The 114,138-nt window shown below is 62.2% G+C and carries 107 protein-coding genes, 1 other RNA gene and 3 pseudogenes (1 of these 111 only partly in view); 57 read left to right on the top strand and 54 right to left on the bottom strand.

Annotation, left to right across the window (positions count from 1 at the left end):
- Positions 1-347: 347 nt before the first annotated feature.
- Positions 348-1,361, bottom strand: coding sequence for a GNAT family N-acetyltransferase (locus DMX12_RS09880; protein WP_110677313.1), 1,014 nt, complete (start codon positions 1,359-1,361; stop codon positions 348-350).
- 62 nt (positions 1,362-1,423) lie between these two features.
- Positions 1,424-2,233: an ABC transporter substrate-binding protein gene (locus DMX12_RS09885; RefSeq protein WP_110677315.1), complete on the bottom strand. Its 810-nt coding sequence runs from the start codon at positions 2,231-2,233 to the stop codon at positions 1,424-1,426.
- Positions 2,234-2,418: 185 nt separating this feature from the next.
- Here DMX12_RS09885 and DMX12_RS09890 point away from each other — a divergent pair, with 185 nt between their 5' ends.
- Together DMX12_RS09890 and DMX12_RS09895 are read left to right on the top strand one after the other, a co-directional pair.
- Entirely contained in the window at positions 2,419-2,970 is a 552-nt protein-coding gene (locus tag DMX12_RS09890) for an exonuclease domain-containing protein (RefSeq protein ID WP_054882195.1), read from the top strand.
- A 73-nt stretch (positions 2,971-3,043) separates the two neighbouring features.
- Positions 3,044-3,328 carry a pyrimidine/purine nucleoside phosphorylase gene (locus DMX12_RS09895; RefSeq protein WP_009684816.1) on the top strand — a complete coding sequence of 95 codons (285 nt, stop codon included), beginning with the start codon at positions 3,044-3,046 and terminating at the stop codon, positions 3,326-3,328.
- A gap of 134 nt (positions 3,329-3,462) precedes the next feature.
- Here the strand turns inward: DMX12_RS09895 and DMX12_RS09900 are convergent, their stop codons facing one another.
- Complete coding sequence (locus DMX12_RS09900; RefSeq protein WP_110677319.1) at positions 3,463-4,164, bottom strand: alpha/beta family hydrolase; 702 nt, start codon at positions 4,162-4,164, stop codon at positions 3,463-3,465.
- Between the two features lie 50 nt (positions 4,165-4,214).
- Here DMX12_RS09900 and ccoN (DMX12_RS09905) point away from each other — a divergent pair, with 50 nt between their 5' ends.
- The 16 genes from ccoN (DMX12_RS09905) (at position 4,215) to DMX12_RS09995 (ending at position 20,069) form a co-directional block, all read left to right on the top strand.
- Positions 4,215-5,639 carry a cytochrome-c oxidase, cbb3-type subunit I gene (ccoN, locus tag DMX12_RS09905; RefSeq protein ID WP_110677320.1) on the top strand — a complete coding sequence of 475 codons (1,425 nt, stop codon included), beginning with the start codon at positions 4,215-4,217 and terminating at the stop codon, positions 5,637-5,639.
- Between the two features lie 13 nt (positions 5,640-5,652).
- On the top strand, positions 5,653-6,261 hold the full coding sequence (gene ccoO, locus DMX12_RS09910; RefSeq protein ID WP_009683894.1) for a cytochrome-c oxidase, cbb3-type subunit II: 609 nt from the start codon (positions 5,653-5,655) through the stop codon (positions 6,259-6,261).
- A gap of 5 nt (positions 6,262-6,266) precedes the next feature.
- Positions 6,267-6,461 carry a cbb3-type cytochrome c oxidase subunit 3 gene (locus tag DMX12_RS09915; RefSeq protein ID WP_009683895.1) on the top strand — a complete coding sequence of 65 codons (195 nt, stop codon included), beginning with the start codon at positions 6,267-6,269 and terminating at the stop codon, positions 6,459-6,461.
- Positions 6,458-7,399, top strand: coding sequence for a cytochrome-c oxidase, cbb3-type subunit III (ccoP, locus tag DMX12_RS09920; RefSeq protein WP_009683896.1), 942 nt, complete (start codon positions 6,458-6,460; stop codon positions 7,397-7,399). Before DMX12_RS09915 ends, ccoP (DMX12_RS09920) begins: the two co-directional genes overlap by 4 nt.
- 451 nt (positions 7,400-7,850) lie before the next feature.
- A complete protein-coding gene (gene ccoN / locus DMX12_RS09930) occupies positions 7,851-9,293 on the top strand; it encodes a cytochrome-c oxidase, cbb3-type subunit I (protein ID WP_110677322.1) in 1,443 nt (480 codons plus the stop codon).
- Positions 9,293-9,901, top strand: a complete 609-nt coding sequence (ccoO, locus tag DMX12_RS09935; protein ID WP_009683898.1) for a cytochrome-c oxidase, cbb3-type subunit II — start codon at positions 9,293-9,295, stop codon at positions 9,899-9,901. The genes ccoN (DMX12_RS09930) and ccoO (DMX12_RS09935) overlap by 1 nt, the downstream gene beginning before the upstream one ends.
- Before the next feature lie 5 nt (positions 9,902-9,906).
- Entirely contained in the window at positions 9,907-10,098 is a 192-nt protein-coding gene (locus tag DMX12_RS09940; RefSeq protein ID WP_009683899.1) for a CcoQ/FixQ family Cbb3-type cytochrome c oxidase assembly chaperone, read from the top strand.
- The gene (ccoP, locus tag DMX12_RS09945; protein WP_054913027.1) at positions 10,095-11,072 is read left to right on the top strand and encodes a cytochrome-c oxidase, cbb3-type subunit III; all 978 of its coding nucleotides are present in this window, start codon (positions 10,095-10,097) and stop codon (positions 11,070-11,072) included. The genes DMX12_RS09940 and ccoP (DMX12_RS09945) overlap by 4 nt, the downstream gene beginning before the upstream one ends.
- Positions 11,073-11,379: 307 nt before the next feature.
- On the top strand, positions 11,380-12,795 hold the full coding sequence (gene ccoG / locus DMX12_RS09955; protein WP_110677327.1) for a cytochrome c oxidase accessory protein CcoG: 1,416 nt from the start codon (positions 11,380-11,382) through the stop codon (positions 12,793-12,795).
- Positions 12,796-12,810: 15 nt separating this feature from the next.
- On the top strand, positions 12,811-13,335 hold the full coding sequence (locus tag DMX12_RS09960) for a FixH family protein (RefSeq protein WP_009683903.1): 525 nt from the start codon (positions 12,811-12,813) through the stop codon (positions 13,333-13,335).
- A gap of 155 nt (positions 13,336-13,490) precedes the next feature.
- Positions 13,491-15,965, top strand: a complete 2,475-nt coding sequence (locus tag DMX12_RS09970) for a heavy metal translocating P-type ATPase (protein WP_110677329.1) — start codon at positions 13,491-13,493, stop codon at positions 15,963-15,965.
- The gene (gene ccoS / locus DMX12_RS09975) at positions 15,944-16,159 is read left to right on the top strand and encodes a cbb3-type cytochrome oxidase assembly protein CcoS (protein ID WP_054881973.1); all 216 of its coding nucleotides are present in this window, start codon (positions 15,944-15,946) and stop codon (positions 16,157-16,159) included. The genes DMX12_RS09970 and ccoS overlap by 22 nt, the downstream gene beginning before the upstream one ends.
- Positions 16,152-16,835: a sulfite exporter TauE/SafE family protein gene (locus tag DMX12_RS09980; RefSeq protein WP_054881972.1), complete on the top strand. Its 684-nt coding sequence runs from the start codon at positions 16,152-16,154 to the stop codon at positions 16,833-16,835. The genes ccoS and DMX12_RS09980 overlap by 8 nt, the downstream gene beginning before the upstream one ends.
- 326 nt (positions 16,836-17,161) lie before the next feature.
- Positions 17,162-18,544, top strand: a complete 1,383-nt coding sequence (hemN, locus tag DMX12_RS09985) for an oxygen-independent coproporphyrinogen III oxidase (protein WP_110677333.1) — start codon at positions 17,162-17,164, stop codon at positions 18,542-18,544.
- Positions 18,545-18,730: 186 nt separating this feature from the next.
- The gene (fnrA, locus tag DMX12_RS09990) at positions 18,731-19,465 is read left to right on the top strand and encodes a Crp/Fnr family transcriptional regulator FnrA (protein WP_009683909.1); all 735 of its coding nucleotides are present in this window, start codon (positions 18,731-18,733) and stop codon (positions 19,463-19,465) included.
- A gap of 55 nt (positions 19,466-19,520) precedes the next feature.
- The gene (locus DMX12_RS09995) at positions 19,521-20,069 is read left to right on the top strand and encodes an adenine phosphoribosyltransferase (RefSeq protein WP_009683910.1); all 549 of its coding nucleotides are present in this window, start codon (positions 19,521-19,523) and stop codon (positions 20,067-20,069) included.
- Between the two features lie 139 nt (positions 20,070-20,208).
- On the opposite strand, the gene recR is transcribed toward DMX12_RS09995, so the two are convergent.
- The 3 genes from recR to dnaX form a co-directional block, all read right to left on the bottom strand.
- Entirely contained in the window at positions 20,209-20,811 is a 603-nt protein-coding gene (recR, locus tag DMX12_RS10000; protein ID WP_009683911.1) for a recombination mediator RecR, read from the bottom strand.
- Positions 20,812-20,983: 172 nt separating this feature from the next.
- Positions 20,984-21,319 carry a YbaB/EbfC family nucleoid-associated protein gene (locus DMX12_RS10005; protein WP_003254305.1) on the bottom strand — a complete coding sequence of 112 codons (336 nt, stop codon included), beginning with the start codon at positions 21,317-21,319 and terminating at the stop codon, positions 20,984-20,986.
- Positions 21,320-21,383: 64 nt separating this feature from the next.
- Complete coding sequence (dnaX, locus tag DMX12_RS10010; protein ID WP_110677336.1) at positions 21,384-23,432, bottom strand: DNA polymerase III subunit gamma/tau; 2,049 nt, start codon at positions 23,430-23,432, stop codon at positions 21,384-21,386.
- 120 nt (positions 23,433-23,552) lie between these two features.
- Here dnaX and DMX12_RS10015 point away from each other — a divergent pair, with 120 nt between their 5' ends.
- Together DMX12_RS10015 and DMX12_RS30260 are read left to right on the top strand one after the other, a co-directional pair.
- Positions 23,553-24,326 carry an ABC transporter substrate-binding protein gene (locus tag DMX12_RS10015; RefSeq protein WP_110677339.1) on the top strand — a complete coding sequence of 258 codons (774 nt, stop codon included), beginning with the start codon at positions 23,553-23,555 and terminating at the stop codon, positions 24,324-24,326.
- 177 nt (positions 24,327-24,503) lie between these two features.
- Positions 24,504-24,661: pseudogene (locus DMX12_RS30260) on the top strand (MerR family transcriptional regulator); the annotation flags it as partial.
- A 28-nt stretch (positions 24,662-24,689) separates the two neighbouring features.
- Here the strand turns inward: DMX12_RS30260 and ffs are convergent.
- The 5 genes from ffs to DMX12_RS10045 form a co-directional block, all read right to left on the bottom strand.
- Positions 24,690-24,786, bottom strand: an RNA gene (gene ffs, locus DMX12_RS10025) — signal recognition particle sRNA small type.
- A 253-nt stretch (positions 24,787-25,039) separates the two neighbouring features.
- A complete protein-coding gene (gene ligA, locus DMX12_RS10030; RefSeq protein WP_110677342.1) occupies positions 25,040-27,370 on the bottom strand; it encodes an NAD-dependent DNA ligase LigA in 2,331 nt (776 codons plus the stop codon).
- Between the two features lie 205 nt (positions 27,371-27,575).
- The gene (gene zipA, locus DMX12_RS10035; protein ID WP_054881417.1) at positions 27,576-28,469 is read right to left on the bottom strand and encodes a cell division protein ZipA; all 894 of its coding nucleotides are present in this window, start codon (positions 28,467-28,469) and stop codon (positions 27,576-27,578) included.
- A 205-nt stretch (positions 28,470-28,674) separates the two neighbouring features.
- Positions 28,675-32,163: a chromosome segregation protein SMC gene (gene smc, locus DMX12_RS10040; RefSeq protein ID WP_110677344.1), complete on the bottom strand. Its 3,489-nt coding sequence runs from the start codon at positions 32,161-32,163 to the stop codon at positions 28,675-28,677.
- Between the two features lie 3 nt (positions 32,164-32,166).
- Positions 32,167-32,826 (bottom strand): GntR family transcriptional regulator, encoded by a 660-nt coding sequence (locus DMX12_RS10045; protein WP_009683923.1) that lies wholly within the window; start codon positions 32,824-32,826, stop codon positions 32,167-32,169.
- Between the two features lie 268 nt (positions 32,827-33,094).
- On the opposite strand from DMX12_RS10045, the gene xdhA reads away from it, so the two are divergent.
- The 4 genes from xdhA to guaD all read left to right on the top strand — a co-directional run bounded on the left by xdhA (position 33,095) and on the right by guaD (position 39,264).
- Positions 33,095-34,549: a xanthine dehydrogenase small subunit gene (gene xdhA / locus DMX12_RS10050; RefSeq protein ID WP_110677346.1), complete on the top strand. Its 1,455-nt coding sequence runs from the start codon at positions 33,095-33,097 to the stop codon at positions 34,547-34,549.
- Entirely contained in the window at positions 34,542-36,941 is a 2,400-nt protein-coding gene (gene xdhB / locus DMX12_RS10055; protein ID WP_110677348.1) for a xanthine dehydrogenase molybdopterin binding subunit, read from the top strand. Before xdhA ends, xdhB begins: the two co-directional genes overlap by 8 nt.
- Before the next feature lie 162 nt (positions 36,942-37,103).
- On the top strand, positions 37,104-37,949 hold the full coding sequence (gene xdhC / locus DMX12_RS10060) for a xanthine dehydrogenase accessory protein XdhC (protein WP_054881413.1): 846 nt from the start codon (positions 37,104-37,106) through the stop codon (positions 37,947-37,949).
- A 10-nt stretch (positions 37,950-37,959) separates the two neighbouring features.
- Positions 37,960-39,264, top strand: a complete 1,305-nt coding sequence (guaD, locus tag DMX12_RS10065) for a guanine deaminase (RefSeq protein WP_110677350.1) — start codon at positions 37,960-37,962, stop codon at positions 39,262-39,264.
- Between the two features lie 102 nt (positions 39,265-39,366).
- On the opposite strand, the gene DMX12_RS10070 is transcribed toward guaD, so the two are convergent.
- The gene (locus tag DMX12_RS10070; protein ID WP_054890194.1) at positions 39,367-40,122 is read right to left on the bottom strand and encodes a GntR family transcriptional regulator; all 756 of its coding nucleotides are present in this window, start codon (positions 40,120-40,122) and stop codon (positions 39,367-39,369) included.
- 283 nt (positions 40,123-40,405) lie between these two features.
- Between DMX12_RS10070 and DMX12_RS10075 the strand changes: the two genes are divergently transcribed.
- Positions 40,406-41,755: an NCS2 family permease gene (locus DMX12_RS10075; protein WP_009683929.1), complete on the top strand. Its 1,350-nt coding sequence runs from the start codon at positions 40,406-40,408 to the stop codon at positions 41,753-41,755.
- A gap of 172 nt (positions 41,756-41,927) precedes the next feature.
- Here the strand turns inward: DMX12_RS10075 and uraH are convergent, their stop codons facing one another.
- Positions 41,928-42,281: a hydroxyisourate hydrolase gene (gene uraH / locus DMX12_RS10080; RefSeq protein WP_003259496.1), complete on the bottom strand. Its 354-nt coding sequence runs from the start codon at positions 42,279-42,281 to the stop codon at positions 41,928-41,930.
- A gap of 400 nt (positions 42,282-42,681) precedes the next feature.
- Here uraH and puuE point away from each other — a divergent pair, with 400 nt between their 5' ends.
- The 7 genes from puuE to DMX12_RS10115 all read left to right on the top strand — a co-directional run bounded on the left by puuE (position 42,682) and on the right by DMX12_RS10115 (position 49,629).
- Complete coding sequence (gene puuE, locus DMX12_RS10085; RefSeq protein ID WP_110677352.1) at positions 42,682-43,608, top strand: allantoinase PuuE; 927 nt, start codon at positions 42,682-42,684, stop codon at positions 43,606-43,608.
- Positions 43,608-44,123: a 2-oxo-4-hydroxy-4-carboxy-5-ureidoimidazoline decarboxylase gene (uraD, locus tag DMX12_RS10090; RefSeq protein WP_054911344.1), complete on the top strand. Its 516-nt coding sequence runs from the start codon at positions 43,608-43,610 to the stop codon at positions 44,121-44,123. Before puuE ends, uraD begins: the two co-directional genes overlap by 1 nt.
- 49 nt (positions 44,124-44,172) lie before the next feature.
- Complete coding sequence (locus DMX12_RS10095; RefSeq protein ID WP_009683933.1) at positions 44,173-44,676, top strand: ureidoglycolate lyase; 504 nt, start codon at positions 44,173-44,175, stop codon at positions 44,674-44,676.
- Between the two features lie 45 nt (positions 44,677-44,721).
- Positions 44,722-46,041, top strand: a complete 1,320-nt coding sequence (locus DMX12_RS10100; RefSeq protein WP_029885695.1) for a urate hydroxylase PuuD — start codon at positions 44,722-44,724, stop codon at positions 46,039-46,041.
- 159 nt (positions 46,042-46,200) lie between these two features.
- Positions 46,201-47,556 carry a nucleobase:cation symporter-2 family protein gene (locus DMX12_RS10105; RefSeq protein WP_009683936.1) on the top strand — a complete coding sequence of 452 codons (1,356 nt, stop codon included), beginning with the start codon at positions 46,201-46,203 and terminating at the stop codon, positions 47,554-47,556.
- A 153-nt stretch (positions 47,557-47,709) separates the two neighbouring features.
- On the top strand, positions 47,710-48,495 hold the full coding sequence (locus tag DMX12_RS10110) for an outer membrane protein OmpK (protein WP_110677354.1): 786 nt from the start codon (positions 47,710-47,712) through the stop codon (positions 48,493-48,495).
- Between the two features lie 351 nt (positions 48,496-48,846).
- Positions 48,847-49,629 carry an outer membrane protein OmpK gene (locus DMX12_RS10115; protein ID WP_110677356.1) on the top strand — a complete coding sequence of 261 codons (783 nt, stop codon included), beginning with the start codon at positions 48,847-48,849 and terminating at the stop codon, positions 49,627-49,629.
- A 138-nt stretch (positions 49,630-49,767) separates the two neighbouring features.
- On the opposite strand, the gene DMX12_RS10120 is transcribed toward DMX12_RS10115, so the two are convergent.
- Positions 49,768-50,682, bottom strand: a complete 915-nt coding sequence (locus DMX12_RS10120) for a DUF808 domain-containing protein (protein WP_110677414.1) — start codon at positions 50,680-50,682, stop codon at positions 49,768-49,770.
- A gap of 132 nt (positions 50,683-50,814) precedes the next feature.
- On the opposite strand from DMX12_RS10120, the gene DMX12_RS10125 reads away from it, so the two are divergent.
- Positions 50,815-51,426 (top strand): TetR/AcrR family transcriptional regulator, encoded by a 612-nt coding sequence (locus DMX12_RS10125; RefSeq protein ID WP_009683940.1) that lies wholly within the window; start codon positions 50,815-50,817, stop codon positions 51,424-51,426.
- Between the two features lie 135 nt (positions 51,427-51,561).
- On the opposite strand, the gene DMX12_RS10130 is transcribed toward DMX12_RS10125, so the two are convergent.
- Complete coding sequence (locus tag DMX12_RS10130) at positions 51,562-52,002, bottom strand: heme-binding protein (protein ID WP_110677358.1); 441 nt, start codon at positions 52,000-52,002, stop codon at positions 51,562-51,564.
- Positions 52,003-52,258: 256 nt separating this feature from the next.
- Between DMX12_RS10130 and gcl the strand changes: the two genes are divergently transcribed.
- The 6 genes from gcl (at position 52,259) to DMX12_RS10160 (ending at position 59,897) form a co-directional block, all read left to right on the top strand.
- The gene (gene gcl, locus DMX12_RS10135) at positions 52,259-54,034 is read left to right on the top strand and encodes a glyoxylate carboligase (protein ID WP_054881315.1); all 1,776 of its coding nucleotides are present in this window, start codon (positions 52,259-52,261) and stop codon (positions 54,032-54,034) included.
- Between the two features lie 53 nt (positions 54,035-54,087).
- Positions 54,088-54,870 (top strand): hydroxypyruvate isomerase, encoded by a 783-nt coding sequence (gene hyi / locus DMX12_RS10140; protein ID WP_009683944.1) that lies wholly within the window; start codon positions 54,088-54,090, stop codon positions 54,868-54,870.
- Positions 54,871-55,028: 158 nt separating this feature from the next.
- Positions 55,029-55,922, top strand: coding sequence for a 2-hydroxy-3-oxopropionate reductase (locus tag DMX12_RS10145; protein ID WP_054881313.1), 894 nt, complete (start codon positions 55,029-55,031; stop codon positions 55,920-55,922).
- Between the two features lie 236 nt (positions 55,923-56,158).
- The gene (locus tag DMX12_RS10150; RefSeq protein WP_054881322.1) at positions 56,159-57,433 is read left to right on the top strand and encodes a glycerate kinase; all 1,275 of its coding nucleotides are present in this window, start codon (positions 56,159-56,161) and stop codon (positions 57,431-57,433) included.
- Positions 57,430-58,845 carry a pyruvate kinase gene (gene pyk / locus DMX12_RS10155; protein ID WP_110677360.1) on the top strand — a complete coding sequence of 472 codons (1,416 nt, stop codon included), beginning with the start codon at positions 57,430-57,432 and terminating at the stop codon, positions 58,843-58,845. The genes DMX12_RS10150 and pyk overlap by 4 nt, the downstream gene beginning before the upstream one ends.
- Positions 58,846-59,030: 185 nt before the next feature.
- Complete coding sequence (locus DMX12_RS10160; protein WP_110677362.1) at positions 59,031-59,897, top strand: urea transporter; 867 nt, start codon at positions 59,031-59,033, stop codon at positions 59,895-59,897.
- On the opposite strand, the gene DMX12_RS10165 is transcribed toward DMX12_RS10160, so the two are convergent.
- Positions 59,873-60,571, bottom strand: coding sequence for an RHS repeat-associated core domain-containing protein (locus tag DMX12_RS10165; protein ID WP_110677364.1), 699 nt, complete (start codon positions 60,569-60,571; stop codon positions 59,873-59,875). The two genes, DMX12_RS10160 and DMX12_RS10165, sit on opposite strands and share 25 nt — an antisense overlap.
- A gap of 155 nt (positions 60,572-60,726) precedes the next feature.
- Here DMX12_RS10165 and DMX12_RS10170 point away from each other — a divergent pair, with 155 nt between their 5' ends.
- The 3 genes from DMX12_RS10170 to DMX12_RS10185 all read left to right on the top strand — a co-directional run bounded on the left by DMX12_RS10170 (position 60,727) and on the right by DMX12_RS10185 (position 64,961).
- Entirely contained in the window at positions 60,727-61,548 is an 822-nt protein-coding gene (locus tag DMX12_RS10170; RefSeq protein WP_110677366.1) for an ion transporter, read from the top strand.
- Positions 61,549-61,788: 240 nt separating this feature from the next.
- Complete coding sequence (locus tag DMX12_RS10180) at positions 61,789-62,790, top strand: sulfate ABC transporter substrate-binding protein (protein WP_110677368.1); 1,002 nt, start codon at positions 61,789-61,791, stop codon at positions 62,788-62,790.
- 146 nt (positions 62,791-62,936) lie between these two features.
- The gene (locus DMX12_RS10185; protein WP_110677370.1) at positions 62,937-64,961 is read left to right on the top strand and encodes a mechanosensitive ion channel family protein; all 2,025 of its coding nucleotides are present in this window, start codon (positions 62,937-62,939) and stop codon (positions 64,959-64,961) included.
- 119 nt (positions 64,962-65,080) lie between these two features.
- Here DMX12_RS10185 and DMX12_RS10195 read toward each other — a convergent pair whose 3' ends face one another.
- On the bottom strand, positions 65,081-66,007 hold the full coding sequence (locus DMX12_RS10195; protein WP_110677374.1) for a class I SAM-dependent methyltransferase: 927 nt from the start codon (positions 66,005-66,007) through the stop codon (positions 65,081-65,083).
- 136 nt (positions 66,008-66,143) lie between these two features.
- Positions 66,144-67,043, bottom strand: a complete 900-nt coding sequence (locus DMX12_RS10200; protein ID WP_054904655.1) for a DMT family transporter — start codon at positions 67,041-67,043, stop codon at positions 66,144-66,146.
- Between the two features lie 133 nt (positions 67,044-67,176).
- On the opposite strand from DMX12_RS10200, the gene DMX12_RS10205 reads away from it, so the two are divergent.
- The 3 genes from DMX12_RS10205 to DMX12_RS10215 all read left to right on the top strand — a co-directional run bounded on the left by DMX12_RS10205 (position 67,177) and on the right by DMX12_RS10215 (position 70,373).
- Complete coding sequence (locus tag DMX12_RS10205) at positions 67,177-67,626, top strand: Lrp/AsnC family transcriptional regulator (RefSeq protein ID WP_009681949.1); 450 nt, start codon at positions 67,177-67,179, stop codon at positions 67,624-67,626.
- Between the two features lie 469 nt (positions 67,627-68,095).
- Positions 68,096-69,628, top strand: a complete 1,533-nt coding sequence (locus tag DMX12_RS10210; protein WP_110677376.1) for an NCS1 family nucleobase:cation symporter-1 — start codon at positions 68,096-68,098, stop codon at positions 69,626-69,628.
- A gap of 16 nt (positions 69,629-69,644) precedes the next feature.
- On the top strand, positions 69,645-70,373 hold the full coding sequence (locus DMX12_RS10215) for an aspartate/glutamate racemase family protein (protein ID WP_110677377.1): 729 nt from the start codon (positions 69,645-69,647) through the stop codon (positions 70,371-70,373).
- Positions 70,374-70,551: 178 nt separating this feature from the next.
- Here the strand turns inward: DMX12_RS10215 and DMX12_RS10220 are convergent.
- From DMX12_RS10220 to ccmA, 16 genes and pseudogenes are all read right to left on the bottom strand, one after another.
- Positions 70,552-70,656, bottom strand: a pseudogene (locus tag DMX12_RS10220) (histidine phosphatase family protein); the annotation flags it as partial.
- Between the two features lie 10 nt (positions 70,657-70,666).
- Positions 70,667-71,005: an FKBP-type peptidyl-prolyl cis-trans isomerase gene (locus tag DMX12_RS10225; RefSeq protein ID WP_110677416.1), complete on the bottom strand. Its 339-nt coding sequence runs from the start codon at positions 71,003-71,005 to the stop codon at positions 70,667-70,669.
- 145 nt (positions 71,006-71,150) lie between these two features.
- A complete protein-coding gene (locus DMX12_RS10230) occupies positions 71,151-71,558 on the bottom strand; it encodes a GFA family protein (protein WP_110677418.1) in 408 nt (135 codons plus the stop codon).
- Positions 71,559-71,721: 163 nt separating this feature from the next.
- On the bottom strand, positions 71,722-72,510 hold the full coding sequence (locus DMX12_RS10235; RefSeq protein ID WP_110677378.1) for a PhzF family phenazine biosynthesis protein: 789 nt from the start codon (positions 72,508-72,510) through the stop codon (positions 71,722-71,724).
- Between the two features lie 50 nt (positions 72,511-72,560).
- A complete protein-coding gene (locus DMX12_RS29475) occupies positions 72,561-72,722 on the bottom strand; it encodes a hypothetical protein (protein WP_177411261.1) in 162 nt (53 codons plus the stop codon).
- Positions 72,652-72,804 (bottom strand): annotated as a pseudogene (locus tag DMX12_RS29920) (2-hydroxyacid dehydrogenase); the annotation flags it as partial. The gene DMX12_RS29475 and the pseudogene DMX12_RS29920, both read right to left, overlap by 71 nt.
- A 120-nt stretch (positions 72,805-72,924) precedes the next feature.
- Positions 72,925-73,341, bottom strand: coding sequence for a hypothetical protein (locus DMX12_RS10245; protein ID WP_054881300.1), 417 nt, complete (start codon positions 73,339-73,341; stop codon positions 72,925-72,927).
- A gap of 12 nt (positions 73,342-73,353) precedes the next feature.
- Positions 73,354-74,550: a c-type cytochrome biogenesis protein CcmI gene (ccmI, locus tag DMX12_RS10250; RefSeq protein WP_110677379.1), complete on the bottom strand. Its 1,197-nt coding sequence runs from the start codon at positions 74,548-74,550 to the stop codon at positions 73,354-73,356.
- A complete protein-coding gene (locus tag DMX12_RS10255) occupies positions 74,543-75,019 on the bottom strand; it encodes a cytochrome c-type biogenesis protein (protein WP_054890112.1) in 477 nt (158 codons plus the stop codon). The genes ccmI and DMX12_RS10255 overlap by 8 nt, the downstream gene beginning before the upstream one ends.
- Positions 75,016-75,552, bottom strand: a complete 537-nt coding sequence (locus DMX12_RS10260; RefSeq protein ID WP_110677381.1) for a DsbE family thiol:disulfide interchange protein — start codon at positions 75,550-75,552, stop codon at positions 75,016-75,018. The genes DMX12_RS10255 and DMX12_RS10260 overlap by 4 nt, the downstream gene beginning before the upstream one ends.
- Positions 75,549-77,522, bottom strand: a complete 1,974-nt coding sequence (locus tag DMX12_RS10265) for a heme lyase CcmF/NrfE family subunit (RefSeq protein ID WP_172828403.1) — start codon at positions 77,520-77,522, stop codon at positions 75,549-75,551. The genes DMX12_RS10260 and DMX12_RS10265 overlap by 4 nt, the downstream gene beginning before the upstream one ends.
- Positions 77,523-77,533: 11 nt before the next feature.
- A complete protein-coding gene (gene ccmE / locus DMX12_RS10270; RefSeq protein WP_009681934.1) occupies positions 77,534-77,989 on the bottom strand; it encodes a cytochrome c maturation protein CcmE in 456 nt (151 codons plus the stop codon).
- Complete coding sequence (gene ccmD, locus DMX12_RS10275; RefSeq protein ID WP_110677384.1) at positions 77,986-78,162, bottom strand: heme exporter protein CcmD; 177 nt, start codon at positions 78,160-78,162, stop codon at positions 77,986-77,988. The genes ccmE and ccmD overlap by 4 nt, the downstream gene beginning before the upstream one ends.
- Complete coding sequence (locus DMX12_RS10280) at positions 78,159-78,926, bottom strand: heme ABC transporter permease (protein WP_054890110.1); 768 nt, start codon at positions 78,924-78,926, stop codon at positions 78,159-78,161. The genes ccmD and DMX12_RS10280 overlap by 4 nt, the downstream gene beginning before the upstream one ends.
- 46 nt (positions 78,927-78,972) lie before the next feature.
- Positions 78,973-79,650, bottom strand: coding sequence for a heme exporter protein CcmB (gene ccmB / locus DMX12_RS10285; RefSeq protein ID WP_009681931.1), 678 nt, complete (start codon positions 79,648-79,650; stop codon positions 78,973-78,975).
- Entirely contained in the window at positions 79,638-80,270 is a 633-nt protein-coding gene (ccmA, locus tag DMX12_RS10290; RefSeq protein ID WP_009681930.1) for a cytochrome c biogenesis heme-transporting ATPase CcmA, read from the bottom strand. The genes ccmB and ccmA overlap by 13 nt, the downstream gene beginning before the upstream one ends.
- 183 nt (positions 80,271-80,453) lie before the next feature.
- Between ccmA and DMX12_RS10295 the strand changes: the two genes are divergently transcribed.
- The 4 genes from DMX12_RS10295 to DMX12_RS10310 all read left to right on the top strand — a co-directional run bounded on the left by DMX12_RS10295 (position 80,454) and on the right by DMX12_RS10310 (position 88,006).
- Positions 80,454-82,010: a flagellar hook-length control protein FliK gene (locus DMX12_RS10295; RefSeq protein ID WP_110677386.1), complete on the top strand. Its 1,557-nt coding sequence runs from the start codon at positions 80,454-80,456 to the stop codon at positions 82,008-82,010.
- Entirely contained in the window at positions 82,007-82,360 is a 354-nt protein-coding gene (locus DMX12_RS10300) for an EscU/YscU/HrcU family type III secretion system export apparatus switch protein (RefSeq protein WP_110677387.1), read from the top strand. Before DMX12_RS10295 ends, DMX12_RS10300 begins: the two co-directional genes overlap by 4 nt.
- 60 nt (positions 82,361-82,420) lie before the next feature.
- Positions 82,421-85,156 (top strand): dermonecrotic toxin domain-containing protein, encoded by a 2,736-nt coding sequence (locus DMX12_RS10305; protein ID WP_110677388.1) that lies wholly within the window; start codon positions 82,421-82,423, stop codon positions 85,154-85,156.
- Positions 85,157-85,246: 90 nt separating this feature from the next.
- Positions 85,247-88,006, top strand: a complete 2,760-nt coding sequence (locus DMX12_RS10310; RefSeq protein WP_110677389.1) for a dermonecrotic toxin domain-containing protein — start codon at positions 85,247-85,249, stop codon at positions 88,004-88,006.
- A 44-nt stretch (positions 88,007-88,050) separates the two neighbouring features.
- Here DMX12_RS10310 and DMX12_RS10315 read toward each other — a convergent pair whose 3' ends face one another.
- The 14 genes from DMX12_RS10315 to flhA form a co-directional block, all read right to left on the bottom strand.
- Positions 88,051-88,446, bottom strand: coding sequence for a DUF2802 domain-containing protein (locus DMX12_RS10315; protein ID WP_009681924.1), 396 nt, complete (start codon positions 88,444-88,446; stop codon positions 88,051-88,053).
- A gap of 1 nt (position 88,447) precedes the next feature.
- Positions 88,448-88,927 (bottom strand): chemotaxis protein CheW, encoded by a 480-nt coding sequence (locus DMX12_RS10320; RefSeq protein WP_003254393.1) that lies wholly within the window; start codon positions 88,925-88,927, stop codon positions 88,448-88,450.
- Between the two features lie 12 nt (positions 88,928-88,939).
- A complete protein-coding gene (locus tag DMX12_RS10325; RefSeq protein ID WP_054904666.1) occupies positions 88,940-89,866 on the bottom strand; it encodes a CheW domain-containing protein in 927 nt (308 codons plus the stop codon).
- Positions 89,866-90,654, bottom strand: coding sequence for a ParA family protein (locus DMX12_RS10330; protein WP_110677390.1), 789 nt, complete (start codon positions 90,652-90,654; stop codon positions 89,866-89,868). The genes DMX12_RS10325 and DMX12_RS10330 overlap by 1 nt, the downstream gene beginning before the upstream one ends.
- 182 nt (positions 90,655-90,836) lie before the next feature.
- Positions 90,837-91,694: a flagellar motor protein MotD gene (motD, locus tag DMX12_RS10340; protein ID WP_009681921.1), complete on the bottom strand. Its 858-nt coding sequence runs from the start codon at positions 91,692-91,694 to the stop codon at positions 90,837-90,839.
- Positions 91,695-91,697: 3 nt separating this feature from the next.
- The gene (locus tag DMX12_RS10345) at positions 91,698-92,438 is read right to left on the bottom strand and encodes a flagellar motor protein (RefSeq protein ID WP_009681920.1); all 741 of its coding nucleotides are present in this window, start codon (positions 92,436-92,438) and stop codon (positions 91,698-91,700) included.
- Positions 92,438-93,562: a chemotaxis response regulator protein-glutamate methylesterase gene (locus tag DMX12_RS10350; RefSeq protein ID WP_110677391.1), complete on the bottom strand. Its 1,125-nt coding sequence runs from the start codon at positions 93,560-93,562 to the stop codon at positions 92,438-92,440. The genes DMX12_RS10345 and DMX12_RS10350 overlap by 1 nt, the downstream gene beginning before the upstream one ends.
- Positions 93,563-93,608: 46 nt before the next feature.
- Complete coding sequence (locus DMX12_RS10355) at positions 93,609-95,876, bottom strand: chemotaxis protein CheA (protein ID WP_110677393.1); 2,268 nt, start codon at positions 95,874-95,876, stop codon at positions 93,609-93,611.
- Between the two features lie 12 nt (positions 95,877-95,888).
- The gene (locus tag DMX12_RS10360) at positions 95,889-96,677 is read right to left on the bottom strand and encodes a protein phosphatase CheZ (RefSeq protein WP_009683229.1); all 789 of its coding nucleotides are present in this window, start codon (positions 96,675-96,677) and stop codon (positions 95,889-95,891) included.
- A 20-nt stretch (positions 96,678-96,697) separates the two neighbouring features.
- Positions 96,698-97,072, bottom strand: coding sequence for a chemotaxis response regulator CheY (locus tag DMX12_RS10365; RefSeq protein WP_161551427.1), 375 nt, complete (start codon positions 97,070-97,072; stop codon positions 96,698-96,700).
- Between the two features lie 116 nt (positions 97,073-97,188).
- Positions 97,189-97,929 (bottom strand): RNA polymerase sigma factor FliA, encoded by a 741-nt coding sequence (fliA, locus tag DMX12_RS10370; RefSeq protein ID WP_009683227.1) that lies wholly within the window; start codon positions 97,927-97,929, stop codon positions 97,189-97,191.
- Positions 97,926-98,768 (bottom strand): flagellar synthesis regulator FleN, encoded by an 843-nt coding sequence (gene fleN / locus DMX12_RS10375; protein ID WP_172828404.1) that lies wholly within the window; start codon positions 98,766-98,768, stop codon positions 97,926-97,928. Before fleN ends, fliA begins: the two co-directional genes overlap by 4 nt.
- An 84-nt stretch (positions 98,769-98,852) precedes the next feature.
- Complete coding sequence (gene flhF, locus DMX12_RS10380; protein WP_054911375.1) at positions 98,853-100,160, bottom strand: flagellar biosynthesis protein FlhF; 1,308 nt, start codon at positions 100,158-100,160, stop codon at positions 98,853-98,855.
- An 11-nt stretch (positions 100,161-100,171) separates the two neighbouring features.
- A complete protein-coding gene (flhA, locus tag DMX12_RS10385) occupies positions 100,172-102,301 on the bottom strand; it encodes a flagellar biosynthesis protein FlhA (protein ID WP_054881281.1) in 2,130 nt (709 codons plus the stop codon).
- Positions 102,302-102,714: 413 nt separating this feature from the next.
- On the opposite strand from flhA, the gene DMX12_RS10390 reads away from it, so the two are divergent.
- Positions 102,715-103,410: a GntR family transcriptional regulator gene (locus tag DMX12_RS10390; protein ID WP_110677395.1), complete on the top strand. Its 696-nt coding sequence runs from the start codon at positions 102,715-102,717 to the stop codon at positions 103,408-103,410.
- Here DMX12_RS10390 and DMX12_RS10395 read toward each other — a convergent pair.
- Entirely contained in the window at positions 103,405-104,463 is a 1,059-nt protein-coding gene (locus tag DMX12_RS10395; protein ID WP_110677397.1) for a D-alanine--D-alanine ligase family protein, read from the bottom strand. The genes DMX12_RS10390 and DMX12_RS10395 overlap by 6 nt on opposite strands.
- 93 nt (positions 104,464-104,556) lie before the next feature.
- On the opposite strand from DMX12_RS10395, the gene DMX12_RS10400 reads away from it, so the two are divergent.
- The 5 genes from DMX12_RS10400 to DMX12_RS10420 are packed head-to-tail and all read left to right on the top strand — an operon-like array spanning position 104,557 to position 110,349.
- The gene (locus tag DMX12_RS10400; protein WP_110677399.1) at positions 104,557-106,185 is read left to right on the top strand and encodes a B12-binding domain/radical SAM domain-containing protein; all 1,629 of its coding nucleotides are present in this window, start codon (positions 104,557-104,559) and stop codon (positions 106,183-106,185) included.
- Position 106,186: 1 nt separating this feature from the next.
- Positions 106,187-107,353, top strand: coding sequence for a PLP-dependent transferase (locus tag DMX12_RS10405; protein ID WP_110677422.1), 1,167 nt, complete (start codon positions 106,187-106,189; stop codon positions 107,351-107,353).
- 33 nt (positions 107,354-107,386) lie between these two features.
- Positions 107,387-108,265, top strand: coding sequence for an LPD16 domain-containing protein (locus DMX12_RS10410; protein WP_110677401.1), 879 nt, complete (start codon positions 107,387-107,389; stop codon positions 108,263-108,265).
- 10 nt (positions 108,266-108,275) lie between these two features.
- Positions 108,276-109,433 carry a cysteine desulfurase family protein gene (locus DMX12_RS10415; RefSeq protein ID WP_110677403.1) on the top strand — a complete coding sequence of 386 codons (1,158 nt, stop codon included), beginning with the start codon at positions 108,276-108,278 and terminating at the stop codon, positions 109,431-109,433.
- A 1-nt stretch (position 109,434) separates the two neighbouring features.
- Positions 109,435-110,349 carry a D-alanine--D-alanine ligase gene (locus DMX12_RS10420; RefSeq protein ID WP_110677405.1) on the top strand — a complete coding sequence of 305 codons (915 nt, stop codon included), beginning with the start codon at positions 109,435-109,437 and terminating at the stop codon, positions 110,347-110,349.
- A 153-nt stretch (positions 110,350-110,502) separates the two neighbouring features.
- Here the strand turns inward: DMX12_RS10420 and DMX12_RS29285 are convergent, their stop codons facing one another.
- On the bottom strand, positions 110,503-110,664 hold the full coding sequence (locus DMX12_RS29285; RefSeq protein WP_156089065.1) for a hypothetical protein: 162 nt from the start codon (positions 110,662-110,664) through the stop codon (positions 110,503-110,505).
- A 490-nt stretch (positions 110,665-111,154) separates the two neighbouring features.
- Between DMX12_RS29285 and DMX12_RS10425 the strand changes: the two genes are divergently transcribed.
- Complete coding sequence (locus DMX12_RS10425; RefSeq protein WP_110677407.1) at positions 111,155-111,430, top strand: hypothetical protein; 276 nt, start codon at positions 111,155-111,157, stop codon at positions 111,428-111,430.
- Positions 111,427-111,678 carry a DUF3077 domain-containing protein gene (locus DMX12_RS10430; RefSeq protein ID WP_110677409.1) on the top strand — a complete coding sequence of 84 codons (252 nt, stop codon included), beginning with the start codon at positions 111,427-111,429 and terminating at the stop codon, positions 111,676-111,678. Before DMX12_RS10425 ends, DMX12_RS10430 begins: the two co-directional genes overlap by 4 nt.
- Positions 111,679-111,837: 159 nt before the next feature.
- Here DMX12_RS10430 and flhB read toward each other — a convergent pair whose 3' ends face one another.
- The 4 genes in view from flhB to fliP are tightly spaced (at most 21 nt apart) and all read right to left on the bottom strand, a layout consistent with a single transcriptional unit that may run on beyond the window.
- Positions 111,838-112,980, bottom strand: coding sequence for a flagellar biosynthesis protein FlhB (gene flhB / locus DMX12_RS10435; protein WP_110677411.1), 1,143 nt, complete (start codon positions 112,978-112,980; stop codon positions 111,838-111,840).
- Positions 112,981-112,982: 2 nt separating this feature from the next.
- Positions 112,983-113,759, bottom strand: coding sequence for a flagellar biosynthetic protein FliR (gene fliR / locus DMX12_RS10440; protein ID WP_054881280.1), 777 nt, complete (start codon positions 113,757-113,759; stop codon positions 112,983-112,985).
- Between the two features lie 7 nt (positions 113,760-113,766).
- Complete coding sequence (gene fliQ, locus DMX12_RS10445) at positions 113,767-114,036, bottom strand: flagellar biosynthesis protein FliQ (protein WP_012273497.1); 270 nt, start codon at positions 114,034-114,036, stop codon at positions 113,767-113,769.
- A gap of 21 nt (positions 114,037-114,057) precedes the next feature.
- A protein-coding gene (gene fliP, locus DMX12_RS10450) for a flagellar type III secretion system pore protein FliP (protein WP_054881279.1) crosses the window boundary here: on the bottom strand, positions 114,058-114,138 show its 3' end. The gene runs 687 nt beyond the window's last position; the window shows 81 of its 768 coding nt (coding positions 688-768); the start codon falls outside the window, past its right edge; it ends in the stop codon at positions 114,058-114,060.

The raw sequence follows: 114,138 nt of genomic DNA on the forward strand, positions 1-114,138 counted from the left end.
TTTCGGATAAGAGCTTCGTTGGCGCATGGAAATCCTGGCGATAAGGGTGATCGCGTCCGCTTAAAAATACGCGGACACCATCGCCCTTAATGCTGGAGTTCGGAAGGTGAGTTCGCCGGACGCTTACCAAGCTTCAAGCTACAAGTTAAAAGAAAAAGCCAAAGCAGAACGCGATCGGCTTTTGCTTGTAGCTTGTAGCTTGTAGCTTGTAGCTTGTAGCTTGTAGCTTGTAGCTTGTAGCTTGTAGCTTGTAGCTTGTAGCTTGTAGCTTGTAGCTTGTAGCTTGTAGCTTGTAGCTTATAGCTTGCCGCTTGTAGCTTGCCGCTTGCCGCTTGCAGCTCTCGCCATCAGGCGAGCCTGCAACGATCGAAGAACCGCTCCCGCCCCAGAATCATCAGCGCCGCGCGCTTGTGCGGGAAGTCGAACTCCTTCTCGCAATGGAAGCACTGGTCGTGCATGTAGCCGATCATCTTGCCATTGTCGGCACGCGGCTCGGCGACAACCCGCTGGGTACGCGGGTCATCCAGGAACAGGTAATGCACCAGCGCCGATAGCCAGCTGGCGACCTTGTGCGGGCCACGATGGCTCTGTTCCCCAACCAGCATGTGGATGCCGCGGTCGTAGTCATCGGCCGGGTAGAACGGTGCAATGCGGTCTTCCTTGGCCCAGTAAGCCTCGAAATAGGCAAATGGCTGATCGTCGAAGCAGCCAATCAACGTCAGGGTATGCGGGTCTGCCTCCAGCTTGGCCAGGTACTCGCGGTGCTGGGCAAGCGTGCCGCTTTCCTGCCAGAACGCCTCCACGCGCGGGTCGTTCTGCCAGCGGTTGAAGCGCTCCACGTCATGCTCGATGTCCAGGGTGCGCAGCGACACCCAGCTACCCAGCCGCGCATCGAAGCGCCGATAGACCTCGCCACGGGGCTTGGGCGCCCGCCGCGGGTGGCGCTTGCCGTTGCGGATCTGCATCTGCTGCGGGTAGGGGGCAGCCAGCGCCTCACCCAGCCAGGGCTGCGGCAATTGCCAGAACAGCGCGCGCTCGCACAGGTACTGGCCAGGCACATCGCCCACCAGCAGCAGGCCGCTGGCCAATGCCTGCGGCACCACCTCGGGCAGGTGCCAGATCAGGCGCTGGCAGGCACTGTCACGGGACAACAGCCAATAGCAGGCCGCCCACAAGGCTTGATAAGGGCGCTCGGGGCACAACTGCTCAAGGTGTACCTGCAAGGTTGGACCCGCCTGCAGGCGCACCTGCGCCAGCGGGCGGCCCTCCAGGGTCAGGCTCAGCCTGTTGGTCCCCTCCTCGGCACTGAGGCTGCGCCAACGTGGCGGTGACTGTGGCTGCGAATCGGCATCGAAGGGCATGGGTGGGTCTCGCGAAATGAACAAAGGGCTCACTGTCGAGAACGATGCCACGCGGCGGCAATTTAGTCCTCGGGCGCACTGACGGCGATGCGGTAAGGCTGGAAAATGCGCGCCAGCTCACCGCTATCACGCAAGCCTCTCAACAGTTCAGCGAACGACCGCTCGCCAATGGGCGCGGCGGGCCGCAGCAGCGCATAGTGGTGGTAAACCTGATCGATGCGCTGCGATGCAACCAGTTGCGCACGGCTGGACGGGTTACGTGCCAGGAAGTCACTGAGGTAGGAGCGCGTGACCAGGGCAATGTCGGCGCGGCCCGCCTGCACCATCAGCAGGTTGCTGTCGTGCGAATAGGTCAACGTCGCATTGTAGGCGTTGCGCAGGTAGCGCGGGTCGGCGTTGAAACCGGCGAACGCATAGTGATAGCCGTTGAACAGGGCCAGGCGCTTGCCCTTCAGGTCATCGAAGTAATGCGGGGCGCGCCCGTCCACCTGGCGGGCCACGAACACTTCGGCATCTTCCAAGCCCATGTCCACCTGTTGATGGGGGATCTGCTCCCAGCCCCACTGCGGGTTCTCGAAAATGGCCATATCGGTACGGCCTTGCTGCAAGTCACTGAAACGCCGCTGGATGGAAGTGGGCACCAATACGAAGCGGTAGCGCTGCTGGGCACGGTTGAGCGCAGCGACCAACTGCGGCAACAAGCCGTTGTCGGCGCCCTGCTCGGGGCGCACCGTATACGGCGGGAAATGCGCGGCACCGACTTTCACCTCGATGGCACCTGCCGCGCATGCCGGTACGGCCAACCAGTAAACAGCCAGCAACATGAGGGTGGACAAGGCCTTCAGGCCGGGCGCAAGGGTAAAGGCGGACATTCATCACGGTTCATGCCTGGGTTCGCTTAAGCTAGGCGTTTTACCGGGGCGGCACAACTGCTGCCTCCGGCTTTCGTGCCCCTCGGTACGCCATTGGCGGTGGCAAAACGGGCGGCAAAATGCCACGAGGTGCCGGATGCGCCGAGTTTGGCTACGCTCTAGCAGGATCTGCAAGGGAGCCTGGTATGGGCCATTGGTTGGTGATCGACCTGGAGGCCACCACCGATGAGGGTGGGTGGCCGGTCACGGAGATGGAAGTCATTGAAATCGGCGCGAGCCTGGTCACCCGCGAAGGCCGTGAGGTCGACCACTTCCAGCGTTTCGTGCGCCCGCGGCGGCGCCCGCAGCTGACCCCGTTCTGTCGCGAGCTGACCCACATCAGCCAGGCCGACGTCGATGCGGCCGCGCCGTTTCGCGAGGTATGGGCCAGCTTCGAGCACTGGCTCGGGCAGCATCGTGAACAGTTGCAGGCCTGGGTCAGTTGGGGCGACTACGACCGCCAGCAACTGCATCAGGAATGGCACCTGCACGGCCTGGACAGCCTGCTGCGCACGCTGGCGCACATCAACCTCAAGCAACGCTTTGCCAAGGCCCGCCACCTGCAGCGCCCTGCCGGCCTGAACGGCGCCCTGCAACTGGCTGGCATGCACTTTTGCGGGCAGCAGCACCGGGCCCTGGAAGATGCGCGCAACACAGCGCGGCTGCTGCCCTTGAGCCTGCCCGCCGACGGGCCCTGAAAGCAGATGACGAGGCCATTGGGCTTGGGCATACTGGCCAGCCCTTTTTCCTCCCCTTTTTCAGGAGACGCCCATGTTCCAGGTCAACGAGTACTTCAACGGCACCGTCAAGTCGATCGCCTTCACGGGCGAAGAAGGCCCGGCCACTGTCGGCGTGATGGCCCCGGGCGAATACGAGTTCGGCACTGCCAAGCGTGAAATCATGCACGTGGTGTCGGGTGCGTTGATCGTCAAGCTGCCAGGCAGCGACAACTGGGAAACCTTCAAGGCGGGCGACACGTTCAATGTACCGGCTGACAGCAAGTTCCAGCTGCAGGTGAAGGTAGACACCGCTTACCTGTGCGAGTACCGCGATTAATTGTTCGCTATTGTCACGCTCGTTGTAGGAGCGGCCTTGTGTCGCGAAAGGGCTGCGAAGCAGCCCCAGTTTTTAGCTTCGCCGCGTGAATTGCCGGGGCCGCTGCGCGGCCCTTTCGCGACACAAGGCCGCTCCTACAAGCGTATGCCTGCCAAAAAGCTGGCAACTCGCTGCGCAGCCGCCTGCAAATGCTGCTCATGGCTGAACCCCGAAGCCTTCAACGGCTTCAGGTCATGGTCCGCCGCCACTAGCCAGCTCACCTCGATCGCCGGCGACAACGCATACCCTGCCACCGCTTCCCGGTTGCCCAGCGCATCGCGCTCGCCCTGCACGATCAACGTCGGGGTTCTCAACCCGGCCAGGTGCTCCACGCGCGGCTTCTCGGGTTTGCCCACCGCGTAGAACGGATAGCCCAGGCACACCAGCGCATCAGCGCCCAGTTCGTCGGCCAGCAGGCTGGCCATGCGCCCGCCCATCGACTTGCCACCCACCGCCAGCTTGCCCGCGACCAAAGGTCGCACCTGCCGGTACACCTCGCGCCAGCTTTCCAGCAATACCTTCTGCGGGTTCGGCGGCCGCTTGCCACCGCCAACCCGGCGCTCGGCCATGTACGGGAACTCGAAGCGCAGCACCGCTACCCCAAGTGCCGCAAGCCTTTGCGCCATTTCGTCCATGAACCCGCTGTCCATCGGCGCACCGGCACCATGGGCCAGGATCAGGCAGCCCTTGTAACCCTCCCCGCCCTCGACCTGCGCAAGATCGCAGCGCAAGCCTGGGACATTTCCGACCTTCGCCCATTGATCCCCGTCAATACCGGCACTTTGCCCATTAATCATGCTTGCCTCGCTGTAAAGCCTGCCAAATAACCGTGGATGGGAACCCATACATGAACACAACCAGCAGTACCGCCTATAACTACAAGGTGGTCCGCCAATTCGCCATCATGACGGTGGTGTGGGGAATCATCGGGATGGGGCTCGGCGTTTTCATCGCCGCCCAGCTTGCCTGGCCTGCCCTCAACTTCGACCTCCCCTGGACCAGCTTCGGCCGCCTGCGCCCACTGCACACCAATGCGGTGATCTTCGCCTTCGGCGGCTGCGCGCTGTTCGCCACCTCCTATTATTCGGTGCAACGCACCTGCCAGACCACCCTGTTCGCCCCCGGCCTGGCCGCGTTCACCTTCTGGGGCTGGCAGCTGGTGATCCTGCTGGCGGCCATCAGCCTGCCATTGGGCTACACCAGCTCCAAGGAATACGCCGAGCTGGAGTGGCCGATCGACATCCTGATCACCATCGTCTGGGTCTGCTACGCCATCGTGTTCTTCGGCACGCTGATCAAGCGCAACACCAAGCACATCTACGTGGGCAACTGGTTCTTCGGTGCGTTCATCCTGACGGTGGCCATGCTGCACATCGTCAACAACCTGGAACTGCCGGTCAGCCTGACCAAGTCGTACTCGGTTTATGCCGGTGCCACCGACGCCATGGTGCAGTGGTGGTATGGCCACAACGCGGTGGGCTTCTTCCTGACCGCGGGCTTCCTGGGGATGATGTACTACTACGTGCCCAAGCAGGCCGAACGCCCGGTGTACTCCTACCGCCTGTCGATCGTGCACTTCTGGGCGCTGATTACCCTGTACATCTGGGCCGGCCCGCACCACCTGCACTACACCGCCCTGCCTGACTGGGCGCAATCGCTGGGCATGGTGATGTCGCTGATCCTGCTGGCACCGAGCTGGGGTGGCATGATCAACGGCATGATGACCCTGTCGGGGGCCTGGCACAAACTGCGCAGCGACCCGATCCTGCGCTTTTTGGTGGTGTCGCTGGCGTTCTACGGCATGTCCACCTTCGAGGGCCCGATGATGGCCATCAAGACGGTCAACGCCCTTTCCCACTACACCGACTGGACCATCGGCCACGTGCACGCTGGCGCCCTGGGCTGGGTCGCGATGATCTCGATCGGCGCCCTGTACCACACCATCCCGAAAGTGTTCGGCAAGGAACGCATGTACAGCATCGGCCTGATCAACGCGCATTTCTGGCTGGCCACCATCGGCACCGTACTGTACATCGCCTCGATGTGGGTCAACGGCATTGCCCAGGGCCTGATGTGGCGCGCAGTGAACAGCGACGGCACGCTCACCTACTCGTTCGTGGAAACCCTGGTGGCCAGCCACCCAGGCTTCATCGTGCGCTTCGTCGGCGGTGCGATCTTCCTCAGCGGCATGTTCCTGATGGCCTGGAACACCTGGCGCACCGTGCGTTCGCCGGCGCTTGATGCTGCCCCTGCGAACGCCCAGCTGGCTTGAGGAGACCTGCCTGATGAAACATGAAGTCATCGAGAAAAACGTTGGCCTGCTGGCCCTGCTGATGGTGTTGGCGGTCAGTATCGGCGGCCTGACCCAGATCGTGCCGCTGTTCTTCCAGGACGTCACCAACAAGCCGGTCGAAGGCATGAAGCCTTACACCGCGCTGCAGCTCGAAGGCCGCGACATCTACATCCGCGAAGGCTGCGTAGGCTGCCATTCGCAGATGATCCGCCCATTCCGCGCCGAAACCGAACGCTACGGCCACTACTCGGTCGCCGGCGAGAGCGTGTGGGACCACCCGTTCCTGTGGGGCTCCAAGCGTACCGGCCCGGACCTGGCCCGGGTCGGCGGCCGCTACTCGGACGACTGGCACCGCGCGCACCTGTACAACCCGCGCAACGTGGTGCCGGAGTCGAAGATGCCGGCGTACCCCTGGCTGGTCGCCCAACAGGTGGACAACAGCCACACCGACGTGAAGATGCGCACCCTGCGTACGCTCGGCGTGCCGTACACCGACGACGACATCGCCGGTGCCCGCGACGCGGTCAAGGGCAAGACCGAGATGGACGCACTGGTGGCTTACCTGCAGGTGCTTGGCACCGCGATCAAGAACAAGAGGTGATTGCGATGGAAATGGACACCGGCATGATTCGCGGCCTCGGCACCCTGGTGGTGATGGTCGCCTTCATCGGCCTCTCCCTGTGGGTATTCAACCGCCGTCGCGACCGTGATTTCGCCGAGGCGCGCTTGCTGCCCTTCGTCGACGACCGCCTGCCCGCTGCCGGGCAGGAACCTGCTGCAAAAAGGAGTAACGGGCAATGACCACCTTCTGGAGTACGTATATCAGCGTACTGACCATCGGGAGCCTGATTGGCCTGACCTGGCTGTTGCTCGCCACCCGCAAGGGCCAGAGCCACAACCCCACCGACCAGACCATGGGCCACAGCTTCGACGGCATCGAGGAGTACGACAACCCCTTGCCCAAGTGGTGGTTCTGGCTGTTCGTCGGCACCCTGGTGTTCGCGGTCGGCTACCTGATCCTTTACCCGGGCCTGGGCAACTGGAAAGGCATTCTGCCGGGTTATGAAAATGGCTGGACCGGCGCCAACGAATGGCAAAAGGAAATGGACAAGGCCGACGCCCGCTTCGGGCCGATCTTCGCCAAGTACGCCGCCATGCCGGTGGAGGAAGTGGCCAAGGACCCGCAGGCGTTGAAAATGGGCGGGCGCCTGTTCGCCTCCAACTGCTCGGTCTGCCATGGCTCGGACGCCAAGGGCGCGTTCGGCTTCCCCAACCTCACCGACAAGGACTGGCGCTGGGGCGGTGATGCGCAGACCATCAAGGCGTCGATCATGAACGGCCGCCATGGTGTGATGCCGGCCTGGGCCGAGGTGATTGGCGAGCAGGGCGTGGCCGACGTCGCCGCGTTCGTGCTGACCAGCATGGACGGCCGTAAACTGCCGGAAGGCGCCAAGGCCGACCCGGCCAAGGGCAAGGAGATCTTCGCCGGCAACTGCGTGGCCTGCCACGGGCCGGAAGGCAAAGGTACCCCGGCCATGGGCGCGCCCGACCTGACCCACCCACAGGCGTTCATCTATGGGTCGAGCTTTGCCCAGCTGCAACAGACCATCCGCTACGGTCGCCAAGGGCAGATGCCGGCGCAGGCCGAGATTCAGGGTAATGACAAAGTGCACCTGTTGGCGGCGTATGTGTACAGCCTGTCGCAGGATGGCGCGGCTGAAACCGTGACCTCCAAGTAATACCCCGGGGGCCGCTTTGCGGCCCATCGCGATGCAAGGCCGCTCCTACAGGAGATCGCATTCTTTCTGTAGGCGCGGCCTTGTGTCGCGAAAGGGCTGCAGAGCAGCCCCAGCGCTCCCCCGCCCTACTCCCTCCCTTGCACCCCCTCCGCACAGAACTAAGCTTGTTGCCACAGTGGGCATCCTACGAAAGCACCGGCGCAGACGCCGCGCCTGGCCAGTGGTCGCCCCAAAAAAAGCTTGACCGATCGATCAGAAAAAGGTGAAAAACGGTACACATTACAGATAGTTATTTGTGTACAATCCACCTGACCCGAGCGCTGCGGGACATCAGTGAACGGGCCCGGACACGGGTCGGCGTACCAAAGTTGCGTTGCGGTAACCCGGAGGGTTATCAATACTGGCGCCGATTTTTCAACCAACAAGAACATCAAAACCGTGGAACCTTAGAATGAGCACAGCAATCAGTCCGACTGCTTATAACTATAAGGTCGTCCGCCAGTTCGCCATCATGACGGTGGTCTGGGGGATCCTTGGCATGGGCCTCGGCGTCTTCATCGCCTCGCAGCTGGTGTGGCCACAACTGAACCTGGACCTGCCCTGGACCAGCTTCGGGCGCCTGCGTCCGCTGCACACCAACCTGGTGATCTTCGCCTTCGGCGGCTGCGCGCTGTTCGGCACCAGCTACTACGTGGTGCAGCGCACCTGCCAGACGCGGCTGATTTCCGACAGCCTGGCCGCCTTCACCTTCTGGGGTTGGCAGGCGGTGATCGTCGGGGCGCTGATCACCCTGCCGATGGGCTACACCACCACCAAGGAATACGCCGAGCTGGAGTGGCCACTGGCGATTCTGCTGGCCATTGTCTGGGTCACCTACGGGGTGGTGTTCTTCGGCACCATCGTCAAGCGCAAGACCAAGCATATCTATGTCGGCAACTGGTTCTACGGTGCCTTCATCGTGGTCACCGCGATGCTGCACATCGTCAACCACATCTCCCTGCCGGTCAGCCTGTTCAAGTCGTACTCGGCCTACTCCGGCGCCACCGATGCGATGATCCAGTGGTGGTACGGGCACAACGCCGTGGGCTTTTTCCTGACCACCGGCTTCCTGGGCATGATGTACTACTTCGTGCCCAAGCAGGCCGAGCGGCCGATCTACTCGTACCGCCTGTCGATCGTGCACTTCTGGGCGCTGATCACCCTGTACATCTGGGCCGGCCCGCACCACCTGCACTACACCGCCCTGCCCGACTGGGCGCAGTCGCTGGGTATGGTGATGTCGATCATCCTTCTGGCGCCAAGCTGGGGCGGCATGATCAACGGCATGATGACCCTGTCGGGCGCCTGGCACAAACTGCGTACCGACCCGATCCTGCGCTTCCTGGTGGTGTCGCTGGCGTTCTACGGCATGTCCACCTTCGAAGGCCCGATGATGGCCATCAAGACCGTCAACTCGCTGTCGCACTACACCGACTGGACCATCGGCCACGTGCACGCAGGCGCCCTCGGCTGGGTCGCCATGATTTCGATCGGCGCCGTGTACCACATGATCCCGCGCCTGTATGGCCGCGAGCAGATGCACAGCGTTGGCCTGATCAACGCGCACTTCTGGCTGGCCACCATCGGCACCGTGCTGTACATCGCCTCGATGTGGGTCAACGGCATCACCCAGGGCCTGATGTGGCGTGCCATCAACGATGACGGCACCCTCACCTACTCGTTCGTCGAGGCACTGCAAGCCAGCCACCCGGGCTACATCGTGCGTGCCCTGGGCGGTGCGTTCTTCGCCAGCGGCATGCTGCTGATGGCCTACAACGTGTTGCGTACCGTGCGTGCCGCCAACCCGGCACAGGCTGAAGAAGCCGCCAAGATCGTCGTTGTGGGAGCGCACTGATGAAGCATGAAGCCGTCGAGAAGAACATTGGCCTGCTGGCCTTCTTCATGGTCATCGCGGTAAGCGTCGGTGGCCTGACCCAGATCGTCCCGCTGTTTTTCCAGGACGTGACCAACAAGCCGGTCGAGGGCATGAAGCCGCGTACCGCCCTGGAGCTGGAAGGCCGCGACATCTATATCCGCGAAGGTTGCGTGGGCTGCCACTCGCAGATGATCCGCCCGTTCCGCGCCGAAACCGAGCGCTACGGGCACTACTCGGTCGCCGGCGAGAGCGTGTGGGACCACCCGTTCCTGTGGGGCTCCAAACGTACCGGGCCGGATCTGGCACGGGTCGGTGGCCGCTACTCCGATGACTGGCACCGCGCGCACTTGTACAACCCGCGCAACGTGGTGCCGGAATCGAAGATGCCGGCTTACCCCTGGCTGGTCGAGAACACGCTCGACGGCAAGGACACCGCGAAGAAGATGGAGGTGCTGCGCACTCTCGGCACACCGTACACCGACGCCGACATTGCCGGCGCCCGTGACGCGGTCAAGGGCAAGACCGAAATGGACGCCCTCGTGGCGTACCTGCAGGGTCTTGGCACCATCATCAAGAGCAAACGGTGACGCTGATGGATATCGGGATGATTCGCGGCCTGGGTACCGTCGTGGTGATGGTGGCGTTCGTGGGCCTGGCGCTGTGGGTGTTCAACCCACGGCGCAAGAAGGACTTCGACGAAGCCACCCAACTGCCCTTCGCCGATGACCCCGAGGCCAAACGGCACGTCGAGCAAGCAAAAGCTTCTGGGAGCAAACAACAATGACAACCTTCTGGAGTCTGTACGTTACCGTCCTGACCCTGGGCACCATCTTCTCGTTGACCTGGCTGCTGCTGTCGACCCGCAAGGGCCAGCGCGAAGAGGTGACCGACGAAACCGTCGGGCACGCCTTCGATGGTATCGAGGAGTACGACAACCCACTGCCGAAATGGTGGTTCTGGCTGTTCGTCGGCACCATCGTCTTCGCCCTCGGCTACCTGGTGCTGTACCCGGGGCTGGGCAACTGGAAAGGCATGCTGCCGGGTTATGCCTACCTGGACAACGACAAACAGACCGAGTTTTCCAACGGCCAGCAGGGCTGGACCGGCGTGCACGAGTGGGAAAAGGAAATGGCCAAGGCCCAGGCGCGCTTCGGCCCGATCTACGCCAAGTTCGCCGCCATGCCTATCGAAGAAGTGGCCAAGGACCCGCAGGCGCTGAAAATGGGCGCACGCCTGTTCGCCTCCAATTGCTCGGTATGCCATGGCTCCGACGCCAAGGGCGCCTTCGGTTTCCCCAACCTGGCCGACAATGACTGGCGCTGGGGCGGCGAGCCGGAAACCATCAAGGCCACCATCATGGGCGGCCGCCACGGTGTGATGCCGGCATGGGCCGAAGTGATCGGTGACCAAGGTGTGGCCGACGTCGCGGCATTCGTGGTCAGCAAGCTCGATGGCCGTACCCTGCCGCAAGGGGTCAAGGCCGATGTGCAGAATGGGCAGAAGATCTTCGCCGCCAACTGCGTGGCCTGCCACGGGCCGGAAGGCAAAGGCACGCCAGCCATGGGGGCACCGAACCTGACCCACCCGCAGGCGTTCATCTACGGCTCCAGCTTTGCCCAGTTGCAGCAGACCATCCGCTATGGCCGCCAAGGGCAGATGCCGGCCCAGGAACAGCTGCAGGGCAACGACAAGGTGCACTTGCTGGCGGCTTATGTGTACAGCCTGTCGCACCAGGCTGAGCCGGCCAAGGCCGAGTAAGCAGGCCTGGCCTCTTCGCGGGCTCGCCCGCTCCCACAACCTCGAGGCTGATGAGGGACCTGTGGGAGCGGGCAAGCCCGCGAAAAGGCCGGCACAGCCAAGCATTTCTCGCAGGCTGATGACCTGGATCAATTGACACCCGCCATAACACGATTCACACCGCGAACCCAACGCGACTAAAGGTCGCAGTGCGACCCCGGGCCGCCCACAGCGGCGTATCATGAACCGCAGAGCGCTAGCAGATTGCGCGAGACTGCGGCCGGCACGCACTGGCCGCGGCATTTTTCCACTGCCGTGGGACTTGATGATGAGCAAGCAAATTCCGGTACATGATGTAACCCCGCCTGCCACGAAAGGGAAGGACTCCGTCGACCTCTACGCGTCCCGCGAAAAAATCTATACCCGCGCCTTCACCGGCCTGTTCCGGCGTTTGCGCATGGTTGGCGGTGCCGCGCTGTTCCTGCTGTACTTCGGCACGGTATGGCTGAACTGGGGTGGCCACCAGGCGGTGTGGTGGAACCTGCCCGAGCGCAAGTTCTATATCTTCGGTGCCACCATCTGGCCGCAGGACTTCATCCTGCTGTCAGGCATCCTCATCGTTGCGGCCTTCGGCCTGTTCTTCATCACTGTGTTCGCAGGCCGGGTCTGGTGTGGCTACACCTGCCCGCAAAGCGTATGGACGTGGATCTTCATGTGGTGCGAAAAGGTCACCGAGGGCGACCGCAACCAGCGCATCAAACTGGACAAGGCGCCCATGAGCGCCAACAAGTTCCTGCGAAAGTTCAGCAAGCACAGCCTGTGGCTGCTGATCGGTTTCGTCACCGGCATGACCTTCGTCGGCTACTTCTCGCCGATCCGTGAACTGGTGATCGAGTTCTTCACCGGCCAGGCCGATGGCTGGGCCTATTTCTGGGTTGGCTTCTTCACCCTCGCCACCTACGGCAACGCCGGTTGGCTGCGCGAGCAGGTGTGTGTGTACATGTGCCCCTACGCCCGCTTCCAGAGCGTGATGTTCGACAAGGACACACTGATCGTCTCCTATGACCCGCGCCGCGGCGAAACCCGGGGCCCGCGCAAGAAAGGCGCGGATTACAAGGCCCAAGGCCTGGGCGACTGCATTGACTGCACCTTGTGCGTGCAGGTCTGCCCGACCGGCATCGACATCCGCGACGGCCTGCAGATCGAATGCATCGGCTGCGCCGCCTGCATCGATGCCTGCGACGGCATCATGGACAAGATGAACTACCCCAAAGGGCTGATCAGCTACACCACCGAGCACAACCTCTCCGGGCAGAAAACCCACCTGCTGCGGCCCCGCCTGATCGGCTACGCGCTGGTGTTGCTGGTGATGATCATCGGCCTGGCCACAGCCTTCGCCACCCGCTCGCTGGTCGGTTTCGACGTCAGCAAGGACCGTGTGCTGTACCGCGAAAATGCCCAGGGCCGGATCGAGAACGTGTACAGCCTGAAGGTCATGAACAAGGACCAGCGTGACCATGTGTATGTGCTGGACGCCACTGGCCTGCCAGACCTCACGCTCGAAGGCCAACGCGAGATCCGCGTGGCCGCCGGGGATATCGTCAGCCTGCCGGTGCAGCTGTCGGTGGCGCCGGAAAAACTGCCATCGACCACCAACGAAATCACCTTCATCCTCAACAGCGCCGACGACAGCAGCGCGCAGGTTGAAGCCAAGAGCCGCTTCATCGGCCCACAGATCCGCTAAGAGAGATAACCCACAATGCCTGCCACCGCCGCCGACCCTTGGTACAAGCACCTCTGGCCCTGGATCATCATTGCTATCCTCACCACCTCGGTGTGCCTGAGCCTGAGCATGGTCAGCATCGCCGTGAACAACCCGGACAACCTGGTGAACGACAATTACTACGAGGCGGGCAAGGGCATCAACCGCTCACTGGACCGCGAACTGCTGGCACAGAAGCTGCGCCTCCAGGCCAGTGTGCACCTGGATGAACTGACCGGCGAAGTGGACCTGCGCCTGGCCGGCAACAGCAACCCGCAGAACCTGGAACTGAACCTGATATCGCCCACCCAGCCGGAAAAGGACCGCAAGGTGCTGCTGAGCCAGGTCGAGGCCGGGCGTTATGTGGGGCAGCTGCAAGACAAGGTTGATGGGCGGCGTTTCGTTGAGCTGCTGGGCAGTGAAGGTGGCCAGGTGTGGCGGCTGTTCGAGGAGGAGAAGGTCGAGCATGGCGTGACCTTGCAGCTTGGTGATGAAGCCATCCAAGGCGCCGAGCACCTGTAGGAGCGGCCTTGTGTCGCGAAAGGGCTGCGCAGCAGCCCCTGCAACCTATGCTGCGAAGCTGAGATCGTGGGGCCGCTTCGCGCCCCTTTCGCGATACAAGGGCGCTCCTACAGGGAAGCGCGCCAACCGGCCGCTATGTGTAAGGCAATGATGTGATGACCCAACCCATTCCCTGCTACCACTGCGCCCTGCCCGTTCCTGCCGGCAGCCGCTTCACCGCTGTGGTGCTCGGCGAGCCCCGCGAGTTCTGCTGCCCCGGCTGCCAGGCAGTGGCCGAGGCGATCGTGGCCGGCGGCCTGGAACACTACTACCAGCACCGCAGCGACAACAGCGCCAACCCCGAAGCGTTGCCCAGGCAGTTGCAGGACGAACTGGCCCTGTACGACCGCAGTGACGTGCAGCAAACCTTCGTCCACCACTTGGGCGACCTGGCCGAAGCCACCTTGCTGATCGAAGGTATCAGCTGTGCGGCGTGTGGCTGGCTGATCGAAAAACACCTGCGCAACCTGCCCGGCGTCGCCGAGGCGCGCCTTAACCTGTCCAACCACCGCCTGCTGGTTGCCTGGGATGCCTCGCAGCTGCCACTGTCGCGCCTGCTGGCCGAACTGCGCCAGATCGGTTACGCCGCCCACCCCTACCAACCCGACCAGGCCGCCGAGCAGTTGGCCCGGGAAAACCGCAGCGCCCTGCGGCGCCTGGGCGTGGCCGGGTTGTTGTGGTTCCAGGCAATGATGGCGACCATGGCCACCTGGCCGGAATTCAACATCGACCTGTCGCCCGAGCTGCACACCATCCTGCGTTGGGTGGCGCTGTTCCTGACGATCCCCATCGTGTTCTACAGCTGCGCGCCGTTCTTCAAGGGCGCCGCACGCGACCTGCGCACCCGCCACCTGACCATGGATGTTTCGGTGTCACTGGCCATTGGCCTGGCGTTCGGCGCGGGTATCTGGACAGCCATCACCGGCAGCGGCGAGCTGTATTTCGACACCGTCGGCATGTTCGCCCTGTTCCTGCTGACCGGCCGCTACCTGGAACGCCGCGCCCGCGAGCGCACCGCAGTGGCCACGGCGCAACTGGTGAACTTGCTGCCGGCTTCGTGCCTGCGCCTGGACAGCCAAGGCCGCAGCGGGCGCATTCTGCTCAGTGAACTGCAATGCGGCGACACCGTACAGGTGCTGCCCGGCGCAGTGATTCCCGCCGACGGGCGCGTCGTCGAAGGCCGCTCCAGCGTCGACGAATCGCTGCTGACCGGTGAGTACTTGCCACAGCCGCGGCGAGTGGGGGACCGGGTCACCGGCGGCACCTTGAACGTGGAAAGCACGCTGAACATAGAAGTCCAGGCCCTGGGCCACGACTCGCGGCTGTCGGCCATCGTCCGCCTGCTGGAGCGTGCGCAGACGGAAAAACCACGCCTGGCAGAAATTGCCGACCGCGCCTCTCAGGGGTTCCTGCTGTTCTCGCTGCTGGCCGCAGTGGCCATCGGCCTGTGGTGGTGGTACCTGGAGCCGGCGCGGGCGTTCTGGATCGTGCTGGCCATGCTGGTGGCGACGTGCCCTTGTGCGCTGTCGCTGGCCACCCCCACCGCACTCACTGCAGCCACCGGCACCCTGCATAAACTTGGCCTGCTGGTGACCCGTGGCCATGTGCTGGAAGGCCTGAACCAGATCGATACGGTGATTTTCGACAAGACCGGCACGCTGACCGAAGGCAGGCTGACCTTGCGCAGCATTCGCCCACTCGGCAGCTACCCCGCGGACCGTTGCCTGGCGCTGGCGGCGGCATTGGAGAACCGTTCGGAGCACCCCATCGCCCGGGCGTTCGGGCGCGCGGCCACACCTGCTGAAGAGGTGCAGAGTGTGCCCGGCCTGGGCCTGGAAGGGCTGGTCGATGGCCAGCGCCTGCGCATTGGCCAGGCCAGCTTCGTCTGCGCCTTGAGCGGCGCGCAAGTACCTGCGGTGCCCGAGCCTCGCGGCCAGTGGCTGCTGCTGGGCGACCGCCAGGGGCCATTGGCCTGGTTCGGCCTGGACGACCGCTTGCGCGATGATGCACCGGCCCTGCTGGCTGCCTGCAAAGCGCGGGGCTGGCGCACCCTGCTGCTGTCTGGCGACAGTTCGCCGATGGTCGCGGAAGTCGCCGCGCAACTGGGCATCGACCACGCCATTGGCGGCCTGCGCCCGGACGACAAACTGGAGCGCCTCAAAGCCTTGCAGGCCGAAGGGCGCAAGGTGCTGATGCTGGGCGACGGGGTCAATGATGTGCCAGTGCTGGCCGCCGCCGACATCAGCATCGCCATGGGCAGCGCCACCGACCTGGCCAAGACCTGCGCCGACGCGGTGCTGCTGTCCAACCGCCTGAGCGCGCTGGTGCAGGCGCTGGAACTGGCGCGCCGCACCCGCCGCAACATCCTCGAGAACCTGCTGTGGGCAACCCTGTATAATGGCCTGATGTTGCCGTTCGCCGCCCTCGGCTGGGTCACCCCGGTGTGGGCTGCTGTCGGCATGTCGGTGAGCTCACTGATCGTGGTGCTCAATGCCCTGCGCCTGACCCGCGTGCCAGTCAGCGCCGGGCTGCCCGCGATGAATGCCGCGCAACCCGCCAGGAGTACGCCATGCCCGCCCTCTATGTCATGATCCCCGCAGCCCTGCTGCTGGTCGGCGTGGCCGTGTACATCTTCTTCTGGGCCGTGGACAGCGGCCAGTACGACGACCTCGACGGCCCGGCGCACAGCATTCTGTTCGACGACCAGGACCCTCGTCACCAGGCGGCGGTCAAACCCGACGACACGCCGGGCAACGCCGACAAGGACTTGCCACCCCGTGCCTGACCTGCTTCCCCTGCTGGGCTCGGCGCTGGTGCTCGGCTTGCTCGGCGGCGGCCACTGCCTGGGCATGTGCGGCGGCCTGATGGGTGCGCTGACCTTGGCCATCCCCCCTGAACAACGCGGCAGGCGCCTGCGCCTGCTGCTGGCGTACAACCTGGGGCGCATCTTCAGCTATGCCTGCGCCGGGTTGCTGCTGGGCCTGGCCGGCTGGGCCGTGGCCAGCAGCCCGGCCGCCCTGGCCCTGCGGGTCCTGGCCGCCTTGCTGTTGATTGCCATGGGCCTGTACCTGGCCGGCTGGTGGAGCGGGCTGACGCGTATCGAGGTGCTAGGCCGCGGCGTGTGGCGGCATATCCAGCCGCTGGCGTCGCGCTTGCTGCCGGTGTCCAGCCTGCCCCGTGCGTTGCTGCTGGGGGCCTTGTGGGGGTGGTTGCCATGCGGGTTGGTGTACAGCACGTTGTTATGGGCAGCCAGCCAGGGCCATGCCGGCTACAGCGCGGCGTTGATGCTGGCGTTCGGGGTGGGCACCTGGCCGGTGCTGCTGGCGACCGGATTGGCGGCAGAGCGGGTAAACACTTTGTTGAAACGGCGCAGTGTGCGGGTGGCCGGCGGGGTGCTGGTGATGCTGTTTGGTATCTGGACCATGCCCGGGCCGCACCAGCATTGGCTGATGGGGCATTGAGGGCTGCAAGCTACAAGCTACAAGCTACAAGCTACAAGCTACAAGCTACAAGCTACAAGCTACAAGCTACAAGCTACAAGCTACAAGCTACAAGCTACAAGCTACAAGCTACAAGCTACAAGCTACAAGCTACAAGCAAAAGCAGATCTGCTTTCGACTTTCGACTTTCGACTTTCGACTTTCGACTTTCGACTTTCGACTTTCGACTTGCCGCTTGCCGCTTGCCGCTTGCGGCTTGCGGCTTGGCGCTTGATACAAATCAACACAGATTTCTACAGACGCCCATAGACTCCGGTTCACTGCTGCTCTTTCCGGGGACCGCCCACATGCTCGACGACATTCGTTGGGATACCGACCTGATCCGCCGCTACGATCTTGCCGGGCCACGCTACACCTCCTACCCGACCGCCGTGCAACTGCACAGCGAGGTGGGTTCCTTCGACCTGCTCCACGCCCTGCGCGAAAGCCGCCGGGCGGTACGCCCGCTGTCGCTGTATGTGCATGTGCCGTTCTGCGCCAACATCTGCTACTACTGCGCCTGCAACAAAGTCATCACCAAGGACCGCGCCCGCGCCGCGCCATACCTGCAGCGCCTGGAGCAGGAGATTCAGCTGATCGCCTGCCACCTGGCACCGAAACAGCGGGTGGAACAGCTGCATTTCGGCGGCGGCACCCCGACCTTCCTCAGCCATGTGGAACTGCGCCAGCTGATGACTACCCTGCGCCAGCACTTCCACTTGCTGGACGATGACTCCGGCGACTACGGCATCGAGATCGACCCGCGCGAAGCCGACTGGTCGACCATGGGCCTGCTGCGTGAACTGGGTTTCAACCGCGTCAGCCTCGGCGTGCAAGACCTCGACCCCGCCGTGCAGCGCGCGATCAACCGCCTGCAAAGCCTGGAGCAGACCCGCACCCTGATCGAGGCGGCGCGCACCTTGCAATTCCGCTCGATCAACCTCGACCTGATCTACGGCCTGCCCAAGCAAACCCCGCAAGGCTTCGCCCGCACCGTCGAAGAGGTGATCCGCCTGCAACCCGACCGCTTGTCGGTGTTCAACTACGCCCACCTGCCCGAACGCTTCATGCCGCAACGGCGGATCGACAGCAGCGACCTGCCCAGCGCGGCCGCCAAGCTGGAGATGCTGCACGCCACCATCGAGCAGTTGACCGCCGCTGGCTACCGCTATATCGGCATGGACCATTTCGCCCTGCCCGACGACGAGCTGGCCATCGCCCAGGAAGAAGGCACCCTGCAGCGCAATTTCCAGGGCTATACCACCCACGGGCACTGCGACCTCATCGGCCTTGGCGTGTCGGCCATCAGCCAGATCGGCGACTTGTACTGCCAGAACAGCAGTGACCTCAACACCTACCAGGACAGCCTGACCAACGCCCAACTGGCGACCCAGCGCGGCCTGCTGTGCAACCATGACGACCGCATCCGCCGGGCGGTCATCCAGCAACTGATCTGCCATTTCCAGCTGGATTACGAACCCATCGAGCAAGTGTTCACCATCGATTTCCGCGGTTACTTCGACCACCTCTGGCCAGAACTGCTGACCCTGCAGCGCGACGGCCTGATCAGCCTGGACGACAAGGGCATCCGCATTCTCCCGGCCGGGCGCCTGCTGGCGCGTTCGGTATGCATGGTGTTCGATGCCTACCTGGCGATGCAGAACCGCCAGCGTTTCTCCCGGGTTATCTGAAAAGCGAGACGTTCAACCGCATGGACACGCCACCTTGCCGGGCACACTATGGGCGAACGAGGACTCCCGGCAGGGCACCTGCCGGGGTTTTGCCAGCGCGCAGCATCGATGCGCACACTGGCCTACACCCTGTGTCGTAGGTTACCCTTACGACTTATGTGTGCTTTCCCACAAGGATCGATCCAAATGTCCGAGCCAGTCAAACTGCGCCCTCACAACCAGGCCCATTGCAAGGATTGCAGCCTGGCCCCCCTGTGCCTGCCTCTTTCACTCAACCTGGAAGACATGGATGCACTGGATGAAATCGTCAAACGCGGGCGTCCGCTGAAAAAAGGCGAGTTTCTGTTCCGCCAGGGTGACAATTTTGGCTCGGTCTACGCGGTACGCTCCGGCGCCCTGAAAACCTTCAGCCTCAGCGACAGCGGCGAAGAACAGATCACCGGTTTCCACCTGCCCAGCGAACTGGTCGGCCTGTCGGGCATGGACACCGAAGCCTACCCGGTGTCGGCGCAAGCTCAGGAAACCACCTCGGTGTGCGAAATTCCCTTCGAGCGCCTTGATGAACTGTCGGTCCAGCTCCCGCAGCTGCGCCGCCAGCTGATGCGGGTAATGAGCCGTGAAATCCGCGATGACCAGCAAATGATGCTGCTGCTGTCGAAAAAAACCGCCGACGAGCGCATTGCCACGTTCCTGGTGAACCTGTCGGCGCGCTTCCGCGCCCGCGGCTATTCGGCCAACCAGTTCCGCCTGAGCATGTCGCGCAACGAAATCGGCAACTACCTGGGCCTGGCAGTGGAAACCGTGTCACGGGTGTTCACTCGCTTCCAGCAGAACGGCCTGCTGCGCGCCGAAGGCAAGGAAGTGCACATCCTCGACCCGATCCAGCTGTGTGCGCTGGCCGGTGGTGCAATGGAGGCCTGAGGCCGGTCTTTAGCGGGTATACTTGGGCATTCGTTTTCCCAGGATACCCGCAACAATGCACAGCGACGCCTTCGACCTCAAAGCCCTGATCCGCCCGGTGGTGGACTTCCCCAAGCCCGGCGTGATCTTCCGTGACATCACCCCGCTGTTCCAGTCGCCGCGCGGGCTGCGCTATGTGGCCGACCAGTTCATCGAGCGCTATGTCGAGGCTGAGTTCAGCCACATTGGCGCCATGGACGCGCGGGGTTTCCTGATTGGTTCGATCATCGCCCACCAGTTGAACAAGCCACTGATCCTGTTCCGCAAGCAAGGCAAGCTGCCAGCCGACGTGCTGAGCGAGGGTTACCAGACCGAGTACGGCGAGGCCTTCCTGGAGGTGCACGCCGACAGCCTGTGCGAAGGCGATTCGGTGTTGATTTTCGATGACTTGATCGCCACGGGCGGGACCTTGCTGGCAGCGGCCAACCTGGTGCGCCGCACCGGTGCGCAGGTGTTCGAGGCCGCCGCGATCATCGACCTACCCGAACTGGACGGCTCGCGCCGGCTGCAGGCGGCCGGGGTGCCGACCTTCTGCCTGACCGAGTTTTCCCTCAGCGAGTATTGAGGCGCAAGCCGCGCAAGCCGCGCAAGTCGCAAGTCGCAAGTCGCAAGTCGCAAGTCGCAAGCTACAAGCAAAAGCCGATCTGCTTTTGCTTGTAGCTTGTAGCTTGTAGCTTTTAGCTTGTAGCTTGCAGCTTGCAGCTTCAGAGCGAAATCGGCCGCCGCCCGGCAAAGGCATGGGCCAGTGTTCCGCCATCCACCAGTTCGAGCTCCCCGCCCAGGGGTACACCATGGGCGATGCGCGAGGCCACCAGGCCTTTTTCATTGAGCAGTTGCGCGATGTAATGCGCCGTCGCCTCGCCTTCCACGGTCGGGTTGGTCGCCAGGATCACCTCGGTAAAGGTACCCTGCTCTTCGATCCGCGCCATCAGTTGCGGAATGCCGATGGCCTCCGGCCCCAGGCCGTCCAGTGGCGACAGGTGGCCTTTGAGCACGAAGTAACGGCCGCGGTAGCCGGCCTGCTCGACCGCATACACATCGGTCGGCCCCTCGACCACACACAGCTGGGTGTCGTCACGCCGCGGGTCAGCACACTGTGGGCACAGGTCCTGCTCGGTCAAGGTGCGGCACTGCCGGCAATGCCCTACCCCTTCCATGGCCTGGGTCAAAGCCTGGGCCAGGCGCAGCCCCCCGCTACGGTCACGCTCGAGCAGTTGCAGGGCCATGCGCTGGGCGGTTTTCTGGCCTACACCTGGCAAGATGCGCAGGCCGTCGATCAATTGGCGGATAAGGGGGCTGAAGCTCATGGGGAAGGCCTGACAATTCAATAAGGGGCGGTTTATACCCAGCGGGGGCAGTGGCGTCAAATCAGCCTCCGGGTGGGAGCGCGCCGGGTCAAGAATAATGACCGCGGCGGCTGCCAGTACGCACAAAAAAAACCGCCGCTGGTGTCAGCGGCGGTTTTCGAGGGCGCATGCCTTAGAACGGCATCTTGAAGCCCGGCGGCAGCTGCATGCCGGCGGTCATGCCGCCCATTTTTTCCTGGCTGCTCTGCTCCACCTTGCGCACTGCATCGTTCAACGCAGCGGCGATCAGGTCTTCCAGCACTTCCTTGTCATCTTCATCGGTCGACATCAGGCTCTGGTCGATGCTGACGCGCTTGACGTCGTGACGACCGGTCATCACCACGCTCACCAGGCCGCCACCAGACTGGCCGGTGACTTCGGCGTTGGCCAGCTCTTCCTGCATTTTCTGCATTTTTTCCTGCATCTGCTGGGCCTGCTTCATCAGGCCGGCCATGCCACCTTTCATCATGGGGGTATACCTCGATTGGGTCATTTGATGCGGCCCGGCGCCGGGCCGGCCGCAGGGTTATCCGTTACTGGCCCTGGTTGGCCAGGGCTTCTACAGGCTCAATAGTATCCTGCCGCACCTTGGCACCGAACAACTTGATCATCTGCTGGATCAATGGATCCTGCTCGATCGAGGCGACGGCGCCCTGCTGACGCTCGGCCCGCTTGCGCGCGGCGGCCTGGGCCGGGGTTTCCTGGTCGGGCAGGACCAGTTCTATGCGCAGGTTCAACGTGCGCCCCAGATGCTGGTTGAGCGCCTCGTTAAGGCGCCGCTGCTGGGTCGTGTTGAACAGCGCACCCTGGCCTGGGTCCAGGTGCAGCAGCCAGTCGTCGCCATCGGCGGCAATCAGCGTACAGTTTGCTGCGATGTTGCCTGTCATACCCGAGACAGGCAACTGTGGGAATAATTCCAGCCATTGCAGGGCCAGACCGGTGGCCGGCTTGGCGGCTGGCAACGGGGCAGGCGCGGGCGCAGGGGCTTCTTCCTGAACGTGTTCGGCCAACTCGTCGAGGTAGCTGAAGCCAACCGGATCGCTTTCGCCGCCATAGTAGTCTTCGTCCAGCGGCGGCTCGTCGTCCCGGTCCATGCCAACGGCGGCGTAGGCAGACGGGTCGAAAGGCGGCTCGTCATGCACGGCAGGTGCTGCTGCAGGCGCGGCCTGCGGGGTCGGCCGCGGGGCTGACGCGGGCTCGGCAACAGGCGCGCTGGTCGGGGCTGGGTCCTCCCACGGCAGGTCGACCACCTCGGCGACGGGCTCAGGCACCGAAATGGCCTCGACTTCGGCCCTCAGCTCGGCGTCTGCGGGCAGCTCGGGCTCATGGTCCACCGTGGCTGGCGGCGGCACTACCAGCGGCGCGGGCGCAGCGGGCGCAGGCTCGGCGGCGGGCGGCGGCACGGCAGGCGCAGGGGCTGCCACCGGGTTGGCAGGATCAGCTGTGGCCTGGCTGATCCCCACTGGCTTTAGCACCGGTTTCGGCGCATCGTCGGTGTCGGCCGGGCGGAAGGCGAGCATCCGCAACAAGACCATCTCGAAGCCACCACGCGGGTCCGGCGCCAGCGGCAGGTCACGCCGACCGATCAGGCCCATCTGGTAATAGAACTGCACATCCTCGGCCGGTAATGCCTGGGCCAGCGCCAGCACCCGGTCACGGTCGCCCTGGCCGTTGTCCACTGCCTCGGGCAGCGCCTGGGCGATGGCTACACGGTGCAGCACGTTGAGCATTTCCGCCAGCACGCCAGCCCAGTCCGGCCCTTGCTCGGCCAGGTTGCGCACGGCCTCCAGCAGGGCCCGGGCATCGCCCTCGAGCAGCGCCTGCAGCACCCCATAGACCTGCCCGTGGTCGAGGCTACCGAGCATGGCCCGCACATCGGCGGCCAGCACCTTGCCTTCGCCGAATGCGATGGCCTGGTCGGTCAGGCTCATGGCGTCACGCATGGAACCGTCGGCGGCGCGGCCCAACAGCCACAGGGCATCTGCCTCGAACGGGACGCTCTCCGCAGCCAGCACATGGCTGAGGTGCTCGACCACCCGCTCTGGGCTCATGTTCTTCAGCGAGAACTGCAGGCAACGCGACAGGATGGTGGCCGGCAGCTTCTGCGGATCGGTGGTGGCCAGGATGAACTTGACGTACGGCGGCGGCTCTTCCAGGGTCTTGAGCAAGGCATTGAACGAGTGCGTCGAGAGCATGTGCACTTCGTCGATCAGGTAGACCTTGAAGCGCCCACGGCTGGGCGCGTACTGCACGTTATCGAGCAGTTCGCGGGTGTCTTCGACCTTGGTACGGCTGGCGGCGTCGATTTCGATCAGGTCGACGAAGCGGCCCTCGTCGATCTCCCGGCACACCGAACAGGTGCCGCAGGGCGTGGAGGTGATGCCCGTCTCGCAGTTCAGGCATTTGGCGATGATACGGGCAATGGTAGTCTTGCCCACGCCACGAGTACCCGTGAACAGGTAGGCATGGTGCAGGCGCTGGTTGTCCAAGGCATTGATCAAGGCCTTGAGCACATGGGTCTGGCCGACCATTTCGCGGAACGAGCGCGGACGCCATTTACGTGCAAGAACCTGATAACTCATCGAAAAACCATCGTAGCCTGATCGAGCGGAAGATCGCTAATGCTAGCGGAGCGGGGGCAAAATTGCACCCTGCGCAGCTCGTCTAAGCTATGAATCGGGCGCCTGTTGTCCAGGGAGGAGATGCTTTTGCGAAAACTGCTGGCCTTGCTGTTGGTCTGGGCTACCCAGAGCGTGGCAGAACAGCCGGTGCTGCGTTTTTCCGTGGCTGAAAGCTGGAGCATGCCGCTGGTGCGGATTGAAGATGACCAGCCGGTCGAGGGCCTGGTCTATGACCTTGTACAGGCGCTGGCCCGGGAAGCAGGGGTACGCCCGCAGTACCACGTGATGGCCAGGCTGCGCTTGCAGGAGGCCATGAACAGCGGTGACATTGATGTGCGCTGCTACGTCAGCACGCAGTGGTTCAATGACCGCCCGGGGGACTTTGTCTGGAGCATCCCGCTGTTCCACCAGCGCGACGTGCTGGTGGGGCGCCTTGGCGACAGCAACCCGGTCGCAGCAGAACAACTGCCGCCCCAGGCCATCGGTACAGTGCTGGGGTACACCTATCCAACCTTGCAACCCCTGCTGGACCAAGGCCGGCTGAGCCGCGAAGACAGCCGCAGCCAGCTGCTGGTCCTGCAGAAACTGCAAGCCCACCGCTATCGCCATGCAGTGAGCAACGAGTTGTCGCTGCAGTGGTTCAACCAGGGGCAGCCGGCAGCTCGGCAACTGCAAGTGCTGGCAGTGCTGGAGGAGCAGGACCTGGGGTGCATGGTGCGCAACGACCCGGCGATACCCACCCAAGGGCTGCTGCGGGCCTTGGTGCGGCTGAAGCAGACGGGGGAAGTCGAGCGGATCCTCCAGCGGTATGCAGGGATGGGCCGTAGCGACAACCCGTCTGTCGCTCGCCCGTGAAACAGAAGCGCTGGTGATGTACAGAGGCTGCAAGCCAGCACGCTCCCTGTGGTCGCTGGCTTGCAGGCGATCTACGGTGAAGCTGGTGCCTATACCGCGTCGCCTGTTTCGCGGGCACGCCCGCTCCCACAGGATATTGCGGCCGATTCGAGCTCGCGTGCTGCCTGTGACATGGGTAGGCACCTAGAGGCGGAGAGCAAGGGCTGGCGACATGCGGCGCAGCGCCCTTAGGGAGATCACCTGGCCTGCCTAAATTCCAGCGACTGATGAAGCTGTCGGCGGTGGGAGCATTGGGCGAGAAGCAGGACAGAAAGAAGGGATTCGCAGCAGATTGAGGTTTTCCGACCCCGGAAATGGAGGCGGCCCCACCAGCCACACCCCGGCACTCGATGTTCCCGCTATGGCTGCTCCCTTCCGGGCCTGACCAGGTTAACGGGTAATCAATGCGGGGGGACCGATGGGGCCACCACTACATGCCTCGCTGAGCAGCGAGTGGCGCCATTGTACCGGTCTTGGGGGCAGATACAACCTCTGGGAGCAGAAAAAGTCATCATTTCTCAATGACTTGTCTGGGTTGGGGTGGCGCTGCAGGCAAGACTGGCGCGAGGCCTGTGGGAGCGGGCGTGCCCGCGAAGCAAGCTACGCGATGGATGGCACCGGCTTTGCCGGTGTTCGCGGGCATGCCCGCTCCCACAAGTGGCGCGCGCAGGGACTTAAATAGTGATGCCCTGCTCGGCCAGGAACGCGACGAAGGCCTCTTCGTCCAGCACCTTCACGCCCAGCTCGCTAGCCTTGGCCAGCTTCGATCCAGCCCCCGGCCCTGCGACCACGCACTGGGTCTTGCCCGACACCGAACCGGCCACCTTGGCGCCAAGGCTCTCCAGCTTGTCCTTCGCCACATCGCGGCTCATGCGCTCCAGGGTACCGGTCAGCACCCAGGTCTGGCCGGCCAGCGGCAAACCTTCGGCGACTTTCTTCTCGCTGGTCCAGTGCATGCCGAACGCCAGCAACTGCGCCTCGATCGCGCGCGCCAGTTGCTGGTTGGCCTCATCCTTGAAGAATTCACGCACCGCATCCGCCTGCTTGGCCGCCAGTGCCTGGCGCAGGTCGATGCCGTCGGCAGCGATGATCTTGTCCAGGCTGCCGAGCTTGGCTACCAGTTTCTCGGCACCAGTTGGGCCTACCGAAGCGATGTCGAGCTTGGCGATCATGCCGGCCAAGCTGGTGCTGGCCGCGAATTCGGCGGCCAACTCGCCTTCGTCCTGCAGGTGCATGCCGCTGTCGAGCAACTGCTGGATAACCTTCTGGTTGTGCTCGTCTTCGAAGAAGTTGTGAATCTCGTAGGCGACCTCAAGGCCAATGTCCGGCAGATACGTCAGCACCTGCGGCAAGGCCTGCTGCACGCGCGCCAGGCTGCCCAGCGAACGGGCCAGCACCTTGGCCGTCTCCTCACCCACATCCGGTATGCCCAGCGCATAGATGAAACGCGCCAGGCTTGGCCGCTTGCTGGCTTCGATGGCCTCCAGCAGTTTGCGGGTGGACACCTCGGCGAAGCCTTCCAGGCCGACCACCTGCTCGAACTGCAGCTTGTACAGGTCAGCCGGCGAGCCGATCAGGCCTTCGTCCACCAACTGCTCGACACTTTTTTCGCCAAGCCCGTCGATGTCCATGGCGCGACGCGACACATAGTGAATGATCGCCTGCTTGAGCTGCGCACCACAGGCCAGGCGGCCGACACAGCGGTACACCGCCCCTTCGCTGGTGGTTTCCTTGCCCTTGCTGCGCTTGACCAGCTGGGTGCGCTCGACTTGCGAGCCACACACCGGGCACTCGCTTGGCACGGCAACCGGGCGGGCATCGTCCGGGCGACGCTCCAGCACCACCTGCATCACCTGCGGGATCACGTCGCCGGCCCGGCGGATGATCACCGTGTCGCCAATGCGCAGGCCCAGGCGGGCGATTTCGTCCATGTTGTGCAGGGTGGCGTTGGACACGGTCACGCCCGCCACCTTGACCGGTTTCAGGCGCGCCACCGGGGTGACCGCACCGGTACGGCCGACCTGGAACTCGACGTCCAGCACCTCGGTCAGCTCTTCCATGGCCGGGAACTTGTGGGCGATTGCCCAGCGCGGTTCACGGGCGCGGAAGCCCAGTTCACGCTGGGCGGCCAGGCTGTTGACCTTGAATACCACACCATCGATTTCATACGGCAGGCTGTTGCGCCGCTCGCCGATGTCGCGGTAGTAATCCAGGCACTCTTCGATCCCTGCCGCATGCTTGAGCTCGCGGCTGATCGGCAGGCCCCAAGCCTTGAGCTGTTCAAGGATGGCGATATGGCTGTCGCCGATGCTGGCAGACAGCTGACCGACGCCGTAGCAGCAGAACTCCAGCGGGCGGCTGGCCGTGATTTTCGAATCGAGCTGGCGCAGGCTACCGGCAGCCGCGTTGCGCGGATTGGCGAAGGTCTTGCCGCCGGCTTCGGCCTGGGCTGCATTGAGGCGGTCGAAGCCGGCCTTGCTCATGTAGACCTCGCCACGCACTTCCAGCACCGCGGGCCAGCCCTCGCCGTGCAACTTCAGCGGAATGTTGCGCACGGTGCGTACGTTGGCGCTGATATCTTCGCCAGTGGTGCCGTCGCCGCGCGTGGCACCCTGCACCAGCAGGCCGTCGCGGTACAGCAGGCTAACGGCCAGGCCATCGAGCTTGGGTTCGCAGCTGTAGTCAACCGCGCCGGGCTGATCGAGGCCGTCCACCACGCGGCGGCCGAACTCACGCAGGTCGGCCTCCTCGAAAGCGTTGCCCAGGCTGAGCATGGGCACTTCATGGCGCACCTGGCTAAAGGCCGACAGGGCCGCACCGCCGACGCGCTGGGTGGGCGAGTCGGGGGTAACCAGGTGCGGGTGTTCGGCTTCCAACGCCTTGAGCTCGTTGAACAGGCGGTCGTATTCGGCGTCGGGCACACTGGGCTCGTCGAGCACGTAGTAGCGGTAGTTGTGCTGGTCGAGTTCGGCACGCAGTTCGTGGATACGGGTTTCGGCGGTCATGGAGTTTGTCTTCTCTTGCAAAGCAAAAGAGCAGCCTGGGGTGGCGGCTGGGGTCTGGACTAGCGATTGCCTGCCCTGGCCCTGTCGCCGGCAAGCCAGCTCCCACAGGCAATTGTGGGAGCTGGCTTGCCGGCGACAGGGCCGGAACAGGTAACAACACCCGAACCGGCCAGCACGCCCTCAGGCTGCTCTTTCGTTGGATCTGTCAGCGCTTCTGGGTCAGCGCACGGCGCTCGAACTCGACGATGCGCTGGCGATAGTGCTCGATGGTCTGGGCGGTCAGCACGCTGCGCTGGTCGTCCTTGAGCTCACCGTTCAGTTCATGGGCCAGCTTGCGCGCGGCCGCCACCATCACGTCAAAGGCCTGCTTCGGATGACGTGGGCCAGGCAGGCCGAGGAAGAAGCTCACCGCACGGGTGCTGAAATGGTCGATGTCGTCCAGGTCGAACACCCCAGGCTTGACCGCATTGGCCATGGAGAACAGCACTTCGCCGTGGCCGGCCATGCTTTCGTGGCGGTGGAAGATGTCCATTTCGCCGAAGCGCAGGCCGCTTTCAAGAATGTTCTGCAACAATGCCGGGCCCTTGAAGCCACCCTCGTCGCGGGAAATGACGCTGATGACCAGCACCTCTTCGGCCGGCGGCAGCTCCTTGACGCTGCTGCTGGCAGCGGGCGCCGGGTTGCCACGGGTGTTTTCGGCGGCGAAGTCGTCGTCGCTGTCGGTGAACAGGTCGGGCTCGCGCGGCTCGGCGCTCAGGCCCAGGTCGCCCTGCTGCACATCGGCCGCGGCTGTGGCGCGCTTGCCACGCTTGCTGGCCTTGGCCGGCTTTGGCTCGCGCTCGCGGTCACGCGCCGAGGCGCTGAGCGAAGGCAGGTCGCTTTCGTCCAGTTCCGGTTCTTTATGGGTATCCAGTACCCGCGACGGGCCGAGTACTTCGGCACTGCCGCCCTCTTCGTCCGGCAGGTTGGAATAACTGCGGTCCAGACGGAATTTCAACTTGCCTTTGCCGCCGCGCATGCGGCGCCAGCCGTCGAAAAGAATACCGGCAATGACAATGATGCCGATGAGGATCAGCCACTCGCGCAGACCGATTTCCATGTAATCCCGTGCCTCTATAAAAATATGCTTGAAAACAAAGGGTTCAAAGCCCTTTAACACGTGGCGCCAACTCTATGTTCTGACAGGCGTTTTACCCACGCAATAAACGAGTGACATTAAGCTAGCACGACCAAAGACAACTTTACACCGTCTGTCGCACATGACGGGGGCATTTCGTTGGAGAAAGTGCCCGCATCGTCGCACATCACGCATCGACCATGGCCATGGCGGCCTCCACATCAACTGCAACAAGACGTGAACAACCGGGTTCATGCATGGTTACCCCCATCAGTTGATCGGCCATCTCCATCGCAATCTTGTTGTGGGTGATGTAGATGAACTGCACGCTCTCACTCATTTCCTTGACCAGGCGCGCGTAGCGCCCGACGTTGGCATCGTCCAGCGGCGCATCGACTTCGTCGAGCATGCAGAACGGTGCGGGGTTCAACTTGAAGATGGCAAACACCAGCGCCAATGCGGTCAGTGCCTTTTCGCCGCCGGACAGCAGATGGATGGTGCTGTTCTTCTTGCCCGGCGGTCGCGCCATGATCGTCACCCCTGTATCGAGTAGATCTTCGCCCGTCAGTTCCAGATAAGCGCTGCCACCACCGAAAACTTTTGGGAAAAGTGCCTGTAATCCGGCATTTATCTGATCAAAGGTATCCTTGAAGCGGTTGCGGGTTTCCTTGTCGATCTTGCGAATGACGTTTTCCAGGGTCTCCAGCGCCTCCACCAGGTCGGCGTCCTGGGCATCCAGGTAGCGCTTGCGCTCGGATTGTTGCTCGTACTCCTCAATGGCGGCGAGGTTGATCGCCCCCAGGCGCTGGATACGCGCCTCGAGTTGCTCCAGCGCCTGTTCGGTGCCCTGCTCGCTGGCATCGGCCTCCAGGGTGGCGAGCACCCCTTGCAGGTCGTAACCGTCGGCCAGCAGCTGCTCCTGCAGGGTCTTGCGCCGCACATCCAGGCCCTGGCACTCCAGCCGCAGCTGCTCCAGCTGGCCGCGCAACAACAGCGCCTGCTGCTCAGCCTGCGTGCGGCGCTTCTCGGCCTCGCGCAATTCGCGGTCGGCTTCGTCCATGTGCAGGCGCGCCAGGCGCATTTCCTCGTCAACACTCATGCGCAGTTCCAGCAGCGCTTCGAGCTTCAGGCGCAACTCCTCCTGTGGTGCCTCGCCCTCCTCCAGGTTCAGGCTCAGTTGCTCCTGGCGCTCGGTCAGCCTTGCTGCTTGCTGCTCCAGGCGCTCCAGGGCCTGGCGGGTGGAGTCATGCTGCGCACGCAGCGAGCCCAGCCGCACGGCCAGCTGGTGGGCGTGGTCCTTGTGCTGGCGGGCCTCCTGGCGCACCCGGTCGAGGCTTTCGCGCAGGGCGTCGCGGCGGGCCATCAATTGCTCGCGCTGCTCGGTGTCCTGGGCCATCAGCTCCACCGCCTCTTGCAGCAACAAGCGGGCTTCGCCCAGTTGTTCGTGCTCAAGGGCGCGCTGTTCTTCCAGTTCGGCCAGTTCTTCCTGCAAGCGCCGGCGGCGCAGCTCGACCTGTTCGGCGCGGGCACGGCTGGCCGAGAGGCTGGCTTTCAGTTCACCGTGCAGGCGGTTTTCTTCCTGGCTGCGGCGGCGCAGTTGCTCGCGCTGTTCTTCCAGGTCCAGCTGCTGCTCGCGCAGGGTTTGCAACTGTTGCTCAAGCTGTTCCAACGCCGCTTCCTGCTGCAGTTGTTCCTGGCCCAGGCGGTCGATTTCCTGGCCACGCGCCAGCACACCGCCTTCGGCCTCACCGCCACGGCGCACCCGCAGAAAGTGCCGGCCAACCCAGTAGCCATCGCGGCTGACCAGGCTCTGCCCGTCGCCAAGCGCTGTGCGCTGCGCCAGCGCCTGGGCCAAGTCTTCGACAGGCATGACCTGACCCAGCCAGGGTGCCAGATCGACACGGCCTTCGACCTTTTCCAGCAGGCTGCCGGGCAACGACGCGCTGGCATCGCTGGCCTGCAGCAAGCGCAGCTCGCCTTGTTCCAAACCAGCAAAATCGAGGCCGTTGAAATCGTCCACCAGCACGGCCTGCAGGTCAGCGCCGAGCACGGTTTCTACGGCAAGCTCCCAGCCCGGTTCTACCCGCAAGCCTTCGGCCAAGCGTGGCTGCTGCTGCAGGCCCTGGCCCTGCAGCCAGTCTGCGGCGCCCGCCCCCGGCTCCAGGGCTGCCTGCTGCAACGCTTCCAAGGATGCCAGGCGGCCGCCCAGGCGCTGCAGGTCGCCCTGCGCCTGCTGCTGGGCCTGGGTAGCCTGCTGCAACTGCCCGCGCGCGCTTTCCAGACGCTCGACCACCTGATCTTCGGAAAGCTGCAGTTCTTCCAGCAACATTTCGCTGCTGGCCAGCTGCTCGGCCAGATCCAGCAGGGTGGCGTCCTGCGGATCGCTCCCCAGTTGCTCGCGCTCTTCGCCCAGCTTGCGCTGGCGCTCGGCCTGGCGCTCCAGGCTGGCCTCCAGCTGCTGCAGGCGCGCCTGCTGCACTTCGGCCTGGCGGCGCGGTTCGGCAGAGCGGCTGTTGAAGCTGTCCCACTGCTCTTGCCAGCCGTGCATGGCCAGCTCGGCCTCTTCCAGCGCCGCCGCAGCTTCTTCGGCGGCGCCCAGGGTCATTTCCTGCTCGGGTTCGAGCATGGCCAACTCTTCGCCCAGGGTCGCCAGCAAGGTGCGGTCATGCCCCAGGTGCGACTCGGTTTCCAAACGGGTGCGCTCGGCCTCCTTGAAGTCGTCCTGCAACTGGCGCAGGCGCTGCTGACCGTGCTGGATACTCTGCTCGACCCGGGCAATGTCACCGGCCACCGAATAGAAACGGCCCTGCACCTGGTTGAACCGCTCGGACAACTCGTGATGGCCGTCACGCAGGCGCTCGATGCTGGCATCGGCGTTGCGCTGCTCGGCCACCAGTGCCTCGTGGGCCACGCCCTGGTCACCGATCACCGACTCGCGCTGGCGTACCCGCTCGTCCAGGTCGCGCCAGCGCAAGGCCGACAACTGCGCTTTCAGCTGGCGCTCCTGCGCCTTGTACTCACGGTACTTTTCCGCGGCCTGGGCCTGGCGGTGCAGGCGCTCGAGCTGGCGTTCCAGTTCTTCACGCAGGTCGGTCAGGCGTGCCAGGTTTTCCTGGGTGCGGCGGATACGGTTCTCGGTTTCGCGGCGGCGCTCCTTGTATTTGGAGATGCCGGCGGCTTCCTCGATGAAATTGCGCAACTCTTCGGGCTTGGCCTCGATCAGCTTGGAGATCATGCCCTGTTCGATAATCGAGTAGCTGCGCGGCCCCAGCCCGGTGCCGAGAAAAATGTCGGTGATGTCGCGCCGGCGGCACTTGGTGCCGTTCAGGTAGTAGCTGTTCTGCCCGTCGCGGGTGACCTTGCGGCGGATGGAAATTTCGGCGTACGCGGCATACTCGCCGACCAGGGTGGTTTCGCTGTTGTCGAAGACCAGCTCGATGCTGGCCTGGCTGACCGGTTTGCGCCCACTGGAGCCGTTGAAGATGACGTCGGTCATCGATTCGCCGCGCAGGTTCTTCGCCGAGCTCTCGCCCATCACCCAGCGCACCGCGTCGATGATGTTGGATTTGCCGCAGCCGTTGGGGCCGACCACGGCCGCCATGTTGCTGGGGAAATTGACCGTGGTCGGGTCGACGAACGACTTGAAGCCGGCCAGGCGAATGCATTTGAGGCGCATCGGTCAGCCTCGGGCCAGTGCCGCCAGCACCAGTTCGCAGCTGCGCTGGCAGTAAGCGGTAAGCACCTCGCGAATGTGCGGCAGGTCACGGGCGACCACCGCTTCGAGCAGGCGGGCGAACAGGTCGAGGTAATCGATCATGTTGGCCTGGCGTTGGTCCAGCGCCAGGTAATAGGCACGGCTCATGGCCGGCTGCAGGTTTTCCACGGTTTCCTGCAAGAAAGGGTTATCGGCAAACGGATAGGCGGCGCGCATCACCGCGAAGCTGTCACCGACGAAAGCCTTGATGTCCAGCCGGTCGTGGGCGCGCTGCAGCCGCTGCTGAATCTCCAGAAACGGGCGCAGGTCGGCTTCGGTGCGCCATTTTTGTGCAACCGCATTGCCCAGCAGGATATAGAACTCGCCCATCAGCGCGCACAGGCTGCGCACGCTGCGTTCGTCCAGCTCGGTGACATGGGCACCGCGGCGCGGCAAGATCGCCACCAGGTGGCGGCGTTCGAGAATCAGCAACGCCTCGCGCACCGAACCGCGGCTGACATTGAGTGCCTGCGTAACCTTTTGCTCCTGAATGCGCTCGCCGGGCGCCAGCTCGCCGCGGATGATGCGTTCGGCCAGGTAATCGGCAATCTGCTCGGAGAGGCTGTCCGGGGCCTTGAACGTCATGGTTTTCCTTCAAAATCATTGAACTGGGCACAAGGGGCGAAGTGTAGCGCACTTGACCATTGGTCGCGCAGAGGGGGCAGGCGGTTTATTTGACCCAGCAGACAACCGCGGGCCCGGCGCGATCTATGCTTGCAATATGGGCAATGAACAGGGTTGGGCGAGACCATGCGCAATTTCTTGACCCTTGGGTCAGAAAAATATTGACCTACTGGACAGGTGTTGCTTAGAGTCCGCCCAACAACAATAAAACCATTGCGAGGCCATCCCCGTGATCCAGTTTCTCGTCAATCAGGAGCTGCGTAGTGAGCACGCCCTGGACCCTAACATGACGGTGCTGCAGTACCTGCGCGAGCACCTGGGCAAACCCGGCACCAAGGAAGGCTGCGCCAGCGGTGACTGCGGCGCCTGCACCGTGGTGGTCGGTGAACTGACCCAGGACGCACAGGGCAACGACAGCCTGCGCTACCGCAGCCTCAATTCGTGCCTGACCTTCGTCTCGTCGCTGCATGGCAAGCAACTGATCAGCGTCGAGGGCCTCAAGCACCAGGGCCAGCTGCACAGCGTGCAGCAAGCCATGGCCGACTGCCATGGGTCGCAATGCGGGTTCTGCACACCCGGCTTCGTGATGTCGCTGTTTGCCCTGCAAAAGAACAGCGACGGCGCCGACCTGCACCAGGCCCAGGAGGCCCTGGCCGGCAACCTGTGCCGCTGCACCGGCTACCGGCCGATCCTCGACGCCGCCGAGCAGAGCTGCCGCCAGCCTTGCCGCGACCAGTTCGATGCCCAGCAGGCGCATACCATCAGCCGCCTGAAGGCCATTGCCCCCACCCAGACCGGTGAACTGAACAGCGGCGACAAGCGCTGCCTGGTGCCACTGACCGTGGCGGATCTTGCCGAATTGTACAGCTCGCACCCAGAGGCGCGGCTGCTGGCCGGCGGTACCGACCTGGCCCTGGAAGTCACCCAGTTCCACAAGACCCTGCCGGTGATGATCTACGTGGGCCACGTCGCCGAACTCAAACGCATCGAGAAAACCGCCAGCCACCTGGAAATCGGCGCTGCAACGCCGCTCACCGACTGCTACGGCGCCCTGAACGACGAGTACCCCGACTTCGGCGCCCTGCTGCACCGCTTCGCCTCACTGCAGATCCGCAACCAGGGCACCCTCGGTGGCAACATTGGCAATGCCTCACCGATTGGCGACTCGCCACCCCTGCTGATCGCCCTGGATGCGCAGGTGGTGCTGCGCCAGGGTGAACGTCAACGGATGATGCCGCTGGAGGACTACTTCATCGACTACCGCATCACTGCCCGCCAGGACAGCGAGTTCATCGAGAAGATCATCGTGCCACGCGCCAGCCGCGACTGGGCGTTCCGTGCCTACAAGGTATCCAAGCGCCTGGACGACGACATCTCCGCCGTGTGCGGCGCTTTCAACCTGAGCATCGAGGACGGGGTGGTCAGTGGTGTGCGCATCGCCTTCGGCGGCATGGCAGCGATACCCAAGCGCGCGCGCGCCTGCGAAGCCGCGCTGCGCGGCAAACCCTGGAACGCGGCGGCCATCGAGCGTGCCTGCCAGGCCTTGGCCGAAGACTTCACCCCGCTCAGCGACTTCCGCGCCAGCAAGGAATACCGCCTGCTGACTGCGCAGAACCTGCTGCGCAAGTACTTCATCGAACAGCAATCGCCGCACATCGAAACCCGGGTGACCGCTTATGTCTAACCACCATGTAGCCAAGAGCCAGGCCGAGATGGCCGAACTGTTCAGCCAGCACCTGACCACCGGGGTTGGCCGCAGCGTCAAGCACGACAGCGCCGACAAACATGTTTCCGGCGAGGCGCTGTACATCGACGACCGTCTGGAATTCCCCAACCAGCTGCACGTCTATGCCCGCACCGCCGACCGTGCCCATGCGCGCATCCTGCGCATCGACACCGCGCCGTGCTATGCCTTCGAGGGCGTGCGCATCGCCATCACTCACGAAGACATCCCTGGCCTGAAGGACATTGGCCCGGTGGTGGCGGGTGACCCGCTGCTGGCTATCGACAAGGTCGAGTTCTTCGGCCAGCCGGTGCTGGCCGTGGCTGCACGCGACCTGGACACCGCACGCAAGGCGGCCATGGCCGCAATCGTCGAGTACGAGGACCTGGAACCGGTGCTGGACGTGGTCGACGCGCTGCGCAAGCGGCACTTCGTGCTCGACAGCCACACCCACCAGCGCGGCGATTCCGCCAGCGCCCTGGCCAGCGCCCCGCACCGCCTCCAGGGCACCCTGCACATCGGTGGCCAGGAGCACTTCTACCTGGAAACGCAGATTTCCTCGGTGATGCCTACCGAAGATGGCGGCATGATCGTCTACTGCTCCACGCAGAACCCCACCGAAGTGCAGAAGCTGGTCGCCGAAGTACTCGACGTGCCGATGAACAAGGTGGTGCTGGACATGCGTCGCATGGGCGGCGGCTTTGGCGGCAAGGAAACCCAGGCCGCCAGCCCGGCCTGCCTGTGCGCGGTGGTGGCGCGCCTGACCGGCCAGCCGACCAAGATGCGCCTGCCGCGGGTCGAAGACATGACCATGACCGGCAAGCGCCACCCGTTCTACGTCGAGTACGACGTGGGCTTCGATGAGAATGGGCGCCTGCATGGCATCAATCTGGAACTGGCCGGCAACTGTGGCTATTCGCCCGACCTGTCTGGCTCGATCGTCGACCGCGCCATGTTCCACTCCGACAATGCCTACTACCTGGGCGATGCCACCGTGCATGGTCACCGCTGCAAGACCAACACCGCCTCCAACACGGCGTACCGCGGCTTTGGCGGCCCGCAGGGCATGGTTGCCATCGAACAGGTGATGGACCATATCGCCCGCCACCTGGGCCGTGACCCCCTGGCGGTGCGTAAGGCCAACTACTACGGCAAGACCGAACGCAACGTCACCCATTACTACCAGACCGTCGAGCACAACATGCTCGAAGAGATGACCGCCGAGCTGGAGGCCAGCAGCGACTACGCCGAGCGCCGCGAGTCGATCCGCCGCTTCAACGCCAACAGCCCGGTGCTGAAGAAAGGCCTGGCCCTGACCCCGGTCAAATTCGGCATTTCGTTCACCGCCACCTTCCTCAACCAGGCCGGTGCGCTGATCCACATCTACACCGATGGCAGCATCCACCTGAACCATGGCGGCACCGAAATGGGCCAGGGCCTGAACACCAAGGTGGCGCAGGTGGTGGCACAGATCTTCCAGGTGGATTTCAGCCGTATCCAGATCACCGCCACCAATACCGACAAAGTGCCTAACACCTCGCCCACGGCCGCCTCGAGCGGTGCCGACCTGAACGGCAAGGCGGCGCAGAACGCGGCCGAGATCCTCAAGAAACGCCTGACCGAGTTTGCCGCACGGCACTACCAGGTGACCGAGGAAGACGTCGAGTTCCGCAACGGCCATGTGCGGGTGCGCGATCAGATCGTCAGTTTCGAGCAGCTGGTGCAGCAGGCCTACTTTGCCCAGGTGTCGCTGTCCAGCACAGGCTTCTATCGCACGCCGAAGATCTACTACGACCGCAGCCAGGCCCGTGGCCGGCCGTTCTACTACTTCGCCTTCGGCGCTGCCTGTGTGGAGGTGATCGTCGACACCCTGACGGGTGAATACAAGATGTTGCGCGCCGATATCCTGCACGATGTCGGTGACTCGCTAAACCCGGCCATCGACATTGGCCAGGTAGAGGGCGGTTTCATCCAGGGCATGGGCTGGCTGACCACCGAGGAACTGGTGTGGAACGCCAAGGGCAAGCTGATGACCAACGGCCCGGCCAGCTACAAGATTCCGGCAGTGGCCGACATGCCACTGGACCTGCGCGTGAAGCTGGTGGAAAACCGCAAGAACCCGGAAGACACCGTGTTCCACTCCAAGGCCGTGGGCGAGCCGCCGTTCATGCTCGGCATTTCCGCCTGGTGCGCGATCAAGGATGCCGTGGCGAGCCTTGCCGACTACCGCGTGCAGCCGAACATCGACGCGCCGGCAACGCCGGAGCGGGTGTTGTGGGGGTGTGAGCAGATGCGAAAGGCGGTGGCCCAGCAGCAACCGTCTGAACAGGAATTGGAAACCGTCACCCACTGACAACGCAAGGCCCTGTAGGAGCGGCCTTGTGTCGCGAAAGGGTCGCGAAGCGGCCCCAAGATCTTGGCTACTGCATAGATTGTCGGGGCTGCGGTGCAGCCCATTCGCGACACGAGGCCGCTCCTACAAGGGGGCCGTGTCGATCTTTAGAGAGGTCGCATCATGCACCAATGGATCAACGCCCTCGCCGACCACCAGGCCCGTGGCGAAGCCTGCGTACTGGTGACCATCATCGAGGAACGCGGCTCGACCCCGCGCAATGCCGGCTCGAAGATGGTGGTCAGCGCCAGCGGCCTGTTCGACACCATCGGCGGTGGCCACCTGGAATACAAGGCCCTGCATATCGCCCGGCAAATGCTTGAAGCACAACGCACCACGCCGCACCTGGAACGCTTCAGCCTCGGCGCCAGCCTGGGCCAGTGCTGCGGCGGCGTCACCGTGCTGCTGTTCGAACCCATGGCTGCCGTGCAGGCGCACATCGCCGTGTTCGGCGCGGGCCATGTCGGCCGCGCTCTGGTACCCTTGCTCGCCGCCCTGCCCTGCCGGGTGCGCTGGGTCGACTCGCGTGAACAGGAATTCCCCGAATTCATCCCCAACGGGGTGACCAAGGTGGTCAGTGAAGAGCCGGTCGACGAAGTGGCACAGCTGCCACCAGGTTGCTACTGCATCGTCATGACCCACAACCATCAGCTCGACCTGGAACTGACCGCCGCCATTCTCAAGCGCAACGACTTCACCTGGTTCGGCCTGATTGGCTCGAAGACCAAACGGGTCAAGTTCGAGCACCGCCTGCGCGAGCGGGGCTACGACGACGCGCTGCTGGCGCGCATGCGCTGCCCGATGGGCCTGGCCGAGGTCAAGGGCAAGCTGCCCATCGAGATCGCGGTGTCCATCGCCGGTGAAATCATCGCCACCTACAACGCCTGCTTTGGCCAGCACGACGCTGCCGCCAATGCCGGCCCCATTGCCCAGTTGCTGCCGCCCTCCCGGCGCAGCCAAGCCCTTTGACGAGTGAGTTATGACCGTTACCCGCAAAGCCTACCGTGCCGCCATCCTGCACAGCATCGCTGACCCTGCCGAGGTGGGCCTGGAGGCATCCCATGAATACTACGAAGACGGCCTGCTGGTCGTCGACGATGGCCGCATCAGCGCCGTTGGCCACGCCAGCGAGCTGCTGCCGACCCTGGCCGCCGACTTTCCGGTCGAGCACTACCAGGACGCACTGATCACCCCGGGTTTCATCGATACCCACATCCACTTCCCGCAAACCGGCATGATCGGCTCCTACGGCGAGCAGTTGCTGGACTGGCTGAACACCTACACCTTCCCGTGCGAAAAGCAGTTTGCCGACAAGGCCCACGCCGACCAGGTGGCGAAGATCTTCCTCAAGGAACTGCTGCGCAACGGCACCACCACCGCATTGGTATTCGGCAGCGTGCACCCGGAATCGGTGAATGCCCTGTTCGAAGAGGCCGAGCGCCTGGACCTGCGGCTGATCGCCGGCAAGGTGATGATGGACCGCAACGCCCCGGACTACCTGACCGACACTGCCGAGTCCGGCTATGCCGAAAGCAAGGCGCTGATCGAACGCTGGCACGGCAAGGGCCGCCTGCACTACGCCGTTACCCCGCGGTTCGCCCCGACCAGTACGCCTGAACAGTTGACCCTGGCCGGCCAGTTGCTCAAGGAGCACCCGGGCGTGTACATGCACACGCACCTGTCGGAAAACCTCAAGGAAATCGACTGGGTCAAGTCGCTGTTCCCTGAGCAGAAGGGTTACCTGGACGTCTATGACCACTTCGAGCTGCTGGGCGAGCGCTCGGTATTCGCCCACGGCGTGCACCTGTGCGACGGCGAGTGCCAGCGCTTGGCCGAAACTGGCTCGGCCGTGGCCTTCTGCCCCACCTCCAACCTGTTCCTCGGCAGCGGCCTGTTCAACCTGCCGCAGGCCGAGCGCTTCAAGGTCAATGTGGGCCTGGGCACCGACGTCGGCGCCGGGACCAGCTTCTCGCTGCTCAACACCCTGAACGAGGCGTACAAGGTGATGCAACTGCAAGGCGCGCGCCTGCACCCGTTCAAGTCACTGTACCTGGCCACCCTCGGCGGCGCCCGTGCGCTGCGCCTGGACGACCGCATCGGCAGCCTGCGCCCCGGCAACGATGCCGACTTCGTGGTGCTGGACTACAAGGCCACGCCGCTGCTGGACTACCGCATTCAGCAGTCCAACAGCATTGAAGAGACCCTGTTCGTGCTGACCACCCTGGGTGACGACCGCACCGTGCGTGAAACCTACGCTGCCGGGCGTTGCGTGCACCAGCGCTAGCCGCCACAGCCCTGGTAGGAGCGGCCTTGTGTCGCGATGGGCTGCAGAGCAGCCCCAGGGCTGAGCACACATGCACACCCCTGGGGCTAACCAGGCAAACGATCAGCCCTTGACGGAAACCTTGGGCTTTTTCAGCAAATGCGAGAACACCGCATGCAGGTCGTCCGAGGCGCTTTCCTCGTCCAGGTTCAGCTTGCTGTCGATGTGGTCCATGTGGTGCATCATCAGGCTCACCGCCTGCTGGGCATCGCGCGCCTCGATGGCGTCGATCAGCTGCATGTGTTCGTCATACGAGCAGTGCGAACGCGTGCCGCTTTCGTACTGGGCAATGATCAGCGAGGTCTGCGACACCAGGCTGCGCTGGAAGCTGACCAGCGGCGCATTGCCCGCTGCCTCGGCCAACTTGAGGTGGAACTCGCCGGACAGGCGGATACCGGCACCACGGTCGCCGCGCGAGAAGCTGTCACGCTCTTCACGCACCATTTGCCGCAGCTCGTTCAGTTGCTCGGCGGTGGCATGCTGCACGGCCAGTTCGGTAATGGCCCGTTCTACCATGCGCCGCGAGAAGAACACCTGGCGCGCCTCTTCAACGGTCGGGCTGGCCACCACGGCGCCGCGGTTGGGCCGCAGCAAGACCACGCTCTCGTGAGCCAGCCGCGACAGGGCGCGGCGGATGATGGTGCGGCTGACGCCGAAGATTTCGCCCAGCGCTTCCTCGCTCAACTTGGTGCCCGGGGCCAGCCGCTGTTCAAGAATCGCCTCGAAAATGTGCGCGTAGACGATGTCGTCCTGGGTACCGCTGCGGCCGGCCTTGCCGACCCGTGCAGGTTTCTTCAGAGGTTGCAGCTGTTCGTTCATGGGCTCTCGAGGCACGAAGAGAAAGTATGGCGCCATTGTACACAGGCTGAGGCGATTCCGCAGGGGGCGTTTTCGCTATATAGCCGTTGTACGACGCATTGCGCGCACAAAACATAAAACATTATTTGCATTCTTTGTACACAAAAGCATAATCCATCGAGCAACTTCTTGACCCATAAGTCAACAAAACGGTCGGACGTCTGCCTCACCTCGCGGGGCCACCAAGTGCATGGCGCAGGAACTGGCCCCCACAACAACAAGAAAGACTTGAGGAGTACACGCTGTGGAAAGCCGCAAATCCGAAGCCCCTACGCTGGATCTTGCCCCGCCGCTCGAAACGAGTTGGCTGGAGCGGATTTTCAAACTCAAGCAACACGGCAGCACCGTCAAAACCGAACTGATCGCCGGGGTGACCACCTTCATCACCATGGCCTACATCATCTTCGTCAACCCCAACATCATGGCCGACGCCGGCATCGACCATGGCGCCGCCTTCGTCGCCACCTGCATCGCCGCGGCGCTGGGTTGCCTGCTGATGGGCCTGTACGCCAACTGGCCGGTGGGCCTGGCGCCGGGCATGGGGCTCAACGCCTTCTTCACCTACACCGTGGTCGGCACCATGGGCTACAACTGGGAAACCGCGCTGGGGGCCGTTTTCGTTTCGGGCGTGCTGTTCATGTTCCTGACCTTGTCGAAAGTGCGCGAATGGTTGCTCAACAGCATCCCGGTCAGCCTGCGCCATGCCATGGGGGCCGGCGTCGGATTGTTTCTCGGGCTGATCGGCCTGAAAACCGCCGGCATCATCGTCGACAGCCCCGCCACACTGATCAAGCTGGGCTCGCTGCATGAGCCAGGGCCACTGCTGGCGGCGGTGTGCTTCCTGCTGATCGCCATCCTCAGCTACAAGCGCGTGTTCGGCGCGATCCTGATCAGCATCATCGGCGTGACCCTGGCCGGCTGGGGGCTGGGCCTGGTGAAATTTGGCGGGGTGATGTCGATGCCGCCGAGCCTGGCACCGACCTGGATGGCGATGGACGTGGCGGGCGTGTTCAACGTCAGCATGATCAGCGTGGTGCTGGCGTTCCTGTTCGTGCACATGTTCGATACGGCCGGCACGCTGATGGGTGTGGCCCAGCGGGCGAATCTGGTAGCACCGGACGGCCGTATCGAGAACCTGTCGCGGGCGTTGAAGGCCGACAGTGCATCGAGCGTGTTCGGCGCGGTGGTGGGTGTGCCGCCGGTGACCAGCTATGTGGAAAGTGCTGCCGGGGTTGCGGCAGGTGGCCGCACCGGCCTGACGGCGGTGGTGGTCGGTTTGCTGTTCGTCGCGGCAATGTTCTTCGCCCCGCTGGCCGGGATGATTCCGGCTTACGCAACAGCAGGTGCGCTGATCTACGTGGCCATGCTGATGATGGGCAGCATGGCGCACATCCATTGGGATGAGGCTACCGACAGCATTCCGGCGATCGTCACGGTGATCATGATGCCGTTGACCTTCTCGGTCGCCGATGGCATCGCCCTGGGCTTCATCAGCTATGTGGCATTGAAGGCAGGTACCGGCAAGTACAAGGAAATCTCCGCCAGCCTGTGGGTGCTGTGCGCGATCTTCATTGCCAAGTTCGTGTTCCTCTGAACCTCGCCGTACCCACCAAGGGCGCCTCGGCGCCCTTTCTTCGTTGCTGCAGGCTGTGCCGGCCTTTGCGCCGATAAAGGTCGGCACAGCCAGTACAAAAACACCAGACGAAAAAAAGCCCGCCAGTGTGAGAGCGGGCCAAAGGACCTACGAAGATTCTTCTAGCGACCAACTAGCTTCCACGGTAGGTCGAATAGCTGTACGGCGAGATCAACAGCGGCACGTGGTAGTGCTCCTGCTGCTCGTCGATGCCAAAGCGCAGCACCACAACATCCAGGAACGCCTGGGCCGGCAGTTGCACACCGCGGGCGCGGTAGTAGTCGCCTGCGCTGAACTGCAGCTGGTAGACGCCAGTGCGGTAGTCGTCGCCTTGCAACAGCGGCGCGTCGACGCGGCCATCGCTGTTGGTCAGGGCGGTGTTCACCAGCTCCAGTTGCTGGCCTTCGACACGGTACAGCTCGACCTTGATCGAGCTGCCCGGGCAGCCATGCGCGGCATCCAGTACGTGTGTGGTCAAACGTCCCATTGCGTGTCGCCTCTTGTTCAATCTGTGGGCAAGAAATACTCGCCAGCGCACCCAAACAGGGCCTGCGGCAGGCGCGAATGACGCTATTAAGACATTCCACCGCAAAATTGTACACAATTTTTTAGACCCATCGGTCGCCCCCCCACCGCACCTTGCCCACAAACGACCCAGCAGTCGCGAATACAGGCGGGATAACGACGTCCACTTCATTATCTGACCAATCAGGCAGGTTTCTTGCACTGTATTTCTTGCTGGCAGTGAAGCGACAAAAGGGCAGAAATGCGGAAAAACAGGCTTACAAAAGATTTCATAAGTTGTATACAATCAGCCCATCCGGTGGTGCGACATCCCGACGCGGCCCGCCCACCCCCCGCACCAACGCACAAGAAGGAAGACTGCAGTGAGCGCTGACTATCCTCGCGACCTGATCGGTTACGGCAACAACCCTCCTCACCCGCAATGGCCGGGCAACGCTCGCATCGCGCTGTCTTTCGTGCTCAATTACGAGGAAGGTGGCGAACGCAACGTCCTGCACGGCGACAAGGAGTCCGAAGCGTTCCTCTCCGAAATGGTTGCTGCCCAGCCGCTGCAAGGCCAGCGCAACATGAGCATGGAGTCGCTGTATGAATACGGCAGCCGTGCCGGTGTATGGCGCCTGCTCAAGCTGTTCAAGGACAGCGGCGTCCCGCTCACCATCTTTGCCGTGGCCATGGCCGCCCAGCGCCACCCCGACGTGATCCGCGCCATGGCCGAAGCTGGCCACGAGATCTGCAGCCACGGCTACCGCTGGATCGACTACCAGTACATGGATGAGGCCCAGGAGCGCGAGCACATGCTCGAAGCCATCCGCATCCTCACCGAAATCACCGGTGAACGCCCAGTGGGCTGGTACACCGGCCGCACCGGCCCGAACACCCGCCGCCTGGTGATGGAGGAAGGTGGCTTCCTCTACGACAGCGACACCTACGACGACGACCTGCCCTACTGGGAGCCGAACAACCCGACCGGCAAGCCGCACCTGGTGATCCCCTACACCCTGGACACCAACGACATGCGCTTCACCCAGGTGCAGGGTTTCAACTGTGGCGAGCAGTTCTTCCAGTACCTGAAAGACGCGTTCGACGTGCTTTATGCCGAAGGCGCCGAAGCGCCGAAGATGCTCTCCATCGGCCTGCATTGCCGCCTGGTCGGCCGCCCGGCGCGCCTGGCTGCGCTCAAGCGCTTCATCGACTACGCCAAGAGCCACGAGCAGGTCTGGTTCGCCCGTCGCGTGGACATCGCCCGCCACTGGCACACCACCCACCCGTACAAGAAAGAGAACGCCTGATGACCGCCTTCAAGACCCTCAAGCCCTCCGCCCTGGACCGCGACGCCTTCGTCGAGGTATTCGCCGACATCTACGAGCACTCGCCGTGGGTCGCCGAAAAAGCCTATGACCTGGGCCAACTGGGTGAGCTGGACGAAGTCGAGGCGCTGCACCAGCGCATGAGCGATATCCTGCTCAGCGCCAGTCACACTGACCAGCTGGCACTGATCAATGCTCACCCGGACCTGGCCGGCAAGGCCGCCATTCAGGGCGAGCTCACCGCATCGAGCACCAACGAACAGGCCGGCGCCGGTATCCACCAGTGCACCGCCGAAGAGTTCGCCCGTTTCACCGAGCTGAACGATGCCTACAAGGCCAAGTTCCAGTTCCCGTTCATCATGGCGGTAAAAGGCAGCAACCGGCACCAGATACTCGCCGCGTTCGAAAAGCGCATCCACAACGACAGCGAGGCCGAATTCAAGGAAGCCTTGGCACAGATCAACCTGATCGCCCTGTTCCGCCTGCTGCAGCTGTAAGCGGCAGCCGACCCCCATTCAGTACAACGAACATAAAAGAGAGACCCGCATGCGCACCCTGATGATCGAGCCCCTGACCAAAGAAGCCTTCGCTCCCTTCGGCGACGTGATCGAAACCGACGGCAGCGACCACTTCATGATCAACAACGGCTCGACCATGCGCTTTCACAAGCTCGCCACGGTCGAGACCGCCGAGCCCGAAGACAAGGCGATCATCAGCATCTTCCGCGCCGATGCGCTGGACATGCCGCTGACCGTACGCATGCTGGAACGCCACCCGCTGGGCAGCCAGGCTTTCATCCCGCTGCTCGGCAACCCCTTTCTGATCGTGGTCGCGCCCATTGGCGATGCACCTGTATCAGGCTTGGTCCGTGCCTTCCGCAGTAATGGCAGGCAGGGCGTTAATTACCATCGCGGCGTCTGGCACCACCCGGTGCTGACGATCGAAAAGCGGGATGACTTCCTGGTGGTTGATCGCAGCGGTTCTGGCAACAACTGCGATGAGCATTACTTCACCGAGGAACAGATGCTGATCCTCAATCCCCACCAATAAGAAAAGGTCGGTCATCGTTCTCGGTGATCGGCAGAGGTACATACTGTGGAAGCACACCTTCACGAATGGCTGAACCTGAGCATTCGCTGGGTTCACATGATCACCGGCGTGGCCTGGATCGGTGCATCGTTCTACTTCGTCTGGCTGGAGAACCACCTGAACCGAAGCAACCCGCGCGATGGGTTGTCGGGTGATCTCTGGGCGATTCACGGCGGTGGTATCTACCACCTGGAGAAATACAAGCTCGCCCCCCCGAAAATGCCCGAGAACCTGCACTGGTTCAAATGGGAAGCCTACTTCACCTGGATGTCCGGTATCGCCTTGCTGTGCGTGGTGTTCTACTGGAACCCGACGCTGTACCTGCTGGCCCCTGGCAGTACCCTCAGCGGTGCCGAAGGCGTGGCCATCGGTATCGGCTCGCTGGTCGCCGGCTGGTTCATCTACGACTTCCTGTGCGACTCGCCGCTGGGCAAGAAGCCGGCGTTGCTCGGTGCCGTGCTGTTCGTGCTGATCATCGCCGCCTGCTGGGGCTTCAGCCTGGTGTTCAGCGGCCGCGGTGCCTACCTGCACACCGGCGCGATCATCGGCACCATCATGGTCGGCAACGTGTTCCGCATCATCATGCCGGCCCAGCGCCAGCTGGTGGCCGCGATCGAGAACAACCAGACGCCCGACCCGGTACTGCCGGCCAAAGGCCTGTTGCGCTCGCGTCACAACAACTACTTCACCCTGCCGGTGCTGTTCATCATGATCAGCAACCACTTCCCGAGCACCTACGGTAGCCAGTACAACTGGCTGATCCTGGCCGGTATCGCGGTAGCTGCGGTGCTGATCCGCCACTACTTCAACACCCGCCACGACAGCAACAAGTACGCCTGGACCTTGCCTGTCGGTGCCCTGGCAATGATTTGCCTGGCCTACGTCACCGGCCCCAAACCGATGGCAGTGAGCCCTGAGCAGGCCGCCGCGAAGATCGAGTACCAGCCTCTGCCGGCTACGGCTGTGGGTGGCAAGACCGCCGCCGAGCAACGCGCCGAAGAGGCCGCCAAGGCCGCCGCAGCGCCTGCCGAAGCCCCGGCCCAGGCTACGGCCCAGGCCGGTGCTGGCGACTTCGACAAGATCCACAATGTCATTCAGGAACGCTGCACCGTGTGCCACTCGGCCAAACCGACCAGCCCACTGTTCAGCGCCGCCCCTGCCGGCGTGATGTTCGACACCCCGCAGCAGATCCAGGCCCAGGCCGCGCGCATTCAGGCGCAGGCAGTGGCCAGCCAGATCATGCCGCTGGGCAACATCACCCAGATGACCACCGAGGAGCGCAAGCTGGTCGGTGACTGGATCGCCAAGGGCGCCCAGGTCAACTGATCGAGCCACAAGCGTCAAGCTGCAAGCCTCAAGCTGTACGTAGTAGGAAGCAAGCATCGAGTGCCAGGCTCCAGTGCGGATACCAAGCTTTTTCTTGAAGCTTGCCGCTTGGAGCTTGGCACTTGGATCCGAGAATAAAAACAAAACTCGAGGTGCTGCATGTCCGAGTCCCGCAAGGCGTACATACCCGTTGCGCCACCGCGCGAACCCTTGCCCCTGTTCCAACTGTTCCTGGTTGGCCTGCAACACGTTTTGCTGATGTACGGTGGCGCCATCGCTGTGCCGCTGATCATTGGCCAGGCCGCCGGGCTGTCCCGTGAAGAAGTCGCTTTCCTGATCAACGCCGACCTGCTGGTCGCTGGCGTCGCCACCATCATCCAGTCGTTCGGTATCGGCCCGGTGGGCATCCGCATGCCAGTGATGATGGGTGCCAGTTTCGCAGCCGTGGGCAGCATGGTGGCCATGGCCGGCATGCCCGGTGTAGGCCTGCAGGGGATCTTCGGCGCGACCATCGCCGCCGGCTTCTTCGGCATGCTGATCGCACCGTTCATGTCCAAGGTCGTGCGCTTCTTCCCACCGCTGGTCACCGGAACGGTGATCACCTCGATTGGCCTGTCGCTGTTCCCGGTAGCGGTCAACTGGGCCGGTGGCGGCCAGGATGCCAGTACGTTCGGCTCGCCGATCTACCTGCTGGTGGCCGGCCTGGTGCTGGCCGTGATCCTGCTGATCAACCGCTTCATGCGCGGCTTCTGGGTCAATGTGTCGGTGCTGGTTGGCATGGGCCTGGGCTACGTGCTGGCCGGCACCATCGGCATGGTCGACCTGTCAGGCCTGAGTGAAGCGCCGTGGTTGCAGGTGGTGACGCCCCTGCACTTCGGCATGCCGACCTTCAGCCTGGCACCGATCCTGTCCATGTGCCTGGTGGTGGTGATCATCTTCGTCGAGTCCACGGGCATGTTCCTGGCCCTGGGCAAGGTGACCGACCGCGAAGTCACCCCAGGCATGCTCCGCCGCGGCCTGCTGTGCGATGCCGGGGCCTCGTTCATCGCCGGCTTTTTCAACACCTTCACCCACTCGTCGTTCGCCCAGAACATCGGCCTGGTGCAAATGACCGGGGTCCGCTGCCGCTTTGTCACCATCGTGGCCGGCGCCCTGCTGATTCTGCTCAGCCTGCTGCCCAAGGCAGCGTTCCTGATCGCCTCGATCCCGCCCGCGGTACTGGGTGGGGCGTCGATCGCCATGTTCGGCATGGTGACCGCTACCGGGATCAAGATCCTCCAGGAAGCCGACATCGGCGACCGCCGCAACCAGTTGCTGGTTGCGGTAAGCGTGGGCTTCGGCTTGATCCCCGTGGTGCGCCCGGAGTTCTTCGCGCAGATGCCGCAGTGGATGGAGCCCATCACCCACAGTGGCATCGCCATGGCCACGGTCAGCGCCCTGGTGTTGAACGTGCTGTTCAACATTCTGGGCGGTGCCGACCGCGCGGTGCACAACGACGCCTGTCACCAGCACTGAGGCAAAACCCCTTCGAGTGAACGGGAGCGGCCTGTAGCCGCTCCGGTCTCGAACCGCCGTAGACGCTATACCGTCGGCCCGCCGGAATGGGCCGCCCGGGGCACCTGCACGCCAAAAAAACCCAAAAAAAACAATAAGTCCGGGAAGCACAACATGAAACGCATCACCACGTCCCTCTTGCTGGGCAGCAGCTTGCTGGCCACCGTTCCTGCCCACGCGGGCGAATGGCTGCAATGGCACGGCGAAAGCCTGACCTACCTGTACGGCAAGGACTTCAAGGTCAACCCCAGCATCCAGCAAACGGTTACCTTCGAGCACGCCAACAAATGGAAGTACGGCGACACTTTCATGTTCGTCGACAAGATTTTCTACAACGGCAAAGCAGACGCCAGCAAGGGCGTGACCACCTACTACGGTGAGTTCAGCCCGCGCCTGTCATTCGGCAAGATCTTCGACCGCAAACTGGCGTTCGGCCCGGTCAAGGATGTGTTGCTGGCCATGACCTACGAACGAGGCGAAGGCGACAACGAGGCCTACCTGATCGGCCCCGGCTTCGACCTGGCCATCCCGGGCTTCAACTACTTCACCCTCAACTTCTATGTGCGCAACACCGAGGGCAGCCGCCCCGGGGACAATGTGTGGCAGATCACCCCCGCCTGGTCGTACACCCTGCCGGTGGGCAAGTCCTACATCCTGATCGATGGTTACATGGACTGGGTGACCGACAACGACCAGACCCGCCGTGGCACCTACCACGCCAACCTGCACTTCAACCCGCAGGTCAAATATGACCTGGGCAAGGCCCTGAACCTGGGGGCAAAGCAGCTTTATGTGGGCTTCGAGTACAGCTACTGGAAGGACAAGTACGGCATCGACAGCCGCGGCAACCTGGACAGCAACCAGAGCGTGGCGAGCGCGCTGATCAAGGTACACTTCTAAGAAGTTGACCAAACGCACAAGTTTGATTCACAGCGCTCCAGGACGGAGCACTTGAGGCGCGGCGCGCAAGCCAGTAATCTGCGCGCCCCCTCGATCAGGGCAGAACGGATTCTGCCTGCGTTTACTGACCGCTCAGTCAATGAATACGGGCGGTTGGCGAACGTGTTGCCAGCCTGAAAGACCCTTTTCATCCGTTCAGAACGAAGTCGAGCAGGAAGGTTTTGCCAACCCGGAAAAGTTGGCCCAACCCTTGCCAAACAGCTGTGGCCTATCGAAAAAAGCTGACTCAAAAGACAAAAAGCGCCAACAACGAGCGCAGACAACAGATCAAACAAGGGAGCGACACTCGCAATGCGTATCATCAACAGCCTGATCCTTGCTGGCGGCCTGCTGGCCTGCGGCACCACCTTCGGCGGTGACTTGCTGCAATGGCAGAACAACAGCCTGACCTACCTGTGGGGCAAGAACTTCAAGGTCAACCCGCCAACCCAGCAAACCGTGACCTTCGAACATGCCGATGGCTGGAAGTACGGCGACAACTTCATCTTTGTCGACAAGATCTTCTACCAGGGCCAGAAGGACGAGGGCAACGGCCCGAACACCTACTATGGCGAGATCAGCCCACGCCTGTCGTTTGGCAAGATCTTCGACCAGAAGCTGGAGTTCGGCCCGGTCAAGGACGTGCTGCTGGCCATGACCTACGAGTTTGGCGAGGGTGATACCGAGTCGTACCTGATCGGCCCGGGCTTCGACCTGGCCATCCCCGGTTTCGACTACTTCCAGCTGAACTTCTACAACCGCACCACCGACGGCAGCCGTGCCGGCGACAATGTGTGGCAGATCACGCCGGTGTGGTCGTACACCATCCCGGTGGGGGATTCCGACGTACTGATCGACGGCTTCATGGACTGGGTGGTCGACAACGACCAGAACCGCCGTGGCACCTACCACGCCAACCTGCACTTCAACCCGCAGATCAAGTACGACCTGGGCAAGGCGCTGCACTTTGGCGAGAAGCAGTTGTACGTGGGTGTGGAGTATGACTACTGGAAGAACAAGTACGGCATCAAGGACAGCGATGCCTTCACCACCGACCAGAACACCATGAGCTTCCTGGTCAAGGTGCACTTCTGACCTGAGCCCTCGGGGCCGCGCTGCGGCCCATTCGCGGGCATGCCCGCTCCCACAGGGTCCGCGCTTGGCCCAAGGCAGACACTGTACCTGAGGGAGCGGGCGTGCCCGCGAACCGGGGCAACGCCCCGGCCAGGCCGCTCAGTTGGCCGGCCGCACCCGGCGCCACAGCTTCTCGGCCACCGTCACTACCGCCAGCACCACGGCACCGGCGATCACCCCGGCCACGCCATTGAGCAAAGCCACGGTAAGCCCACCACCGCGCCCCTCGCTGAACGCTTCGACCGCTTGATGCAGCGGCGCGATGCCATGCACCAGAATCCCGCCACCCACCAGGAACATCGCCGCCGTGCCAACCACCGACAGGCCTTTCATCATGTAGGGTGCCGCGCGCAATATGCCATTGCCTACCGCCTGAGCCACGCCCGACGCCCGCTTGGTCATCCACAGCCCAAGGTCGTCCAGTTTGACGATGCCGCCCACCACCCCGTAAACACCCAAGGTCATTACCACCGCGATGCCCGACAGCACGATGACCTGCTGTGGCAGCGGCGAGTCGGCGACGATGCCCAGGGTAATGGCGATGATTTCCGCCGACAGGATGAAGTCGGTACGCACAGCCCCCTTGATCTTGGCTTTCTCATACGCCACCAGGTCGACATTGGCATCGGCCACAGCCTGTTTGCGCGCAGCCTTTTGCGCCTCGTCGTCTTCTTTGCTGTGCAAGAACTTGTGCGCCAGCTTCTCGAAGCCCTCGAAGCACAGATACGCGCCGCCCAGCATCAGCAAGGGCGTGACCGCCCAAGGGATGAAAGCGCTGATCAGCAGGGCCGCCGGTACCAGAATGGCCTTGTTCATCAACGAACCCTTGGCCACCGCCCACACCACCGGCAGTTCACGATCGGCCCGCACACCCGTCACCTGCTGGGCATTGAGCGCCAGGTCATCGCCCAGCACGCCTGCGGTTTTTTTTGCTGCCACTTTGGTCATCAGCGAAACATCGTCCAGCAACGTGGCGATATCGTCGATCAGTACCAGTAGACTGCTTCCTGCCATGTTTGCCTGCATCCGAATGAGTAAATGCCCAGAATTCTAGCCCAAAGCCGCTGCCTTGAGCGCCCGTCGGGCCCGGTGCTACCATGCCCGATCCCTCTTAGAGGTGGCCAGACACGAGGAAGATCCCTGACCATGAGCACCATTCGCGAGCGCAACAAGGAATTGATCCTGCGCGCAGCCAGCGAGGAATTCGCCGACAAGGGCTTCGCGGCCACCAAGACCAGCGATATTGCGGCCAAGGCCGGCTTGCCCAAGCCGAACGTGTATTACTATTTCAAGTCCAAGGACAACCTCTACCGCGAGGTGCTGGAAAGCATCATCGCGCCGATCATGCAGGCGTCCACGCCGTTCAATGCCGACGGTGACCCGAAAGAAGTGCTGAGCGCCTACATTCGCTCGAAAATCCGCATTTCCCGCGACTTGCCCCATGCTTCCAAGGTATTTGCCAGCGAGATCATGCACGGCGCTCCACACCTGTCACCGAACCAGGTGGCGCAGTTGAACGAGCAGGCCCGGCACAACATCGAGTGCATCCAGCGCTGGATCGACAACGGGCAGATCGCCCATGTAGATGCGCACCACCTGATGTTCAGCATCTGGGCGGCCACCCAGACCTATGCCGATTTCGACTGGCAGATTTCTGCAGTGACCGGCAAGGCCAAGCTGGCCGACAGCGATTATGACGCAGCAGCCGAGACCATCATCCGCATGGTGCTCAAGGGCTGTGAGCCCGAGCTGGCCTGACAGGGCCAGTGGGGCTGCCCTGCAGCCCAATCGCCGGCAAGCCAGCTCCCACAGGGTCTCCACAGGCCTGAAGACCTGTGAAGTAGCTGTGGGAGCTGGCTTGCCGGCGATGAGGCCAGAACGGGCAACGAAGACCTAGGCTGCGACCCCGGCATCCGCCCGCAACCCGGCCTCCTCGATCGCACTGATCGCGCACTGCTCGTCGATATCTGACGTATCCCCGCTGATCCCCACAGCCCCCAACACCCTGCCCGCCTGATCACGAATCAGCACGCCCCCCGGCGCCGGCACCACCGGCCGTTCACCCATTCCGTTCAGCGCGGCAAAAAACGCCGGCCGCTGCTGCGCATCCAGCGCCAGCAAGCGCGAGCCCTTGCCCAGGGCTATCGCCCCCCAGGCTTTGCCGGTGGCCACTTCCGGGCGGATCAGGCTGGCGCCATCTTCGCGCTGCAGCGCCAGCAGGTGGCCGCCAGCATCCAGCACCGCCACGGTCAGCGGCGCCGCATTGATCTTGCGACCCGCCGCCAGCGCAGCATTTACCAGCCCAACGGCGACTTTCAGGTTCAAAGCGTTCATGAAAAGGTCCTCTTCTTGTTGTGAGAAGCCCTGAGGGCAGTTGAAAACCGATGAACAAATAGAACACAACGAAGATTATTTTTGTATACAATATTTTGAAAAGATCGTATGCGATCACGCAAACTCCCGTTTTCATGGGCGCTCTGAGGAAAGCCAAGTCAACCGATGAAAACCCATTGACCTACAGCGCCAGGCGTGAATACACTCTATCGCAAAGCAAGTTGTATACAATTACAAAATCAATGAGGCACAAACCATGAGCAAAATGAGAGCAATCGATGCAGCCGTTCTGGTCATGCGCCGTGAAGGTGTAGATACCGCGTTCGGCATCCCGGGGGCTGCCATCAATCCGCTGTACTCGGCCCTGAAGAAAGTCGGTGGCATCGATCACGTCCTCGCTCGCCACGTCGAAGGTGCCTCGCACATGGCCGAGGGCTACACCCGCGCCAACCCGGGCAACATCGGTGTGTGCATCGGCACCTCCGGCCCTGCCGGCACCGACATGGTCACCGGCTTGTACAGTGCCTCGGCCGACTCCATTCCTATTCTCTGCATCACTGGCCAGGCCCCGCGTGCGCGCCTGCACAAGGAAGACTTCCAGGCTGTCGATATCACCAGCATCGTCAAGCCGGTGACCAAGTGGGCGACCACGGTGCTGGAGCCAGGCCAGGTGCCTTACGCCTTCCAGAAAGCCTTCTACGAAATGCGCACCGGCCGCCCAGGCCCGGTGCTGATCGACCTGCCGTTCGACGTGCAGATGGCCGAAATCGAATTCGACATCGACGCCTACGAGCCGCTGGCCATCAACAAGCCTGCCGCCACCCGCGTGCAGGCCGAAAAAGCCCTGGCCATGCTCAATGACGCCGAGCGCCCGCTGCTGGTCGCCGGCGGCGGCATCATCAACGCCGACGCCAGCGACAAACTGGTGGCGTTCGCTGAACTGACCGGCGTACCGGTAATCCCGACCCTGATGGGCTGGGGCACCATCCCGGACGACCACGCGCAGATGGTCGGCATGGTCGGCCTGCAGACGTCGCACCGCTACGGCAACGCCACCCTGCTCAAGTCGGACCTGGTGTTCGGTATCGGTAACCGCTGGGCCAACCGCCACACCGGCTCCGTGGACGTCTACACCGAGGGCCGCAAATTCGTCCACGTGGACATCGAACCGACCCAGATCGGCCGCGTGTTCACCCCGGACCTGGGGATCGTTTCCGACGCTGGCAAGGCGCTGGACGTACTCCTGGAAGTCGCCCGCGAATGGCAAGCCGCTGGCAAGCTGAAATGCCGCAAGGCCTGGCTGGAAGACTGCCAGCAGCGCAAGGCCAGCCTGCAGCGCAAGACCCACTTCGACAATGTGCCGGTCAAGCCGCAGCGCGTGTACGAAGAAATGAACCAGGTGTTCGGCAAGGACACCTGCTACGTCAGCACCATTGGCCTGTCGCAGATTGCGGGCGCGCAGTTCCTGCACGTGTACAAGCCACGCCACTGGATCAACTGCGGCCAGGCCGGCCCGCTGGGCTGGACCATCCCTGCGGCACTGGGCGTGGTCAAGGCCGATCCGCAGCGCAAGGTCGTGGCGCTGTCGGGTGACTACGACTTCCAGTTCATGATCGAAGAGCTGGCGGTGGGCGCACAGTTCAACCTGCCGTACGTTCATGTGCTGGTGAACAACGCCTACCTGGGCCTGATCCGCCAGGCGCAGCGTGGCTTCGACATGGATTACTGTGTACAACTGGCGTTCGAGAACATCAACTCGACCGACGCTGCCACCTACGGCGTTGACCACGTGGCCGTGGTCGAAGGCCTGGGCTGCAAGGCCCTGCGCGTGTTCGAACCGGCCGAGATCGCCCCTGCCCTGATCAAGGCGCAGAAGATGGCCGAAGAGTTCCGCGTACCGGTGGTGGTCGAGGTGATTCTCGAGCGCGTCACCAACATTTCCATGGGCACCGAGATCAACGCGGTCAACGAATTCGAAGACCTGGCGCTGGTCGGCAACGACGCGCCAACCGCCATCTCGATGCTGGACTGATCGCCTGACGCCCCCAGGCATGCCCTGGGGGCCTTCACCGCAAGGAGACACCTATGCCTCGCTTCGCTGCCAACCTGTCCATGCTGTTCACCGAACAGGACTTCCTGGCCCGCTTCAAGGCTGCCGCCGATGCTGGCTTCAGCGGCGTCGAATACCTCTTCCCGTACGACTACAGCGCGGCTGAAATCAAGCAGCAGCTGGACGCCAACGGCCTGACCCAGGTGCTGTTCAACCTGCCAGCCGGTGACTGGGCCAAAGGCGAGCGCGGGATCACCTGCCACCCCGACCGCGTCGAAGAATTCCGCGCGGGGGTCGACAAGGCCATCGAATACGCCAAGGTGCTGGGCAATACCCAGGTCAACGCCCTGGCCGGCATTCGCCCACAAGGCCTGCAGTGTGCCGACGTGCGCAAGACCTTCGTCGCCAACCTCAAGTATGCCGCCGACAAACTCCAGGCCGCCGGCATCCGCCTGGTCATGGAAATGATCAACACCCGCGATATCCCGGGTTTCTACCTCAATACCACCCAGCAGGCCCTGGAAATCCAGGCCGAGGTGGGCAGCGACAACCTGTTCCTGCAGTACGACATCTACCACATGCAGATCATGGAAGGTGACCTGGCCCGGACCATGGAAGCCAACCTGAAGTCGATCAACCACATCCAGTTGGCCGACAACCCCGGCCGCAACGAGCCAGGCACCGGCGAGATCAACTACCGCTTCCTGTTCGAACACCTGGACCGCATCGGCTACCAGGGCTGGGTGGGCGCGGAATACAAACCGCTGACCACCACCGAAGCAGGCCTGGGCTGGCTGAAGACCCATAACGCAATCTGAACGGCTGACCGCTAGCGCCCTGTGAAACACGAAACCCTGTGGGAGCGGGCATGCCCGCGAACACCGGCATAGCCGGTGCCATCCACCGAGTCGCCTGTTTCGCGGGCATGCCCGCTCCCACAGCTTGAGACACCACAAATACAAAGAGGCATATTCTCATGGCTAAAATCGGTTTCATCGGCACCGGCATCATGGGCAAGCCCATGGCCCAGAACCTGCAAAAAGCAGGGCACAGCATTTTCGTTTCCACCCACCACGACGCCGCGCCAGCCGACCTGATCGCCGCCGGTGCAGTGGCCCTGGCCAACCCGAAAGAAGTGGCCCAGGAAGCCGAGTTCATCATCGTCATGGTGCCGGACACCCCACAAGTGGAAAGCGTGCTGTTCGGTGACAACGGCGTGGCCGAAGGCGTGGGCCCGAACAAGGTGGTGATCGACATGAGCTCGATCTCCCCTACCGCCACCAAAGCCTTCGCCGAAAAAATCAAGGCCACCGGCGCCGCCTACCTGGACGCCCCGGTGTCCGGTGGCGAAGTAGGTGCCAAGGCCGCCACCCTGAGCATCATGGTTGGCGGCTGCCCGAACGCCTTCGAGCGCGCCCTGCCACTGTTCCAGGCCATGGGCAAGAACATCACCCGCGTGGGTGGCAACGGTGACGGCCAGACCGCCAAGGTGGCCAACCAGATCATCGTCGCCCTGAATATCCAGGCTGTCAGCGAAGCGCTGCTGTTCGCCGCCAAGAACGGCGCCGACCCGGCCAAGGTGCGTGAAGCGCTGATGGGTGGCTTCGCCTCGTCGAAAATCCTCGAGGTGCATGCCGAGCGCATGATCAAGGGCACCTTCGACCCGGGCTTCCGCATCAACCTGCACCAGAAAGACCTGAACCTGGCGCTGCAAGGCGCCAAGGAGCTGGGCATCAACCTGCCCAACACCTCCAATGCCCAGCAAGTGTTCAACACCTGCCAGGCCCTGGGTGGCGGCAACTGGGACCACTCGGCGCTGATCAAGGGCCTGGAGCACATGGCCAACTTCTCGATCCGCGACGAGAAATAAGCTTCAAGCTGTGAGCCTCAAGTGGCAAGTGGCAAGCGACAAGCGACAAGCGACAAGCGACAAGCGACAAGCGAGAGCAGATCTGCTTTTGCTTGTAGCTTGCAGCTTGCAGCTTGCAGCTTGCAGCTCGCAGCTCGCAGCTCGCAGCTGTGGAGACCGCCCCTGGTTCGGCCTGCACGGAGGCAGTTCCAGGGGCGTTTTTGATTGTGCAGAACAACAATAATTGGGAGCCTGCCATGTCGGTCGATCCGCAAAAAATTCTCCGCGACCTGTTCGACACAGCCATCGCCGCCGCCCACCCCCGTCAAGTTCTCGAACCCTACCTGCCCGCCGACCGTAGCGGCCGGGTCATCGTCATCGGCGCCGGCAAGGCCGCAGCCGCCATGGCCGAAGTGGTCGAGAAAAGCTGGCAGGGCGAAGTCTCCGGCCTGGTCGTCACCCGTTACGGCCACGGCGCCAACTGCCAGAAAATCGAGGTGGTCGAAGCCGCCCACCCGGTCCCCGACGCCGCCGGCCTGGCTGTGGCCAAGCGCGTGCTGGAACTGGTCAGCAACCTCAATGAAGAAGACCGCGTCATATTCCTGCTCTCCGGCGGTGGCTCTGCCCTGCTGGCCCTGCCCGCCGAGGGCCTGACCCTGGCCGACAAGCAGCAGATCAACAAGGCACTGCTGAAATCCGGCGCCACCATCGGCGAGATGAACTGCGTGCGCAAGCACCTCTCGGCGATCAAGGGCGGGCGCCTGGCCAAGGCTTGCTGGCCGGCCACGGTCTACACCTATGCCATCTCCGATGTACCCGGCGACCTCGCCACGGTGATCGCTTCCGGCCCCACCGTGGCCGACCCGAGCACCTCGGCCGATGCCCTGGCCATTCTCAAGCGCTACAACATCGAAGCGCCAAAAGCGGTGATCGACTGGCTCAACAACCCGGCCTCGGAGACCGTCAAGGCCGACGACCCGGCCCTGGCCCGCAGCCACTTCCAGCTGATTGCCAAGCCCCAGCAGTCGCTGGAAGCCGCCGCAGTCAAAGCTCGCCAGGCAGGCTTCAGCCCGCTGATCCTCGGCGACCTGGAAGGCGAATCGCGCGAAGTGGCCAAGGTGCATGCCGGCATCGCCCGGCAGATCGTGCTGCACGGCCAGCCGCTGAAGGCGCCCTGCGTGATCCTGTCCGGTGGCGAAACCACCGTGACCGTGCGCGGCAATGGCCGTGGCGGGCGCAATGCCGAGTTCCTGCTCAGCCTCACCGAAAGCCTGAAAGGGCTGCCGGGCGTGTACGCCTTGGCCGGAGACACCGACGGTATCGACGGTTCGGAAGAGAATGCCGGCGCGCTGATGACCCCAGGCAGCTACGCCAGCGCCGAAGCCCTGGGCCTGTCGGCCAGCGATGAGCTGGACAACAACAACGGCTATGGCTACTTCGCCGCGCTGGACGCGCTGATCGTCACCGAGCCGACCCGCACCAACGTCAACGACTTCCGCGCCATCCTGATCCTCGAGACTGCCCAATCATGACGCCTGATAAAAAAGTGAAGATCCTCGCCACCCTCGGCCCGGCGATCGAAGGCATCGACGACATCCGCCAACTGGTCGAAGCGGGGGTGAACATCTTCCGCCTCAATTTCAGCCACGGCGAACACGCCGACCACGCCCTGCGTTACCAGTGGATCCGCGAAGTCGAGCAGCAGTTGAACTACCCCCTGGGTATTCTCATGGACCTGCAAGGGCCCAAGCTACGGGTCGGCCGCTTTGCCGAAGGCAAGATCCAGCTGCAACGCGGCCAGGCTCTGCGCCTGGACCTGGACAACACTCCGGGCGATAACCGCCGGGTCAACCTGCCGCACCCCGAGATCATCGCCGCCCTGGAGCCAGGCATGGACCTGCTGCTGGACGACGGCAAGTTGCGCCTGCGGGTAACCGCCAAGCACAGCGACGCAATCGACACCGAAGTGCTGAACGGTGGCGAGCTGTCGGACCGCAAGGGCGTCAACGTACCGCAAGCGGTGCTCGACCTCTCGCCGCTCACCGAAAAAGACCGCCGCGACCTGGCCTTCGGCCTGGAGCTGGGCGTGGACTGGGTCGCCCTGTCGTTCGTGCAGCGCCCTGAAGACATCGTTGAAGCGCGCCAGCTGATTGGCGGCCGAGCCTACCTGATGGCCAAAATCGAAAAACCGTCGGCAGTCGAGCACCTGCAAGCCATTGCCGAACTGGCCGACGCCATCATGGTGGCCCGCGGGGACCTGGGCGTGGAAGTGCCGGCCGAAAGCGTGCCGCAGATTCAGAAGCGCATCATTGGCACCTGCCGCCAGCTGGGCAAGCCGGTGGTGGTGGCCACGCAGATGCTCGAATCGATGCGTTTCTCGCCGGCACCGACCCGTGCCGAAGTCACCGACGTGGCCAACGCCGTGGCCGAGGGTGCCGACGCGGTGATGTTGTCGGCCGAAACCGCCTCGGGGGATTACCCGCTGGAGGCTGTGCAGATGATGAGCAAGATCATCCGCCAGGTTGAGAACGGCCCGGACTACCAGGCGCAGCTCGACGTCGGCCGGCCCAAGGCCGAAGCCACCGTGTCGGACGCCATCAGCTGCGCGATCCGCCGTATCAGCGGCATCCTCCCGGTGGCGGTGCTGGTCAACTACAGCGAGTCGGGCGCCTCCACCCTGCGCGCTTCGCGTGAACGGCCACGGGCACCGATCCTCAACCTTACGCCCAACCTGAACACCGCGCGGCGCCTGAGCGTGGCCTGGGGTGTGCACTCGGTGGTCAATGAGCGCCTGCGTCAGGTGGATGAGGTGGTCTCCACGGCCCTGGAAATTGCCCAGGCACAAGGCATGGCCAGCCGGGGCGACACGTTGCTGATCACTGCCGGGGTGCCGTTCGGCAAACCTGGGTCGACCAACACGCTGCGGATCGAAACACTGATCTAAGCCACTGCATAGACCCTGGGGGAGCGGGCGTGCGCGCGAATGCGTCAGTCCAGGCAACTTCGTTGACCCTGCTGGCCCTTTCGCGGGCACGCCCGCTCCCACAGGGTCGGTGGTGAATCAAAGAATCGCGGAAAACCGAGGCCCAAAGAGGCCCACCGCTCCCCATCCACCTCACTGACTGCCCCATGTACAGCAAACATTTCGCCAACCCGTGCCCCGACTGGGCCACGGCGTTACTCAACGGCTTCAGCCAGGTGCTGCTGCTGCGCAACCCCCTGTGCGGCCTGTGCTGCCTGCTGGCCATCCTGCTGACTGCGCCCGACCTGGTCGGCGGCGCCCTGCTCGGCGCCCTCGCCGGCCTGCTCACAGCCCAGCGCCGCGGCTACGACCGTGCCGACCGCCAGGCCGGGCTGTACTGCTACAACGGCGTACTCATCGGCATCCTGATCAGCGCCGTGCTGCCCTGGTCGGCCATCCTGCCGCCACTGGTCATCGCCGCCGGCGGCCTGTCCAGCATCATCACCCACCAGTGGCGCAAGCGCGGTGGCAAGCTGCTGGTTGCCTATACCGCACCGTTCGTGCTGTTGGGCTGGGGCACGCTGTTGCTCGCCGAACCCTCGATGACCGGTTTCGTCGAAGCCGAACCGGTGTACGCCCTGGCCCGCGGCATAGGGCAGATCTTCCTGCTCGACCAGCCGTTGGCCGGGTTGCTGATCATCGTCGGCATGTTCATCGCCCTACCCTATGCGGCGATGTGGGCGGTAATTGGCTCGGCCATCGGGGGCGGCATGGCGCTGCTCACAGACCAGGCGCAAGCAGCGTGGATGGGCCTGGCTGGCTTCAACGCCGCGCTGGCGGCGCTGGCCTTCAGCAGGCAAGGCGAAAAACCCTGGGTGACGTTGCTGGCCATCGCTCTGGCCTTGCTGCTGCAACCGCTGTTCATGCTGCTGCCTGTAGCCGGCCTGACCGCGCCTTTTGTCGCCGCATGCTGGCTGATGCACACATGTGCGCACATTGCAGAGCAGTATCAACGCCGTATGTCTTCGACATAATCATTTGGCACTGCCCTCTCTCCTGCAGTTGAAACTGCCCCCCGCCTGGCTGGGTTGATGAAAGCATGGGTGGGTGGCACAATCTCGACCCTCTCGAAACCTTTTAACAGTAAGTGCCCCCCCCTGGCTCTGGACGTTGCAGGGATATGAGTATCGTCCTTTTTGAAGTAAACACCCGATAGTTCGGCAAGTGGCGACTGAGCCACGACCTGTGCATCGATTCTCGGTGAGTTACCGGTGAATTCGAAAGTTGTAAAAGTTTCACTGTGAACCTTGATAACCTGCAAAGACTTGCCTTTGTATTCTGCTTTGGCAAGCGGCTTCAAATGGGCTTTCAAATCCCTCTTAGTCAAGCCGAACCGCGAAAGATGTCCCGTCAAGCCCGTCCTCTGTCCCATCTGCCCTGATGGGTCGACTTTGTTCACAGGGTCACCAGTGCAGTAGGAATACGCATTGATACCCCCCTCACCAAATGGACTGATGCTGTCGGGACTCGTGAAGCGCATCAGCGATGGCGCGTAACACCGATAACCCTGTCCCAGCAGATAGCCTGAAAGATATTGATCGAACACTTGGCCTGCGTAAGCCAATATGTTCAAAGGTGACGAACCTGCCAGGTAGCCAAATGGCGAATAGGCGTTAGCCTGATTGGGTTTTATTTTCAAAGAGATCATGACCGCTCCAGTTGCCACCTCTGCCCCCCCATGCTCTCCCCAAAGCACAAGGTCGGGAAACTGACAGAAATATCAGTTGCATTCGCAGGTAACCAATTGCAGATGGGCAATCAATCCTTCTAGGCTTCCCACTTCAGTACTACGAGCCAATAAACATGCCTGTATCGCAATCCCTAAGGGAACGCCTCTACATCATGGTCTTCCAGACCGACACCGTGGCTGGAAGGCGCTTCGACAAGATCCTCCTACTGATCATCCTCGCCAGCCTGGTCACGGTGATCCTCGACAGCATCGACGAAGTGCACCAGGGCTACGCCGGCCTGCTGGCCGGTATCGAATGGGGCTTTACCGCGATCTTCCTGGCCGAGTACCTCACCCGCCTGTACTGCTCGCCCAAGCCGCTGCGCTACGCCTTCAGTTTCTATGGGCTGGTCGATTTACTGGCGATCGTGCCGGGGATCATCGCGCTCTACTACAGCGACGCCCAATACCTGCTGATCGTCCGCGTCATCCGCATGCTGCGGATCTTCCGCGTGCTCAAGCTCAGCCCCTACCTCAAGCAGGCCCATTTCCTGATCGACGCGCTGCGCGGTAGCAAGCAGAAGATCATCGTGTTTCTGGTCACGGTATCGACCTTGGTCACGGTCTTCGGCACGCTGATGTATGTGATCGAAGGGCCGGAGCACGGTTTCACCAGCATTCCCAAGGGCATCTACTGGGCGATCGTCACCCTGACCACCGTGGGCTTTGGCGACATCGTGCCGAAGACGCCTTTGGGGCAGGTAATTTCGTCGATGGTGATGATCATCGGTTATTCGATCATTGCCGTGCCGACCGGGATCTTTACCGCAGAGCTGGCCAACGCCATGCGGGGCGAACAGCTACAGCATGATTGCCCGGTCTGCAAGAAAAAGACCCATGAACAAAGCGCGGCGTTCTGCTCGCGGTGTGGGAGTGGGTTATTCCCCAAACAGTGATGTTGCCCGATCGGGCCCTGTCGCCGGCAAGCCAGCTCCCACAATGTGCACCACCGGGACTGAGCCTTGTGCAATACCTGTCAGCCCTGAGGCGATCCCTGTGGGAGCTGGCTTGCCGGCGATTGGGCCAGTACAGGCAGCGGAATAACCAAAGTCGTTTTTGTTCTTTAACCCGCACAAATCCAACCGCTATAGTCGCTGGCAATCTGCCCCAAAAACCTTCAAGAACAAGGAAGCAACGTGAAAAGACTCTTCACCGCCTCGCTGCTCGCCGCAGGCCTGGCCTTGGGCAACATCGCCCAGGCCGCCCCTACCCTGCTCAACGTTTCCTACGACGTGATGCGCGACTTCTACAAGGACTACAACCCAGCCTTCCAGAAACACTGGCAGGCCGAGCACAACGAGAAGGTCAACGTGCAAATGTCCTTCGGCGGCTCCAGCAAGCAGGCGCGTGCGGTGATCGATGGCCTGCCGGCCGATGTGATCACCATGAACATGGCCACCGACATCAACGCCCTGGCCGACAACGGCAAGCTGGTGCCGGACAACTGGGTCACCCGCCTGCCGAACAACAGCGCGCCGTTCACCTCGGCCACGGTCTTCATCGTGCGCAAGGGGAACCCGAAAGCCCTGAAAGACTGGCCCGACCTGCTCAAGGACGGCGTGCAGGTGATCGTGCCCAACCCGAAAACCTCGGGCAATGGCCGCTACACGTACCTGTCGGCCTGGGGCTACGTGCTCAAGCAGGGCGGTGACGAAGCCAAGGCCAAGGACTTCGTTGGCAAGCTGTTCAAACAGGCCCCGGTGCTGGATACCGGCGGCCGGGCCGCGACCACCACGTTCATGACCAACCAGATCGGCGACGTGCTGGTGACCTTCGAAAACGAAGCCGAAATGATCGCCCGCGAGTTTGGCCGCGACCAGTTCGAGGTGGTCTACCCGAGCGTGTCGGCCGAGGCCGAGCCACCGGTGAGTGTGGTCGACAAGGTGGTGGCCAGGAAAGGCACCCAGGCCGTGGCCGAGGAATACCTCAAGTACCTGTGGTCGCCAGAGGCCCAGGAGATTGCCGCCAACAACTACCTGCGTCCACGCGATGCAACCGTGCTGGCCAAGTACACCGACCGCTTCCCGAAAGTCGACTTCCTGTCGGTGGAAAAGACCTTTGGTGACTGGCGCACCGTGCAGAAGACCCACTTCAACGACGGTGGCGTGTTCGACCAGATCTATACCGACAAGCAGTAATCGATTCACGCGGGCCTGGCCTGTTCGCAGCGTTAACCGCGAACAGGCCTGGCCGGACAACACACCCAAATCGAACTTTCCCACCCCTGCAGCCTCAGTTCCTTGAGTAACCCTGCCCCGCTCACCCCGGCCCAAGGAGTACTCCAGTGCTGCGTTTCTTTTCGACCCTGCTGCTCGGCTGCCTGTTGAGCACTCACCTGCTGGCTGCCGACCCCGCCCCCAGCGAGGACCAACCCGCCGAACCCGAGCCAGTCTTGCAAGGCGGCCTGCTGGGCGCCCTGGCCGATGGCCTGGACAGCGCTGCCCGGCAGATGGACCTCGACGCCCACCTGGTTGACGCCTGGCGCCTTCGCAGCGACCGCGCCGCCCAGGAAGTGGAGCGCCTGGTCGACCGCCATTCGGCCAGTGACTCACTGCACCTGGCGGGCAACTTCCTGCTCCTGACCCTCACCTGGGGCGCCGCGTTCGGCCTGCTTGGCGGTGGTGGGCGCTGGGTCGCCAAACGGGTGTCGCGCCGCCCTTGGCTGCGCGAGCACAAACGCGTCAGTGGCCTGCTGGGCTACCTGTTGCCCTACACCTTGCCAGCCCTGGCCAGCCTGCCCGTGACGCTCTATGTGAGCCGCTTCCTCGACCCCTCCGTGGCACGCGCGCTTGGCTTGAGCCTGGCCTATGCGACCAGCAGCGGGCTGTTCTCGACGTCGATCATCCTCTGCCTGATCACCCTGTTCGACGCTGGCCATAAACGCCCCGCCGTGGCGGTGATCAAGCGCCTGGCGCCACGGCCGCTGTTCCTCATCGGCTTCCTTGCCGCCTGGAGCGACGCCCTGACCAGCCCGCAGATCGCCCGCCAGCTTGGCGGCAACATCACCGCCAGCGTCGCGGTGGTCACCGGCCTGACTGCCACCTTCATCTTCGCCAGCCTGGTGATCCGCCTGCGGCGCCCGGTCGCCCACCTGATCCGCAACCGCGCGTACAAAGACCGGGTACAACACCGCGCCGTGCAGGAAACCCTGCGCATTTTCTCGACACTGTGGTACCTGCCAATCCTGCTGATGATCCTGGTCTCGGCAGTCAACCTGGTAGGTGCCGGTGCCGAAAGCCAGAAAGCCCTGCAGAACGCGCTGCTGACCACCGTGCTATTGGTCTCGACGCTGTTCCTCAGCACCTTGCTGCAACACTTGCTGGCCCCCCGCGAAAGCGACCCGGCGCAGCGGGTGCGGCCCTACAAGGAACTGCTACGCAGCCTCGCCCACGCCCTGCTGCGCATTGCCATGGCAGTGGCCTTCATCGAGCTGCTGGGGCGCATCTGGGGGTTCTCGGTGATCGACTTCGCCCTCAGCAACCGCCTGGGCCAGGCGATCAGCAACTCGCTGTCGAGCATCGGCCTGATCCTGTTGGTCACCTGGCTGCTGTGGGTGGTGCTCGATACGGCGATCCAGGAAGCGCTCAAGCCAGCTGCCGGGCGCCGCAATGCCCGCCAGCCAAGCACGCGGGTGCGGACCATTCTGCCGATGCTGCGCAACGCCATCAAAGTGATCCTGATCGTGATCTGCACCATCACCACCATGGCCAACCTCGGCATCAACGTAGCGCCGCTGCTGGCCGGTGCCGGGGTGATCGGCCTGGCCATCGGCTTCGGCTCGCAGCAACTGGTCCAGGATGTGATTACCGGGTTGTTCATCCTGATCGAAGACACCATTTCCATCGGCGACTGGGTAGTGCTGGACTCCGGCCATGCCGGAACCGTAGAAAGCCTGACCATCCGCACCCTGCGCCTGCGCGATGGCAAGGGCTTCGTGCATTCGGTGCCGTTCGGCCAGATCAAGGCGGTGACCAACCAGTCACGGCAGTTCGCCTATGCGTTCTTTTCGGTGCAGTTCACCTATGACAGTGATGTGGACGCGTCACTGGCGCTGATTCATGAGGTGGGCCAGTCGATCAGCGAAGACCCTCTGCTGCGCATCAACTTGCAGGGGCCGCTGCAGGTCTTCGGTGTGGACCGCATGGACTTGAACGGGTTTGTCCTGACGGCGCAGTTCCGCACCATTTCCGGTGGGCAGTATGCGGTGAGCCGGGCGTTCAACGAGCGGCTGAAGAAGCGCGTGGACCAGACTGAGAATGTGAGTTTCGCCCAGGTGTATCCGCTGCCGGTACAGGCTATGGGGGCTTGACGTTACCTGTACCGGCCTCTTCGCGGGCTTGCCCGCTCCCACAGGATCACCACACATCCTAATGCTGTGGAGTACCTGTGGGAGCGGGCAAGCCCGCGAATGGGCCGCCACGAGCAACATCACACCTGGCGGAATACCAGAGCCTTGAGCCCGCCCGCCGGGTCCACATCCGGAAACTCGGGCGGGTTCTCCAGCCGCTCGACAAACCCCAGCGAGGGCGCCTGCTCGGCCATCCCCTCGATCAAAAACTCCGGCCCGATCCCCGGGTCGTTCACGCACGCCAGCACCGTCCCACCCGCGCTCAACAACTCCGGCAAACGTCGCAGGATCTTCGCGTAATCCTGGGTCAGCACGAAGCTGCCGCGCTGGAAAGTCGGCGGGTCGATGATGATCAGGTCATAAGGGCCGTACTTGCGTACCTTGCCCCAGGACTTGAACAGCTCATGCCCCAGGTAGGCCACCCGCGAGGCGTCGTGACCATTGAGGCGGTGGTTGTCCCGGCCGCGCGCCAGGGCCGACTTGGCCATGTCCAGGTTCACCACCTGCTCGGCCCCACCGGCCACCGCTGCCACCGAAAAGCCGCAGGTGTAGGCGAACAGGTTCAGTACCCGCTTGCCCGCCGCCTGCTCACGCACCCAGCGGCGGCCATAGCGCATATCGAGGAACAGACCGTTGTTCTGCCGCACGCCCAGGTCCAGCAGGTAGGTCAGGCCGTCCTCGACCACTTCGCGTTGCTGGCAGGGTTCGCCCAGCAACCACTGGCCCGGGCTGTCAGGCAGGTAGCGGTGCTGGATGATGATGGCCTGGCCGGTCCACAGTGGGCGCTCGGCCAGGTTGCGCAACATCGTCTCCAGCTCGGCCAGCTGGCCTTCGGGCGGTTCGCGGAACAGGGCGACCGACAGCACCCCCTGCAGCCAATCGACCGTGATCTGCTCCAGGCCTGCCCAGCAGCGGCCGCGGCCGTGGAACAGGCGGCGGGTTTCCTGCGGGGCAGGGTCGAGGGCGGCGAGCAGGTGTTGCTCGAGGGTGGCGATTGGGGATGTCATGACGGGTCGCAGGCTGGCAAAAGCGGCATTCTACCCGTTGAGGCCGCTTCGCAGGCAAACCAGCTAGCGCACAAATTTCAAGCCCTGTGCAGTACCTGTAGGAGCTGGCTTGCCTGCGATAGGGCGCGAAGCGGCCTCAATGGCCCTTGATAACCAACGGCTTGGGTCTGAACCACCACCCCTGCTGCATCCCTGCCGCCGCCAGCAGGATCAACGCCACCCCCAGCCATTGCAGCGGCGTCAGGCGGTGGTCGAAGGCCACCCAGTCGACCAGGATCGCCGCAATGGGGTAGATGAATGACAACGCCCCGGTCAACGCCGTGGGCAAGCGCTGGATGGCGCTGTACAGCAACACATACATCAGGCCGGTGTGCACAACCCCCAATGTCAGCAAACTGGCCAGCGCCGGCATTTCACCCGGCAGGCCGCCCAGCTTGGCCCAGGGTGCCAGCAACACCACGCCGGTGCTCACCTGGACCAACGCGATAAGATGCGGCGGCGTACCGCTGAGCCGCTTGATGATCAATGCCGCGATGGCGTACAGCAGCGCCGCACCCAGCGCCAGGGCAACGCCCAGCAGGTAGTCCTCGCCGCCCCCCTGCGCGGCGCCATGGGCACTGACGATGGCCAGCATGCCGAGGAACGCCACGCTCAGCCAGCTCAGCTTGGCCAAGGTGATTTTTTCACCCAGAAACAACGCCGCCAAGCCCACCAGCATGAACGGCTGCACGTTGTACACCGCGGTACCGATGGCAATCGACGCCCGCGAATACGAGGCAAACAACAGCAACCAGTTGCCGACGATGGCCACGCCGCTGGCCATCGCCAGCAGCAGCGCCGGGCGGCTGATCACGCCGGGGCGCAGAAAGCCGAACGCGGCACAGATGACCAGCAAGGTCACGGCACCGAACACGCAGCGCCAGAACACCACCTCCAGTACCGGCAGGCCGGACGCCAGCACGAACCAGCCGATGGTCCCGGAAATCAGCATGGCCGCTACCATTTCCAGCGACCCCCGGCGCAATGAATTGTCCATCCCACACCTCCTCTCGTCGATGGCAACAGTATGCAGAGGGCCCCGTGCAACCTTCCAGCCGATTAGCAAGGCAAACCCATAATTTTGCCTTTACTATCAAGGCAAATTCCGCGACCTACCCTTTGAGGTGCACATGACCGACGCCATCGACCAACTGTTGATCAACGCGCTGATGGAGGACTCGCGCCGCTCGCTCAAGGCCCTGGCGCAGGTAAGTGGGCTGTCTGCCCCCAGCGTCGGCGAGCGTTTGCGCCGGCTGGAGGAACGTGGCGTGTTGCGCGGGTACACGGTCAATGTCGACCCACGTGCCTTCGGCTACCAGTTGCAAGCCATCGTGCGTATCCGCCCACTGCCCGGGCAATTGCAGGAAGTCGAACGGCAGATCATTGCCATCCCCGAATTCACCGAGTGCGACAAGGTCACCGGCGAGGACTGCTTCATCGCCAGGCTGCATGTGCGCTCGATGGAGCAGCTGGACACCCTGCTGGACCGCATCAATGTGTTGGCCGAGACCAACACCGCAATCATCAAGAAGAGCCCGGTCAAACGGCGGTTGCCGCCGATGGGGCCAGTACAACCCTGACTGAGGGGCCGGCCAGCAGGGAAAGGGAACGACTGACTATTTTTTGTACACAAGAATGTCACCTTAAGTGCCATTTTTGTGTGCAGTTCTCCAAGCGGCGCCCCAATACGTTACATCCCCACAACAACTAATTTTGACCATTTGATCAAGTTATCCTGCAAACCAAAAAATAAACTTGTTCAAATGGTCAATTTATAACGCCTTTATTTCAGCTAGTTATCCCACACCTGACTCAATCCTGAAAAAAACACTATCAAGAACTGGATTCTATCTGGCACAGAAATGGCTTTTGTGTGCTTATGTTTTGTATACAACTTAAACAAAACATAAATACACAATAATCTGCGGCGCCGACCCATTACCGGCCGCCGCGCCTACAACCCTGTGATGCCAACGCTGCATCGACGAGATGGCGAGCCCTTGCGCATGCCCGCTCATCGCAGTCCATGTGCATCAGGAGCCCGCCGGAATGAGTAGCAGCCTCGATCTTGCCCCTGAACAATCCGTCGTCAGCACCCACCCCAATTCCACCCTTGCCGGCGAGCATCCCGAACTGGCCCTGAGCCCACGCCTGCATAACCGCGACCTTGCCCCCACGCGAAGCGAAGGCCGGCGTTGGGGTGGCTATAGCATCTTCGCGTTGTGGACCAACGATGTGCACAACATTGCCAACTATTCATTCGCCATGGGCTTGTTCGCCCTCGGCCTCGGTGGCTGGCAAATTCTGTTGTCGTTGGCCATTGGCGCCGCGCTGGTGTACTTCTTCATGAACTTGTCCGGTTACATGGGGCAAAAAACCGGGGTGCCGTTCCCGGTCATCAGCCGCATCGCCTTCGGTATCCATGGTGCACAGCTTCCGGCGCTGATCCGGGCGATCATCGCCATCGCCTGGTTCGGCATTCAGACTTACCTGGCCTCGGTCGTGCTGCGGGTACTGCTTACCGCCGTATGGCCGCACATGGCCGCCTACGACCACGACAGCATTCTTGGCCTGTCGAGCCTGGGCTGGGTGTGTTTCGTGGCGATCTGGCTGGTGCAGCTGGTGATTCTTGCCTACGGCATGGAAATGGTACGCCGCTACGAAGGCTTCGCTGGCCCGGTGATTTTGCTGACCGTGGCAGCGCTGGCGGTGTTCATGTACGCCCAGGCTGACGCGCGTATCGCCTGGTCGGTGGCCGAGCCCCTGACCGGCTACGAGATGTGGCGCAACATCTTCGCCGGCGGCGCCCTGTGGCTGGCGATCTACGGCACCCTGGTACTGAACTTCTGCGACTTCGCCCGCTCCTCGCCATGCCGCAAGACCATCCGCGTCGGCAATTTCTGGGGGCTGCCGGTGAACATCCTGGTGTTCGCGGTGATCACCGTGGTGCTTTGCGGTGCGCAATTCCAGATCAACGGGCAGGTCATCGACAGCCCCACGCAAATCGTCGCCGCCATTCCCAGCACCCCCTTCCTGGTACTGGGCTGCCTGGCGTTCCTGATCGTCACCGTGGCGGTCAATATCATGGCCAACTTCGTCGCCCCGGCCTTCGTGCTCAGCAACCTGGCGCCGCGCCACCTGAACTTCCGCCGTGCCGGGCTGATCAGCGCCACCGTGGCGGTGCTGATCCTGCCGTGGAACCTGTACAACAGCCCGCTGGTGATCGTGTACTTCCTGTCGGGGCTGGGCGCCCTGCTCGGCCCGCTGTACGGGGTGATCATGTCCGACTACTGGCTGCTGCGCAAAGGCTGCATCAACGTGCCGCAGCTGTACAGCGAAGACCCGGCCGGCGCCTACCACTACAGCAAAGGCATCAACCTGCGCGCCGTGGCCGCGTTCGTGCCGGCCGCACTGCTGGCCATCGTGCTGGCCCTGGTGCCCAACTTCCACAGTGTGGCGCCGTTTTCCTGGCTGATAGGGGCCGGCATCGCCGCCGCACTCTACCTGCTGATCGCGCCGCGCAACCGCCAGTACCACGATGTCAGCGGCGAGTGCATCGCCGTCGACCACAGCAGCCATTAATCAGGGAAGACTGCCCATGCGTATTCTGATCGCCAACGTCAACACCACCGCAGCCATCACCGAGGCCATTGCCGAACAGGCCCGTACGGTAGCCGCGCCCGGCACCGAAATCGTCGGCCTCACCCCCTGGTTCGGCGCCGAATCGGTGGAAGGCAATTTTGAAAGCTACCTGGCAGCCATTGCGGTGATGGACCGGGTACTGGCCTACGAGGGCCCCTATGACGCCGTGATCCAGGCCGGTTATGGCGAACACGGCCGCGAAGGCCTGCAGGAGCTGCTGAATGTGCCGGTGGTAGACATCACCGATGCCGCTGCCAGCACGGCAATGTACCTGGGCCATGCCTATTCGGTGGTAACGACCCTGGACCGGACCGTACCGCTGATCGAAGACCGCCTGAAGCTTTCTGGCCTGTATGACCGCTGCGCCTCGGTGCGGGCCAGCGGGCTGGCGGTACTGGAGCTGGAAGCCGACCCACAGCGTGCTGTGCAGGCGATTGTGGAGCAGGCCGAACGCGCCGTACGCGAAGACAAGGCCGAGGTGATTTGCCTGGGTTGCGGCGGCATGGCCGGGCTGGACGAGCAGATCCGCCAGCGTACCGGGGTGCCGGTGGTGGATGGGGTGAGTGCGGCGGTGACCATTGCCGAGTCGCTGGTGCGCATGGGATTGAGTACCTCCAAGGTGCGCACCTATGCCACGCCGCGGGTGAAGAAGGTGGTGGGTTGGCCGATGCGGTTCGGCCGCTAGTCCTTTAGTTGCCAGTACCGGCCTCTTCGCGGGCACGCCCGCTCCCACAGGGCCCCCACAGCCTTCAGGCTTGTGGTTATCTTGTGGGAGCGGGCGTGCCCGCGAAGAGGCCGGCACAGGCCAACACATCACCCGGGCCAACCGCTGCACTGCCACAGCCAAGGACTAAAACCCTCATGTCGGGCAGCAGCGTGGCCAGGTCCAGCGCACGGTTGAGGCCCTGGCAGCTCAACTGGCCCAAGCCCTCACCCGGTTTCTCGGCATGGCGCAGGAACACCAGCGTCCACGGCTGCTCAATCATCCCGCGTCAGCACTTCCAGCAACTCGATCTCGAAGGTCAGGGCCGAATTCGGCGGAATCGCCCCCACACTGCGCTCGCCATAGCCCAGGTGCGCCGGTACCAGCAGCTTGCGTTTGCCGCCCACGCGCATGCCCATCAGGCCCAGGTCCCAGCCCTTGATCACCCGGCCGGTGCCGATCACGCACTGGAACGGCTTGCCGCGCGACCAGGACGAATCGAACTCACTGCCATCGGCCAGCCAGCCGGTGTACTGGGTAGTCATCAGGGCGCCTTTGACGGCGGCTTTGCCGTCCCCCTCAACCAGTTCGATGATCTGCAGTTCTTGGCTCACGGGCATACTCCAACGCTTGAAAACAAAGCCGCCCTTTTCTCAGGAATGCACCGGTTTGGCAAGCGCGCGTGGTGTTTCGTGCTGGCGCTTCGACCACAGCACACCGCCCAAATGTTTGCCGAGTGGCTGCTGGCGCAGGCCTGAATCAGCTGTTCTGCTCGAAGACTTCCTCGCCGGTCAGTTCCCTGGTCTGGTTGGCGAAGCAGTACCAGGCGGGTTTCTCTTCGACGAAAATCTGCATGTTGAAATCCCAGTCCTGGTCGCCATCGAGCAGGCCGACCGGTATGGCATGGAAGTCGTTGGCCTTGAGCCGGTAGTACAAGTGCGTGCCGCACTGGCCGCAAAAAGCACGCTGTGCCCAGTCGGAGGAGTCATAAACGCTGGGCGCACGCCCCTCGATCAGCGGGGGCTTGCTGCAATCAACCACCAGCAGCGGGCCACCGGTCCACTTGCGGCACATGCTGCAATGGCAGGCGCTGATGTGGGTATTGTCGACGGTGACGGTAAGCCGGGTGGCGCCGCACAGGCAGGTGCCGTGTTTTTCCAGGGCCATGGCTGGCTCCTTGAACAGGGGTTGGGCCATGTAGGAGCGGCCTTGTGTCGCGATGGGCTGCAAAGCAGCCCCCGGATTGACGCATCAACGCGAAAATCGAGGGGCCGCGTTGCGGCCCGATCGCGACACAAGGCCGCTCCTACAGGCAGACGGTGTCAGCCTGTTAAATATAGACAGTTCCGCGCAGGTACAACGCCGCCCGCCCGCTGATGATCACCCGGCCATTACCCGGCACTTCACACAGCAACTGCCCTTTGCGCGCCCCGCCCTGCTCGCACGCCAGCACCTGCTTGCCCAGCCGCTCGGCCCACACTGGCGCGAGCGAGGTATGCGCCGAACCCGTCACCGGGTCTTCGTTCACCCCAACGTTGGGGCCGAACCAGCGGGTGACGAAATCAAAACCACGCCCTGCTGCAGTCACGGCAATGCCGCGCACATCGAAGGCCGACAGTGCAACGAAGTCTGGCTTCAGGGTATCGAGCAGCGATGCGTCATCGATCACCACCACATAGTCGTCACTGCGGTACAGCGCCTGCGCCTGGCTCAGGCCCAGCGCTTGCAGCAGGCCCTGCGGCATGTCTTCGGCGAGTGGCTGTTTGGCCGGGAAGTCCATGGCCAACAGGCCGTCCGCACCGCGGCTGACGCGCAGTTCGCCACTGCGGGTATTGAAACGCAGCACCTGCGCCTGCTCGCCCAGTTGTTCGAACAGCACGTAGGCCGAGGCCAAGGTGGCGTGGCCGCACAGGTCGACTTCCACGGCCGGGGTGAACCAGCGCAGGTCGTAGGTTTCGCCATTGCGCACGAAATAGGCGGTTTCCGACAGGTTGTTCTCTTCGGCAATGCGTTGCAGTACATCGTCCGGCAGCCAGCTTTGCAGGGGAATCACCGCTGCCGGGTTGCCGCCGAACGGCTCAGCGGAAAAGGCATCGACCTGGAAGATCTCGAGTTGCATGCACACGCTCCTTGTTGCCTGGGCGCTGCCAGGCAGATGTCTGAATAGGGTTACGGGCGTACCGGCGTCAGTACCGGCTCACCGGCAAAGAACGCCTGCAGCTTGCGCAGCACCAGGGCCTGGGTGTGTTTGGTAACGGCAGGTGAGCACGGCGTCGATTTGATTGGCGTGGCGCCGAATGGCATCAGCCCGCTGTTGGGGTGATGGGGCACGGATCAGGCGGTAACCGGCCTGCTCCAGCAAAGGCAGGTAATCATCGACGGTTTCCGCTAGTACCAGGACTGTCTTGTGCATGCCACCTCCGTTCGCGAAGGGGCATTATGCGGACTTACGCTACAGTACAGTCAATCGCTATTTGCGGGTTGAACTGTACTGTACGGGTACCCCGGCGGAGCGTGGGTATCGGCAAAAGCGCTATTGCGCGAATGCACGCCCCAACCCACCTGGCACCCCGCTGCTGTCAGTTTCCTGCCAAGGGCCATTCGGGCTCAGCGACCAGCTCCAACCGTTGTCGAAGCGGTAGTAGGTCCGCTGCCGGTAGAACGTGTTGGGTTGTTTATCCAGCACATAGACGCCCAGTTTCGGGTCCCAGTGGCTGGCACCGCCCGGCGGTGGCGCGAAGCTGGCCGAGGTACGCGGCATCGGCTTGGGAATGGCCGCCGGCTTGCCTGGCTGGGTAGAAGGCTGGCCGCCGGGCAATGGCTTGACCACCGGCCCCTGGGGCGGCACCCGCTCTATCGGCGGCTCGGGGTGCTCGTAGGGCTGCTGCGTCGTACACGCAGACAAACCCAGGGCCAGGGTAATCAGGGTCAGGCGGACGGCGCTGTGCATGGCATTGCTCTCTTACGGATCGGGGCTGTCGATGGTCAGGTGTTGGGTAGCCTTAGTCGCGCTGGACAGGGGTGCACCTTGGCCGATCCACTCACCTTGGGTCGGCTGGCCAGCACGCGACACACGTGCCATCAGTTGGACTTCGGCAAAGTCGGACAGTTTCATCTGCGGCATCATCGCGTCCGCATCAGACAGCTCCACCTCGATCGGCAACTGCGCCACCGTCACCCGTTTGGCCGCCAATGGCATCGGTGGGCCATTGCTGGCGCGGGCAAAGATGAACACGGTGTCGTCCGGCTTGACCTTGTCCCGCAACGCCGCCGCCAGTTCCACCCGCACCTTCAGGCGCGCCGCGACCGGCGCGGGTTCGTTCGCCCGCGCCGGCGAGCTGCCCAGGCGCTCGGCAGCGCGGTCGATGCCGCCTTGCAATGCCGCACGCGATGCATCGCCCTCGGGCAGCTGCGCCAGCAAACGCTGCCAGTAATCGATGGCTTGCTGGTAACGCTCGCCTTCGAAAGCGGCAATACCGCGCAGCCCCAGGCTGGTAACTTCGTTGGGGTCGCCCTTCAAGGCTTCGTCGGTGAGGGCCTGCAGCTGTGGGCTCCACTGTTTGTCAGCAGCAAAATACAGGGCTTGCGCCCACTGCCCCAGCAGCTCTGGCTGACGCCCGGCCAGGGCCACGGCACGTTCAAAGGTACGCGCAGCATCTGCCGGGCGCTGCTCGGCCATGTAGGTACGGCCGAGGAAGTACACGGCTTCGGCCGAGTCTGGCTGGGCTTGTACCACACGCTCCAGGCGCGTGGTCATTTCCTCCATCGACTTCGGCGCCTGGGCAAACTCCTGGGTCAGGGCCACCTTGTCGGCTGCGCCGAAATGCAGGTACAACCCCAACGCCAGCACCGGCACCAACACCGCGGCCAGCAGGGGGAGTGCCTTGCCCAGGTGGCCTTGGCGCGGGGCGTCAGCGCCCTCGGTGTCGGCCAGCAGCTCACGGGCGGCTTCGTCGCGTCCCTGGGCCAACTGCGCTGCGTCCAGTACCCCGGCAGCCTGCTGCGCAGCCAGTTCGGCGACCCGCTCCTGATACAGGGCCACGTTCAGGGCGGTACGGTCTTCTTCCTGTTGGCGACGACGGCCACGCAGGATCGGAATCAGCAGGAAGCTGAGGGCAGCGAGCAACAACAGGCCCGCGCTAAGCCAGAATTCAATCATGGGTCGGTTCTTTTTCCAGCAGTTTGGCGAGACGCTCGCGTTCTTCAGCAGACAATGCATCGGTGCCTGGCGTGGCACTGCCACGGCGCCGGCGCACGATCAGCGCCAACACCACGAACCCGCCCGCCAGCAGCAGCCCTGGGCCGAACCACAGCAGCCAGGTGCGGCCACTGAGCGCCGGCTTGTAGCGCACGAAATCGCCATAGCGGTCGACCATGAAGTCCACGATCTGCTGGTTGCTCTTGCCCTCGCCCAGCATGCGGAAGATCTCCCGGCGCAGGTCGGCAGCGATGGGGGCGTTGGAGTCGGCAATGTCCTGGTTCTGGCACTTCGGGCAGCGCAGTTCCTTGGTCAACGCCTGGTAACGCTGGCGCTCTGCCTCGTCGCGGAACTGGTAGGTATCGATGGCCGCCTTGGCCACGCTGGCCAGGCTCATGCCCAGCAGCACCGCTGCCAGCCAACGCCTCATGGTTTGGCCTCGTCGACCAGGCCCTGGTACAGCGGCGCCAGCTGCTCACGCCACACCGTGGCATCGACGATGCCCACATGCTTGTAGCGGATGATGCCCTTGGCATCGATCAGGAATGTTTCCGGCGCGCCGTACACCCCCAGGTCCAGGCCCAGGCTGCCCTGCTCGTCACGGATGTCCAGCTGGTAGGGGTTGTGGAAATCGGCCAGCCATTTGCGCGCTGCGGCGTTGTCGTCCTTGTAGTTGACCCCGTGAATCACCACGCCCTGCTGCGCCAGCTGGTTCAGGTACGGGTGCTCCACCTTGCACGACGGGCACCAGGTGGCCCACACGTTGACCAGTGCCGGGCGGCCGTGCAGGTCAGCCTCGGTCAGGGTACGGTCGCCCTGGGTCGAGGCCAGGGAAAACGCCGGGAACGCTTTGCCGATCATTGCCGAGGGCAGCTCGTCGGGCTTGAGGAACAGGCCCTTGTAGAGAAACACCGCCACCAGCAGGAACACTGCCAGGGGCATTACCATGATCCAACGCTTCATGCAGCTGCTCCAGACACGCCCAGGGCTTCACGCACCCGGGTCTTGACCTTGACGCGGTAGCGCCGGTCGAGGGCCGCCAGCAACCCGCCCAGGCCAGTCAACAGACCGCCCAGCCAGATCCAGCGGACATAAGGCTTGATATGCACGCGCACCGCCCAGGCGCCGTTCTCCAGCGGTTCGCCGAGGGCCACGTACAAGTCGCGGGTGAAGCCGGCATCAATGCCGGCTTCGGTCATCATCGACTGCTGCACGGTGTACAGGCGTTTTTCCGGGTGCAGGGTGGTCACAGCCCGGCCATCGCGGCTGACCACGATCGTGCCTTTGTCGGAGATGAAGTTGGGCCCTTCGAAGTGCTTGGCACCTTCGAACAGGAAGTGGTAGCCACCCAACTCGACGCTCTCACCCGGCGCCATGCGCAGGTCGCGTTCGGCGCTGTTGTTGCTCGACAACACCACGCCCAGCGCGCACACCGCCAGGCCCAGGTGCGCCAGCTGCATGCCCCAGTAACTGCGGCCCAGCCCCGGCAGGCCCTTGACCAGCCCCTTGTGGCGCGTCTTGTCGAGGATGTCACGCAGCCCGCCGAGCACCACCCAGGCAGCCAGGGCGAAGGCAGTCAGCGTCGGCCAGTCGAAGTCATCGACGATCAGGCCGGCCAGCGGTGCAAGGATGGCGCTGCCCACCAGCACCGGGCTCATCATGCTCACCAGCCATTTGCCCGGGGTGTCCTTCCAGCGCACCACCACGCCAATGCTCAACACCACCATCAGCAGCGCCATCAACGGCAGGAACAACGCATTGAAATACGGTGGGCCCACCGACAACTTGGCCCCGGTAAGGGCATCGAGCACCAGGGGGTAAAGGGTGCCGAGCAGGATCATGGATGCCGCCACCACCAGCACCAGGTTATTGGCCAGCAGCAGTGTTTCCCGCGACCACAGGGCAAAGCCCACCTGGCTTTTGACCACCGGCGCGCGCAGGGCGAACAAGGTCAGCGACCCCCCGACCACGAACAGCAGGAAGATCAGAATGAAAATGCCCCGCGACGGGTCTGCGGCAAACGCGTGCACCGAGGTCAGCACGCCGGAACGCACCAGGAAGGTGCCCAGCAGGCTCAGCGAGAACGCGGCAATTGCCAGGAGCACGGTCCAGCTCTTGAACACCCCGCGCTTTTCGGTCACCGCCAGCGAGTGGATCAGCGCAGTGCCCACCAGCCAGGGCATGAACGAGGCGTTTTCCACCGGGTCCCAGAACCACCAGCCACCCCAGCCCAATTCATAGTAGGCCCACCATGAGCCCAAGGTAATGCCCACCCCCAGAAACGCCCAGGCGACGATGGTCCATGGCCGCGACCAGCGCGCCCAGGCGGCATCCAGGCGGCCACCGAGCAAGGCGGCGATGGCGAAGGCAAAGGCCACCGAGAAGCCCACGTAGCCCATGTACAGCATGGGCGGGTGCACGATCAGGCCGAAGTCCTGCAGCAGCGGGTTGAGGTCGCGGCCGTCGGTCGGCACCTGCGGCAGCATGCGCTGGAACGGGTTGGAGGTGATGATCAGAAAGCTCAGGAAACCTACGCTGATCATGCCCATCACTGCCAGCACGCGGGCCAGCATCACCTGCGGCAACTGCCGCGAGAACACCGACACGGCAAAGGTCCAGCCACCGAGAATCAGCGCCCACAACAGCAATGAGCCTTCGTGGGCGCCCCACACGGCGCTGAACTTGTAGTACCACGGCAAGGCGCTGTTGGAGTTGCTGGCCACGTAGGCCACCGAAAAGTTGTCGGTCATGAAGGCGTGGGTCAGGCAGGCGAAGGCGAACGCCAGGAACGCGAACTGCCCCCAGGCCGCAGGCCGTGCCAGGCTCATCCACAGGCTGTCGCCGCGCCAGGCGCCAAGCAGCGGCACGCTGGCCTGCACGGCTGCAAAGCAGATGGCCAGGATCATCGCCAGCTGGCCCAGTTCAGGTATCACCAGTGCGGCGTTCATGGCTTGCTCCCCCCGCCAGCGGCTGCCTGGCCGCTTTCCTTGAGGGCCTTGGTAACCTCGGGCGGCATGTACTTCTCGTCATGCTTGGCCAGCACTTCATCGGCTACCACCACGCCCTGGTCATTGAGCTTGCCCAGGGCGACGATGCCCTGCCCTTCGCGGAACAGGTCGGGCAGGATGCCGCGGTAGGTGATCGGCACCGATTTGTTGAAGTCGGTGACCACGAAGCGTACGTCCAGCGAGTCGGACGAGCGTTGCACCGAGCCTTTCTCGACCATGCCGCCCGCGCGGATACGGGTGTCCAGCGGCGCTTCGCCATTGGCAATTTGAGTGGGGGTATAGAACAGGTTGATGTTCTGCTGCAGTGCGCTCAAGGCAAAGCCGACGGCAACCCCGACGCCGACCAACAGGCCGGCGATGAGCAACAGGCGTTTCTTGCGCTGCGGATTCACTGGTTGTTCTCCCGGCGCAAACGGCGCGCCTCTTCTTGCAGGTAGCGACGGCGAGCCAGCAGCGGCGCGGCGACATTCAGCGCCAGCACCACCAGGCAGATGCCATAGGCCGACCACACGTACAGGCCGTGGTGGCCCATGGCGAGGAATTCGCCCAAGGTGGCAAAGCTCATGGTGCGGCCCTCCGCCCAAGGCTGTTCAAGACTTCGTCCTTGACCCAACTGGCGCGCGCCTCGCGCTTTAGCACTTCCAGGCGCATGCGCAGCAGCAGCACAGCGCCGAAGAAGCAGTAGAAACCCAGCGCCGTGCACAGCAGCGGCAGCCACATTTCTGCCGGCATCGCCGGTTTTTCGGTGAGGGTGAAGGTGGCGCCCTGGTGCAGCGTGTTCCACCACTCCACCGAGTACTTGATGATCGGGATGTTCACCACGCCGACGATCGCCAGCACCGCACAGGCTTTGGCTGCGCTGTCACGATTACTGATCGCCTGGCCCAGCGCAATAATGCCGAAGTACAGGAACAGCAGGATAAGCATGGACGTAAGTCGGGCATCCCACACCCACCAACTGCCCCAGGTCGGCTTGCCCCAGATGGCACCGGTGACCAGCGCCACCGCGGTCATCCAGGCGCCGATCGGGGCGGCACATTGCAGGGCGACATCGGCCAGCTTCATCTTCCACACCAGCCCCACCACCCCGGCCACGGCCAGCAGCACATAGCAGGACTGCGCCAGCATCGCCGCCGGCACGTGGATATAGATGATGCGGAAGCTGTTGCCTTGCTGGTAGTCCTGGGGGGCGAAGGCCAGGCCCCAGGTGATGCCGACCAGCAGCAGAAGCACGGCGGCAGTGGCCAGCCATGGCAGCATGCGGCCGCTGATGGCATAGAACCATTTCGGGGAGCCCAGCTTGTGGAACCACGTCCAGCTTATTTTCATCAGGGTACATCCAGGGTATTTGCCGGGCTTGAGAGCCCGGGACTCGTTATTCGCCGACGCTGATCTTCAGCCCGGCCGCTATCGCAAAGGGTGCCAGGGTCACGGCCAGGGCGGTGAGGCTGGCGAGCCAGAGCAAATGGCCGGTTGCCGGCATATTCTGCAACGCCGCTTGCAACGCACCACTGCCCAGGATCAATACAGGGATATACAACGGCAAAATCAGCAACGCCAGTAACAAACCACCGCGCTTGAGGCCAACGGTCAGCGCCGCGCCTACCGCACCCAGCAAGCTCAGCACTGGCGTACCCAGCAGCAGTGAAGCAAGCAGCACCGGCAGGCAGTGGCCGGGCAAGCCGAGCATCAAGGCCAGCAGCGGCGCCAACAATACCAGCGCCAGCCCGGAAAAGATCCAGTGCGCCAGCACCTTGGCCAGCACCAGCAGCGCCAGCGGGTGCGGCGACAGCACCCACTGCTCCAGCGAGCCGTCCTCGAAATCACTGCGGAACAGGCCGTCCAGGGACAGCAGCACCGCCAGCAACGCGGCCACCCACACCAGGCCCGGCGACAAGGTTTGCAACAATTGGCTCTCGGGGCCAACCGCCAGCGGGAACAGGGCCACGACGATGGCGAAGAACACCAGCGGGTTGGCCAATTCGGCCGGGCGCCGGAACAACAGGCGCGCTTCACGGCGCAGCAACAGGATGAATACGCTCATGCCGCCCATTGCCCCAGGTTCAGTTCACGGTAACCGCCTGGCTTGCGCGTCAGCGTATGGTGGGTGGTCAGCACGACGGTGCCGCCTTGCTCGCAGTGCGCCGCCAGGTGTGCTTCCAGTTGCGCCACGCCTTGCTTGTCGAGGGCGGTGAACGGCTCATCGAGAATCCACAGCGGCGGCCCGGCCAGGTGCAAGCGGGCCAGGGCCACGCGGCGCTGCTGGCCGGCCGACAGGGTGTGGCAAGGCACGTCTTCGAACCCGCGCAGGCCCACCGCCGCCAGCGCCGCCCAGATAGCCTCGCGGCTGGCCGGTTGATGCAGGGCGCACAGCCAGGTGAGGTTTTCCTCGGCGGTCAGCAGGTCCTTGATGCCGGCGGCATGGCCAATCCAAAGCAGGAGGCTGGCCATGGCATGACGCTGCTCAGCCAACGGCTTGCCCCCCAGCAGGATCTGCCCGGCGGTTGGCTGCATCAGCCCGGCCAACAGGCGCAGCAGGCTGGTCTTGCCACTGCCGTTGGGCCCACTGATCTGCAGCATGTCGCCCGCGCCCAGCTCGAAATCGAGTTGCTCGAACAGCAGGCGCCAGTCGCGCTCGCAGGCCAGGCCTGCGGCTTGGAGGTGGAAGGTCACGGTTTCGCCTTATGTGTAGAGGGCCTCAGGTCGGTGTTGCCTGGTTGGCAGGCGAGCCAACCTGAAGCCCGTGTCTCAAGTCGCCCAGTGCGCTGCCGTTATACTGGCAACCACGGGCGGTCGGCATTATTGCACGCGCCGCTGCGCTGCCAAGAGGCCGGGTCCGACAGGTTGTATACAATCATGACTGAAATCAATAGTCTCGGCGCACAAACTGCGCTTGGCAACCAAGCCACCAAGGCGGCCATGACCGGCGAGATCCTGCGCCTGGTCCAGCCCCAGCCCGGTTTGCTGGCGCCCGGCGAAACCGCGCAAGCCCAAGTGCTGGCGTTGCGCCAGAGCGGCCAGGAGTTCCAGCTGCTCCTGCGGCTGGTCCAGGCCAACGGCGCACAGACCCAGCTGCAGGCCAGCGCCGGCCAACCCTTGGCCCCAGGTAGCCAGGTTACCGTCAGCCAGACCGAAGGCAATCGCCTGGCCATTTTATTGCAGCAGGCCACTGCCAGCCAGGTCGCCACCCTGACCCGCCTGGATACCCGCGAGGTACCTGTCGGCACGCTCCTGCAAGGCAAGGTCCTGACCAACCAGGCATTGGCCCAGGCGCCTGGGCAGGCGCCGGTCTATCGGGCACTGATCAGTTTGCTCAACAGCGCCCAGGCCGGCGCCACCCTGAGCGTCGACAGCCCGCGCCCGCTGGCCGTTGGCAGCCTGCTCAGCGCGCTGGTGCAAGGTGATCAGTCACTGCGCTTCGTGCCACTGAGTGGCAGGCAGGACCAACTGAGCATTGCTCAGCAGCTAATGACCCAACAGAACCGCCAGGCCTCGCTGCCCGGCCTGCTCGACGCGCTGCAGCAGCTCACCCGTAGCGCCGATGCCCCTGGCGACCTGCGCGCCAGCGCCGAACGCCTGCTGGCCGGCCTGCCGGACGTACGGCAACTGGCGGACGCCAAAGGCGTGGCACAAGCCCTGAGCAACAGCGGCGCCTTCCTTGAAGCAAAATTGCTGGGAGGCTACCCAGCCGCTGTCGCCACCGACCTCAAGGCCCACCTGCTGCGGCTGGTGGCGCAGGCACCGAACCTGCCGCCCGGCACGCCAAGCCTGGCTCCGGACAGCCTGGCCGTGACCATGCCCGCCGTGGCACGCGGAGCCCTGGGCCTGCTCGAACGGGTCAGCCCCAAGCCACAGCCCGGGGCATTCCCGCTGCCGTCGCGGTTGCTGAATGCGCTGGAAGACGAAGGCGATCTGCAACAGCTGCTGCGCCTGGCCGCAGCGGCCATTTCCCGCCTGCAGAGCCACGCCATGAGCAGCCTGCAACAAAGCGGCACACTGGAAAACGGCAACCTGCAGACCACGTGGCAAACCGAAGTGCCGATTCGCCACGGCCAGGAGTTCATTCCCTTGCAGGTCAAACTGCAGCGCGAAGAAACGCCACGCCAGCAGGCCGATCGTGAACAGGAAGCAGCAGACTCGCTGCGAGCCCTTTGGCGTATCGACCTGGCTTTCGACCTGCCCCCGCTGGGCCCCATGCAGGTCCAGGCCCAGTTGAATCAAGGGCAGCTGTCGGGCCAGCTGTGGGCCGAGCGCGAGCCGACGGCGCGCCTGATCGACAGCCAGCTGGGCAGCCTGCGCGAACGCTTGCTTGCCCGCGGCCTGGAGGTCGGCGACCTGGAATGCCGCGCGGGCATCCCACCGCAAGGGCCCCGTACCCGAGTAGAACAACGCTGGGTGGACGAAAACGCATGAACGACCGACAACCCCGCCAGGCCATTGCCTTGAGCTACGATGGCCAGCAGGCGCCGAGCCTGACGGCCAAAGGTGACGACAGCGTAGCCGAGGCCATACTGGCCCTGGCCCGCGAGCACGAGGTTCCGATCTATGAAAACGCCGAGCTCGTACGCTTGCTGGCGCGCCTGGAATTGGGCGAACAGATCCCCGAGGCGCTGTACCTGACCATCGCCGAAATCATCGCCTTTGCCTGGCAACTGCGTGGCAAGGTGCCCGTGGGCTTCGACGACGAACCGCCGGGCGAGCGCGACATTACCCCTGCGCCTTCGCCGATGAACGTGCTGCCAGGGGATGACAGCATTAATTAGCACTTGACCGGTGTGCCCGCTGGCTACCCTGCAACGCCCGATAGCCACGGACACCCAACGATGAACTTCCCACAACCCATGAAGCAGCGCCTGTTGCACAGTGCGCTGGCCCAGATGCCGCGCCCGGACACATTGGCCGACAAGCTTTTGCGCGATTGGCTAGCGCAACGCGGTGTGCTCCTGCCCCCCGCGGATATCGACGTCGTCACGTTCCACTACCAGGACGCAGAGCGCGAAGAAGGCCAGCCCTGGCTCCCCCCCCAGGCCAAGGTGATTCAACGCGTCAGCCTGACCGACGCCCTGCTGGCCAACTGGCAAGGAGAACCCTGTACAGGCAGTGGCGGATTCCACTTTGGCGATTGGGCGGGTATGGCGCCGCTGCATGCGGTGACATTTGTCGACCGTATGCGGCCACCCCCCCTGCTTTCCAACGCGATGTCCTACCTGATCTTCAACGGCCTGTATCGGCGTACCCCGAAAAAGGAGCTCAGCCCGGCGACACTGCTGCCCATCCGCGCCGAAGTCTTCCAGGACTATGTATGGGGTTTACACCTGCACGAACGGCTGAAGGCGCAACTGGACAGCTATTGGCAGCAAAGCCGGACAGACTACGCACGCGCACTGGAAATTGCCTTCATCAGCGCCTGCAACAACCAAGTCAGTGAGGGTAGCCTGAGTGTCCCTGCCTGGCGCCTGGCCTGGCAGGCCGCTGGCCTCTTGCCCCTGGACACGCGGGCGATAACCACCCGCCTGCTGAATGTGTACGGTTATCACAGTACATCGGTCATCTACATAAAGGCCGACGACAGCAGCACCGTCGTCCTTTATTTGCCGGGCAACGCGTCGCCCCTGCACGAGTTCCCGGACCTGTCTGCGCTCAAGCACTGGTTTGCCGAGCAATGCAAAGACCCAACCCGCCGCGAGTGGCTGCAGCAATGCTTCTCGCCCGCGGACTGGGCGGACGGGCTGGAATTCAGCGGCCTCGTCACGGCCTTGAAAGGGCTGGGCTGCTATCCCGCGGCGCATCGCCTGCCCGACGATCAACCTGGCTTCGCCACCAGTGGCATATGGGACCCTGAAGAGACGATCGAATTCGGATCGCCCACCCACAGCTTGCCTATCGAAGGTAACCTGTTCGACCACTTGGCCGATCGCCAGAAACAGCGCAGCTACGATGACCTGGATTACCGCGTCATCACCAACCGCCAGGTCAACAAGACGCACTGGGGCAGCTACCTGAACGTTGCCCAGTGCCTGCTGGCGCCTTTATGCGTGGTGGTACCCGAGCTTCTGCCGGTGATGGTGGTGGGCGGCGTGGCACAATTCAGCCTGGGCATGGACCAGGTGATCAACGGCCACTCGCTGGACGAAAAGGTCGAGGGGGTCGAAAACCAGGTCTTCGGCCTGTTCAATGCCTTGCCCTTGCCCATCGGCATCGCCCGCGCCAGCCAGGCGTTCCACTACCGTTTGCCAGGTTTGCTACGGCCGACCCAGTTGGCGGATGTGCTGGGCGAAGCGGCCAATGTAAGCGTGCCAACGGATGCGTTGCAGCTGGTACCGGCACAAGCGGCGTTCCGTGACACGGTGCGGATAACGACAGGCTCGCAAAGGGTAGTGGTGACCCGCGTGGGGGATAATCTGGGCCACTACTTCGAGGGTACATTCCAGGCGCCCCAGGGCATCAAGACGCAACCCGTGGTGTACGACCTGCACACCGACAGTTTCATCAAGCTCTCTGAACACAGGCAGCCCACGCCTGAGCGCTGGGTAATCGACAGCGGCGGGGCAGCAGCTCTGGTGCGGATTGCCGACGCCCAGCGGGTCGTCACCGACGCACAGCGCATGGGCACCCTACGGCAGCTAGGTATCCAGCTGGATCTCCCCATGGACTACACGCACTTCGACACCCTGGAGCGCACGCCAATTCCGCGCATCGTTTCCAGTCTATGGGTGGGTGACAAGGCCATTTCCCCGGTTTTCCTGGAGGCGCTGGTGCACAATGCCGAAGCCCTGGAAGACAGTGGATACCACTACCAACTGTTCCTTTCGCGGCAGAGCCCGAGGGCCTATAGCGCCAACCTCACGCTGCTCAGGAGCAGGACACTCCACATGAGCGTCCTGCCGCTCGAGGATCAACCGTTCTACCAGGCGTTCGCCAGCTCGCCCTATTTCGCCCAGTACCAGGCGGCGCTGGGGATCACCAACCCAGGCATCACCAATTTCAGCTCGGCCAGCGACATCCTGCGCTACCGCATGCTCAAGCAGATCGGTGGGTTCTATCTGGATGCCGATGACCGGCTGCTCAACGCCGCTTCGGGGCCAGGCAACCCACCGCTGGCCAGCCAGACCTTGCGCACGACCGCCGATGGCTTGCTTCTGTACCCCCCGGTCAGCAATGACCAACTGGGTTTCTACATTCAGTACAACAGCAGCATGATCGGCAGCCACCCGGGCAATCCCACCCTGGACGCCATTTCCGAGGCGATCCTGCAACGCTTCCAGCAAGACCCGACGTTCTACACCGAACGGCCCGACCGGGTCTTCAACCCTGTGGCCTTCAATGCTTACGCCCGCCGCCTCAGCCGCTTGAGCGGGCCGGGGGTACTCAATGACGTGATCGACGCGCGCCTGCCCTGGCTACGGCAGCTGCGCGAAATGTGCAGGCTGCTGGTTTCCCCCATCTACGACATTCACGGCGCCCTGGACACCAGCCAGTTGACCCGACTGATCCGTGAGCATGTGCCGCTCGACCGTTTCTTCGAGGCCGGCCGGGCACATAGCTGGGAACAGAACTGAAGGGTGACAGCGGGCGTATGTAGTTATCTACCACTGGCGTGCAGCGTGATCCAGCAACCTTGCAGCACCCACTCACGCAAGGTAACCACGATGCGCACTACCGGGATCAACGCCACTGGCGTGCACTATGTCCGCGATCATCTGAACCATGTCCCTCGGCCCGATCGGCAGGCCAGTCAGGCCGTCAGGCAATGGTTCGCCGAGCAGGGCCACGACCTCGACCCCGACCGGGTCGATGTGGTGACCCTGCACTACCGTTCCGACCACAAAGGCGGCAGCCTGGCAGAGGTCAGGCAATGCGTCAGCCTGACCCAGGCCGTGCTCAGCAACTGGCAGGGCGAAAGCAATAACGACCTGTTCGGCGCCTTGTTCCGTGCGCCCTGGGCTGGCACCTTGCCAGAAAGCCCGGTGCAGATCGTCAACGCCCTGCCCGCCCGGGGTTTCAACCACTATGGCGCCGAGTTTTCGGTGTTCAACGGGCTGTTCCACCGCACCGAACCAGCGCGCTACGACGCCACCACCCATGTGCCGATAGCCGCCGAAAGCTTCCAGCAGTTCATCGAGAACCTGGACTTCCAGGCACCCTTCAAGAATACCCTGCACACCTACTGGCGCGACCATATGGGCGCCCACCGCCTGGCGTGCAAGCTCAATTTCATTGCCGCCTGCAACAAGCAGGTCAGCGAAGGCAGCCTCAGCGAAGCCGCACGTAAACTGCTGTGGCAAGCCGCCGATTTGATGCCGCGGGTCGACAAGCTGCGCATGAGCACCCTGAGCATCTATGGCTACGCCGCCACCGACCTGCTGTACCTGTGCAACCCAGGCACGGACCTGACAGTGCTCTACATACCTGGCAACAGTTCACCCTTGCTGGAGTTCGCCAGTGAAAACGCGCTGAAAGACTGGATTGGCGAGCAATGCAAAGACCCGCTCAAGCGTGAAGCCCTGAAACAGCATTTCCGCCTGGCCGACAGGCCGCAGGGCGTGGATTTCAGCGGGTTGGATACCGCACTCGATGGACTGGCCGAATATCCCCGGCGCCACGCCTTGCCACCGGAGCACGGCATGTTCAACAACGACGGTATCTGGCCGCCGCGCACCTATGTCAACTACCGGCCGAGCCGCTACAACCCGAGGATCACCGGCGACTTGTTCCAGGCGCTGGCCGAGCGCCAACGCCAACGCAGCTTCGATGACGCCGACTTCATCATCACCAGCGACAGCCAGGTCAGCAAAGCCAAGTGGCGGGGCTACCTGCTCACCACCCTCAACTTGCTGGCACCGCTGTGCCTGGTGGTGCCCGGGCTGGCGCCGGTGTTGGCGCTCGGCGGCATTGCGCAGTTGGGCCTTGGCCTGGATGAGGCGATCAATGGCAAGACCCTGCAGGCACGGCAGGACGGTGTCGCCAACATCACCTGGGGGCTGTTCAATGCTGTGCCATTGCTGTTGACTGGGGCGGCCAAAGCCTCGGCACTGTTCGCGTTCAAAAGCGATGGCTTCGTGCCGCCGATTCGGCTCAACGACCAGATCGGTTACCCAATGAGCCCGGTGCGCCCCCCCGTATTGCTAGCCCCGGCGCCCGAAGGTGCGCCCTACTTCCATATCTGCGAACCGATCCCGCCGCTGCCGCAGGCCGACCCGCTCACCGCCGACGCCGTGATCCGCAGGCCGAGGTACAACGGCATGCCGGACACCCTGGAATCGGTGATCGACGACTACATCAAGGAGGTGGTGTATGACCTTGAACGGGATGCCTTCATCCTGGACGAGGACATCAACGACGTTGAGCCCGTTGGCTACGTGGCAAGCCCTGATGCTCGCGGCCTGGTACCCGAGCCCCGCGAGCGCGTAGTCACCGATGCGATGCGCACCGCCACTCTGCGCGCGCTGGGTATCGACCTGGTGCTGCCGGGTGAAATCCCACACGCCCCCGCCAACAGCTTGCCCATCCCCAAGCGGATTTCCTGCCTCTGGGTAGGTGACAAGACCTTGCGCCCGGCCCTGCTGAGCAACCTTGCCCACAATGTCGCGGCGCTGGAAAACAGTGATTACAGCCTGCGCCTGTTCCTGTCCACGGCCACCCCTGGCGCTTACGAAGAAAACCTGCGCCTGCTGGCCGAACAGGCGCCGGGGCTGCAGGTGCTACCCCTGGAAGAGCAAGCGTTCTTCAGGGCATTCCAGCAGACCAAGTACTATGCCCAGTACGACGCGGCCCTGGACGGCAATGGTGGCGTGGCCACCAACTATGCGTCGGCAAGCGATGTGCTGCGCTACCCGCTGCTGCACCATGAAGGGGGGCTGTACATGGACGTCGACGACACGCTAAGGGTGCCAGGCAAGGCCGGGCAACCCCAGGTGGGGGAACCGCCGGCAAGGCCCACCGAAGCGATTCAAGACGTAGCGCTGTGCATCCCGGCAGATGGCTTGCTGCTGGCGCCGCCGATGGCCAACGAGAAACTGAGCATGAACTGCCTGTACAACACCAGCCAGATCGGTAGCCACCCTGGCAACCCGACCCTGGAGGCGATCAGCGAGGAAATGCACGCACGCTTCCGCCTGCATTCGGACTTCTATGACCACAGGCCCAGCCTGGCCGAAGACCCCTCGAACTTCTACCGTTATGCCAGCCGCCTGAGCTACCTGACCGGCCCCCGCCTGCTCAGCGACGTGATCGACCAGCAATTGCCCAACCTCGCAACCTTGCGCCAGATGGTCAACCTGTACAACATCCCGCGCATCAATACCGCCACCTTCATCAACACCAGCGCGTTGAGGGAGGCCGTGCACCAGCAATTGCCGCTCAACCGCATCGCCACGGTCGGTGGCAATCACTCCTGGGTCCAGACCTGAGCCTGGGCGCAGGCCTGAGCGGGCCTTGAAGCGGCCCGCCAGGCTCAGTCGCTACGGTGCAGCTTGCTCATCAGCTCTGCCTCGGCCTGGGTCAGGCCGCAGCTCTCGGTCAGCTCGGCGATGCTGGCGCCCATGCCGACCAGCTTGGCTGCCTGGGAGAACGTCACGTTATGAGGGTCGCGTTGCTCCAGTTGCTGGATCCGGTCCGGCAAGGGGGCAACCGCCACGTTCAGCTCGTGCAGCGCGTCCCCCATGCGCACCGTGACGTTCTGGTAGTCATCCAGGCGTTTGGCGAGGTCCTTGATGCGCTGGTCGCGCAAGGCATCGCCCACGGCCTGCTGCGCGGCCACTTCGCGCTGGCGTTTGCTGTAGTTGAGGAAGAACCAGAGGCTCAAGGCCCACAGCAACGCCAGAAAGATTACCGCAACCTCGAAGATCAACTCAGATGTTCTCCAGCTCGGACCACTCTTCCTCAGTCATCATCTTGTCCAGTTCGACCAGGATCAGCAGCTCGCCGTTCTTGTTGCACACGCCCTGGATGAACTTGGCCGACTCCTCGTTACCCACGTTCGGCGCGGTTTCGATTTCCGACTGGCGCAGGTAGACCACCTCGGCCACGCTGTCGACCAAGATACCGACCACTTGCTTGTCGGCCTCGATGATGACGATACGGGTGTTGTCGGTGACTTCGGTCGGCATCAGGCCAAAGCGCTGGCGGGTATCGATCACCGTTACCACGTTGCCTCGCAGGTTGATGATGCCCAGCACATAGCTGGGCGCACCCGGTACCGGCGCGATCTCGGTGTAACGCAGCACTTCCTGCACCTGCATCACGTTGATGCCGTAGGACTCGTTGTCCAGCCGGAAGGTTACCCACTGCAGGATTGGATCTTCAGAACCTTGTGCAGACGACTTTTTCATTCCCCTAGCCCTCTAAATCCGCTTTCTGGCGGTTGTGTTCGGTGTCATTTGTTTGTCGTGCAGCTGCTTGACCGCGCCGCTGGCGATCAGCTCGGCCAGCGCGGCAACGTCGAGCAATGCACACATGTGTTCAATAACCGTGCCGGCCAACCACGGGCGCTGGCCACGCTGGCTGCGCCACTTGATTTCCGACGGGTCCAGGCGCAACGAACGGCTGACCTGGTGCACGGCCAGCCCCCATTCGTAGCCCTGCACCGAAATCACGTACTGCAGGCCCTGGCGGAAATCGTCGCGGTAGCGGTCGGGCATCACCCAGCGCGCCGTATCCAGGACCTTGAGGTTGCCCGCCTGGCAGGTGAGGATGCCAAGGAACCATTCGGGCTGACCGAACAGCGGGGTCAGTTCCTGGCCGGCCAGGGTGTAGATCGAGCCCAGGCACACCAGCGGTACCGCCAGGGTCAGGCCGGCGACATCGAACAACAGGCACTCGAAGGGTTCGGCGGCCCAGGCCGGGCGGCCGTCGACAGTGGCCGGTGGCACGGGCGGCGCTGGCAGGTGCACGTCGACCAGTGGCAGCGCCGGTTCCAGCGCAGGCGCTTCGACCAGCACTGGAATGGCCGCCTCGGCCACCACCTCCTGCTCCACCACCGTCACCACCGGCGGGTCTACCGGCATCACGCTGGGCAACACCGCCAGGCGGGGTTCGGCGAAAGGCCGAGGCGCAGGGCGGGCAACGGCCACGAGCGGTTCGGCAGGTTGCGGCTGGCGGGCATCGCGGGCCTGCTCCTCGCGCACGGCTTCAGCGAACTCATCGGCTGCAGCGGGCTCCACGGGTGCCTGCAACAGCGCTTCGTCTTCGGTGGCCTCCTGCAGCAGGCCATCCAGATACGATTGCAAGGCCATCTGTGGCCGGGTGCCGGTGTACCGGGTCTGGGTCATCAGGCCACCTGCGCTGCGGGTTTGTAGGTCAACAGGTGCTTGAGCAGTGCCCGGTAGGCGACCAGCCCACGGCTCTTGGCGTCGAACTGCGAGGGCGTCACGCCCTTGCGGCTGGCGTCGCGCAGGCGCGTATCGACCGGGATGTAGCCCTGCCATACATGCTGGCCGTAGGTGTCACGCAGCAGCTTGAGGGTGCCCAGCGAGGCCTGGGTGCGGCGGTCGAACAGCGTCGGCACGATCTGGTACGGCAGCGCCTGCTTGCGTGACCGGTTGACCATGGCCAGGGTCGCGACCATGCGCTCAAGCCCCTTCACCGCAAGAAACTCGGTTTGCACCGGGACCACCAACTGCTGGCTGGCGGCCAGGGCATTGACCATCAGCACGCCGAGCAAGGGTGGGCTGTCGATCAAGGCAAAGTCGAAATCCTGCCACAACTGCGCCAGACTCTTGGCGATCACCAGGCCCAGGCCATTCTGCCCCGGCGACTGGCGCTCCAGCACGGCCAGCGCGGTGCTCGACGGCAACAGCGAAATCCGCTCGTCGCTGGTGGGCAGCAGCAGTTGCCCCGGCAAGCCCTCAGGCACGCTGCCTTTGTGCAGGAACAGGTCGTAGCAACTGTGCTCGAGGGCATCAGGGTTGTGGCCGAAGTAACTGGTCATCGAACCGTGCGGGTCCAGGTCGACGACGACCACGCGCTTGCCGGCCTCGGCCAGCAGGCCGGCCAAAGCGATGGTCGTGGTGGTCTTGCCGACGCCACCTTTTTGATTGGCTACTGCCCAGACTCTCATCAAGCAAACTCTATGTATTGATTTGAAAGCGCGTGCGATCGATGTGGCAGCGGGCGAGCCCGCGAACACCGGCGAAGCCGGTGCCAATCACCGCGTCGCCTGCTTCGCGGGCTCGCCCGCTCCCACAGGGGACGGCGTCACAGTCAAAATTGTGCTTGTAGCAGTGCCAGAGAATTGACGAATCACTGCCCCGCCACCGTTGCTGGCGTAGCCGGTGCACTTTGTGTGCCAGCCCGGCGAAGGGCAGCATCCGGTGTTGCATTGGCGCTGCCCGAGCCCGTCAGGCTGCGGCGCACTTCCAGGTTACGGGAAATCACCAACACCACCCGCCGGTTGCGCGCGCGGCCATCGGCGGTGTCATTGCTGGCCACCGGCTGGTACTCGCCATAGCCGACCGAGGCCATGCGGGCCGGGTTCACCCCCTCCATGGCCAGCAGGCGCACAATGCTCGCCGCCCGCGCCGACGACAGCTCCCAGTTGGTCGGGTACTGCGCGGTGCGGATCGGCAGGTTGTCGGTGAAACCCTCGACATGCACCGGGTTGGCGAACGGCTTGAGAATATCGGCCACCTTCTCGATGATGGCGAACGCCTTGTCGCTGGGCATGGCATCGCCACTGCCGAACAACAGCGATGAATTGAGCTCGATCTCGATCCACAGTTCGTTGCCGCGCACGGTCATCTGGTTGCTTTTGATCAGGTCGCCAAAGGCATCGCGCACGTCATCGCTGATGGTCTTCAGCGGGTCGGTATTGGTTGCCGCAAGGCCCGCTTCGGTCTGCTCGCTGTCGTTGACCAGCGGCTCGGCCGGGCGCACGGTCAATGGCTTTTCCTCGCCCACGGGGATGGGCTTCATGCTGCGCTCAGGGTCGTTGAACACCCCGAGCAGCGCCTGGGAAATGACCTTGTACTTGCCCTCGTTGATCGACGAAATCGAGTACATCACCACAAAAAATGCGAACAGCAAGGTAATGAAGTCGGCGTATGACACCAGCCAGCGTTCGTGGTTTTCGTGTTCCTCGGTATGACGGCGGCGGCGCATGGGTTACTCCATGAAGCCTTGCAGCTTCAGCTCGATGGAGCGCGGGTTTTCACCCTCGGCAATCGACAACAGGCCTTCGAGCAGCATTTCGCGGTAGCGCGACTGGCGCATGACCACGGCCTTGAGCTTGTTGGCGATCGGCAGCAGGACCAGGTTGGCGCTGGCCACACCGTAGATGGTGGCGACGAAGGCCACGGCGATGCCATTGCCCAGTTGCGACGGGTCGGCCAGGTTGCCCATCACGTGGATCAGGCCCATGACCGCACCGATGATGCCGATGGTAGGGGCGTAACCGCCCATGCTCTCGAACACCTTGGCCGCCTGGATATCGCGGCTTTCCTGGGTCAGGAAATCGACTTCGAGGATGCTGCGAATGGCTTCTGGCTCGGCGCCATCGACCAGCAGCTGCAAGCCTTTGCGCGCATACGGGTCGGGCTCGCTGTCGGCCACCCCTTCCAGGCCCAGCAAGCCTTCCTTTCGCGCGGTCAGGCTCCAGTTCACCACCCGGTCGATGCCACCCGCCAGGTCGACCCTGGGCGGGAACAGGATCCAGCGCAGAATCTGCAGGGCCCGCTTGAACGAGGCCAGCGGTGACTGCAGCAGTGCTGCCGCCAAGGTGCCGCCCAGCACGATCAGTGCCGCCGGCCCGTTGACCAGGGCACCGACATGGCCACCCTCGAGGAAGTTGCCACCGACAATGGCAACGAAGGCGAGGATCAGGCCGATCAGGCTCAGCACGTCCATCAGACGCAGGCCTCTACCAGGTGCTTGCCGATCTCGTCCAGGCTATACACCGCGTCGGCCAGGTTGGCCTTGACGATGGCCATGGGCATGCCATAGATCACACAGCTGGCTTCATCCTGGGCCCACACCGTACTGCCGCCCTGCTTGAGCAGGCGCGCACCTTCACGGCCATCGGCACCCATGCCGGTCAGCACCACCGACAGCACCTTGTCGCCATATGACTTGGCCGCCGAGCCAAAGGTGATGTCCACGCACGGCTTGTAGTTCAGGCGCTCGTCGCCCGGCAGGATCTTCACCGTGCCACGGCCATCGACCATCATCTGCTTGCCACCCGGGGCCAGCAGGGCCAGGCCCGGGCGCAGCATGTCACCGTCCTCGGCTTCCTTGACGCTGATGCGGCACAGTTTGTCCAGGCGTTCGGCAAACGCCTTGGTGAACGCAGCCGGCATGTGCTGGATCAGCACGATCGGTGCAGGGAAGTTGGCCGGCAGTTGGGTCAACACCCGCTGCAGGGCTACCGGGCCGCCGGTGGAGGTACCGATGGCCACCAGTTTGTACGGCTTGCGTTTAGGCGCCGCAGCCGCAGCGGGCGCGGCTGCCGGGGCGCGGGCCGGCAGCGCACTGCGCGCCGCTGCCGGGCTGCCCACGCCCGCTGCCGGCACGTGGCTGCTGGCAGGTGCCGGCGTTGCGGCCGGCGCAGGGCTGGCGTAACTGCCAAACCGGCGGTTGCTGCGCGCCAGCGTATGCACTTTCTCGCACAGCAGTTGCTTGACCTTGTCGGGGTTGCGCGAAATGTCCTCGAAGTTCTTCGGCAGGTAGTCCACCGCCCCCGCGTCCAGCGCATCGAGGGTGACCCGGGCGCCCTCATGGGTCAGCGAGGAAAACATCAACACCGGCGTCGGGCAGCGCTGCATGATGTGCCGCACCGCAGTGATGCCATCCATCATGGGCATTTCATAGTCCATGGTGATGACATCGGGCTTGAGCGCCAGCGCCTGGTCAATCGCTTCCTTGCCGTTGGTCGCGGTACCTACTACCTGGATCGTCGGATCCGCCGAGAGGATCTCCGAGACGCGGCGGCGGAAGAAACCGGAATCATCCACCACCAGGACCTTGACTGCCATAAACACTCCATTAGGCGGCGCGACCTGCCAAGGTGCGCCACCGAAATCAAATACGCCGCGCGGCGTAACGCTTGAGCATGCTCGGGACGTCGAGAATCAACGCAATACGACCGTCACCGGTAATGGTGGCCCCGGACATGCCCGGGGTACCTTGCAGCATCTTGCCCAGCGGCTTGATTACCACTTCTTCCTGGCCCACCAGTTGATCGACGACAAAGCCGATGCGCTGGGTGCCGACCGACAGGATCACCACGTGGCCCTCGTGCTGCTCTTCGTGCACCTGGCCTTGCACCAGCCAGCGCTTGAGGTAGAACAACGGCAGTGCCTTGTCGCGCACGATCACGACTTCCTGGCCATCGACCACATTGGTACGCGACAGGTCGAGGTGGAAGATCTCGTTGACGTTGACCAGCGGGAAGGCGAATGCCTGGTTGCCCAGCATCACCATCAGGGTGGGCATGATCGCCAGGGTCAGCGGCACCTTGATGACGATCTTCGAGCCCTGGCCCTTGGCCGAGAAGATGTTGATCGAACCGTTGAGCTGGGAGATCTTGGTCTTCACCACGTCCATGCCCACGCCACGCCCGGACACGTCGGAAATCTCGGTCTTGGTCGAGAACCCCGGGGCGAAGATCAGGTTGTAGCAGTCCGACTCGCTCAGACGCTCGGCGGCGTCCTTGTCCATCAGGCCCTTCTCCACCGCCTTGGCCCGCAGGATGTTCGGGTCCATGCCCTTGCCGTCGTCGGAAATCGACAACAGGATGTGGTCGCCTTCCTGCTCCGCCGAAAGCACCACGCGGCCCGTGCGCGGCTTGCCTGCGGCATCGCGCTCATCGGGCATCTCGATACCATGGTCGACGGCGTTGCGCACCAAGTGCACCAACGGGTCGGCCAGGGCCTCGACCAGGTTCTTGTCGAGGTCGGTTTCTTCACCGACCAGCTCAAGGTTGATCTCTTTCTTCAACTGGCGCGCCAGGTCGCGAACCAGGCGCGGGAAGCGGCCGAAGACTTTCTTGATCGGCTGCATGCGGGTTTTCATCACCGCGGTCTGCAGGTCGGCGGTGACCACGTCGAGGTTGGACACGGCCTTGGACATGGCCTCGTCGCCGCTGTTCAGGCCCAGGCGCACCAGGCGGTTACGCACCAGCACCAGCTCGCCGACCATGTTCATGATCTCGTCCAGGCGCGCCGTGTCGACGCGTACGGTGGTTTCCGCTTCGCTGACCGCATGCTTGTCGGCGACCGGGGCCGGCGTGCGCGCAGCTGCAGCAGGTTTGCTCGCAGCCGCGGGCGCTGGCGCAGGTGCAGGAGCCGCAGCTGGCTTGGCGGCCGCCGGGCTTTGCGGCTTGGCCGCTGCCGGCGCCTTGGCCGCAGGCGGTGCCTGGACTGCAGCGACGTCACCGCCGAATTTGCCCTTGCCATGCAACTGGTCCAGCAGCGCTTCGAATTCATGCTCGCTGATTTCGTCGCTGGTGGCGCTGGCGGTGCTGTCAGGCGCCACCTCGGCAGGTGCCGCCTTGGCGGCAGGCAGGGCGTCGGCCTGGAAGGTGCCTTTGCCATGCAACTGGTCGAGCAGCGACTCGAATTCGGCATCGGTGATTTCGTCACTGGCCGCTTCGTGGCTGACGGCAGCAGCCGGCGCTGCAACTTCGGCAGTGAACTGGCCTTTGCCATGCAACTGGTCGAGCAGCGATTCGAACTCGGCATCGGTGATTTCATCACCGCCACCACTCACGCTCTCGCCTTGCAGCTGTTCCTCGGCCGCAGCTTGTGCCTTGACCGCATCGAGCGAATCGAGCAACTGCTCGAACTCGCTGTCGGTGATGTCCTGGTGCTGCTCCTGGTCCACCACCGGTGCCGCGGCAGGCGCTTGCGCAGCAGCCACCGGCACCACCGCTTCTTCGCCACCCTGCGGTTGCGCCGCACCCGGCTCGGCAAGGCGCGCCAAGGCCGCCAGCAGCTCGGGGGTTGCCGGCGTGACTTCAGCGCGCTCGCGCACCTGGCCAAACATGCTGTTGACCGTGTCCAGTGCCTCGAGCACTACGTCCATCAGCTCCGCGTCAACCCGACGCTCACCTTTGCGCAGCACGTCGAACACGTTCTCGGCGATATGGCAGCACTCCACCAGCTCGTTCAGCTGGAGGAAGCCGGCGCCCCCTTTTACAGTGTGGAAACCGCGAAAGATCGCATTGAGCAGGTCAGCATCGTCGGGCCGGCTTTCCAGCTCGACCAATTGCTCGGACAGTTGCTCAAGAATTTCGCCGGCTTCTACCAGGAAATCCTGGAGGATTTCTTCATCGGCGCCGAAGCTCATCAAAGGTGCTCCTTAAAAACCCAGGCTGGACAGCAGATCATCGACGTCGTCCTGGCCGGACACGACGTCTTCACGCTTATCGGCATGAATCTGCGGACCTTCACCCCGAGTCGGATGTTTTTCTCGATCTTTTTCTGCGCGCAATTGATCGTGGTCATGCTGAATGCCCGCAAAGCGGTCGACCTGACTGGCCATCAGGACCAACTTGAGCAGGTTGCTTTCCACTTCGGTCACCAGGTTGGTGACGCGCTTGATCACCTGCCCGGTCAGGTCCTGATAGTCCTGGGCCAGCAGAATGTCATTGAGGTGGCCGGCGACCTTGCGGTTGCCTTCGGCGCTGTGCGTGAGGAAACTGTCGACCCGCTTGACCAGGTCGCGAAATTCTTCCGCCGCCACTTCGCGGCGCATGAAGCGCTGCCAGTCGGTGCTCAGGGCCTTCGCCTCGCTGGCCAGGTCGTTGAGCACCGGGGTGCTTGCCTCGACCAGATCCATGGTGCGGTTGGCCGCGCCTTCCGTGAGCTTGACCACATAGGACAGGCGCTCGGTGGCATCGGTAATCTGCGACACCTCTTCGGCCTGCGGTATGGTCGGGTCGATCTGGAAACTGACGATGGCACTGTGCAGCTCGCGGGTCAGCTTGCCGACTTCCTGGTACAGGCCGCGGTCGCGGGTCTGGTTCAGCTCGTGAATCAGCTGCACCGCCTCGCCGAAACGGCCCCGCTCCAGGCTTTCGACCAACTCCTGGGCATGTTTCTTAAGGGTCGATTCGAACTCGCCCAAAGAGTTATGTGATGAATCCATGGCGCGCCCCCTGACGTGACTCAGCCGTTGACGCGTTCGAAGATCTTCTCGATCTTTTCTTTGAGCACCTGCGCCGTGAACGGCTTGACCACGTAACCATTGACGCCGGCCTGGGCCGCTTCAATGATCTGGTCGCGCTTGGCTTCGGCAGTCACCATCAGCACGGGCATGGTTTTCAGCCGGTCGTGGGCACGCACCTTGCGCAGCAGGTCGATGCCGGACATGCCAGGCATGTTCCAGTCGGTCACCAGGAAGTCGTAATGGCCGTTTTCCAGCATCGGCAGCGCCGTGGTGCCGTCGTCGGCTTCTTCGGTGTTGGTGAAGCCCAGGTCACGCAACAGGTTCTTGATGATCCGCCGCATCGTCGAAAAGTCGTCAACGATGAGGATTTTCATGTCTTTGTTCAAGTAGACCTCCAAGCAGTCTCAAACGCGCTCGGCCCCGAGCGCGCATTCAATCAATTCGGTACAACGTGGAAAACCGCGTGGAAACAGCCGCAACCCCAGCAGGCTCAGCGCGCCCGCCATTCCCCCAGGCGGCTACGCAGACGCGCGGCACACTGGCTGTGCAGCTGGCTGACCCGCGACTCGCTGACCCCCAGCACCTCACCGATCTCCTTGAGGTTGAGCTCTTCGTCGTAGTACAACGCCAGCACCAGGCGTTCACGCTCGGGCAGGTTGGCGATGGCCTCGGTCAGGGCTAGCTGGAAGCGCTCCTCCTCGAGGCCCCGGGCAGGTTCGACCTGGCCGCTGGCGCCGTCTTCATGCAGCCCTTCGTGTTCACCGTCCTGCAGCAGGTCATCGAAGCTGAACAAACGGCTGCCCAAGGTATCGTTGAGGATCGCGTAGTAATCATCGAGGCTCAATTGGAGTTCGGCAGCAACTTCATGATCTTTAGCGTCACGGCCGGTTCTGGCCTCCACGGCGCGCATCGCGTCGCTGACCATACGGGTGTTGCGGTGCACCGAACGGGGTGCCCAGTCGCCTTTGCGCACTTCGTCGAGCATGGCACCGCGGATACGAATGCCGGCATAGGTTTCGAAGCTGGCGCCCTTGCTGGCGTCGTACTTGTTGGCCACTTCCAGCAAGCCGATCATGCCGGCCTGGATCAGGTCCTCGACCTGCACGTTGGCCGGCAACCGCGCCAACAGGTGGTAGGCGATGCGCTTGACCAGGGGGGCGTAGCGTTCGATCAACTCGTACTGGGCGTCTTTCGCCGCCCGGCTGTACATCTTGAACCCGCTGGCGTTCATAGCACCGGTCCCGCGCTGGTCGGCTGCACCAGGCGCTCGACGAAGAACTCCAGGTGGCCACGTGGGTTGGCCGGCAGCGGCCAGCTGTCGACCTTCTGGGCAATCGCCTTGAAGGCCAGCGCGCACTTGGAGCGTGGGAAGGCTTCGTAAACGGCACGCTGCTTCTGCACCGCCTTGCGCACGCACTCGTCGTAGGGCACGGCGCCTACGTACTGCAGGGCGACATCCAGGAAACGGTCGGTAACCTTGGTCAGCTTGGCAAACAGGTTGCGCCCTTCCTGAGGGCTCTGGGCCATGTTGGCCAGCACGCGGAAGCGGTTCATGCCGTAGTCACGGTTGAGCAGCTTGATCAGCGCGTAGGCATCGGTGATCGAGGTCGGCTCGTCGCAGACCACCAGCAGCACTTCCTGGGCGGCACGGACAAAGCTGACGACCGACTCACCGATACCCGCAGCGGTATCGATGACCAGGACATCGAGGTTGTCGCCGACTTCGCTGAACGCCTGGATCAGCCCGGCATGCTGGGCCGGCGCCAGGTGGACCATGCTCTGCGTACCGGAGGCAGCCGGTACGATGCGCACACCACCAGGGCCCTGCAATATCACGTCACGCAGCTCGCAGCGCCCTTCGATGACATCGGCCAGGGTCCGTTTGGGCGTCAGGCCCAGCAACACGTCGACATTGGCCAGGCCCAGGTCGGCATCCAGCAACATGACCCTGCGGCCGAGTTCGGCCAACGCCAGGGACAGGTTCACTGAAACGTTAGTCTTGCCGACGCCACCTTTGCCACCGGTCACGGCGATCACCTGTACGGGATGCATGCTACCCATGTTTGTAATTTACCTTGTATCGCTGGGACCCAGGCCACACGTAGGGCAATTCTGCGTACCCCTTGGCATAGCTACTTTGCACACGTTTCATACTCAACCCGCTCGCCGTGGGTTGTGGTAGAGATCAGCGAACATGTCGGCCATTGCCTCTTCGCTGGGCTCCTCCTGCTGCTGCACATTGACCGCGCGGGACACCAGCTGGTGCCCCCGCGGCAGGTGCAGGTCGTCAGGAATGCGCGGGCCGTCGGTAAGATAGGCCACAGGCAAATCATGACTGATGGCAAGGCTCAGCACATCGCCAAGGCTTGCCGTTTCATCGAGCTTGGTCAGGATGCAGCCGGCCAGGCCACAGCGCTTGTAGCTGTGGTAGGCGGCGGTCAGCACCTGCTTCTGGCTGGTGGTGGCCAGTACCAGGTAATTCTTGGCGGCGATGCCACGGCCGGCCAGGGTTTCCAGCTGCATGCGCAGGGCCGGGTCGCTGGCCTGCAGGCCGGCGGTGTCGATCAGCACCACACGCTTGCGCAGCAGCGGCTCCAGCGCTGCCGCCAGCGACTGGCCTGGGTCGACGTAGGTGACCGGGACATTGAGGATGCGGCCAAGGGTCTTGAGCTGCTCCTGGGCACCGATGCGGAAGCTGTCCATGCTCACCAGCGCCATGTTCTGCGCGCCGTACTTGAGCACGTAGCGCGCCGCCAGCTTGGCCAGGGTGGTGGTCTTGCCCATGCCGGCCGGGCCGACCATGGCGATCACACCGCCTTCTTCGATCGGCTCTACCTCGGGAATTTCGATCATGCGCGCCAAGTGCGCCAGCAACATGCGCCAGGCATGGCGTGGCTCTTCGATTTCGGCGGTCAGCTCCAGCAACTCGCGGGCAATCGGCCCGGACAGGCCAATGCGCTGCAGGCGCCGCCAGATGTTGGCCTGTTGTGGCTTGCTGCCCTGCAGCTGGGTCCAGGCCAGCGAGCCGAGCTGCACTTCCAGCAGTTCGCGCAGGCCCGACAGTTCGGAGCGCATGGCATCGAACAGGCGCGGGTCAACGGGCGCCGGCGCCGTGGCGGCCGCCGCCTGTGGAGCCTCGACATGGGGCTCGACCAGCGGCTCGGCAGCGGTCAGCGACTGCCCGGCGAACAATTGGCGGTTGTTATCGCTGCTGTCCTGGCGGTGGCCCAGCTCGGCCTGGGCCGTGGCAATGCGCGTGTGGGTCTTGCGCAGCTCTTCTTCCAGCTCGGCATTGGGCACGCGCGGGGCCAGGGCGGACAGCTTGTAGTCCAGCGCGGCCGTCAGCTCGACACCACCGGCAATGCGACGGTTGCCAATGATCGCGGCATCGGCGCCCAGCTCATCACGGACCAGTTTCATGGCCTGACGCATATCGGCGGCGAAAAATCGCTTAACTTGCATTATCCACTACCTCAGCCGTTAGGGCCCACGGTGGCAACGATGGTGACTTGCTTGTTGTCCGGTATTTCCTGATACGCCAGCACATGCAAATTCGGTACAGCCAGGCGACCGAAACGCGACAGCATGGCGCGGATCGGGCCGGCGACCAGCAGAATGGCCGGCTGGCCCTGCATTTCCTGGCGCTGGGCCGCTTCGATCAGCGAACGTTGCAGCTTTTCGGCCATGCTCGGTTCCAGAAGAACACCGTCTTCCTGGCCTTGCCCGGCGCGTTGCAGACTATTGAGCAAAATCTGTTCCAACCTTGGCTCCAGGGTGATCACCGGGAGCTCCGACTCAACGCCGACAATGCTTTGCACGATGGCGCGACACAATCCGACGCGCACCGCCGCAACCAGCGCGGCGGTATCTTGACTCTTGCCAGCGTTGTTCGCGATTGCTTCGGCAATACTGCGAATATCGCGCACGGGTACCTGTTCCGACAACAGGGCCTGCAAGACCTTGAGTAGCCCCGACAAGGAAATGACACCCGGCACCAGTTCTTCTGCAAGTTTAGGCGAAGCCTTGGCCAACACCTGCAACAGTTGCTGGACCTCTTCGTGGCCAATCAGTTCATGGCAGTGCTTCTGCAGGATCTGGTTGAGGTGGGTGGCCACTACCGTACTGGCATCGACCACGGTGTAGCCCAGCGACTGCGCCTGCGAGCGCTGGCCCACGTCGATCCACACCGCCTCCAGGCCAAACGCCGGGTCACGTGCGGCAATGCCGTTGAGGGTGCCGAACACCTGCCCCGGGTTGATCGCCAGCTCGCGGTCCGGGTAGATCTCGGCCTCCGCCAGGATCACCCCCATCAGCGTCAGGCGATAGGCGCTGGGTTGCAGGTCAAGGTTGTCGCGGATATGCACCGTGGGCATGAGGAAGCCCAGGTCCTGCGACAGCTTCTTGCGCACGCCCTTGATTCGCGCCAGCAACTGACCACCCTGGTTGCGGTCCACCAGGGGGATCAGCCGGTAGCCGACTTCCAGGCCGATCATGTCGATCGGTGTCACATCGTCCCAGCCCAGCTCCTTGGTTTCCAGCGCCCGCTGCGGCGAAGGCAGCAGGTCTTGCTGGCGCTGCGCCTCCTGCAAGGCCTGGGCCTTGGCCTTCTGTTGTTTCTTCCATACAAGATAAGCCCCGCCACCGGCCAGCAGACCCAGGCCGATGAAGGCGACGTGCGGCATGCCCGGCACCAGCCCCATGACAATCATCAACCCCGCCGATACCGCCAACGCCTTGGGCGAGTCGAACATCTGCCGGTTGATCAGTTTGCCCATGTCCTCCGAGCCCGAGGCGCGGGTGACCATGATCGCCGCAGCGGTCGACAACAGCAGTGATGGCAATTGCGCCACCAAACCGTCACCGATGGTCAGCAGGGCGTACACCTTGCCGGCATCGCCGAAGCTCATGCCATGCTGCAGCATGCCGATCAGCATGCCACCGATCAGGTTGATGAACAGGATCAGCAAGCCGGCGATGGCGTCACCGCGCACGAACTTGCTGGCACCGTCCATCGAACCGTAGAACTCGGCCTCCTGGGCCACCTCGGCACGACGGTGCTTGGCCTGGGCCTGGTCGATGAGGCCAGCGTTGAGGTCGGCGTCGATCGCCATCTGCTTGCCGGGCATGGCGTCGAGGGTGAAGCGCGCGCTCACTTCCGAGATACGCCCGGCGCCCTTGGTCACCACCACGAAGTTGATGATCATGAGGATGGCGAAGACCACCGCACCGACCACGTAATTGCCGCCGATCACCACCTCGCCGAAGGCCTGGATCACCTTGCCGGCGGCGCCGTGGCCTTCCTGGCCGTGCAGCATGACCACCCGCGTGGAGGCCACGTTCAGCGCCAGGCGCAGCAGCGTAGCCACCAGCAGGATGGTGGGGAATGCAGCGAAGTCGAGCGGGCGCAGGGCGTAGACGCAGACCAGCAGCACCACGATCGACAAGGCGATGTTGAAGGTGAAGAACACGTCGAGCAGGAACGGTGGTATCGGCAACATCATCATTGCCAACATCACCAGCAGCAGCAGCGGTACACCCAGGTTGCCCCGACCGAGCCCGGCCAGGTTATGACGGGCGTTGCTGATTAACTGAGTGCGATCCACCGCGAGTCCTCTTGATGCAAAACTTTGACGCCCAAGGGGCATCTGCGGCTGGCATTGCAAGAAGCCTTCCAACTTTGGCAGACACCCACACGAAAAGATGAACCGGGCGAGCACCACCGCGTTGACGGGTGGCTCATGAGCAGGCAATCACCAAGAAAGACGAGACCTCCCGCCCAATCGCCTCTACGGCAATGGCCCAACGCTTAAGCCCTTGGAAAGCCACAGAGAGGATGGCGCCGCGACAAAAAAATCTGAGCGACTTGATCATGCAAAAGCTCACGGTTTCTATGCGGATGTAGAGAGCCAATGGCTACTCAAAGGCATGAACATCATGCCAACTGCTCGATGGTAGCTCTAGTGAGTCTGTGATACCTTCGCCAGCGCTTTTGACTACATCGCTAGACCCGGAGAACATGGTGGCGAACTCTCTCGATAGCTTTATCGTTCCTGACAAACATCGCCATAAAACCGCGATGGATTATGTGGTCGAGTCGCTACGCGAAGGTATACTTTCTGGCGCAATAGCCGAAGGTACGGCTTTGCGCCAAGAAGAGCTAGCCTCGAAATTCGGTTTGAGTCGTATGCCGGTGAGGGACGCCATAAGGCAGTTGGAGGCCGAAGGGCTTGTTACCTACGAAGTCCATAAAGGGGCCTCTGTCGCGATCATGACGATTGAAGACATTGTCGAGATCTATGATATGCGGATCATGGCAGAATGCACCGCCTTGAACTTTGGTTTTGACAACATCGTAGAAAATGATCTGGCGCAGATGTACGAACTCGTATCTACCATGGAGCATGCCACCGACCCGCACCACCTTAGCGAACTCAATGAAAAATTCCATTATTTTCTTTATGCAAAAGCAAAGCGCCCTAGGTTACTTGCATTGATTAAGTCCCTCCATGACTCGGTGGATCGCCATCTTCGTTTTTTGTTAACAAATCTCGACTATCACAAGAAATCGCAAGAGGATCATAAAAGCATTTTGAGCGCTTGCGCTCAAGGGGATCGCGAAGCCGCCAAGCACTTTTTAGCCGAGCACCTTGCCGAGGGGCGAGATGCAATCGTTACGTTTCTTGAGAAGCGGCGTCGGCAGGACGTGTCATAAACGTTCTTTAGATGCTGATGAGAGCCCATGTTCGACTAGCGCTCCTACCAACTTCGGCGGAGGGTAACCGGAGCACTCAAACATCTTCGGGTACATACTTGCACTCGTAAATCCGGGTAAGGTATTGATCTCATTGAGAATAATTTCACCCTCTTCTGTCAAGAAAAAATCCACCCTGGCGTACCCCTTCAGTTCAAGGCATCTAAACGCCTGGACAGATAAAACCTGGATGCGCGCGACAATGTCAGGTGGCAACAAGCTTGGCACACGAAGACCTGTCACACTGTTGGAATCGTATTTCGCCTGATAATCGTAATAGGCGTGCCCTTCCTTTTTGATTATTTCACCCACCACCGAGGCCATCAAACCCTCCTCAAGTTCGAGCACACCACACTCTATCTCTCTTCCACAGACAGCAGCCTCCACCAGCACCTTTGTGTCCTCTCGTGCTGCAATAGCAAATGCCGCAGCATATTCCAAGGCGTTGGAGACCCTAGACACACCAATCGATGAGCCCGAGGTAGCGGGCTTTACGAAGAGCGTGCTGCTACCCAGGCACTCAACCAGTTCCTCCCAAGGACGCATGGAGTTCATGGCCAGCCAAGGCCCCACAACAAGCCCGGCAGACTGGACCATTCTCTTTGTGACATCTTTATCCATGGCCATTGCCGAACCTAGCACCCCGGAGCCCACACACGGCAAACCGCACATCGCTGCCAATCCTTGAATTGTTCCATCCTCCCCCCACCGACCATGCAGTGCCGGGAAAAGCAAATCGATCCCAATCTCCACCGTGCCGCTCTCTTGAGTTGTGTATGAGAGCGAGCGATGGCCTGGACGAATTGAAATCAACGGAGCCGACCGATCAACCGCACCAGGGAACTGGCACGGCTCTCCTTGATACCTCCAGTTGCCCTCACGATCTATCCCCACACAGTGCACCCTGTGACCGAGAGCCATCAGCGCCGCGTGGATTGTAGCGGCGGAGCGGAGCGCCACTGAATGCTCTGAGCTCCGCCCCCCAAAAACCAGTGCGATCACATTTTGTTTCATTTCGACAGGCCTCAGTCAGGAGATTTTGGCTACTGTATCCAATATCCAAAAAAAATAACAACGGCATTTGCCGATATTCAGGAATGGAAGAGCATGCCTTCGCAAATCACTAAGGGGGCGACCCTGAGCGAGCGGTCGTCCGCCCCCAAAATCGTCACGCCTCATCTACAGATTCGAGCGATCGCGGTCTCTGCGCCGGAATGCATTAGCGGCCACAAATCAGGCAGGGCTTTGAACAGCACTGACCCTGTCAGCCTCTTTAACGCATGCCGCTATGCGGCAAGCCTCGCTAAACAAAGGAAAGGTGCTTGGGGAAACAGCAACTGGGGGCGACTCGACAAAAAGTTGAGAGAGCATTTTTTGCTCATGTACTCCCTGGATGACATGCATCGTTATGAAAATTTAATACAAGCATCTCAACCCAACATTCTATTCATTGGCGCCATGACGCTCTGCATGCCTGGCGCAGTGGAATGTGCAAAAGTCGCTAGAAAAATCTTCGGCGATAGATTACTCATCGTACTGGGTGGGCGGCACGTTAATGAAACGATATACCTTGCTGACGAAAGAAAGAGGCTACCCTCCCTCGTCAAACACCATAGAGCCTCGCCGGGGCGCCTTATCAGAGAGTGTGAAATCCCTCCACTATTTGACGTCATAATTTCCGGAGAGGCGGAAAAATTGATTGCAGAGATTGGCGAGCTTTTTAGTCGCTGCAATCAAAGCCCAGCGACGTTCATTGCAGAAAACCTGGATATGAAAACTGAAGGGCGATGGATCGCTGACTTCCCACGCATCGATAACACACTTGTAAGTGATGGCGTACCTCTGAAGCGCGACGAATTACCCTCAGTGGTCGGTACATTTGGGGTCACCGCTTCATTTGATGTTTTCGAGGGGCGCATGACCTCACATATATTCAGCGATACTGGGCCTGGGTGTATCTATGATTGTAATTTTTGCAGTGAACGCCGCAGCGTTGCCGGAAACATCCAGGACATACAAGGCGCCCCACGACGACTCTACAATCAACTCAACGAGACAGTTAGCGCAGTAATGCAAGATCACCCCAGCAAGGGGGCAAGCGCATTCGTCGAAGATTCGATATTCCTTAGCGGTAGCCCAGTCGCAATCACACAGTTGTGTCAATTACTTGAGAAAGCTCCTTTGGAAGTCATTTTCGGAGGCCAATTCACGATCGATCAAATTCTTAGAAAAAAGGACATTATTCAAAGGCTAGCCAAATGTGGCCTTAGGTATATATTCATCGGACTCGAAACGCTTGAACCACAAGAAATTGGGGGCATGAGCAAAGACGTTGATGGCAATAAACAAACGTGGAAAGACCGATTCTTACAAGCTCTGGACTTTATGGCTGCAAATCATATCGATTGCGGGTGCGCATTACTTTTTGGCTTGGGTGAAGCACATATCAGTCGCCGAAACTTGCTTAATGGACTCATAAAGCTTAAGCAGGAGACAGGACAGCCTATTATCTTAAGTGCAAACTGGGCGGTCCAGCACCCACTGCGGAGTAGCCGCGAAAGCGAGAATGAAAATTACCTGCGCTGGGGCACTCCCGAAGGTGAACTGCTGGAGTATTTCCATAGATTCGGTGAAGCCTCCCTCGAATATCCCTTACCCAATGTCTGTGCACCTCAGGTTGGCGAAGTTAAAGAAATAATCCATCTTCTCAATGAGTTCGAGGCAACCGATGCCTGAGATGACACGTAGTAAACTGGCCCAGGTTGGCCTCTTCCCCACAGGAGGAATCCAATCCACACAAACGCCAGCCATGGAGTGCACCAGCTATTTAGTCGACACCTTTGATCAGCTGCCACCCATCAATGAAGAAAGCCTAGCAGACATAGACAATGATCTTTTCAGCGGTCTGTACTATGGCGGCGTTGACACACCAACAACTCGACAACTTTCTCAGCGGGTAGCCGACCTCGAGAAGGGCAAGTTCGCAGTCTTAACACCTTCCGGGCAGTCCGCCTTCAACCTGTTGCTGACAACATTCGTGAAACCAGGTGATCACGTACTTGCTGGAGACACCATCGTTTACTCCACACGATGGCTGCTGAATCACTTTGAAAATATTGGTGTAAAAATTGAATACTTCACACCTAGCGAAGCCGCGACTCTAAAAAATAAACTAACTCTAAAGACAAAATTAATCATATTTGAAAACCCAGGCGCATTCATGTACGAGGTCATGGATATTAGTGCGATCGTCGAATCAAGACACGACCACCCAGCGCTGATTGTGGCCGACAACACATGGGCAGCATCACTATTTCACCACCCCTTATCACTCGGCGCGGACATCAGCTTGATTTCAATGAGCAAATACCACGGGGCTGTAGAGGGCATCTCTCTCGGAGCACTAATAACCAAGCGAAAAGATCTGTATGTAAACCTTAAAACCACCTCCGCATTAACGGGCAACCATGTGAGCTCACACGCCTGCTCAGCAGCAATTCGATCAATCAGCACGCTCGGCGCTCGCCTATCATTTCAAATGAGTACGACTCGTAAGGTACTTAGAAGCCTCAAACCACTGCCTCTTTTAAAACAGGCAATACATCCCATTCTCCAAAACACTGAGCTCCACCTACAAAACTCGATGATCTATGGATTCAACAGCCTTTTCACCGCTGAATTTTCATGCTCTCGCAACGAACTGATATCTCGCCTGAATCGACTAAACCTAATAAAGATCGGCTATGGGTGGGGCGGCACGACAAGCCTCGTCAATCTTATTGATACTCGCGACATGCCCTCAGCAAAAAGACTAGGCATTAACAGTGATTGCGCAAGAATATACCTCGGACTTGAAGACCCAGACGAATTAACTCGCGATCTTACCAATGCATTTACTCAATAACCCTCACCCCAAAACCACCCGCAAGGATAAATTATGAAAAAAATAACAACACATGAAAGCTTTGCATTTACAGAAGCCGAGCTTAAAAGTCGCATTTGTAACTTCATGGATGCCGAACCCTTGAATGCCGCTCACATCATGGCCGGCCACTTCATGCTATTTTATGACAAACAGAGCGATCGACTGGCACCAGGAGTCTTTGAGGACATACAAGACCCTACACTAAAAGCACAAATCAAGGAGCGTGTGGGCATATTTCCCATCTATACTTGGAAGTTAGCTATAGAATTCGCAGAGCACCATATAGTCAAGAACAACCAAAGCGGAAACCTACTCCTTTTGATCAACGATTGGCAATACGTCCCAAGTGACAAAATCACTCAAGACTATAGGGCCGAATTTTACAACCACTTTAAGCAACTTCCAACAAGCTACCTCACGCACCTTAGCTCATCCTCAATCGTCACTACAAAAAATATCACACCCAGTCGCAAACATACACTTTGTTTCCCCGAGACGTGGTTGAAAAATCGCTTTCAAAATGAGGCTTCTCGACTGGTGAAGCAAGGAAAACTCGAGAAACGACGTATTCCAGATCAACCAGAAATGTCCGAGATTTCATTCACTGACTCTTCGGGCACACCTTTACCACTGGTCAGTTGCGGCATGACCGGCTGCGCAGGTGAAATAACAGAAATGATTTCCGAAGCCTACAGAGCAGGCGCTCGGCTTTTGATTCTCCTCGCCCCAAATGAATGCCATGCTCCAATTAGAATGGGAGTTGAGATCGCCCTCTCACTTTACGAGTTCGATCCTGTAAGCATATTGGTGGCAGATCTGGGAGGGAGCGGGGAACTCACGACCGAAGAAATATACAGCAAAGGCATCCATATCGTCACCTATAGAACTTGAGAGGCCAGCCATGCAACCAGACTCGGTAATCTATCTAGATGCTGCAGCCACTACTCCATGCGCTGATGACGTCATAAAGGAAATGGCGAAATATGACAACATCAACTACGGCAACCCATCATCTGCGCACATTCTAGGCCGTCTTGCAAGGAGTGCTGTCTTCGAAAGTGCTTCACATATTTCTGAGCTACTAGGCTGCGCACCGGCTGAAGTAGTTTTCACATCTGGCGCTACCGAAAGCAATAATATTGCGATTCTTGGGAGCACCACCCACGCAAGAAGCAATATAATTATATGCCCTATCGACCATAAATCTAGCCTTTTAGCCGCAGAAGAATTAGAAAAACGCAACATAGAGATTCGACGAATGAAAATTGATTCAGACGGACGAGTCAATCTAACACACTTAAGCAGCCTACTGGATGAAAACACATCACTACTCTCTCTTTCTTATGTCAATTCTGAAATAGGCACATTTCAAAATCTTCCAGAAATCAAAAAGGCGTTAGAAAATTCAAATGCACTTTTCCACATCGATGCCGCTCAAGCCTTGGGCAAGCTACCTATCAACGTCAAAGAACTCGGCGTGGATTGCGCTTCGATTTCAGCCCATAAGATCGAAGGGCCAAAGGGCATAGGCGCCCTCTATGTTTCTTCCTCGAGCTCTTCTCGTTTGCGTCCTCTCACATTTGGCGGCGGTCAATCTTCACTCCGAAGCGGCACACTTCCCACTCAACTCATCGCCGGATTCGGCGCTGCGGCACGTCGACTAAAGAACAAGGACTACCCTGCCTCATGGTCCGCTGCGAAACAACTGAGAACTGCAATCATTGATACACTGAATAAGTATGAAATCGCGTACCTAATTAATTCTCCTGAAGCCGTTTCGACACCTCATATCTTGAATATTTCGATTCCTGGGATACGTTCAGAAACCTTGATTAGTTGCTTAAGAGACGTCTGCATCTCTTCTGGATCAGCCTGCAATTCTAACAACCTTTCCCCCTCTTACGTCATCACCGGGATTGGGCACAACACAATAAGGGCCAACAGTGCGATCCGCCTGTCCTTTACCAGCGACATGGACATAAAAACGGTTCGAGCAGGTGCAGAATCTCTTTCACAAAAGGTGCTTCAGCTCATCCAACTAAATCATAGAGGCAAATGAAATGATTGAAAATATCGCAATTATAACGGGGGGAAACTCCTCGGAGCGTGAGGTCTCCATTCAGACTTCCGAGGCTGTCTCACAATCTTTGACAACCCTCGAAATCAGCCATGAAATCTTCATCATCCAGGACTATAGAGATTTACTTCGTCTGGACCTTGCTAGATTCACTAGAGTCTTTTTGGCACTTCATGGCGGTTTCGGTGAAAACGGGATGGCACAAGCATATTTAGAAGGCCTAGGCATCCCATATAATGGCCCTTCTCCTCAGGCCAGCGCAATCTGCATGGACAAGCTTCTAACGAAACATATCGCAAGAGGACTAGGAATAAATGTCGCAAACCATCTTTACTCAAAAAACGGTGATGATGTTTGTATTGATAAAGTCATTGAACATTTAGGAACACCCTGCATTGTCAAACCCAACCGTGAAGGATGTAGCTTCGGAGTATCCTTAGTCCGCGACCTCCAAGCTGATCTCCAGAAATCCATAAAGTCAGCAGCACAGTTCCACTGCGGAATTCTAATAGAAGAATTTATAAGTGGACCAGAGTTATCTGTATGTTATTTCAACAAATCCACGCTACCCATTTATGCACTTGAGTTCGAAAGTGACTTTTTTTCTTATCAAGCGAAATTCATATCCACCAAGACGAAGGCGACCCTCACCACCCTAGACAAGAGCACCCATCAAAAAGTTACTAGCTACTGCTCTGCTATCGCTGAGACACTTGAACTTGATTATTTCCGAGCGGACTTTATCGTCCACAACGCAGATCCGTACCTTATTGAACTTAACACCCTTCCAGGACTGACAAGCCATAGTCTTTTCCCGAAAGCATGCCAGCAGCACGGAATCGAATTTGACAAACTGGTACTTATTTTAAACAACTTGGACCCTAGCCAATACGGCTGACCGAATAGCAAGACAAATTCGTACCATCAGGCTATAGAATATAGCCGGTATTTTTTGGATGGCGATGTATTGACGACCCAATTAAGATTAAGCGCCGCACAAACGGCGCTCAATCTTGAGCAACCTCAGAAGCGGTCAAGAAATTTTCAACTGTCACGTCCCAAATACGATAGAATCGGAAAGCGGAATGGTAGGGAAAGCGGCGAAGAGGCCGCTCCCACTGTCTGTTTCAGGCCAATCACTCCAGTGAAATTGCCGCTGGCCGCCTTGTTTGTTTCCTTCAATATCTATGGGTGCGCCGCTGCGTTTTTTCATCAATCTCCAGCCATGCACCCAGAGTGCGCGCGCCAAAGGCACAGGCATAATTGGCCCGAAACAAATGTGGAAGCGGGCTTGCCCCGCGAAGCCGCGCGGGCGGCGCTCGATCTCATGAGTGCTGAAGGACTTAAGGCAGGCACCTCACAACCCCTACGCAGTTCCCTTACATCCGTAAGACTTTTCCGAACCTGAAACCAAATGCTTCAGTTGGGATGCGCTGTCGAACTATCCTACAGCACCTGTCGGATGGTGCTGTCTTGGCTGGGAAGTGCTCCCGGACTACTGTCGTGGGGTCGCCTCGCAAGGCGATCGGGATTGAGACCCCCGGTACTCACAGAACGCACCGCTTAATGGTGGTCGTGCGCGGGCAGGCTTCGCCTGGTCGGGTTTTCCTGTGAGCCCGGGTCTCATCCCTCGCACGACTGCCACCCAATTCCGTGAGACGAAGAGGATTGCAGTTCATAGATCATTCACCAGGAATGCGATCATGAACAAACTCATCCACGATTCATCTGTGACCGAATTGCTTCTGTTTGACCTACCCGCCATATCAGTAGCCGACCCACTTACCCCCAAAGACTGCGAAGCGCTAATCAGCGCCCTCACCCGGACAATCGACCACACCACCACAGCCTTGCTCGACAACCCTCCTGGCCACATGCGCAATGCCATGGGCGTAAATATCCGTGTGCTCTCCCGCTTGATCAATGCCTTGTGTGATTACACGAAAGCATCCCACCGCGATCAAGGAGTGGCCCGATGAGCAATGATCCGAGAGACGCTGTAACCGCAGGGGCTGAAACCTTCGACCTGTTCCGCCTACAGCCCAATGTGCCGTTCAGCCATGCCTTTTCACAGCTTTCCGTGCTGCTCGGCTGTATCCGTCACCTGACCACCGAAGCGGAAATGGAAAATGACCGTATTGCCGGCAGCGCTGCGCGGATACTCAGTGAGATGGCCAAGGCGCTGATCGATGATATGGAACTAGGGCTGAACAAGGTTCTTCAATAGCCTTCGAGCGCCTGGGGCCGCTTCAGAAGGCTTCGCGTTAGGGCTGGGAGGTGATCGCCGCTAGATGCTCTTCGTCTATGAGATCGAGCGCCGCGCGGGCGGCGCTCGATCTCATAGCCAACAAAAACCTCAAGGCAAATACCCGCCACCTACCACCCATCAATTGTCGCGGCGCAAATCCGGCGGGATCGGCAGGTCGTCTTTCAGCGGCTCCGGCCGTTTGCCTTTGCCAGCACGGTACTGACGGATCTGGAACACATAGGCCAGTACCTGCGCGACCGCCAGGTACAAACCAGCGGGGATCTCATGCTCGATTTCGGTGGAGTAGTAGATCGCCCGCGCCAGCGCCGGCGACTCGAGGATCTGGATCTTGTGCTCCACGCCAATTTCGCGGATCTTCAAGGCAAAGAAGTCCGTGCCCTTGGCCAACAGCAACGGCGCCACCCCGCCCTTTTCCGGGTCATACTGCAAGGCCACCGCATAGTGGGTCGGGTTGGTGATGATCACGTCGGCCTGCGGCACCGCCGCCATCATGCGCCGCTGCGACACTTCGCGCTGCAGCTGGCGAATACGCTGCTTGACCTCGGGTTTGCCCTCGCTGTCCTTGTACTCGTCACGCACTTCCTGCTTGGTCATCTTCAGTTTCTTGTGCGTCTGGTACAGCTGGAACGGCACATCCGCAGCCGCGATCAGCAACAACCCGGCCGACATCCACAAGGCACTCCAGCCCACCACCTGCAGGCTGTGAATGATCGCCTGCTCCAGCGGCTCGTTGGCAATCGACAGCAGCGCCTGGCGGTCGTTGATCAGTACCACCACCGCCACTACCAGGATCACAAAAAACTTGGCCAGCGCCTTCAGCAATTCGGTCAAGGCATGCATCGAGAACATGCGCTTGATGCCCGACAACGGATTCATGCGACTGAATTTCGGCTGCAGCAAACTGCCCGAGAACAGGAAGCCGCTCAGCGCGATGGGCGCCACGAAGGAGATCACGAACAGCAGGATCAGCACCGGCTGCACGGCCCAGATGGCCATCTTGCCCGAGGCCAGCAGAAACGCGCCCATCGCCCGCTCGTCCACGATGATGTCGCGGGTCAGGCTGAAATTCATGCGCATCAACGCCAGCAGGGTTTCGGCCAAATGGCCGCCAAACGCCAGCAGCCCACCCGCGCCGGCCAGGGTCACCGCCACCGTGTTCAACTCCTTGGAGCGGGCGACCTCGCCTTTTTCCCGTGAGTCGCGCTTGCGTTTCTCGGTGGGGTCTTCCGTTTTGTCCTGGCCGCTTTCGCTCTCAGCCATGCTCAGCCCGCCCTTGCCAGTTCACGCAGCCACTGCAGCGTTTCGCTGGCCAATGCCTGGTAGTGCGACAGCACATCGGCCAGGCCGACCCAGAAGATGAACATGCCCATGACCAGGGTCAACGGGAAACCGATGGAGAAAATGTTCAGCTGCGGCGCCGCACGGGTCATCACCCCAAAGGCAATGTTCACCACCAGCAACGCCGCAATCACCGGCAGGATCAACAGCAAGCCGGCACCGAACACCCAACCCATGCGCCCGGCGAGCTCCCAGAAGTGGTTGACCACCAGCGCATTGCCCACCGGCAACGTGGTGAAGCTTTCGGTCAGCACCTCGAACACCACCAGGTGGCCGTTCATCAACAGGAACAGCACACTCACCAGCATCGTCATGAACTGGCTGATCACCGTAACGTTGACCCCGTTCCCCGGGTCGACCATGGAGGCGAAGGCCATACCCATCTGCACCGCAACGATCTGCCCGGCAATCACGAACGCCTGGAACAGCAACTGCAACGCCAGGCCGAACAACGTCCCGACGATGATCTGTTCGGCGCACAGCAGCAGGCCGCGCAGGCTCAGCGGGTCGAATTCAGGCAGCGGTGGCAACGCCGGCACGATGACCACGGTAATGGCCACGGCCACGTACAGGCGCACCCGCGCCGGCAGCATGCGGGTACCGAAGATCGGCATGGTCATCAACACCGCCGTCACCCTGAACAACGGCAGGATGAAGGTGGCGACCCAGGTGCCGATCTGCGTATCGGTCAGCTCCAGCATCCGCGCATCAACCTATGAGCTGCGGAATGTTGGTGTAGAGCGTGGTGATGTACTCCATGAACTTCTGCACCAGCCACGGCCCGGCAACGATCAGCGTGATCAGCATCACCAGCAGGCGCGGCAGAAAGCTCAGGGTCTGTTCGTTGATCTGCGTGGCGGCCTGGAACATCGCCACCACCAGGCCCACCAACAGGCTTGGCACCACCAGCACGGCCACCATCAGGGTGGTCAGCCACAGGGCATCACGGAACAGGTCGACAGCGACTTCAGGTGTCATCGGCGGCTCTCCTTGACGGCGTCAGACGCCGCCGAAACTGCTGGCCAGGGTGCCCATGATCAGCGCCCAGCCATCGACCAGCACGAACAGCATGATCTTGAA

Origin of the sequence: Pseudomonas sp. MB-090624 (assembly GCF_003205245.1) — a bacterium.
Lineage (GTDB): Bacteria > Pseudomonadota > Gammaproteobacteria > Pseudomonadales > Pseudomonadaceae > Aquipseudomonas > Aquipseudomonas juntendi.

Bases quoted from the DNA above. Each gene is read 5' to 3' on its own strand.
- DMX12_RS10105 (WP_009683936.1), top strand. From the start codon at position 46,201: ATGTCCGAGTCCCGCAAGGCGTACATACCCGTTGCGCCACCGCGCGAA.
- hyi (WP_009683944.1), top strand. From the start codon at position 54,088: ATGCCTCGCTTCGCTGCCAACCTGTCCATGCTGTTCACCGAACAGGAC.
- DMX12_RS10235 (WP_110677378.1), bottom strand. From the start codon at position 72,510: ATGCAACTCGAGATCTTCCAGGTCGATGCCTTTTCCGCTGAGCCGTTC.
- DMX12_RS10360 (WP_009683229.1), bottom strand. From the start codon at position 96,677: ATGGATTCATCACATAACTCTTTGGGCGAGTTCGAATCGACCCTTAAG.
- DMX12_RS10110 (WP_110677354.1), top strand. From the start codon at position 47,710: ATGAAACGCATCACCACGTCCCTCTTGCTGGGCAGCAGCTTGCTGGCC.
- DMX12_RS10195 (WP_110677374.1), bottom strand. From the start codon at position 66,007: ATGACATCCCCAATCGCCACCCTCGAGCAACACCTGCTCGCCGCCCTC.
- ligA (WP_110677342.1), bottom strand. From the start codon at position 27,370: ATGACCGCCGAAACCCGTATCCACGAACTGCGTGCCGAACTCGACCAG.
- DMX12_RS10320 (WP_003254393.1), bottom strand. From the start codon at position 88,927: ATGAAAAAGTCGTCTGCACAAGGTTCTGAAGATCCAATCCTGCAGTGG.
- DMX12_RS10330 (WP_110677390.1), bottom strand. From the start codon at position 90,654: ATGAGAGTCTGGGCAGTAGCCAATCAAAAAGGTGGCGTCGGCAAGACC.
- DMX12_RS10215 (WP_110677377.1), top strand. From the start codon at position 69,645: ATGCGTATTCTGATCGCCAACGTCAACACCACCGCAGCCATCACCGAG.
- DMX12_RS10205 (WP_009681949.1), top strand. From the start codon at position 67,177: ATGACCGACGCCATCGACCAACTGTTGATCAACGCGCTGATGGAGGAC.
- DMX12_RS10390 (WP_110677395.1), top strand. From the start codon at position 102,715: ATGGTGGCGAACTCTCTCGATAGCTTTATCGTTCCTGACAAACATCGC.
- DMX12_RS10245 (WP_054881300.1), bottom strand. From the start codon at position 73,341: ATGCACAGCGCCGTCCGCCTGACCCTGATTACCCTGGCCCTGGGTTTG.
- DMX12_RS10120 (WP_110677414.1), bottom strand. From the start codon at position 50,682: ATGGCAGGAAGCAGTCTACTGGTACTGATCGACGATATCGCCACGTTG.
- DMX12_RS10355 (WP_110677393.1), bottom strand. From the start codon at position 95,876: ATGAGCTTCGGCGCCGATGAAGAAATCCTCCAGGATTTCCTGGTAGAA.
- DMX12_RS10300 (WP_110677387.1), top strand. From the start codon at position 82,007: ATGAACGACCGACAACCCCGCCAGGCCATTGCCTTGAGCTACGATGGC.
- xdhB (WP_110677348.1), top strand. From the start codon at position 34,542: ATGTCTAACCACCATGTAGCCAAGAGCCAGGCCGAGATGGCCGAACTG.
- DMX12_RS09880 (WP_110677313.1), bottom strand. From the start codon at position 1,361: ATGCCCTTCGATGCCGATTCGCAGCCACAGTCACCGCCACGTTGGCGC.
- DMX12_RS10130 (WP_110677358.1), bottom strand. From the start codon at position 52,002: ATGAACGCTTTGAACCTGAAAGTCGCCGTTGGGCTGGTAAATGCTGCG.
- DMX12_RS10045 (WP_009683923.1), bottom strand. From the start codon at position 32,826: ATGACGTTCAAGGCCCCGGACAGCCTCTCCGAGCAGATTGCCGATTAC.
- DMX12_RS10345 (WP_009681920.1), bottom strand. From the start codon at position 92,438: ATGGACGTGCTGAGCCTGATCGGCCTGATCCTCGCCTTCGTTGCCATT.
- DMX12_RS10400 (WP_110677399.1), top strand. From the start codon at position 104,557: ATGCCTTCGCAAATCACTAAGGGGGCGACCCTGAGCGAGCGGTCGTCC.
- zipA (WP_054881417.1), bottom strand. From the start codon at position 28,469: ATGGAAATCGGTCTGCGCGAGTGGCTGATCCTCATCGGCATCATTGTC.
- DMX12_RS10410 (WP_110677401.1), top strand. From the start codon at position 107,387: ATGAAAAAAATAACAACACATGAAAGCTTTGCATTTACAGAAGCCGAG.
- DMX12_RS10005 (WP_003254305.1), bottom strand. From the start codon at position 21,319: ATGATGAAAGGTGGCATGGCCGGCCTGATGAAGCAGGCCCAGCAGATG.
- DMX12_RS10260 (WP_110677381.1), bottom strand. From the start codon at position 75,552: ATGAAGCGTTGGATCATGGTAATGCCCCTGGCAGTGTTCCTGCTGGTG.
- DMX12_RS10405 (WP_110677422.1), top strand. From the start codon at position 106,187: ATGACACGTAGTAAACTGGCCCAGGTTGGCCTCTTCCCCACAGGAGGA.
- DMX12_RS10230 (WP_110677418.1), bottom strand. From the start codon at position 71,558: ATGGCCCTGGAAAAACACGGCACCTGCCTGTGCGGCGCCACCCGGCTT.
- fnrA (WP_009683909.1), top strand. From the start codon at position 18,731: ATGTCCGAGCCAGTCAAACTGCGCCCTCACAACCAGGCCCATTGCAAG.
- smc (WP_110677344.1), bottom strand. From the start codon at position 32,163: ATGCGCCTCAAATGCATTCGCCTGGCCGGCTTCAAGTCGTTCGTCGAC.
- DMX12_RS10015 (WP_110677339.1), top strand. From the start codon at position 23,553: ATGCTTTTGCGAAAACTGCTGGCCTTGCTGTTGGTCTGGGCTACCCAG.
- gcl (WP_054881315.1), top strand. From the start codon at position 52,259: ATGAGCAAAATGAGAGCAATCGATGCAGCCGTTCTGGTCATGCGCCGT.
- DMX12_RS29285 (WP_156089065.1), bottom strand. From the start codon at position 110,664: ATGAAAAAACGCAGCGGCGCACCCATAGATATTGAAGGAAACAAACAA.
- DMX12_RS10295 (WP_110677386.1), top strand. From the start codon at position 80,454: ATGACTGAAATCAATAGTCTCGGCGCACAAACTGCGCTTGGCAACCAA.
- fliR (WP_054881280.1), bottom strand. From the start codon at position 113,759: ATGCTGGAGCTGACCGATACGCAGATCGGCACCTGGGTCGCCACCTTC.
- DMX12_RS10420 (WP_110677405.1), top strand. From the start codon at position 109,435: ATGATTGAAAATATCGCAATTATAACGGGGGGAAACTCCTCGGAGCGT.
- fliQ (WP_012273497.1), bottom strand. From the start codon at position 114,036: ATGACACCTGAAGTCGCTGTCGACCTGTTCCGTGATGCCCTGTGGCTG.
- dnaX (WP_110677336.1), bottom strand. From the start codon at position 23,432: ATGAGTTATCAGGTTCTTGCACGTAAATGGCGTCCGCGCTCGTTCCGC.
- DMX12_RS10145 (WP_054881313.1), top strand. From the start codon at position 55,029: ATGGCTAAAATCGGTTTCATCGGCACCGGCATCATGGGCAAGCCCATG.
- ccoP (WP_009683896.1), top strand. From the start codon at position 6,458: ATGACCACCTTCTGGAGTACGTATATCAGCGTACTGACCATCGGGAGC.
- DMX12_RS09890 (WP_054882195.1), top strand. From the start codon at position 2,419: ATGGGCCATTGGTTGGTGATCGACCTGGAGGCCACCACCGATGAGGGT.
- DMX12_RS09995 (WP_009683910.1), top strand. From the start codon at position 19,521: ATGCACAGCGACGCCTTCGACCTCAAAGCCCTGATCCGCCCGGTGGTG.
- ccoN (WP_110677320.1), top strand. From the start codon at position 4,215: ATGAACACAACCAGCAGTACCGCCTATAACTACAAGGTGGTCCGCCAA.
- DMX12_RS10115 (WP_110677356.1), top strand. From the start codon at position 48,847: ATGCGTATCATCAACAGCCTGATCCTTGCTGGCGGCCTGCTGGCCTGC.
- ccoO (WP_009683894.1), top strand. From the start codon at position 5,653: ATGAAACATGAAGTCATCGAGAAAAACGTTGGCCTGCTGGCCCTGCTG.
- ccoG (WP_110677327.1), top strand. From the start codon at position 11,380: ATGAGCAAGCAAATTCCGGTACATGATGTAACCCCGCCTGCCACGAAA.
- DMX12_RS09885 (WP_110677315.1), bottom strand. From the start codon at position 2,233: ATGTCCGCCTTTACCCTTGCGCCCGGCCTGAAGGCCTTGTCCACCCTC.
- DMX12_RS10425 (WP_110677407.1), top strand. From the start codon at position 111,155: ATGAACAAACTCATCCACGATTCATCTGTGACCGAATTGCTTCTGTTT.
- DMX12_RS10070 (WP_054890194.1), bottom strand. From the start codon at position 40,122: ATGAACGAACAGCTGCAACCTCTGAAGAAACCTGCACGGGTCGGCAAG.
- pyk (WP_110677360.1), top strand. From the start codon at position 57,430: ATGACGCCTGATAAAAAAGTGAAGATCCTCGCCACCCTCGGCCCGGCG.
- guaD (WP_110677350.1), top strand. From the start codon at position 37,960: ATGACCGTTACCCGCAAAGCCTACCGTGCCGCCATCCTGCACAGCATC.
- DMX12_RS10095 (WP_009683933.1), top strand. From the start codon at position 44,173: ATGCGCACCCTGATGATCGAGCCCCTGACCAAAGAAGCCTTCGCTCCC.
- hemN (WP_110677333.1), top strand. From the start codon at position 17,162: ATGCTCGACGACATTCGTTGGGATACCGACCTGATCCGCCGCTACGAT.
- fliA (WP_009683227.1), bottom strand. From the start codon at position 97,929: ATGAACGCCAGCGGGTTCAAGATGTACAGCCGGGCGGCGAAAGACGCC.
- DMX12_RS10395 (WP_110677397.1), bottom strand. From the start codon at position 104,463: ATGAAACAAAATGTGATCGCACTGGTTTTTGGGGGGCGGAGCTCAGAG.
- DMX12_RS10310 (WP_110677389.1), top strand. From the start codon at position 85,247: ATGCGCACTACCGGGATCAACGCCACTGGCGTGCACTATGTCCGCGAT.
- DMX12_RS10415 (WP_110677403.1), top strand. From the start codon at position 108,276: ATGCAACCAGACTCGGTAATCTATCTAGATGCTGCAGCCACTACTCCA.
- DMX12_RS10125 (WP_009683940.1), top strand. From the start codon at position 50,815: ATGAGCACCATTCGCGAGCGCAACAAGGAATTGATCCTGCGCGCAGCC.
- flhB (WP_110677411.1), bottom strand. From the start codon at position 112,980: ATGGCTGAGAGCGAAAGCGGCCAGGACAAAACGGAAGACCCCACCGAG.
- DMX12_RS10305 (WP_110677388.1), top strand. From the start codon at position 82,421: ATGAACTTCCCACAACCCATGAAGCAGCGCCTGTTGCACAGTGCGCTG.
- DMX12_RS10325 (WP_054904666.1), bottom strand. From the start codon at position 89,866: ATGACCCAGACCCGGTACACCGGCACCCGGCCACAGATGGCCTTGCAA.
- DMX12_RS10365 (WP_161551427.1), bottom strand. From the start codon at position 97,072: ATGAAAATCCTCATCGTTGACGACTTTTCGACGATGCGGCGGATCATC.
- ccmB (WP_009681931.1), bottom strand. From the start codon at position 79,650: ATGGGCGGCATGAGCGTATTCATCCTGTTGCTGCGCCGTGAAGCGCGC.
- ccmI (WP_110677379.1), bottom strand. From the start codon at position 74,550: ATGATTGAATTCTGGCTTAGCGCGGGCCTGTTGTTGCTCGCTGCCCTC.
- DMX12_RS10350 (WP_110677391.1), bottom strand. From the start codon at position 93,562: ATGGCAGTCAAGGTCCTGGTGGTGGATGATTCCGGTTTCTTCCGCCGC.
- DMX12_RS10210 (WP_110677376.1), top strand. From the start codon at position 68,096: ATGAGTAGCAGCCTCGATCTTGCCCCTGAACAATCCGTCGTCAGCACC.
- ccoP (WP_054913027.1), top strand. From the start codon at position 10,095: ATGACAACCTTCTGGAGTCTGTACGTTACCGTCCTGACCCTGGGCACC.
- ccoO (WP_009683898.1), top strand. From the start codon at position 9,293: ATGAAGCATGAAGCCGTCGAGAAGAACATTGGCCTGCTGGCCTTCTTC.
- DMX12_RS10200 (WP_054904655.1), bottom strand. From the start codon at position 67,043: ATGGACAATTCATTGCGCCGGGGGTCGCTGGAAATGGTAGCGGCCATG.
- DMX12_RS10430 (WP_110677409.1), top strand. From the start codon at position 111,427: ATGAGCAATGATCCGAGAGACGCTGTAACCGCAGGGGCTGAAACCTTC.
- DMX12_RS09895 (WP_009684816.1), top strand. From the start codon at position 3,044: ATGTTCCAGGTCAACGAGTACTTCAACGGCACCGTCAAGTCGATCGCC.
- DMX12_RS10160 (WP_110677362.1), top strand. From the start codon at position 59,031: ATGTACAGCAAACATTTCGCCAACCCGTGCCCCGACTGGGCCACGGCG.
- DMX12_RS09970 (WP_110677329.1), top strand. From the start codon at position 13,491: ATGACCCAACCCATTCCCTGCTACCACTGCGCCCTGCCCGTTCCTGCC.
- ccoS (WP_054881973.1), top strand. From the start codon at position 15,944: ATGCCCGCCCTCTATGTCATGATCCCCGCAGCCCTGCTGCTGGTCGGC.
- motD (WP_009681921.1), bottom strand. From the start codon at position 91,694: ATGCGCCGCCGCCGTCATACCGAGGAACACGAAAACCACGAACGCTGG.
- DMX12_RS09900 (WP_110677319.1), bottom strand. From the start codon at position 4,164: ATGATTAATGGGCAAAGTGCCGGTATTGACGGGGATCAATGGGCGAAG.
- uraH (WP_003259496.1), bottom strand. From the start codon at position 42,281: ATGGGACGTTTGACCACACACGTACTGGATGCCGCGCATGGCTGCCCG.
- DMX12_RS09960 (WP_009683903.1), top strand. From the start codon at position 12,811: ATGCCTGCCACCGCCGCCGACCCTTGGTACAAGCACCTCTGGCCCTGG.
- ccmD (WP_110677384.1), bottom strand. From the start codon at position 78,162: ATGAGCTTTGCCACCTTGGGCGAATTCCTCGCCATGGGCCACCACGGC.
- DMX12_RS10280 (WP_054890110.1), bottom strand. From the start codon at position 78,926: ATGAAAATAAGCTGGACGTGGTTCCACAAGCTGGGCTCCCCGAAATGG.
- DMX12_RS10150 (WP_054881322.1), top strand. From the start codon at position 56,159: ATGTCGGTCGATCCGCAAAAAATTCTCCGCGACCTGTTCGACACAGCC.
- DMX12_RS10255 (WP_054890112.1), bottom strand. From the start codon at position 75,019: ATGAGGCGTTGGCTGGCAGCGGTGCTGCTGGGCATGAGCCTGGCCAGC.
- DMX12_RS09915 (WP_009683895.1), top strand. From the start codon at position 6,267: ATGGAAATGGACACCGGCATGATTCGCGGCCTCGGCACCCTGGTGGTG.
- uraD (WP_054911344.1), top strand. From the start codon at position 43,608: ATGACCGCCTTCAAGACCCTCAAGCCCTCCGCCCTGGACCGCGACGCC.
- ccoN (WP_110677322.1), top strand. From the start codon at position 7,851: ATGAGCACAGCAATCAGTCCGACTGCTTATAACTATAAGGTCGTCCGC.
- recR (WP_009683911.1), bottom strand. From the start codon at position 20,811: ATGAGCTTCAGCCCCCTTATCCGCCAATTGATCGACGGCCTGCGCATC.
- DMX12_RS09940 (WP_009683899.1), top strand. From the start codon at position 9,907: ATGGATATCGGGATGATTCGCGGCCTGGGTACCGTCGTGGTGATGGTG.
- xdhC (WP_054881413.1), top strand. From the start codon at position 37,104: ATGCACCAATGGATCAACGCCCTCGCCGACCACCAGGCCCGTGGCGAA.
- flhF (WP_054911375.1), bottom strand. From the start codon at position 100,160: ATGCAAGTTAAGCGATTTTTCGCCGCCGATATGCGTCAGGCCATGAAA.
- DMX12_RS10165 (WP_110677364.1), bottom strand. From the start codon at position 60,571: ATGATCTCTTTGAAAATAAAACCCAATCAGGCTAACGCCTATTCGCCA.
- DMX12_RS10170 (WP_110677366.1), top strand. From the start codon at position 60,727: ATGCCTGTATCGCAATCCCTAAGGGAACGCCTCTACATCATGGTCTTC.